Source organism: Dysgonomonas hofstadii, from assembly GCF_014196915.1.
GTDB lineage: Bacteria > Bacteroidota > Bacteroidia > Bacteroidales > Dysgonomonadaceae > Dysgonomonas > Dysgonomonas hofstadii.
In genome coordinates this window covers 115,344-222,956 of the sequence record NZ_JACIEP010000008.1, presented here as the reverse complement: position 1 = coordinate 222,956, position 107,613 = coordinate 115,344, and the positions used below count along the sequence as shown (strand labels likewise).

The 107,613-nt window shown below is 38.6% G+C and carries 110 protein-coding genes, 1 tRNA gene and 2 pseudogenes (1 of these 113 cut by a window edge); 73 read left to right on the top strand and 40 right to left on the bottom strand.

Annotated features, from left to right (window positions below):
* Positions 1-455 precede the first annotated feature (455 nt).
* A complete protein-coding gene (locus GGR21_RS12840) occupies positions 456-1,313 on the top strand; it encodes a helix-turn-helix domain-containing protein (protein WP_183307621.1) in 858 nt (285 codons plus the stop codon).
* 236 nt (positions 1,314-1,549) lie between these two features.
* Here the strand turns inward: GGR21_RS12840 and GGR21_RS12835 are convergent.
* Positions 1,550-1,623 (bottom strand) — tRNA-Asn (locus GGR21_RS12835).
* An 81-nt stretch (positions 1,624-1,704) separates the two neighbouring features.
* Here GGR21_RS12835 and GGR21_RS12830 point away from each other — a divergent pair.
* The 3 genes from GGR21_RS12830 to GGR21_RS12820 are packed head-to-tail and all read left to right on the top strand — an operon-like array spanning position 1,705 to position 4,141.
* Positions 1,705-2,682 carry an adenosine kinase gene (locus GGR21_RS12830; protein WP_183307620.1) on the top strand — a complete coding sequence of 326 codons (978 nt, stop codon included), beginning with the start codon at positions 1,705-1,707 and terminating at the stop codon, positions 2,680-2,682.
* The gene (locus GGR21_RS12825) at positions 2,683-3,444 is read left to right on the top strand and encodes an SDR family NAD(P)-dependent oxidoreductase (RefSeq protein ID WP_183307619.1); all 762 of its coding nucleotides are present in this window, start codon (positions 2,683-2,685) and stop codon (positions 3,442-3,444) included.
* Positions 3,434-4,141 carry a Dph6-related ATP pyrophosphatase gene (locus GGR21_RS12820; protein WP_183307618.1) on the top strand — a complete coding sequence of 236 codons (708 nt, stop codon included), beginning with the start codon at positions 3,434-3,436 and terminating at the stop codon, positions 4,139-4,141. Before GGR21_RS12825 ends, GGR21_RS12820 begins: the two co-directional genes overlap by 11 nt.
* Here the strand turns inward: GGR21_RS12820 and GGR21_RS12815 are convergent.
* Positions 4,125-4,856, bottom strand: coding sequence for an energy transducer TonB (locus GGR21_RS12815; protein ID WP_183307617.1), 732 nt, complete (start codon positions 4,854-4,856; stop codon positions 4,125-4,127). The two genes, GGR21_RS12820 and GGR21_RS12815, sit on opposite strands and share 17 nt — an antisense overlap.
* 387 nt (positions 4,857-5,243) lie before the next feature.
* On the opposite strand from GGR21_RS12815, the gene GGR21_RS12810 reads away from it, so the two are divergent.
* The 6 genes from GGR21_RS12810 (at position 5,244) to GGR21_RS12785 (ending at position 10,821) form a co-directional block, all read left to right on the top strand.
* Positions 5,244-5,552, top strand: coding sequence for a DUF4286 family protein (locus GGR21_RS12810; protein WP_183307616.1), 309 nt, complete (start codon positions 5,244-5,246; stop codon positions 5,550-5,552).
* 1 nt (position 5,553) lies between these two features.
* Positions 5,554-6,117 (top strand): crossover junction endodeoxyribonuclease RuvC, encoded by a 564-nt coding sequence (gene ruvC, locus GGR21_RS12805; protein WP_221232995.1) that lies wholly within the window; start codon positions 5,554-5,556, stop codon positions 6,115-6,117.
* An 11-nt stretch (positions 6,118-6,128) separates the two neighbouring features.
* Entirely contained in the window at positions 6,129-6,791 is a 663-nt protein-coding gene (gene lipB / locus GGR21_RS12800) for a lipoyl(octanoyl) transferase LipB (protein ID WP_221232994.1), read from the top strand.
* Positions 6,792-6,878: 87 nt separating this feature from the next.
* Positions 6,879-7,784: a Ppx/GppA phosphatase family protein gene (locus GGR21_RS12795; RefSeq protein WP_183307615.1), complete on the top strand. Its 906-nt coding sequence runs from the start codon at positions 6,879-6,881 to the stop codon at positions 7,782-7,784.
* 94 nt (positions 7,785-7,878) lie between these two features.
* The gene (gene ppk1 / locus GGR21_RS12790) at positions 7,879-9,930 is read left to right on the top strand and encodes a polyphosphate kinase 1 (RefSeq protein ID WP_246348069.1); all 2,052 of its coding nucleotides are present in this window, start codon (positions 7,879-7,881) and stop codon (positions 9,928-9,930) included.
* On the top strand, positions 9,931-10,821 hold the full coding sequence (locus GGR21_RS12785) for a Ppx/GppA phosphatase family protein (protein WP_183307614.1): 891 nt from the start codon (positions 9,931-9,933) through the stop codon (positions 10,819-10,821).
* A 240-nt stretch (positions 10,822-11,061) separates the two neighbouring features.
* On the opposite strand, the gene GGR21_RS12780 is transcribed toward GGR21_RS12785, so the two are convergent.
* Both GGR21_RS12780 and GGR21_RS12775 read right to left on the bottom strand, forming a co-directional pair.
* A complete protein-coding gene (locus GGR21_RS12780; RefSeq protein WP_183307613.1) occupies positions 11,062-11,535 on the bottom strand; it encodes a DUF4328 domain-containing protein in 474 nt (157 codons plus the stop codon).
* A gap of 154 nt (positions 11,536-11,689) precedes the next feature.
* The gene (locus GGR21_RS12775; RefSeq protein WP_183307612.1) at positions 11,690-11,839 is read right to left on the bottom strand and encodes a hypothetical protein; all 150 of its coding nucleotides are present in this window, start codon (positions 11,837-11,839) and stop codon (positions 11,690-11,692) included.
* Positions 11,840-12,084: 245 nt separating this feature from the next.
* Between GGR21_RS12775 and GGR21_RS12770 the strand changes: the two genes are divergently transcribed.
* The 16 genes from GGR21_RS12770 (at position 12,085) to GGR21_RS12695 (ending at position 28,463) form a co-directional block, all read left to right on the top strand.
* Positions 12,085-13,077 carry an AAA family ATPase gene (locus GGR21_RS12770; RefSeq protein ID WP_183307611.1) on the top strand — a complete coding sequence of 331 codons (993 nt, stop codon included), beginning with the start codon at positions 12,085-12,087 and terminating at the stop codon, positions 13,075-13,077.
* An 87-nt stretch (positions 13,078-13,164) separates the two neighbouring features.
* Positions 13,165-14,034: a DUF58 domain-containing protein gene (locus GGR21_RS12765; RefSeq protein ID WP_183307610.1), complete on the top strand. Its 870-nt coding sequence runs from the start codon at positions 13,165-13,167 to the stop codon at positions 14,032-14,034.
* A gap of 68 nt (positions 14,035-14,102) precedes the next feature.
* Complete coding sequence (locus GGR21_RS12760; RefSeq protein ID WP_183307609.1) at positions 14,103-15,146, top strand: hypothetical protein; 1,044 nt, start codon at positions 14,103-14,105, stop codon at positions 15,144-15,146.
* A gap of 24 nt (positions 15,147-15,170) precedes the next feature.
* The gene (locus GGR21_RS12755) at positions 15,171-16,154 is read left to right on the top strand and encodes a vWA domain-containing protein (RefSeq protein ID WP_183307633.1); all 984 of its coding nucleotides are present in this window, start codon (positions 15,171-15,173) and stop codon (positions 16,152-16,154) included.
* A gap of 106 nt (positions 16,155-16,260) precedes the next feature.
* Positions 16,261-17,289 carry a vWA domain-containing protein gene (locus GGR21_RS12750; protein ID WP_183307608.1) on the top strand — a complete coding sequence of 343 codons (1,029 nt, stop codon included), beginning with the start codon at positions 16,261-16,263 and terminating at the stop codon, positions 17,287-17,289.
* A 22-nt stretch (positions 17,290-17,311) separates the two neighbouring features.
* On the top strand, positions 17,312-18,127 hold the full coding sequence (locus GGR21_RS12745) for a tetratricopeptide repeat protein (RefSeq protein ID WP_246348067.1): 816 nt from the start codon (positions 17,312-17,314) through the stop codon (positions 18,125-18,127).
* 8 nt (positions 18,128-18,135) lie between these two features.
* Complete coding sequence (locus GGR21_RS12740) at positions 18,136-19,053, top strand: BatD family protein (protein ID WP_183307607.1); 918 nt, start codon at positions 18,136-18,138, stop codon at positions 19,051-19,053.
* Positions 19,054-19,122: 69 nt separating this feature from the next.
* The gene (locus tag GGR21_RS12735; protein WP_183307606.1) at positions 19,123-20,961 is read left to right on the top strand and encodes a BatD family protein; all 1,839 of its coding nucleotides are present in this window, start codon (positions 19,123-19,125) and stop codon (positions 20,959-20,961) included.
* Positions 20,962-20,973: 12 nt separating this feature from the next.
* Positions 20,974-21,804 carry a tetratricopeptide repeat protein gene (locus GGR21_RS12730; protein ID WP_183307605.1) on the top strand — a complete coding sequence of 277 codons (831 nt, stop codon included), beginning with the start codon at positions 20,974-20,976 and terminating at the stop codon, positions 21,802-21,804.
* Positions 21,805-21,843: 39 nt separating this feature from the next.
* Positions 21,844-22,539 carry a phosphatase PAP2 family protein gene (locus GGR21_RS12725; RefSeq protein WP_183307604.1) on the top strand — a complete coding sequence of 232 codons (696 nt, stop codon included), beginning with the start codon at positions 21,844-21,846 and terminating at the stop codon, positions 22,537-22,539.
* Positions 22,540-22,617: 78 nt separating this feature from the next.
* Complete coding sequence (locus GGR21_RS12720; RefSeq protein WP_183307603.1) at positions 22,618-22,872, top strand: DNA-binding protein; 255 nt, start codon at positions 22,618-22,620, stop codon at positions 22,870-22,872.
* Between the two features lie 158 nt (positions 22,873-23,030).
* A complete protein-coding gene (locus GGR21_RS12715) occupies positions 23,031-24,152 on the top strand; it encodes a universal stress protein (protein ID WP_183307602.1) in 1,122 nt (373 codons plus the stop codon).
* Positions 24,153-24,238: 86 nt separating this feature from the next.
* Positions 24,239-24,961, top strand: a complete 723-nt coding sequence (locus tag GGR21_RS12710) for a hypothetical protein (protein ID WP_183307601.1) — start codon at positions 24,239-24,241, stop codon at positions 24,959-24,961.
* Between the two features lies 1 nt (position 24,962).
* Positions 24,963-25,823 (top strand): hypothetical protein, encoded by an 861-nt coding sequence (locus GGR21_RS12705; RefSeq protein ID WP_183307600.1) that lies wholly within the window; start codon positions 24,963-24,965, stop codon positions 25,821-25,823.
* A gap of 62 nt (positions 25,824-25,885) precedes the next feature.
* Complete coding sequence (locus tag GGR21_RS12700; RefSeq protein ID WP_183307631.1) at positions 25,886-26,359, top strand: DinB family protein; 474 nt, start codon at positions 25,886-25,888, stop codon at positions 26,357-26,359.
* A gap of 13 nt (positions 26,360-26,372) precedes the next feature.
* Positions 26,373-28,463 (top strand): dipeptidyl-peptidase 3 family protein, encoded by a 2,091-nt coding sequence (locus GGR21_RS12695; protein WP_183307599.1) that lies wholly within the window; start codon positions 26,373-26,375, stop codon positions 28,461-28,463.
* A 52-nt stretch (positions 28,464-28,515) separates the two neighbouring features.
* Here the strand turns inward: GGR21_RS12695 and GGR21_RS12690 are convergent, their stop codons facing one another.
* Both GGR21_RS12690 and GGR21_RS12685 read right to left on the bottom strand, forming a co-directional pair.
* Positions 28,516-29,169 carry a hypothetical protein gene (locus tag GGR21_RS12690; RefSeq protein WP_183307598.1) on the bottom strand — a complete coding sequence of 218 codons (654 nt, stop codon included), beginning with the start codon at positions 29,167-29,169 and terminating at the stop codon, positions 28,516-28,518.
* A complete protein-coding gene (locus GGR21_RS12685; protein ID WP_183307597.1) occupies positions 29,135-29,941 on the bottom strand; it encodes a metallophosphoesterase family protein in 807 nt (268 codons plus the stop codon). Before GGR21_RS12685 ends, GGR21_RS12690 begins: the two co-directional genes overlap by 35 nt.
* Positions 29,942-30,279: 338 nt before the next feature.
* Between GGR21_RS12685 and GGR21_RS12680 the strand changes: the two genes are divergently transcribed.
* Positions 30,280-30,561, top strand: a complete 282-nt coding sequence (locus tag GGR21_RS12680; protein ID WP_183307596.1) for a hypothetical protein — start codon at positions 30,280-30,282, stop codon at positions 30,559-30,561.
* A 51-nt stretch (positions 30,562-30,612) separates the two neighbouring features.
* Positions 30,613-31,506, top strand: a complete 894-nt coding sequence (locus GGR21_RS12675) for an NAD(P)-dependent oxidoreductase (RefSeq protein ID WP_183307595.1) — start codon at positions 30,613-30,615, stop codon at positions 31,504-31,506.
* On the opposite strand, the gene GGR21_RS12670 is transcribed toward GGR21_RS12675, so the two are convergent.
* Positions 31,489-32,277 carry an aspartate dehydrogenase domain-containing protein gene (locus GGR21_RS12670; protein WP_183307594.1) on the bottom strand — a complete coding sequence of 263 codons (789 nt, stop codon included), beginning with the start codon at positions 32,275-32,277 and terminating at the stop codon, positions 31,489-31,491. The two genes, GGR21_RS12675 and GGR21_RS12670, sit on opposite strands and share 18 nt — an antisense overlap.
* Positions 32,278-32,862: 585 nt before the next feature.
* Here GGR21_RS12670 and miaB point away from each other — a divergent pair.
* The 6 genes from miaB to GGR21_RS12640 all read left to right on the top strand — a co-directional run bounded on the left by miaB (position 32,863) and on the right by GGR21_RS12640 (position 36,957).
* Positions 32,863-34,233: a tRNA (N6-isopentenyl adenosine(37)-C2)-methylthiotransferase MiaB gene (gene miaB, locus GGR21_RS12665; RefSeq protein WP_183307593.1), complete on the top strand. Its 1,371-nt coding sequence runs from the start codon at positions 32,863-32,865 to the stop codon at positions 34,231-34,233.
* A 139-nt stretch (positions 34,234-34,372) separates the two neighbouring features.
* On the top strand, positions 34,373-34,576 hold the full coding sequence (locus GGR21_RS12660; protein ID WP_183307592.1) for a YtxH domain-containing protein: 204 nt from the start codon (positions 34,373-34,375) through the stop codon (positions 34,574-34,576).
* The gene (locus tag GGR21_RS12655; RefSeq protein ID WP_183307591.1) at positions 34,566-34,940 is read left to right on the top strand and encodes a phage holin family protein; all 375 of its coding nucleotides are present in this window, start codon (positions 34,566-34,568) and stop codon (positions 34,938-34,940) included. The genes GGR21_RS12660 and GGR21_RS12655 overlap by 11 nt, the downstream gene beginning before the upstream one ends.
* The gene (locus GGR21_RS12650; protein WP_183307590.1) at positions 34,930-35,319 is read left to right on the top strand and encodes a hypothetical protein; all 390 of its coding nucleotides are present in this window, start codon (positions 34,930-34,932) and stop codon (positions 35,317-35,319) included. The genes GGR21_RS12655 and GGR21_RS12650 overlap by 11 nt, the downstream gene beginning before the upstream one ends.
* Positions 35,320-35,374: 55 nt before the next feature.
* Positions 35,375-36,361 carry an aminodeoxychorismate synthase component I gene (locus GGR21_RS12645; protein ID WP_183307589.1) on the top strand — a complete coding sequence of 329 codons (987 nt, stop codon included), beginning with the start codon at positions 35,375-35,377 and terminating at the stop codon, positions 36,359-36,361.
* Positions 36,358-36,957 carry an aminotransferase class IV gene (locus GGR21_RS12640; protein WP_183307588.1) on the top strand — a complete coding sequence of 200 codons (600 nt, stop codon included), beginning with the start codon at positions 36,358-36,360 and terminating at the stop codon, positions 36,955-36,957. The genes GGR21_RS12645 and GGR21_RS12640 overlap by 4 nt, the downstream gene beginning before the upstream one ends.
* Here the strand turns inward: GGR21_RS12640 and GGR21_RS12635 are convergent.
* The 3 genes and pseudogenes from GGR21_RS12635 to GGR21_RS12625 all read right to left on the bottom strand — a co-directional run bounded on the left by GGR21_RS12635 (position 36,949) and on the right by GGR21_RS12625 (position 40,246).
* Positions 36,949-37,212 carry a DUF4884 domain-containing protein gene (locus GGR21_RS12635; protein ID WP_183307587.1) on the bottom strand — a complete coding sequence of 88 codons (264 nt, stop codon included), beginning with the start codon at positions 37,210-37,212 and terminating at the stop codon, positions 36,949-36,951. The genes GGR21_RS12640 and GGR21_RS12635 overlap by 9 nt on opposite strands.
* 44 nt (positions 37,213-37,256) lie before the next feature.
* Positions 37,257-38,378, bottom strand: a pseudogene (locus tag GGR21_RS12630) (THUMP domain-containing class I SAM-dependent RNA methyltransferase); the annotation flags it as partial.
* 320 nt (positions 38,379-38,698) lie between these two features.
* Positions 38,699-40,246: a glycoside hydrolase family 10 protein gene (locus GGR21_RS12625; protein ID WP_183307586.1), complete on the bottom strand. Its 1,548-nt coding sequence runs from the start codon at positions 40,244-40,246 to the stop codon at positions 38,699-38,701.
* 100 nt (positions 40,247-40,346) lie between these two features.
* On the opposite strand from GGR21_RS12625, the gene GGR21_RS12620 reads away from it, so the two are divergent.
* Together GGR21_RS12620 and GGR21_RS12615 are read left to right on the top strand one after the other, a co-directional pair.
* Positions 40,347-41,597, top strand: coding sequence for a metallophosphoesterase family protein (locus GGR21_RS12620; RefSeq protein ID WP_317169885.1), 1,251 nt, complete (start codon positions 40,347-40,349; stop codon positions 41,595-41,597).
* A gap of 1 nt (position 41,598) precedes the next feature.
* Complete coding sequence (locus tag GGR21_RS12615) at positions 41,599-42,198, top strand: ribonuclease HII (RefSeq protein ID WP_183307585.1); 600 nt, start codon at positions 41,599-41,601, stop codon at positions 42,196-42,198.
* Positions 42,199-42,206: 8 nt separating this feature from the next.
* Here the strand turns inward: GGR21_RS12615 and GGR21_RS12610 are convergent, their stop codons facing one another.
* The 8 genes from GGR21_RS12610 to GGR21_RS12575 all read right to left on the bottom strand — a co-directional run bounded on the left by GGR21_RS12610 (position 42,207) and on the right by GGR21_RS12575 (position 49,111).
* Positions 42,207-42,779 (bottom strand): hypothetical protein, encoded by a 573-nt coding sequence (locus GGR21_RS12610; protein WP_246348065.1) that lies wholly within the window; start codon positions 42,777-42,779, stop codon positions 42,207-42,209.
* An 89-nt stretch (positions 42,780-42,868) separates the two neighbouring features.
* Positions 42,869-44,020, bottom strand: a complete 1,152-nt coding sequence (locus GGR21_RS12605; protein ID WP_183307583.1) for a hypothetical protein — start codon at positions 44,018-44,020, stop codon at positions 42,869-42,871.
* A 12-nt stretch (positions 44,021-44,032) separates the two neighbouring features.
* Positions 44,033-45,016: a D-alanine--D-alanine ligase gene (locus GGR21_RS12600; RefSeq protein WP_183307582.1), complete on the bottom strand. Its 984-nt coding sequence runs from the start codon at positions 45,014-45,016 to the stop codon at positions 44,033-44,035.
* Positions 45,017-45,057: 41 nt separating this feature from the next.
* On the bottom strand, positions 45,058-46,125 hold the full coding sequence (locus GGR21_RS12595; protein ID WP_183307581.1) for an RluA family pseudouridine synthase: 1,068 nt from the start codon (positions 46,123-46,125) through the stop codon (positions 45,058-45,060).
* The gene (locus tag GGR21_RS12590; protein WP_183307580.1) at positions 46,125-46,748 is read right to left on the bottom strand and encodes a PASTA domain-containing protein; all 624 of its coding nucleotides are present in this window, start codon (positions 46,746-46,748) and stop codon (positions 46,125-46,127) included. The genes GGR21_RS12595 and GGR21_RS12590 overlap by 1 nt, the downstream gene beginning before the upstream one ends.
* A gap of 146 nt (positions 46,749-46,894) precedes the next feature.
* A complete protein-coding gene (locus GGR21_RS12585; protein WP_006799740.1) occupies positions 46,895-47,359 on the bottom strand; it encodes an Lrp/AsnC family transcriptional regulator in 465 nt (154 codons plus the stop codon).
* Between the two features lie 125 nt (positions 47,360-47,484).
* A complete protein-coding gene (locus tag GGR21_RS12580) occupies positions 47,485-48,504 on the bottom strand; it encodes an FKBP-type peptidyl-prolyl cis-trans isomerase (RefSeq protein WP_183307579.1) in 1,020 nt (339 codons plus the stop codon).
* A gap of 22 nt (positions 48,505-48,526) precedes the next feature.
* Positions 48,527-49,111 (bottom strand): FKBP-type peptidyl-prolyl cis-trans isomerase, encoded by a 585-nt coding sequence (locus GGR21_RS12575; RefSeq protein ID WP_183307578.1) that lies wholly within the window; start codon positions 49,109-49,111, stop codon positions 48,527-48,529.
* A gap of 176 nt (positions 49,112-49,287) precedes the next feature.
* Here GGR21_RS12575 and GGR21_RS12570 point away from each other — a divergent pair, with 176 nt between their 5' ends.
* A complete protein-coding gene (locus tag GGR21_RS12570) occupies positions 49,288-49,974 on the top strand; it encodes an SIR2 family NAD-dependent protein deacylase (protein ID WP_183307577.1) in 687 nt (228 codons plus the stop codon).
* A gap of 43 nt (positions 49,975-50,017) precedes the next feature.
* Here the strand turns inward: GGR21_RS12570 and GGR21_RS12565 are convergent, their stop codons facing one another.
* The 4 genes from GGR21_RS12565 to GGR21_RS12550 form a co-directional block, all read right to left on the bottom strand.
* On the bottom strand, positions 50,018-51,478 hold the full coding sequence (locus GGR21_RS12565; protein ID WP_183307576.1) for an aminoacyl-histidine dipeptidase: 1,461 nt from the start codon (positions 51,476-51,478) through the stop codon (positions 50,018-50,020).
* Between the two features lie 114 nt (positions 51,479-51,592).
* The gene (locus tag GGR21_RS12560; protein ID WP_183307575.1) at positions 51,593-52,504 is read right to left on the bottom strand and encodes a metallophosphoesterase; all 912 of its coding nucleotides are present in this window, start codon (positions 52,502-52,504) and stop codon (positions 51,593-51,595) included.
* Positions 52,505-52,526: 22 nt separating this feature from the next.
* Entirely contained in the window at positions 52,527-53,039 is a 513-nt protein-coding gene (locus GGR21_RS12555) for a DUF6125 family protein (protein WP_183307574.1), read from the bottom strand.
* Entirely contained in the window at positions 53,039-54,052 is a 1,014-nt protein-coding gene (locus GGR21_RS12550) for a lysylphosphatidylglycerol synthase transmembrane domain-containing protein (RefSeq protein ID WP_183307573.1), read from the bottom strand. Before GGR21_RS12550 ends, GGR21_RS12555 begins: the two co-directional genes overlap by 1 nt.
* Before the next feature lie 110 nt (positions 54,053-54,162).
* Between GGR21_RS12550 and rsmA the strand changes: the two genes are divergently transcribed.
* Both rsmA and corA read left to right on the top strand, forming a co-directional pair.
* The gene (rsmA, locus tag GGR21_RS12545; RefSeq protein WP_183307572.1) at positions 54,163-54,963 is read left to right on the top strand and encodes a 16S rRNA (adenine(1518)-N(6)/adenine(1519)-N(6))-dimethyltransferase RsmA; all 801 of its coding nucleotides are present in this window, start codon (positions 54,163-54,165) and stop codon (positions 54,961-54,963) included.
* Between the two features lie 28 nt (positions 54,964-54,991).
* Positions 54,992-55,936, top strand: a complete 945-nt coding sequence (gene corA / locus GGR21_RS12540) for a magnesium/cobalt transporter CorA (protein ID WP_183307571.1) — start codon at positions 54,992-54,994, stop codon at positions 55,934-55,936.
* 64 nt (positions 55,937-56,000) lie between these two features.
* Here corA and GGR21_RS12535 read toward each other — a convergent pair whose 3' ends face one another.
* Genes GGR21_RS12535 through GGR21_RS12505 form a run of 7 tightly spaced genes read right to left on the bottom strand, consistent with a single transcriptional unit; the run spans position 56,001 to position 62,048 of the window.
* Positions 56,001-56,915, bottom strand: a complete 915-nt coding sequence (locus GGR21_RS12535; protein WP_183307570.1) for a polyphosphate kinase 2 family protein — start codon at positions 56,913-56,915, stop codon at positions 56,001-56,003.
* A 44-nt stretch (positions 56,916-56,959) separates the two neighbouring features.
* Complete coding sequence (locus tag GGR21_RS12530) at positions 56,960-57,433, bottom strand: hypothetical protein (protein WP_183307569.1); 474 nt, start codon at positions 57,431-57,433, stop codon at positions 56,960-56,962.
* A 7-nt stretch (positions 57,434-57,440) separates the two neighbouring features.
* Positions 57,441-57,932 carry a GNAT family N-acetyltransferase gene (locus GGR21_RS12525; RefSeq protein WP_183307568.1) on the bottom strand — a complete coding sequence of 164 codons (492 nt, stop codon included), beginning with the start codon at positions 57,930-57,932 and terminating at the stop codon, positions 57,441-57,443.
* Between the two features lie 12 nt (positions 57,933-57,944).
* Positions 57,945-58,469: a gamma carbonic anhydrase family protein gene (locus GGR21_RS12520; RefSeq protein WP_183307567.1), complete on the bottom strand. Its 525-nt coding sequence runs from the start codon at positions 58,467-58,469 to the stop codon at positions 57,945-57,947.
* Complete coding sequence (locus tag GGR21_RS12515; RefSeq protein WP_183307566.1) at positions 58,456-59,883, bottom strand: peroxiredoxin family protein; 1,428 nt, start codon at positions 59,881-59,883, stop codon at positions 58,456-58,458. Before GGR21_RS12515 ends, GGR21_RS12520 begins: the two co-directional genes overlap by 14 nt.
* Positions 59,873-61,654, bottom strand: coding sequence for an aminopeptidase P family protein (locus GGR21_RS12510; RefSeq protein WP_183307565.1), 1,782 nt, complete (start codon positions 61,652-61,654; stop codon positions 59,873-59,875). The genes GGR21_RS12515 and GGR21_RS12510 overlap by 11 nt, the downstream gene beginning before the upstream one ends.
* A 40-nt stretch (positions 61,655-61,694) precedes the next feature.
* The gene (locus tag GGR21_RS12505; protein ID WP_183307564.1) at positions 61,695-62,048 is read right to left on the bottom strand and encodes a bactofilin family protein; all 354 of its coding nucleotides are present in this window, start codon (positions 62,046-62,048) and stop codon (positions 61,695-61,697) included.
* 186 nt (positions 62,049-62,234) lie between these two features.
* On the opposite strand from GGR21_RS12505, the gene folB reads away from it, so the two are divergent.
* The 5 genes from folB to GGR21_RS12480 all read left to right on the top strand — a co-directional run bounded on the left by folB (position 62,235) and on the right by GGR21_RS12480 (position 68,108).
* On the top strand, positions 62,235-62,594 hold the full coding sequence (gene folB, locus GGR21_RS12500) for a dihydroneopterin aldolase (RefSeq protein WP_183307563.1): 360 nt from the start codon (positions 62,235-62,237) through the stop codon (positions 62,592-62,594).
* Positions 62,595-62,599: 5 nt separating this feature from the next.
* Entirely contained in the window at positions 62,600-63,127 is a 528-nt protein-coding gene (locus GGR21_RS12495) for an RNA methyltransferase (RefSeq protein ID WP_183307628.1), read from the top strand.
* 59 nt (positions 63,128-63,186) lie between these two features.
* Complete coding sequence (locus GGR21_RS12490; RefSeq protein ID WP_183307562.1) at positions 63,187-64,707, top strand: DUF4301 family protein; 1,521 nt, start codon at positions 63,187-63,189, stop codon at positions 64,705-64,707.
* Positions 64,708-64,916: 209 nt separating this feature from the next.
* The gene (locus GGR21_RS12485; RefSeq protein WP_183307561.1) at positions 64,917-67,688 is read left to right on the top strand and encodes a T9SS type A sorting domain-containing protein; all 2,772 of its coding nucleotides are present in this window, start codon (positions 64,917-64,919) and stop codon (positions 67,686-67,688) included.
* A gap of 30 nt (positions 67,689-67,718) precedes the next feature.
* Positions 67,719-68,108: a hypothetical protein gene (locus GGR21_RS12480; protein ID WP_183307560.1), complete on the top strand. Its 390-nt coding sequence runs from the start codon at positions 67,719-67,721 to the stop codon at positions 68,106-68,108.
* A gap of 81 nt (positions 68,109-68,189) precedes the next feature.
* Here GGR21_RS12480 and GGR21_RS12475 read toward each other — a convergent pair whose 3' ends face one another.
* Positions 68,190-68,735 carry a glutathione peroxidase gene (locus tag GGR21_RS12475; protein ID WP_183307559.1) on the bottom strand — a complete coding sequence of 182 codons (546 nt, stop codon included), beginning with the start codon at positions 68,733-68,735 and terminating at the stop codon, positions 68,190-68,192.
* Between the two features lie 199 nt (positions 68,736-68,934).
* On the opposite strand from GGR21_RS12475, the gene GGR21_RS12470 reads away from it, so the two are divergent.
* From GGR21_RS12470 to GGR21_RS12455, 4 genes are read left to right on the top strand one after another with little or no spacing between them, the layout of a single operon-like run.
* A complete protein-coding gene (locus GGR21_RS12470; RefSeq protein ID WP_183307558.1) occupies positions 68,935-69,783 on the top strand; it encodes a sulfite exporter TauE/SafE family protein in 849 nt (282 codons plus the stop codon).
* A gap of 1 nt (position 69,784) precedes the next feature.
* A complete protein-coding gene (locus GGR21_RS12465) occupies positions 69,785-70,204 on the top strand; it encodes a DUF1634 domain-containing protein (RefSeq protein ID WP_246348064.1) in 420 nt (139 codons plus the stop codon).
* Between the two features lies 1 nt (position 70,205).
* Positions 70,206-71,204 carry a M28 family metallopeptidase gene (locus tag GGR21_RS12460; RefSeq protein ID WP_183307557.1) on the top strand — a complete coding sequence of 333 codons (999 nt, stop codon included), beginning with the start codon at positions 70,206-70,208 and terminating at the stop codon, positions 71,202-71,204.
* A 3-nt stretch (positions 71,205-71,207) separates the two neighbouring features.
* The gene (locus GGR21_RS12455; RefSeq protein ID WP_183307556.1) at positions 71,208-72,167 is read left to right on the top strand and encodes a M28 family metallopeptidase; all 960 of its coding nucleotides are present in this window, start codon (positions 71,208-71,210) and stop codon (positions 72,165-72,167) included.
* A gap of 9 nt (positions 72,168-72,176) precedes the next feature.
* Here GGR21_RS12455 and dprA read toward each other — a convergent pair whose 3' ends face one another.
* From dprA to GGR21_RS12440, 3 genes are all read right to left on the bottom strand, one after another.
* Complete coding sequence (gene dprA, locus GGR21_RS12450) at positions 72,177-73,295, bottom strand: DNA-processing protein DprA (RefSeq protein WP_183307555.1); 1,119 nt, start codon at positions 73,293-73,295, stop codon at positions 72,177-72,179.
* Entirely contained in the window at positions 73,292-73,963 is a 672-nt protein-coding gene (locus tag GGR21_RS12445) for an ABC transporter ATP-binding protein (protein WP_183307554.1), read from the bottom strand. The genes dprA and GGR21_RS12445 overlap by 4 nt, the downstream gene beginning before the upstream one ends.
* Before the next feature lie 81 nt (positions 73,964-74,044).
* A complete protein-coding gene (locus GGR21_RS12440; RefSeq protein WP_183307553.1) occupies positions 74,045-75,367 on the bottom strand; it encodes a UDP-glucose dehydrogenase family protein in 1,323 nt (440 codons plus the stop codon).
* Positions 75,368-75,639: 272 nt separating this feature from the next.
* On the opposite strand from GGR21_RS12440, the gene purL reads away from it, so the two are divergent.
* From purL to GGR21_RS12405, 7 genes are all read left to right on the top strand, one after another.
* Positions 75,640-79,326, top strand: a complete 3,687-nt coding sequence (gene purL / locus GGR21_RS12435) for a phosphoribosylformylglycinamidine synthase (RefSeq protein WP_183307552.1) — start codon at positions 75,640-75,642, stop codon at positions 79,324-79,326.
* Between the two features lie 66 nt (positions 79,327-79,392).
* Complete coding sequence (locus tag GGR21_RS12430) at positions 79,393-79,803, top strand: acyl-CoA thioesterase (protein ID WP_183307551.1); 411 nt, start codon at positions 79,393-79,395, stop codon at positions 79,801-79,803.
* A 42-nt stretch (positions 79,804-79,845) separates the two neighbouring features.
* Positions 79,846-80,634, top strand: a complete 789-nt coding sequence (locus GGR21_RS12425) for a lipase family alpha/beta hydrolase (RefSeq protein ID WP_183307550.1) — start codon at positions 79,846-79,848, stop codon at positions 80,632-80,634.
* A gap of 25 nt (positions 80,635-80,659) precedes the next feature.
* On the top strand, positions 80,660-81,067 hold the full coding sequence (locus GGR21_RS12420; protein WP_183307549.1) for an acyl-CoA thioesterase: 408 nt from the start codon (positions 80,660-80,662) through the stop codon (positions 81,065-81,067).
* 20 nt (positions 81,068-81,087) lie between these two features.
* Positions 81,088-81,690 (top strand): outer membrane beta-barrel protein, encoded by a 603-nt coding sequence (locus GGR21_RS12415; protein WP_183307548.1) that lies wholly within the window; start codon positions 81,088-81,090, stop codon positions 81,688-81,690.
* Between the two features lie 27 nt (positions 81,691-81,717).
* The gene (locus tag GGR21_RS12410; protein ID WP_183307547.1) at positions 81,718-82,428 is read left to right on the top strand and encodes a histidine phosphatase family protein; all 711 of its coding nucleotides are present in this window, start codon (positions 81,718-81,720) and stop codon (positions 82,426-82,428) included.
* Positions 82,429-82,435: 7 nt separating this feature from the next.
* Entirely contained in the window at positions 82,436-82,909 is a 474-nt protein-coding gene (locus tag GGR21_RS12405) for a thermonuclease family protein (protein ID WP_183307546.1), read from the top strand.
* Between the two features lies 1 nt (position 82,910).
* Here the strand turns inward: GGR21_RS12405 and GGR21_RS12400 are convergent, their stop codons facing one another.
* Positions 82,911-83,360, bottom strand: coding sequence for a hypothetical protein (locus tag GGR21_RS12400; protein WP_183307545.1), 450 nt, complete (start codon positions 83,358-83,360; stop codon positions 82,911-82,913).
* 58 nt (positions 83,361-83,418) lie between these two features.
* Positions 83,419-84,237 (bottom strand): serine O-acetyltransferase EpsC, encoded by an 819-nt coding sequence (epsC, locus tag GGR21_RS12395; protein WP_183307544.1) that lies wholly within the window; start codon positions 84,235-84,237, stop codon positions 83,419-83,421.
* Between the two features lie 186 nt (positions 84,238-84,423).
* Here epsC and gdhA point away from each other — a divergent pair, with 186 nt between their 5' ends.
* Positions 84,424-85,761, top strand: a complete 1,338-nt coding sequence (gdhA, locus tag GGR21_RS12390) for an NADP-specific glutamate dehydrogenase (protein WP_183307543.1) — start codon at positions 84,424-84,426, stop codon at positions 85,759-85,761.
* 480 nt (positions 85,762-86,241) lie between these two features.
* Here the strand turns inward: gdhA and GGR21_RS12385 are convergent, their stop codons facing one another.
* The gene (locus GGR21_RS12385; protein WP_246348063.1) at positions 86,242-86,727 is read right to left on the bottom strand and encodes a HipA domain-containing protein; all 486 of its coding nucleotides are present in this window, start codon (positions 86,725-86,727) and stop codon (positions 86,242-86,244) included.
* A gap of 432 nt (positions 86,728-87,159) precedes the next feature.
* Between GGR21_RS12385 and GGR21_RS12380 the strand changes: the two genes are divergently transcribed.
* The 3 genes from GGR21_RS12380 (at position 87,160) to GGR21_RS12370 (ending at position 88,914) form a co-directional block, all read left to right on the top strand.
* Positions 87,160-87,861, top strand: coding sequence for an NUDIX hydrolase (locus GGR21_RS12380; RefSeq protein WP_183307542.1), 702 nt, complete (start codon positions 87,160-87,162; stop codon positions 87,859-87,861).
* A gap of 118 nt (positions 87,862-87,979) precedes the next feature.
* Positions 87,980-88,393, top strand: coding sequence for an ADP-ribosylation/crystallin J1 (locus GGR21_RS12375; protein WP_183307541.1), 414 nt, complete (start codon positions 87,980-87,982; stop codon positions 88,391-88,393).
* Positions 88,390-88,914, top strand: coding sequence for an O-acetyl-ADP-ribose deacetylase (locus tag GGR21_RS12370; protein ID WP_183307540.1), 525 nt, complete (start codon positions 88,390-88,392; stop codon positions 88,912-88,914). The genes GGR21_RS12375 and GGR21_RS12370 overlap by 4 nt, the downstream gene beginning before the upstream one ends.
* 7 nt (positions 88,915-88,921) lie before the next feature.
* Here GGR21_RS12370 and GGR21_RS12360 read toward each other — a convergent pair whose 3' ends face one another.
* The 4 genes and pseudogenes from GGR21_RS12360 to GGR21_RS12345 form a co-directional block, all read right to left on the bottom strand.
* Positions 88,922-91,411 carry a class I SAM-dependent methyltransferase gene (locus tag GGR21_RS12360; protein WP_221232991.1) on the bottom strand — a complete coding sequence of 830 codons (2,490 nt, stop codon included), beginning with the start codon at positions 91,409-91,411 and terminating at the stop codon, positions 88,922-88,924.
* Between the two features lie 36 nt (positions 91,412-91,447).
* Entirely contained in the window at positions 91,448-92,368 is a 921-nt protein-coding gene (locus tag GGR21_RS12355; RefSeq protein WP_183307539.1) for an NAD(+)/NADH kinase, read from the bottom strand.
* On the bottom strand, positions 92,365-93,387 hold the full coding sequence (locus tag GGR21_RS12350; protein WP_183307538.1) for an SPFH domain-containing protein: 1,023 nt from the start codon (positions 93,385-93,387) through the stop codon (positions 92,365-92,367). The genes GGR21_RS12355 and GGR21_RS12350 overlap by 4 nt, the downstream gene beginning before the upstream one ends.
* Positions 93,388-93,728: 341 nt before the next feature.
* Positions 93,729-93,974 (bottom strand): annotated as a pseudogene (locus GGR21_RS12345) (tyrosine-type recombinase/integrase); the annotation flags it as partial.
* 231 nt (positions 93,975-94,205) lie between these two features.
* Between GGR21_RS12345 and GGR21_RS12340 the strand changes: the two are divergent.
* The 14 genes from GGR21_RS12340 to GGR21_RS12275 all read left to right on the top strand — a co-directional run.
* Positions 94,206-95,294 (top strand): helix-turn-helix domain-containing protein, encoded by a 1,089-nt coding sequence (locus GGR21_RS12340; protein WP_183307536.1) that lies wholly within the window; start codon positions 94,206-94,208, stop codon positions 95,292-95,294.
* 157 nt (positions 95,295-95,451) lie between these two features.
* On the top strand, positions 95,452-95,604 hold the full coding sequence (locus tag GGR21_RS12335; protein WP_183307535.1) for a hypothetical protein: 153 nt from the start codon (positions 95,452-95,454) through the stop codon (positions 95,602-95,604).
* A 29-nt stretch (positions 95,605-95,633) separates the two neighbouring features.
* On the top strand, positions 95,634-97,268 hold the full coding sequence (locus tag GGR21_RS12330; RefSeq protein ID WP_183307534.1) for a hypothetical protein: 1,635 nt from the start codon (positions 95,634-95,636) through the stop codon (positions 97,266-97,268).
* A gap of 99 nt (positions 97,269-97,367) precedes the next feature.
* On the top strand, positions 97,368-97,916 hold the full coding sequence (locus GGR21_RS12325) for a DUF4255 domain-containing protein (protein ID WP_183307533.1): 549 nt from the start codon (positions 97,368-97,370) through the stop codon (positions 97,914-97,916).
* Between the two features lie 14 nt (positions 97,917-97,930).
* Positions 97,931-98,659: a hypothetical protein gene (locus GGR21_RS12320; protein ID WP_183307532.1), complete on the top strand. Its 729-nt coding sequence runs from the start codon at positions 97,931-97,933 to the stop codon at positions 98,657-98,659.
* Positions 98,660-98,676: 17 nt separating this feature from the next.
* Positions 98,677-100,311 (top strand): phage tail sheath family protein, encoded by a 1,635-nt coding sequence (locus tag GGR21_RS12315; protein WP_183307625.1) that lies wholly within the window; start codon positions 98,677-98,679, stop codon positions 100,309-100,311.
* A 36-nt stretch (positions 100,312-100,347) separates the two neighbouring features.
* Entirely contained in the window at positions 100,348-100,791 is a 444-nt protein-coding gene (locus GGR21_RS12310; protein ID WP_183307531.1) for a phage tail protein, read from the top strand.
* Between the two features lie 9 nt (positions 100,792-100,800).
* Positions 100,801-101,256, top strand: coding sequence for a phage tail protein (locus GGR21_RS12305; RefSeq protein ID WP_183307530.1), 456 nt, complete (start codon positions 100,801-100,803; stop codon positions 101,254-101,256).
* Between the two features lie 2 nt (positions 101,257-101,258).
* Entirely contained in the window at positions 101,259-101,420 is a 162-nt protein-coding gene (locus GGR21_RS12300) for a hypothetical protein (RefSeq protein ID WP_183307529.1), read from the top strand.
* Between the two features lie 2 nt (positions 101,421-101,422).
* Entirely contained in the window at positions 101,423-102,100 is a 678-nt protein-coding gene (locus GGR21_RS12295) for a CIS tube protein (RefSeq protein ID WP_183307528.1), read from the top strand.
* Positions 102,084-103,874: a type VI secretion system tip protein VgrG gene (gene vgrG / locus GGR21_RS12290; protein ID WP_183307527.1), complete on the top strand. Its 1,791-nt coding sequence runs from the start codon at positions 102,084-102,086 to the stop codon at positions 103,872-103,874. The genes GGR21_RS12295 and vgrG overlap by 17 nt, the downstream gene beginning before the upstream one ends.
* A 43-nt stretch (positions 103,875-103,917) precedes the next feature.
* Positions 103,918-104,217 carry a PAAR domain-containing protein gene (locus tag GGR21_RS12285; RefSeq protein WP_183307526.1) on the top strand — a complete coding sequence of 100 codons (300 nt, stop codon included), beginning with the start codon at positions 103,918-103,920 and terminating at the stop codon, positions 104,215-104,217.
* Positions 104,218-104,220: 3 nt separating this feature from the next.
* Positions 104,221-104,628, top strand: coding sequence for a GPW/gp25 family protein (locus tag GGR21_RS12280; protein ID WP_183307525.1), 408 nt, complete (start codon positions 104,221-104,223; stop codon positions 104,626-104,628).
* Positions 104,629-104,633: 5 nt separating this feature from the next.
* Positions 104,634-107,613, top strand: partial view of a hypothetical protein gene (locus GGR21_RS12275; RefSeq protein WP_183307524.1) — the 5' portion only. It continues 200 nt past the right edge of the window; 2,980 of the gene's 3,180 nt are visible here — the first part of the coding sequence; the start codon lies at positions 104,634-104,636; the stop codon falls past the right edge of the window.

The window sequence follows — 107,613 nt, the reverse complement described above, 5'->3', positions numbered from 1 at the left end:
TATTCGAAACAAAAGTAGAGGTTTGAGCCGGATTATCCTTTACATAATTCCTCCTTTTTTTATTATTTTTTGTCCCTCAAACAGCGACCCAATACAGATTTTGTACATTTTTTTAGATGTTTTATTATTATTTTAAAGATTATTCGAACAAAAACAATTTGATAGATGTTTACTGTAAATATAAAATTAAACCCAGAATTTGCGCCTCATATTAAACTTTTTGTCACTAATGATTGAATTGAAAGACAAATATTGTAATTGTTTCCTGTAGTTTGTGTATTTCTTATATCTACTATTAATGAAAAATACTGGGATATCGCATTCTAAATTATATCCATATAGAACATTTTTTCAATACTGACCACTAGGACTCTAACAGAATATTTAACTGATACAAAAGAAGTTTATAATTGTTTTGAAACTCTTATATCAGTTTGAAAATTAAAAATATATATATGAATACATTCTGTAATACTAATTGTCCTTTGGCTGAAAAAGAAGAGCCCACTATTGAACTCTTGAACCTGGATCAGGGGAATATAATTCAGGATATGTCTGTAGATGACATAATGGTTTTTATTATTGAAGGTAAAATCGATTTGTCATTAGATATTCATATTAATTCTGTAATTAAGACGGATAGTATCGTTTTTCTGCCTGTGGATTGTCATTATATGGCCAATATACTGGAAGATTCGGTTTTGCTTATTATCCGCATACACGATCCTATCTTGTTTTGTAATTGCTTGCGCATAATGGATCTGATAAATAATAACATTGAGGACTGTTGTAAAGAGAAAGATCATCTGTATTTACTGGAAATAAATTCCGAGATTAAGCTGTTTGTCGAATTTGTACAGGTTTGTATTAGTAAAGGAATTTGTTGCAAGATGTTTTTTCAAAATAAAGTAGCTGAATTATTTTTTCTGCTACGTACATTTTATTCCCAGACAGATCTTGCCCATTTCTTCAGTGGCGCATTGAATTCAGATTCAGTTTTCTCTTCTTATATTATTCAGCACGGCCATGACTATAAGTCTATAAAAGAGTTGGCGGAGGCTCTCCGATATTCGGTTTCCGGTTTCGAAAAACATTTTAAGCGTATATTCGGTGTATCCCCCTATAAATGGATGCTCCGGAATAAAGCAGAGAAGATCTATTATGAAATACGACTCGAAAAACACAGTTTTAAAGAAATCTGCGACGAGTTTGGCTTTTCCAGTATCTCTCATTTCACCAATTTCTGCAAGACCTATTTAGGTGATACACCTTCAAATATCAGGAAATATGGAAAACCTTCTGAAAGAATATAACAGTGGAATAATTTATAAAAATCTCATCCGTAACAATTCAAATTGTCATAGTAGGGAGAACTGTTTGTCTTGAGGAATTTGCAGAGAGGTTTTCGTCCTTTTGGGTTGTTTCCAAAAGCCAATAACAATAACTTCAGATCAATATTAGGAGTTCAGCATAGATTTCAAAGGCAAATTTATATAATAACAAATTATAAAAGCAGCTATCATAAATGACAACTGCTTAATTTATTTTGCTCTTCCTCTTGGACTTGAACCAAGGACCCTCTGATTAACAGTCAGATGCTCTAACCGACTGAGCTAAGGAAGAATTTTTTCCTTCAAAAGTGAGGCAAAAGTAGGGCATATTTCTGAATTATGCAATATCTTTACGCAAAATTTTAAATAAAGAATGACAAAAGTACTTGGAATGGGTAATGCGTTAGTTGACGTTTTAGCCATTATAGAAAATGACGGCTTGCTCGAAACCCTTGATCTTCCGAAAGGTAGCATGCAGCTTATAGATGATGCAAAGTTTAAAATGATCAGCGAAGAAATAGGGAAGTTAAAAACTGATATTGTTTCCGGCGGATCTGCATCGAATACAATAGTTGGCCTTGCTAAACTTGGAGTAGAAACCGGGTTTCTGGGGAGAATAGGCAAAGACTTCTTCGGAAAATATTATAAAGACGATCTCATTAAGAATAATATAAACACCCATCTGATAGAAGCCGATGAGGCTTCGGGAGTAGCTTCGACATTTATATCGAAAGATGGAGAACGTACGTTCGGTACTTATCTGGGTGCGGCGGCCTTATTGAAGGCTGACGATTTGAAAAAAGAAGATTTTGAAGGATATGACTATTTCTATATAGAAGGTTATCTCGTTCAGAATTATGATCTTATCCGCACTGCTATTCAGCTTGCCAAAGCTGCAGGAGCAAAAGTGATCCTCGATATGGCCAGTTATAATATCGTGGAAGAAAGCCGGGACTTTTTACTCGAAATTATTCCCCGTTATGTTGATATAGTATTTGCCAATCAGCAGGAAGCTGAAACCCTGTTGGATCTGGATGTGGAGGAAACTATTGGTATTCTTGCCCAACGGACAGATATCGCTATCGTAAAAGTAGGGGCAAAAGGTTCGTGGATACAAAGAGGTGAAGAAAAAGTACTTGTACCTGCATTAAAAGTATCTTGTGTCGATTCTACCGGTGCTGGTGACTCATATGCATCGGGATTTATCTACGGGTTGATAAATAATTATCCGTTATCCGTATGCGGCGAGATAGGGACATTATTAGCCGGTGAAGTAATTCAGGAAGTGGGAGCAAAAATAAACGACAATAAGTGGGAAAGCCTTATCAAGCAAATAAAACAGATGGCATAAATGGATAATCCGTGTATTAAAGATAAAATCGCATTTATAACCGGTGGAGCCAGCGGCATTGGTAAAGCGATAGTTACACTATTCTGTGAGGCCGGGGCGGACGTTATTTTCTGCGATATAGACGAATCGGCTGGAAAGAAACTCTGTGACGAACTCAACGAATATAAATGCTCTTTTATAAAACTGGATGTTTCCGATGCCGGGTTGCTGGGTAATACGGTCAATAGTATTCTCGATAAGAAGGGGGATATAGATATTGTGATCAACAATGTTGGTGTCGGTGGCTTTGGCTCTATCCTGGAGACCTCGGTAAACAAGTTCGATAAGATACTCAATATCAATCTCCGGCCTGTTTTTATTACTTCCAAATTACTGGCTGCCCATCGTTCCAAGAATTCGAAATTAAATACATACGGACGCATTATAAATATGTCGTCTACCCGTTATCTGATGAGCGAACCAAATTCGGAGGCTTATGCTGCATCTAAAGGTGGTATTGTTTCACTTACCCATTCCCTGGCTATATCTCTTAGCGAATATAATATAACAGTGAACTGCATTAGTCCGGGCTGGATAGAAACCGGAGATTATGATAAACTAAAACCGACAGATCATAAGCAACATCCATCGGGTAGGGTAGGCATTCCCGAGGATATTGCACGTACATGTCTGTTCCTTTGCCAGCCTCAGAATAACTTCATCAATGGTCAGAATATCGTAGTGGACGGTGGAATGACCAAGAAAATGATCTATGAAGAATAAGGCGGTATTCAACTGGAGCGGAGGAAAAGATTCGGCTTTGGCCTTGCATAAGGTATTGAATGAACAGGAATATGAAGTTATCGCACTACTTACTACCATCAACAGAGACAGCCGTCGTTCCACCATGCATGCCATTCCCGAATCATTGCTGCAAAAGCAAGCCGACAGTATTGGCATCCCTCTATATATAGTCGATCTTACCCCTCAGGGAAATATGAGCGATTACGAAAGCGAGATGCAAAAAGCTGTTTCATATTTCAAAGAACTCGGTGTCAACCATTTTATTTTTGGCGATATATTTCTCCACGATGTGAAATCGTACAGGGAGAAGCAACTCAAACCCTATGGGATAACTGTTGTAGAGCCGCTTTGGGATAAAGGTCCTGCCGGGATAATGGATGAATTCCTGGCATCTGGACTAAAGACGGTCATCGTAACCACTATGGCTGATATTCTTGATAGTTTCTTCATTGGCCGCCATGTCGATAAAGATTTGATATCCGAACTGCCAACAGATATGGATATTTGTGGTGAGAATGGCGAATATCACACCTTTTGCTACGATGGCGATATATTTAGTTATTCTGTCCCTTACTCATTAGGGAGACCAGAGAAAAAAACTTATCTTTTCACACTCGATGACGGTACAATCAAAGAGTATTCTTATTGGTTTGCCAATCTCAATGACTTAACCTGAATGATACAGGCATTGTAAAATAAGTGTTTACGTTTTCTCCGTTATGCTTTGCCGGAATCCAGTCGGGCATAATACCGATTACCCGTAAAGCTTCTTTATCAAAATAATTAGGTTCGAGGCTCCTTAGTACAACAGGATTAATAACTTTACCCTCTTTTGTAACAACAAAACGGATAGTAACTCTCCCTTGCACACACATACCTTGATGCGGATATTTCAAATTGGCAGCAATAAAATTGAATAAGTCGCTCATCCCTCCGGTGAATTGAGGCATAGTATCTGCTACCGTGTATATCTTCTCTCCATCTACAATCTCATAAGGTAACTTGAAAATAATAGGTAGAGTAAAGTAAGTGTCCATCAAATGCAGTACGCTATCTTTATAGATTCCTCCCGGTTCCCATTTCGGCATTTTTTTAATAATGCTAATAGCCACACTGTCACATTCAGGATGAATACCCCTGATAATCGTAATATTGTCAACATAGCCTGTTTTCCTCACAACGAAACGTATTGTTACCCGTCCTTCTATTTCCTGGTCTGTCGCCGATTGGGGATAAGTAAAATGTTTTTTAATAAACGAAAGCATCTCCGCCTCCCCTCCCGGAAACTGAGGCATCTTTTCGTATTCTACAAAAGGTTTTTCGTTATCTTCTTGTCCGATACATACGGAAACCGGAATTAGTAATAATAGAAATAGCAGAAAGTTTTTCATAATGTTAAAAGTTGACAAAGTTGACGCATATTTTAATTTTTCCACCCCTCCCGGCCTCCCCCAAAAGGGAGGAGAACTGATGAGAGTTTTCTTTTCGTGGCTTTGCAGCCCCCTCTCCAAAGGGAGAGGGCTGGGGTGAGGTGTAAAACCTGACAATTAGCTACTCTACGTTCAGCGGAACGTTGTTTCTTACATATTTTACTCTTTTTATTTTTCATTGGCACATTGGCATATCGACACATTAATTTCATCATTTTTTTTTATAGATAATTCAAAATCAAAAAATCCATAAAACCCGCTTGTTTTTTAACTACTACAACTCTTTAGGTTACGACATGGACATCGATAAATTTTTCGTACTTTTGTTATTCATATTGTTTGTAAAAGATGATAATATACAATACAACCTTTCATGTGGAAGACGATGTATGCGATGAATATATTCGTTTTATGAAAGAGGTTTATGTACAGAAGGCTTCCATGAGTGGTTTCCTTCACGAACCACGCTTTGCACGTATCCATTCTCAACACGAAGAAAGCGGTACAAGTTATTCATTGCAGTTTAAGGTGAAAAATATGGATACGCTCAATCATTGGTATTCAACAGACGGGTTGCATCTGCAAAAACAACTGACAGAACGCTTCGGGAATAAGGCTCTCGGTTTTGTTACCATACTCGAAGAAATAGAATTATAGGATGATAGAACGCGAACGCATTATATTAGGTATCGATCCCGGAACGCAGGTCATGGGGTATGGAGTATTACGGGTTGTAAACAACAAGCCCGAACTGATGGCAATGGGCGTATTGCAATTGAGCAAATATGATGACCACTACCTGAAGCTTCGCCGAATCTTTGAACGTATAATCGGATTGATAGATGAATTTCTTCCCGATGAACTGGCTATCGAAGCACCTTTTTTCGGAAAAAATGTGCAAAGTATGCTCAAGCTTGGTCGTGCGCAGGGGGTAGCTATGGCAGCGGCACTATCGAGGGATATTCCCATTTTTGAATATGCACCGCTGAAAATTAAAATGTCGATTACCGGAAACGGTCGCGCAGCGAAAGAGCAGGTTGCCTATATGTTGCAACATTACCTGCGTATTCCCGATGAAAATATGCTGCCACAGATGGACGCCACTGACGGATTGGCTGCTGCGGTTTGCCATTTTTTCCAAACAAATAACCCGTCCATGGATAAAAAGTTTACAAGTTGGAAAGACTTTATAAACAAAAATCCGGGGAAAGTGAAAAAATAAAGATAATCAGAATGATATACGAAGATTTAGGAATAATAGAATACGGCAAGGCATGGGATTATCAGGAAAGGCTGTTCGCTGAAGCCCTGTCTTGCAAGGAGAAAGAGCTAAAGCCTCAAAGTCATCTGCTGTTTTGCGAGCATCCGCATGTTATCACAATTGGAAAACATGGTAAACAAGAGAATCTGCTTTTTCAGGAAAAATTTCTAAAGGAGAAGGGCATATCGGTTTTCCAAATTGACAGGGGAGGTGACGTCACTTATCACGGACCGGGACAACTGGTCGGTTATCCGATTTTCGATCTCGAATCATTTAATATAGGATTACGACAGTATATATTTAATGTAGAGGAAATTATTATTCGTTTTTTGGCCGGATATAATATCCAAAGTGAACGGCTTGCAGGAGCTGCCGGTGTTTGGATTGATACAGCCGAACCTTCAAAAACGAGAAAAATTGCAGCTATCGGAGTCCGTAGCAGTCGTTTTGTGACCATGCATGGATTTGCATTAAATGTAAATACCGACCTGTCTTATTTTTCGTTAATTAATCCTTGCGGATTTATTGACAAGGGAGTTACCTCCCTGAAAAAAGAACTGGGAAGTAGTATTGATATGCAGGAAGTGAAGATCAAAATGAAGATGCTGTTTGAAGAAATATTTAAAAATAAGTAAGGAGACCGACACTTAACCTTATCTACATCTTATCGTTACCATATCGTAACCGTTATCTCTTATCTTCGTTCCCAAAATGATAGGTATATGGATGTTAAACGGTTGGGGGCTGTAGATATCGGCTCAAATTCGGTACGGTTACTGATTACAGATGTTTTTGATTATCATGGGAAACCGGTCTTTAAGAAAGATTCTCTTATACGTATCCCTCTAAAATTAGGGGAAGATACATTCTCGAATGGCTATATAAGTGATCTCAAAAAAGAGAAGCTGGCTATTCTTATGAAATCCTTCGATGGTCTTGTTCAGGTGAACAATGTTCTCAAATGGCGCGTATGTGCAACTTCGGCAATCAGGGAGGCTGTCAACAGGGAAGAGGTCCTTGATTATGTGTTGTCGCAAACGGGAATAAATATAGAAATAGTAGACTGCAAGGAAGAAGCACGTTTTATACTAGCTAACAGTATCAATGAACTGCTGGAAGAAGACCGTGCCTATATTTATACTGATGTAGGGGGTGGCAATACCGAAATGGTAATTTTTTACCGAAATGAGGAGGTTGCGACCGAATCGTTTCGTTTAGGGACAATAAGGACATTATCGGAAGAGGAGGAAAAACAGGAATGGGTGAGAATGAAAGACTGGCTTGTGCAATACAGTTATTCTTATCCAAAAGTATCACTTATAGGTTCGGGTGGTAACATCAATAAACTCGATTCACTACTTCGCCGCTGCGGACGGATAAGACGGGAGGAACTGGTGGGATTTTCCTATAAATTCAGGAAAATGCCATACGAAGACAGACTTATAAAATACAATATAAACATGAACCGGGCGGATGTGATTATTCCGGCAATCGATATTTATCTAAAGATAATGAAGCTGGCACGTGCTTTGGTTATTGAAACCCCGATTATCGGCGTATCGGATGGAATTATCAAAGATTTGTATTTTCAGCATTTTGTTAATACACCAGATCAGGCGGTCTCGTAGATTGTAATATACATGATTGTAAATAAAATTTTAACTTTATATCCTAATCAGGCAACTACTTTGCTTGTAAGTTGTTTAAAACAAGAGATAGTATTTGGATGTTATTAAATTCGAGATGATAAATAACAGGGATTTAAGCTGGCTTACATTTAACGAACGGGTATTGCAGGAGGCACAGGATAAGACAGTGCCTTTGATACAACGGTTGCGCTTTTTGGGTATATTCTCCAATAATCAGGATGAATTTATAAAAGTGCGTGTTGCCAATATTGTACGCCTCAGTCAGATAAAAGGGAAAAAAGCTCCCGCCTTTACAGGAGGGTATACTGCAAAAGAATTGTTGCCGCTGATTAATACGCAGGTAAGCGAGGGACAGACAAAGTTTGTGAAAACATATAACGAAGTTTTGTCCGAAATGGAGCAACAGGGTATATATGTGGTAAATGAAAAACAACTGACCCGTAAGCAAAAGCAATTTTGTCACGAATATTTCTCCTCGGTGGTCAGCCAGCGTCTTGTGCCGCTGATAATACGGAAAACAACAGAAATGCCTTTCCTGCAGGATAATAATATTTATCATGCGGTGAAAATGAGTTCGGGTAGTGGGAGTAATCCCCGTTATGCCGTTATCCAGATTCCGGTGAGTAGTACTTGTCCCCGTTTTGTGGTACTACCTTCGGCAGGTGATCGTAACGATATTATTTTCCTTGACGATATTATCCGTTTGTGTCTCGACGAGATATTCTTCATGTTTAATTACAAGACTATCTCGGCTTATACATTCAAACTGATGCGTGATGCACAATTAACACTCGACGATGATATATCGAAAAGTCTTGTGGAAAAAATGGAAACCGGACTTCAGAACCGCCTGCATGGTCAACCTGTGAGGCTTATTTATGACAGGGAAATGCCTGATGATCTGCTCGATATCATTACCAAAAAATTGAAATTGAGAGGTAAAGACGGATTGGATGCCGGCGGACGCTATCATTTGATGCGTGACCTGATGAAGTTTCCAAAAGTGCGTCCCGATCTGGAAAGCAAGAACATGGAACCCTTGCAGCATCCCTATATTATCCCTTTTTCCAGTATTCTGAAAGTAATCAACAAGAAAGATATCTTATTGAATTATCCCTATCATACTTTCAATCATTTTATAGATTTCCTGCGTGAAGCGGCTATCGATCCAAAGGTAGAAAGTATCTACATAACGCTTTACCGTACGGCCGAGCATTCAAAGGTTATTAATGCCCTGATAAATGCTGCTAAGAATGGAAAAAAGGTAGTGGTTTTACTCGAATTGTTTGCCCGCTTCGATGAAGAACAGAATGTGGAATATTCTGAACTGCTGCAAAAGGAAGGTGTAAAGGTTATACATGGCGTAAACGGACTGAAAGTGCATAGCAAACTGGTGCTTGTGGAGAGACAAAACAAAGGCTATGTATATGTAGGTACAGGTAACTTCAATGAAGACACAGCCCGCATATATGGCGATTATGGATTGTTTACATCGAACCTGCAGGTTGTATTGGATGCCAGAACTATTTTTGATTTTCTGATAAATACCCATAAGCATTTTACTTGTAAAAAGCTGATGGTATCGCCCTATTATATGAGGACTCAGTTTGAAGACCTGATAAAAAGAGAAATAAAGAATGCTCAGAATGGAAAGCAAGCTTATATTTACGCCAAATTTAATAGTCTCACAGATGAGAATGTGATCAACCTTCTTTATAAGGCCAGCAGCGTGGGAGTTGATATCAGGCTGATTGTGAGGGGTGCTTGCTGTTTGCAGCCACAACTGAAAGGGCAAAGTGAAAATATTCGTGTGATAAGCATTGTGGATCGCTATTTGGAGCATGCCCGTATGGCTATATTCTGTAATGATTGTGATGAGAAAGTTTACATAATGAGTGCCGATTGGATGAACCGCAATCTTGACCGCCGTGTGGAAGTCGGGATTCCTATTGCCGACAAAAAGATAAAGACAACACTGATGGAGGTGTTTGATATACAATGGTCTGACAACGAAAAAGCCCGCGATCTGGCCGTCTTCGGAAGCAATACATATGTAGAGAAAGGCGATGATGCTTCGTGCCGTTCGCAGATAGCATTGTACGATTATTATAAAAACATGAAGTAAATGAAAACAGATATTTTCGGAGCAATAGATATCGGGTCCAATGCTATACGTCTGCTTATCAATAATATAGAATCTAATGGCGCATCGGTCGATTTTAAGAAGACCGCTTTTTTGCGTGTGCCGATCCGTCTGGGCGAAGATGTGTTTACTAGAGGTGAGATCAGCGAAGAAAAAAAGGAACGCCTTATTGAAGCTATGCAGGGTTTTTCTCATATAATGAAAGCTTATGGCGTGACTGATTACCGGGCTTGTGCTACCAGTGCTATGCGTGATGCCGAAAATGGAAGATTGATAACAGCCTCAATTCTGAAAGAGAGTGGCATAAATATAGAAATAATCGTGGGGCAGGAAGAAGCCGACATTATCTATGAGGCCGGAGGTTTGGATAGTGTGATGGACAGAGACCGCAACTATCTGTATGTGGATGTGGGAGGTGGTAGTACCGAGATTATCGTATATAGCAGCCAGCATAAGATTACATCTAATTCATTCCAGATGGGTACAGTGCGTATGCTTGTGGATGCTGTGAACGATAGTGAAGTGAAACGTTTTAAATCATGGCTGAAAGATATCTATAAACAATATGCGCCTTTAAGTATTATTGCTTCGGGAGGAAATATAAATAAAGTACATAAGATGCTTGGTAAGAGGGAAAAAGAGCCACTTAATTATACTGAAGTTAAAGTGTTGTATGATGCCCTTAAAGACCTTAGTTATGAAGAACGCATACAGAATTTCAAACTGAATACATATCGTGCCGATGTGATCATACCTGCGCTGAATATTTTCCTTATGATAGGCAAAGTCTGTAAGATAAACGAGATATATGTGCCTAAGGTCGGGTTAGTAGATGGTATTATCCATCATTTATATACAGAGAAATACAGGTAATTATTGAAGGTCTTCCTTTTCTCCTTCGCCATCTTTTTCTAATCCATAGAGGAGAGTTTCGGCTCTGGAATAGTTTTGAATGACCCGAATAGAAAATAGGCCGGCTATAAGCAGAATCAAGATTTTTATAGAGGAATATAATAGATTTTGCGTTTTGAAGAATATTTTTATCGGTGCAAGTAGTACAATGATAACAAGAAGAGTGTACATAATAAAAACTACTATAACTGATATCCACCATCATTTTACAAGTTTTATATTCAGTTTTTTTATATAAGAATTAGAGTTGTTGGAAAACAGTATTTTCTCCAGTAAGTAGCTATTGGTTTTATCATAAAGTTCTTTCATTATTTGATATGGTATATATAAATTGAGAACGGGGACAAACCATCCTTTTACGGCCCAACTGTCATCATGAAAACACTCATTAGTAATAATTCCCAGATTTAAATATGCTCTTCTAAACCACCTGATAAACATGATGATCATAAAAAATGGCATAAGGTAATTTGCTAATGCTATGAATTCTGAGAAAAAATGTTGTGTATCATAAACCGTCTGTAGGTTTTCACGGATATGTCTGTCTGCCAGATGATTGCTTGTCGGTGAAATGAATAATTTAAAAACAATATGAAAAATATTTATGGATAGAAATGCCCATATCATTGCTATTGCAGCTTTTGCCCTCTGGTCATTGGGTCTTAATTCGTTCATAGTATTTTCGTGTTTTTCAGATAGATTATCCCAAAGATATAATTTTATTTCATGTATGGTTTCAGTACGAGCTTATATTTTTCTGTCGATACATCCCAAATCTCTCAAATCAGAGACTTGCACATTCAACGGTTTTATTAGCTCCTTTCCGTTTTCAGTATGCGTCTGGGAAAAGTATATTAAGTTCTTTTTTCTTTTTTAATGTCCGGAGTGTGTCCAGCCTGATACCATCAATATTCGCACCAAATTCTATTAATTTTATTTTATCTTCCGGATTGGAAACAGAAAGGAAACCAAATTTCATATATCTTGTTTATTTACAATGGGTTTTGCCGGGTACCGTTAATAAATAAACAGGTTAAATGTGAACAAAAGTAAAAGAAATAAAATGAATTGACAATATTTCGCTTATCTCGCTTAAATACTTCGTTCTACTTAATTTTTTTTAACTCCGAATAGTCGCATATCAGATTTAACATTTCTATTTTTGTGTGCTTAGTAAAATAGTAAAATCAAAACAATAATATAAACGCTTAATAGTATAAGAACATGGCGCAAGTGGATATTAGAGAACTTACCGAAAGGATACAAAGTAAAAGTGCTTTTGTAGAGTCGCTTACGATGGGGATGGATAAGGTTATTGTCGGACAAAAACATCTGGTGGAATCTCTCCTGATCGGCTTACTGGCAGACGGGCATATATTGCTCGAAGGGGTACCCGGGCTGGCGAAAACCTTAGCGATAAAATCATTGGCATCCCTGATAGATGCAAAATACAACCGTATTCAGTTTACTCCCGATTTGTTGCCTGCCGACGTTGTCGGTACAATGATTTACAGTCAGAAAACAGAAGAGTTTTTGGTAAAACACGGTCCTGTTTTCTCTAATTTTGTGTTGGCGGACGAGATCAACCGTGCTCCGGCTAAAGTACAGAGTGCTTTGCTTGAGGCTATGCAGGAACGTCAGGTCACTATCGGTGAAAAAACATATAAGTTGCCTTCTCCGTTTCTGGTAATGGCTACACAGAACCCTATCGAACAGGAAGGTACATATCCGTTGCCTGAAGCACAGGTAGACCGTTTTATGTTGAAAGTGGTTATAAACTATCCGAAAAAGGAAGAAGAAAAACTGATCCTTCGTAACAATCTGACAGGTGACTACGGTAAGTTGGAACCCGTGATGAAAGCCGAAGAGATCATCAGCGCACGCGAAGTGGTTCGTGATGTTTATCTGGACGAAAAGATCGAAAAATATATTGTGGATATTGTGTTTGCCACCCGCTTCCCTGAAGAAAACGGATTGACATCGTTGAAAGGAATGATCGGGTTCGGAGCCTCGCCACGTGCTTCAATAAGTCTTGCATTGGCCTCTCGAGCTTATGCCTTTATCAAGCGTAGAGGATATGTTATACCAGAAGATATTCGTGCCGTATGTCACGATGTATTGCGTCACCGTATCGGTTTGACTTACGAAGCTGAAGCAAACAATACCAATTCTGACGAGATCATCAGTGAAATACTAAATAAAATAGAAGTACCTTGATACTAATGTGTCAATGTAATAATATGCCAATGTGCCAATAAAAAGAATTGACATATTGGCACATTGAATAATTAGCACATTAAGCACATGGAAACAAGTGAATTATTAAAAAAAGTACGCCAGATTGAGATAAAGACCCGCGGATTGTCCCGCAACATCTTTGCAGGACAATACCATTCTGCATTCAAGGGCAGGGGGATGGCATTCTCTGAGGTACGGGAATATCAATATGGGGACGATATCCGCGATATCGACTGGAATGTGACAGCCCGCTACAACAAGCCTTTTGTAAAAGTGTTTGAAGAAGAGCGGGAGCTTACTGTTATGTTGCTTGTCGATGTATCGGCCAGTCAGGATTTTGGTACACACGTTTCTGTCAAAAGGGATGTCGTGACCGAAATAGCTGCAACTCTGGCATTTTCGGCCATCCAGAACAATGATAAGATAGGAGTGATCTTTTTCTCCGATAAGATTGAAAAATTTATTCCTCCTAAAAAAGGAAGGAAGCATATATTGTACATCATCCGCGAACTGATCAATTTTCAGGCAGAGAGCCCGAAGACCGATATGGGAATGGCTCTAAAATACCTGACCAATGTGATTAAAAAGCGTTGTACAACATTTATGATTTCGGATTTTATAGATGTGAAGGATTATAACAATGCTCTGACTATTGCCAACCGTAAGCATGATATCGTGGCCTTGCAAGTGTATGATAATCTGGAAACCCAATTACCGAATGTAGGGCTGATGAAGATGCTGGATTCGGAAACCGGAGCCGAGCGCTGGGTGGATACCTCTTCACGAAAGGTAAGGGATGTATATAAAGACTGGTGGCAAAAGCAGCAGCAAAATATGCAGACATCCTTCAACAGGAGTAGGGTAGACAATGTATCGGTGCGTACTGATGAAGATTATGTGAAAGCTTTGCTGGCATTATTCAAGAAAAGAAACTGAAAGATTAAATTATGAGTTATAGGTTATAAATTGCTTGTAACTCGTAACTTGTAACTCGTAACTAAAATATGTGGAGATTTAGAAATATATTACTGCTCTGTTTGCTTTGTTGCATGAGTTTTCCGCTCTTTGCGCAAAAGACGACAGTCAGGGCGACAATACAGCCTTCGGATATACTGATAGGCGAGCAGGCGGTGGTTAATGTCGAAGCCATAGCACCCAAGGGAAGGGATATTATATTCCCTGTTTTTGGAGATACTTTGATAACTGGTATCGAAGTGTTGAAGATGTTAGAGCCTGATACTGTGATGACCGAAGTGATGACTATCAGTCAGAAGTACATTGTGACTTCTTTCGATTCCACACTGTATCATGTGCCTTATATGCAGGTTGTCGATGGAACTGATACCCTTCGTACAAATGACTTTGGACTGAAAGTATCTGCGCCGCAATTATCTGATTCAACATTAGCCTATCTCGAAAAACTGAAGAATCACGAAACCGATTCCATTGATTTCGAAAAGCTACAGATCTTTGATATAAAGGATGTTCAGTCTCCTCCCATAGTTTGGCAGGATTACCTGGAATATTTATATATCCCGTTGATCATTATTCTTATTCTTGCCTTGATCGGCTTGGCCGTATATTTCGTCATGAGGAAAAAGAAAAAAGGATATTTCTTTACACCTAAGGTCGTGCTTCCACCTCATGTGGTCGCTTTACAGGGGCTGGATAAGCTGAAAGCATCCAAACTTTGGCAGAAAGGTCAGGAAAAAGAATATTACACAGAACTTACCGATATTCTGCGCGAATATATAGATCACAGGTTTAATATAGATGCTCCCGAGATGATTTCCGATGATATTATTGATGCCGTACATCTGGCTACAGATACTAAATCGGCTACGGATGGATTATCGCAAATATTGAAGCTTGCCGATTTGGTGAAGTTTGCAAAATATACTCCTTTTACTGATGAAAATGATCTGAGTCTTGTGAATGCCTATTTGTTTGTTAATCAAACGAAAATAGAGGAGAGGACGTCGCTCGAAGATCAAAAAAAAGAAGAAAAGGGAGATGAATCGAATAAGGAAAAAGAACAACAAAGCTAAAGATATTGAACGTATATGATGGATATAGTATATGCCAATCCGAAATATTTATTCCTGCTCTTATTGCTGATACCGCTTATAGGGTGGTACATCTATAAGCTGAGGAAGATGCAGGCAACATTTAAGATGTCTTCGGGCTTTGCATTCGAAAAAGCACCGTCAACCCTGAGGGTTTATCTGCGCCATTTTCCTTTTCTGTTGAGGATTATAGCCCTTGCCCTGATAATTATTGTATTGGCAAGGCCACAGAGTGTTAGCTCTTCCGATACATCGAACTCCGAAGGTATAGATATTGTAATGGCTCTCGATATTTCGGGGACAATGATGGCTCAGGACTTTTCTCCTACGCGCCTCGAAGCGGCTAAAAAAGTTGCTGCAGAATTTATAAACGATCGCCCTAACGACCGGATCGGGCTGGTGATATTTGCCGGCGAAAGTTTTACCCAATGTCCTTTGACTACAGATCACCGGGTATTATTGAACCTGTTGAATGAAGTGAAGTTCGGCATGATACAGGATGGTACGGCTATCGGACTTGGTCTTGCTAATTCCGTGAACAGGTTGAAAGACAGCCAATCCAAATCGAAGATTGCGATCTTATTAACTGACGGATCGAACAATGCGGGGCAAATCCCGCCTTTGACTGCGGCCGAACTGGCTGCATCGTACGGTATCAGGGTATATACTATCGGTATAGGTTCGCGGGGTACATCTCTGGCAAGAATAATGACGCCATACGGCCCGCAGACTATGCAGGTTTCAGGTGACTTTGACGAACGTACGTTGACCGAGATCGCCTCCATAACTAAAGGTACATATTTCAGGGCGACGGATAACACCAGCCTGAAGCAGATATATGATGAAATTGATCAGATGGAGAAAACTCACATCAGTGTGAATACTGTGACGAAACGTAAAGAGCTTTACCTACCGTTTGCCATTCTTGCATTGGCTTTGGCCGGACTGGAATTATTCTTGCGTCGTACATGGTTGAGAAACATTCCTTGATGAAATGAAAAATTAAGAATTAAGAATGAAAAATAATACTTGTATCTTGTTTACTTGTCAACTTGTATCTGGCTTGTCAACTTGTAACTTGTAACTTGTAACTAAAATGAGTGTATTTAGATTTGCGAATCCTGAATTTCTATATTTATTCTTTCTCGTTCCTGTGTTTATAATAGGATTTATCTATTTGAACATAAGGAAGCGGAAAAGCGTTGAAAAATTAGGAACCTTAGCTCTTGTAAAACGGATGATGCCCGAACTTTCACTGAAACGTTCGTATCTGAAATTCTGGCTTGTACTTGTAGCTATTGGTTTTGGTATAATTGTCCTGGCTCGTCCCCAGTTTGGCACTAAGGTTGAAAAAGTCGACAAAAAAGGGATAGAGCTGGTGATTGCGATCGATGTATCGAATTCGATGTTGGCAGAAGATATACAACCCAGCAGGTTGGCAAAGGCCAAACAAATCCTTACCCGTATAATTGACGAACGGAAGAATGATAAAGTTGCCATTGTCGTATTTGCTGGAGAAGCGTTTATCCAGTTACCACTTACACCTGATACACAATCGGCCAAATTGTTTTTGGAAACTATAGATCCCAGCCTGGTACCTGTTCAGGGAACAGCTATAGGAAGCGCTATCGACATCGGGATGACCTGTTTTTCCAGTGATACAGATATAGATAAAGCAATTGTTCTGATCACGGACGGGGAAGGCCATGAAGGAAATGCCGAACAGGCCGCGGCAAGTGCCGCCGACAAAGGTGTCCATGTAAATGTGGTCGGTATTGGTACAACAAAAGGTGCTATGATTCCTGTGGCTGAAGGTTCGGCAAACGTGAAGCGTGACACAGAAGGACAGCCTGTGGTGACAAAGCTAAATGAAGAAATGTGCCGTCAGATAGCCAAAGCCGGAAAAGGGCTTTATGCTCATGCCGACAATTCGAACAGTGCATTGAAAGCTTTACAGGACGAACTGGAGAAACTGCAGAAAAAAGAAATAGACGGGATAGCATACTCCGAGTATGACGAAAAATTCCAGATATTCGCATGGGCCATGCTCATTCTCCTGTTTATCGAAATATGTGTGTTTGACAAGAAAAACAGGATATTCAGAAATATAAGATTGTTTAAGTGATTAAAACTGGAGATTCTATAGAATGATGAAAAGATCGTTATTTATTATATTGTTTGTATTTATTGGCGTTGGTCTGTTCGCTCAGAATTCGAAAGGAGCACGTAAGGCTGTACGCTCGGGTAATAAGTCGTATAAAGACCAGTTGTATGGTACTGCCGAGGCTGATTATCGTAAAGCATTAGAAGAAGATGCATCGTCAAAAGAAGCATCTTTTAATCTGGCGAATACTTACTACAAGCAACAACGCTGGGACGATGCCCTCAAAGAATATCAGCATTACCTGACACTGGAAGCCGAAAACCCTGAAAAAATGGGCTCGGCGTGGAGTAATATTGGTAATACCTATCTGAAAAAGAAAGCCAATGAAAAGGCAGCGGCGGGTGGAGGTGCCGCCATGATGGGGGCAGCAGCCGGTCAGCAGCAGCCACAACAAGGTCAAGCCAAACAACAGGAAGATAATCTGAAACAGTCGATGGAAGCCTATAAGAATGCTTTGCGACTCAATCCGACTGATGACAACACCCGTTATAATCTGGCTGTGGTACAGAAAATGATCAAAGACAGGGAAGACCAGAATAAAGATCAGAATCAGCCACAACAGAATAAAGATCAAAAACAAGATCAAAAGCAGGATCCGAAACAAGATCCACAGCAAAATCAGGATCAAAAGCAAGATCAGCAACAGCAACAGAACCAGATGTCTGAGCAGAATATGCAACAGATATTACAGGCTCTGGAGCAGGATGAAAAAAATACACAGGAGCGTGTAAAACAGGCTAAAGCACAGGAACGTAAAAAGCAAAACGAGAATAACAGAAAACAGAATAAGGATTGGTAAGGAGGATTATGGAAAAGAAGCTACATAATCATGTACGCAGGCGATTATTTATATTGTCTCTTGTATTGTTGCCTTTTATGTCCGGTTCCGGTTTATTTTCTCAGGATATTAAGATCAGCATAGATGCGCAGGAGAGTGTTTCTGTAGGGGAGAGGTTTAGGGTAAATTATGTAATCGAAAGTGATAAAGAGGTAAATGAACCTATCGTTTTCAAGAAGATAGAAGGTTTCGATATCCTTTATGGACCTGCCGTATCTACTTCTTCTTCTGTATCTTTTAAGGAAGGAAAACGAATAGCCGTCTATTCTTCCACTTCGTCCTACCATTTAATGGCACCGAAAGCCGGAAAATATACTTTACCCCGTGCAGAGGTGGCAATAGACGGAAAGAAATATAAATCTGAAACATTTAAAATAGAAGTAAAAGACAAGGGGCAGGAACAGCCACGCGGGCAATCAAAATCCCGTGCGCAATCTCAGTCTCAATCCACAATACAGGAACCGGAAGACATAGATGCCTTTATCAGGACAATAGTCTCAAAGACAAGCGTCAACCTGTCGGATACGCTGATAATTACTTACCGTCTGTATACAACGCATAATATAAGCCGGATTTTAAGAAGTGATTTTCCTTCCGTTACAGGTTTTTATTCCAGTAACATCACCCGGTCGAGGCAGGGATTCAGGCAAGAGAAAATAAACGGGAAGACCTATAATATGGTGGATCTGCGAAAACTGATACTCCAGCCACGTGATGTAGGCCGAAAGATTATACCTGAGGGACAGATCATAGTAGAATATGCTACTCCCACGGGTCGTAAGGTTAGAGATTTTTGGGGAGATATATATGAAGAAACTATTAAAACTGAAAAGACTTTGACGATAGAGTCTGCAATAATCAGTGTGCAAGACCTGAAAGCGATATAAAGTTATTAACTTTGTATTTCTAATTTGCCTAATGTATAACTAAACTAAAATAATATAAAGCACAGGGTAATGAAAAAATATCTGTTTTTATTTATCTTATTACTCACAAGCATTTCGAAGATATCTGCCGATGACATTACGTTTGTCATCCAGGCTCCGGCCAGTACCGTAAAAGGAGCACAGCTCCAGCTTCAATATGTATTGAAAGGGGGAGAAGGCAGTAGTATAGAGATTCCTGATGAAATAAAAGGTTTCGACATCCTGTATGGACCATCCATCTCGCAGATGTATAGTTCGTCGAATGTCAACGGTAAGGTTACCTCTGAAAGTAACATAACATATACATATCTGCTACAGGCAAAAGAAGAAGGTACATTTACATTGCCCGTAGCCACAGTGAAGGTTGGCGGGAAAAACTATAAATCGAATTCGAAACAGATAAAAGTCCTGCCACCGGACAAGAACGCACAACCAACCCAACCCGGGCAGAGAGTGGAAGCTACAACTTCATCTTCTACTGTAGATAATGTCAGTTCTTCTGATATTTTTGTACGTATCATTCCGTCTAAAACCCGCTTTAAAGAACAGGAGGCGGTAACGGTGACTTTCCGTTTGTATTCCACATTGGACATTATGTATTTGTCGGATGCAAAATTTCCCGAGTTCGAAGGATTTATGACCGAAGAGTTTGATCTTTCCCGAAATCAGCAGATCGGTATGGAACATTATCAGGGGCGTAATTATTATGCCGTTGACTTTAAGAAAACTCTCTTATTCCCTCAGCGATCGGGTAAAATATCTATTCCCAGCGGTACGGTCGAGGCTGTTATACGGGTTCCTTCGGGGCGAAAGGTAAATACATTTTTCGGTCCGCAGGAAGTGATGACCGAGACCAAAAAAGTCATGAGGACCAATCCACTGGTCTTGGACGTATCGGCATTGCCTATAGAGAACAAGCCCCTTAATTTTTCGGGAGGGGTAGGTAATTTTACATTTACGCCAACTATTACCTCAGAAAAGGTGAAAGCCAATGATGCGGTGACTATCAAGCTTGAAATAAAAGGTACGGGAAACCTGAAACTGATAAAAAATCCGGAAGTAAAATTTCCTAAAGATATAGAAACATACGATCCTGTGGTGAAAAATGATTTTAAGATCACAGAGAGCGGGCTTTCGGGGACTAAGACTATCGAATACATGTTTATTCCCCGTTATCAGGGAAAATATGCAATACCTCCGATCGAATTTTCATATTTCGATACCAGAAGCAACAGCTATAAGACAGTATCTTCTCCTGCCTATAACCTGGATGTGGATAAAGATCCGAATGCGGGTCAGAATGTGTCGACCAGTTATTCTAACCAAAGGAATGTAGAGGTGGAACAGGATATCCGTTACCTGAAAACCGGCGGATTCTCGTTCAGTGATCAGCAAAGCTTTTTTGCAGGTTCGTTCACATATTGGGTATGGTACATTATACCGTTCATATTGTTTGTGGTATTCTTTATTGTTTACCGTAAGCAGATAAAGGCAAACTCGGATATTGCACTGATGCGTACCAAGAAAGCGAACAAGGTTGCCACTAAGCGATTGAAACTGGCCAAGCAGTATTTGCAATCGGGTAAAAATGATAACTTCTATGAAGAGATATTGCGTGCAGTATGGGGATATCTGAGCGATAAACTTACCATACCTGTCGCTGAGTTGAACAGAGAAAATATTGAAGCCGAACTGCTGAAATATGGTATTGATGAAGCTCTTATCCGTCAATTCATAGATATTCTCGATACAGGTGAGTTTGCCCGTTATGCTCCATCCGGAGGTGGAGAAGCTATGGATAAACTGTATAACGATACAGTAGATGCTATCGGTAAAATGGAAAGTACAATTAAAAAAATAAACAAATAATAATTAGGTCTGATGAAACGAATAATATTCTCCTGCCTATTTATATTATCTATATATTCGGTGTCTTATGCACAGGATTCTATCCCTTTGGTGGATACACTAAAAAGCCAGTCTGGCGCAGCAGATATATCAGGTGGCGATATGTCGGTAAATGCACAGGCTACAGCCGCATATAACGAAAGAGACTATCGGCACGCCATTGAACTACTGGAAACGGAGAAGAAAGAACAATTGGCAAAAGGCTTGGAGTCTCCGGCATTATATTACAATCTGGGTAATGCCTATTTCCGTGTGAATGACCTGGCGCATGCACGCCTTTATTATGAAAAGGCTTTGCTCCTCGATCCGGGCGACAGGGATACGCGCCATAATATAGATTATATAAGCACCAAGATAGAAGATAAAATACTGGTTGCCGATACATTCTTTTTGAATATATGGTTCCGTGCTGTGCAAAATATGTTTAGTTCTGATGCCTGGGCTGTGGTAGCAGTGGTTGTCTTTATACTTTTTATGGTTTGCCTCGTGGTATTTTTCTTCAGTAGGCTGATTACGATAAAAAAGGCTGCCTTTTATGCAGGAATAGTTACTCTTGTAATTGTTATTCTGGCGAATGTGTTTGCTTTCAGGCAAAAATGGAAGATCGAGACACGTGATACAGCTGTTGTTATGGTTGGCTCGGTAACTGTGCTGGGGTCGCCTGACATCAATAGTAAAGAATTGTTTATACTCCATTCGGGAACGAAAGTTTCCATTACAAAACAAGACCGTAACTGGTATGAAATAGAGATAGACAATGGTAGCATCGGCTGGGTACAGAAAGATAAGCTGGAGCTAATTTGAGAACAAGAATAATACTATGAATCAAAAACATACCAATAAATGAGCCTTGTAGAGAAGATTTTACCGTATGAAAGAGAACTTTTCTTATGGCTTAACGACCATCATACCCCTTATTGGGATACTTTTATGTGGTTGTATAGCGGCAAGGTAATCTGGTTGCCTCTGGCCGTTGTGGCTTTGGTTGTTTTTGTATATAAAGTAAAATGGAGGGAAGCATTGCTGATTATTATTTGTGCAGTATTAGTAGGTATGCTTTGTGATTATTTTTCAGCTAATATTATTAAACCTTTTTTCGAGCGGTTACGTCCTACACATCATCCCGATTTTCAGAGCTTTGTGGAGATTGTAAACGATTACAGGGGAGGACGTTATGGCTTTATCTCAAATCATGCTGCTAATGGCTTTGGTATTGTTGTTTTTACATCTCTGCTTTTCCGGTACCGTTATTTTACCCTTACGATGGTACTATGGGCAACAACGACTGCATATTCCCGCATCTATCTGGGCGTTCATTTCATTTCGGATGTTGTAGGAGGGGCAATGTGGGGCTCATTAATAGGCTTTTTTGTCTATTATGTTTATTTAACCTCTCGTCAATATATTCTGAAAGTTCCTAAAGAGGAATTGAAAACCCCTGTCTATTCGAAAGAAAGGGCGTATGTGCTGATGGGTACTATCGGTCTCACCGTGATATTTATTACTGTTTATAGTGGAATATTTGATATTCCCGTTTAAAATCCATTGTTTTTCAAAAAAGAATTTTATAACTTTAGAACATATTCCTAATCAAGTACCATTTAAAATTTAGAGAGTATGAGTAGAGTAATTAAATTTTCAGAGCTGAGAAGAATCAAAGACAGCTTACCAGATGGAAGCATACATAAGATAGCTGAGACATTACAGGTCCCGGTAGAAACAGTATGGAATTACTTCGGCGGGTATAGTTACCAGAAAGGCCAAAGTTGTGGGGTTCATATAGAACCCGGGCCCGATGGAGGTTATGTCTCACTCGATGATACCACGATTCTGGATATGGCTTTGGAAATGATGGAATCGAAAGAAGCCTAAAGAAAAATAGAGAGATGGATACCCAAAGTGTTCATCTCTTTTTAGAATGAAAAAGGATATTTAGCATAACTTTTCGTTATTGTTATGCGTTTATATAAGATAATAAAGACGGTCTGAGACCTGAAAAATGGAGGTTGGAAAAATAAATATTTACGGCAATGGAAGATAAACTGGTTACACTTGCGATTCATACAAATGAAAAAGCACAGATACTGAAAACTGTATTGGAAAACGAAAATATTGAAGTACACATCAATGATGTGGATATCGATAATCCTGGCGTTTCTACGGGAGTGCGTATCCGTATAAAAGAATTGGATCTTCCCAGAGCCCTGAGTGTGGTAGAAAGCCGGCATCTGTTTAGTTACGATGAAGAAGAAACATACAGGACTGATGATGGGCGTAAGCGTGTTCTGGTTCCTGTCGATTTCTCCGATTATTCACTGAAAGCGTGCCGGATAGCATTTAATCTGGCCCGGGATATGAACGCTAAGGTAAAAATACTGCATGTATACTTCAATCCTTACTATCCTACAGCCCTGCCTATGGCCGAAGCTTTTGCTTATCAGGGAAAAGAAGAAAAAGAGTTCCAGAATATAATAGAGAAAGTAAAAGAAAATATACAAAAGCTCTGTAATACGATAGATCAGAAGGTATCGGAAGGGGAGTTCCCTCCTATCAATTACTCTTATGTATTGAGGGAAGGCTTGCCCGAAGAAGAGATAGTAACGTTTACAAAGGAATATAAACCTTCGCTCATCGTAATGGGTACAAGAGGTAAAGACCAGAAAGATGCCGACCTGATAGGTAGTGTGACTGCTGAAGTGATAGAGATGACGCATGTGCCGTTAATTGCCATTCCTGAAAACACACCGTTTACAGACATGAAGCAGGTGAAGCATATTGCATTCCTTACAAACTTCAGTCAACGCGATCTTATATCTTTCGATTTACTAGCCAAACTTCTTATTCCATTTCATGATATACGGATTTCCCTGACTCATATTTCAGTGAAAAAAGGCGATCAGTGGGATGAGATAAAACTGGAAGGTATTAAGGCTTACTTCTCTAAGCAATATCCGAATCTAAATCTCGATTACAGATTGGTAGATACTACCGATATGTTGAAAAGTCTTGATGAATATATCAAAGATGACGGCATACAGATATTGGCTCTTACTACCAGCAAGCGGAATATATTTGCGCGTATGTTCAGCCCGAGCATTTCACGTAAAATGTTGTTCCACTCCGATACACCATTGTTAGTTTTGAGAGGATAAATCTTTATCAGGTATATAAAATCATAAGAATCTATTCGTTATCTTTGACAGAAACGAATAGATTTTTTATTTAAACACATTTATCTATGAATAAGCCTTTTGTTGTATTTATATCAGTATTATCGGTTGTTTTGTTTAATTCGTGTGTAGCTTATAAAGAAGCCCCTTCATCTCAGGAGCACATAAAGTACGCAGCCACCACTCCACCTGAGGATAACATAACACAATCGTTGTTCAACGATGAAGATGCGAAAATCACGGAAGAGAATATTCAGAAAATACTTGATGGAAAGTATTCGTTAGCTGAACATTTGCGGGTTGCAGTTGTAAATATAGACAACCAACGGTCAAACAGATATTACTGGAACGACGAAGACTATCTTTCTTCACGTCAACGATACTTAACTACATTGACTTCTAATCTCGAGAATCAGCAAAGGGTACAACGGGTTTCTTTAATTCCTGACATTATGATGTCTTCTTCATCTTCTTTTACTTCAATCAGGGAAGCCGCAGTGCGTATGCAGGCCGATGTAGTACTGATCTATTCTATAAGGGGAGGTACATATTCAAAATATAAAATGTTCTCGGCAAACGAGTATAAAGCATTTGCTACTACTCAAGTCTTAATTATGGATGTGCGCACAGGCTTGGTTCCTTTTTCCACTGTAGTGACCGAAGATTATCAATCATCTAAGCAAAAAGATGATTTCAATTCGAATGAAGCAGAAAAGAGAACACAGGAAGAGGCTGTAGCGAAAACATTAGCCAGAGTATGTAATGAAATAAATGTTTTTCTAAGCAAGTAGATTGAAACCTTTTTTTCTCATATTATTCCTTTTTTGTATCGTCTTTTGTAATGCACAACAAGATGCAGATGTTTCTTTGTTGCCGGATGGGGCTATTCCTTTCCGTGATTTCAAGAATAATGTTATTCTTGATGCATACATCGATGATAGTATACCCATAAAAGCCATGCTCGATATTGGCGCATGGGGACTGGCCGTACCCGAAAGATTCAGAAAGGATAAGGAAGATGTAAGGAAATATGAAAAATTCCGCTTTTCTACAGGCCCATGGGCGAAAACCATGTCGGCTACATTTATGGACACAAACAGCCAGTTCCTGCATTGGTATGGCGAAGATTGTGTACTCTTAGGCTGGGATTTTTTCTATCGGCGGGTTATTGAGATATCTTATAAAGATAAATATTTAAAAGAATGGCGTCCCCGGGATTTAATCGGATTGGAAGGATATGACTGTATTGAATTCAAGAATAGAAACAGGCGCCTGCTGGTTCCTGCTTCGGTCATTGTACAAGGGAAGAAAATAGAGGGGGATTACTGGATAGATACAGGACTGAACGGGGCACTCTTTTTTACACACAATATACTATCCGATTATGATCTGGATATCAGTAAAACGAAAGAAGGCAGGGCAAAGAATCTTGATACGAACCGCACAAAAGTAAGCCTGTTAAGAACAGATACCATACAGATAGGAAATACCATATTGTTAAATAAAGATGTGATATTCTCCGAATCGGAATGGTTTGTCTTTAAGAAGAATGATTTGTATGTTGGATTATTAGGAAATCAGTTCTTCAAGAACTTTTCCGTGATATTTGATTTTCGCGAAAACAAACTTTATCTCAAATCTGTTGAAGAATAGTCATTATTTCAACTTTCTTCTCAAAAAACTGTACCTTTGTTACCTTAAAAAAGAGAGAAATGATATTAGATCGTGATTTTAACAGTATTGTAGATGGAGTATTGGATATAGTCCGTAACTGGGAAAAAAGACTATTGGATTTACCTGTGGATGTGATCACTGAAAAAAGAAATTCTCAGGATAGGACTATAAAGCAACTGGTCGGACATCTTATCGATTCTGCGTCGAATAACCATCAGCGAATGGTAAGGTTACAATATAATGCGGAACTGATATTTCCCGATTATACACAACATAATGACCTGTGGATAGCTCTACAGCATTATCAGGATATGAACTGGAGCGATCTTGTTAATTTGTGGAAGTTCTATAATTTGCATATTGTACATATTATAAGGAATATCGACAAATCGAAACTGGACAATAAATGGACAGATTTTGAGGGTAATACAGTTACTCTGGGAAATATGATTGACGGTTATCTGTCGCATTTGCAGCTTCATACGAAAGAGATAGAAGAAATAATCAATTCGTAATAATTATAAACAAATGAAAAAAACAATATTGATTGCTATGACAGGATTTTCCATGTTATTTGCAGGTTGTGGGGGACAGCAAAAAACCACAGAAAAACAAACAGAAGCCGATACTGTTCCTGCCGATTTTAAATATGAAGTGGATGAATTTGCTGATCTGCAAATACTACGCTATTACGTACCTGGATTTAACAACCTTACTCTGCAAGAGAAAGAGCTGGTTTATTACCTTTCAATGGCAGCATTGGAAGGACGCGATATCTTATTCGATCAGAATAATAAATACAATCTGGCCATCCGTCGTGTATTGGAGGCCATTTATACAAACTACAAGGGAGATAAGAATTCTCAGGACTACAAGGAATTTGAGGTCTACCTGAAGCGTGTCTGGTTCTCAAATGGTATCCATCACCATTATGGGGAAGAGAAGTTCCTGCCGGGATTCTCTAAAGAGTTTTTCAGGGAACAGGTTCTGGCACTTCCTGACAGCCTGATACCGAGAGACTATTACCGGGGACAGGCAGAATATGTATCTGCTGAGAACTTCGTTTCTATGATAACCCCTGTTATGTTCGATCCTGCTGTTATGGCTAAAAAAGTGAATCAATCAGGTGGCGATCTGATAGTGACTTCAGCCAATAACTATTACGGGGACAGAATTACACAAAAAGAAGTAGTCGATTTTTATGCCGCGATGAAAGATACTACCGACCAGACACCTGTATCTTATGGGCTGAACAGCAGGCTTGTAAAACATTGGGATAAACTGGAAGAGGATGTATGGAAAGTAGGAGGATTATATTCTCCGGCCATAGAAAAGATTGTTTACTGGCTTGAGAAAGCGCAAGGTGTAGCCGAAAATGATAAACAAAAAGAGGTGATTGTAAAACTTATCTCTTACTACAAATCCGGAGACCTGAAAACGTTCGATGAATATGCCATCGCATGGGTGGAAGATCTGGCTTCTAAAGTGGATTTTGTAAATGGATTTACTGAGGTTTACGGTGATCCGCTGGGAATAAAGGCCAGTTGGGAATCTATTGTGAATTTCAAGAATGAAGAAGCTACGAAGCGTGCAGAGATTATCAGTACAAATGCCCAGTGGTTCGAAGATCATTCTCCTGTAGATAAGAATTTTAAGAAAGAAAGCGTGAAAGGTGTAACGGCAAAGGTTATCACTGTAGCCCAATTGGGTGGTGACTGCTATCCGGCTACACCTATAGGCATTAACCTGCCGAATGCCGACTGGATTCGCAAAGATCACGGATCGAAGTCAGTGACTATTGAGAATATAATGGAAGCTTATGATGCCGCCGGAGCACACACCGGATTCAATGATGAATTTATGTGGTCGGCAACAGAAATAGAATCCATTAAGAAATATGGCTTTATTACCGATGTACTGCATACCGATTTGCACGAGTGTTTGGGACATGGTTCGGGCAAACTATTGCCGGAAGTAGATCCGAATGCTTTGGGTGAATTCAGTTCCACAATAGAAGAAACCCGTGCTGACCTTTTCGGCCTATATTTCCTTGCTGACTCGAAGTTACTGGAACTTGGCATTATTCCTGATGTTGAAGCTTACAAGGCTGAGTATTATAAGTTTATGATGAACGGCTTGATGACACAACTTGTACGCATAGAACCGGGCAAGGATATCGAAGAGTCGCATATGCGTAACCGTCAGCTTATAGCACGCTGGGTATATGAAAAGGGAAAAGCTGATAATGTGGTGGAATTTAAAGAACGTGATGGTAAAATATTCGTTGTGATAAATGATTATAAGAAACTGCGTACTTTATTCGGAGACCTGCTTGCTGAAATTCAACGGATCAAATCGGAAGGAGATTTCGAAGCAGGCAAGAAGATTGTTGAGGATTATGCTGTGAAAGTGGATAAAAAATTACACATGGAAGTACTCGAACGTTATAAAAAGCTGAATATGAAGCCATATAAAGGCTTTGTAAATCCTGTGTTTGAACTCGTACAGGATAAGGATGGCAAAATAACTGACGTGAAAATCTCTTATAACGAAGGATATACAGAACAAATGATGCGTTATGCTAAAGAGTTTTCAAATCTGCCAACTTATAACGATTAAGACATTGTTTATATATGAAAAACGGGGTATCTGCTGATATCCTGTTTTTATTTTAAAACAATTGCATCTTTAAACCGAAAGATAACCTGAGGTAATCTTTTGGTTTCAGATAACTGTTTGTGAATGCGCTGACCATATAAAGATCGTTTGTACTAAGTTCATAGAATACTGTCACCGATTTCGAGAAGAATCGTTTATTCTCCGGAATTTTATATGTAAGCCTTTGTCCTACATATATGCTAAAGCGCATTTTAGTGGAAAACGAATAATAATTGCTCGGATATTTGTCTGGTTCACTTACCCAGAAGTCTCCATCGAAGATGGTATTCACATATAAACCACAAGCCAGAGGATCTAATGAGAAATGTTCGTTAAAATGTTTTTTCCAAGGGATGAAGTTTTGTTTCAGTGTAAATGTGACTTTTGTTTTATCCGTCGAGTATTTTGGTAAAATACCGAAGAATACATCTGTTTCCCATTGATTATTTTTTCCATAGTCCCATCCCGCACCTATAGACAATAATCCCATCCCTCCCGCATACTGTATTTTCGTATGTGAAGGGATAAGTTTACTCCATTGGTCCTGGTATTTTTCAACCCTTTTCTCGTATCCCGTTTGAGCAATAGCTATTACTGAAAAAACGGATAATAGGATACTTAGATATAATCTTTTAAAATTCCACAACTTCATAATCGTAAGTATCATCAGGTTTTAGTGTAAATACATAATATTTTCTTTTGGCTATATTGGATATGCCGTAATATATGATGCCGTCTTCGAAAAGATCATTTTCCTCGAGACTATGGTTGTGTCCATGAAGGCAGAACTGTAACTTTGGAAATTCTTTTATATAGCGCTGGAAAACATTGGCCACGTTATCGTTGAATTGATCTGAAAACGGACGGACATGCATGGCCATCACCGTTTTGTCAAAATCATCTTTCCTGCTTACCATCTCTTGCTCGATGAATTTAAAATCGGGTACAGGATAAGAGTAGTCAAATTCCAGTGCGTTTGTATTCAGGCATACAAATTTAGTCCTGCCTGCAATGAATGAGAAATTTACTTCTCCAAATACTTTCTCAAAGATCTCGATACCATTAGCCAGACAATCGTGATTTCCTAATAAGACAACATAAGGGACAGTCAGTTTATTCAATATGTCCCGTTGCCACATAAATTCTTTTGTCAGCCCGAAGTCTGAAATATCTCCTCCATGTATCACGAAATCTATATCATTTCTCTTATTGATAAGTTTAACGACATCTTCGGTTTCGTCATACCAGCGTTGGGTATCGCTTATCAGGATGAACCGGATGGTACTTTTTTCGGCACAGGCAGTTTCTATACGCTCGATGTTCTTTTGATTGATGCCTGTTTCGCCACTGATACGTCCATCGTAAGGATGGTATTCTATCATTTCACAAGATTGAAGCAGCAGGCATGAAATAAGTAGTAGTGTTGTAATCTTTTTCATATTCCTTGTTTTGCACCGACAAGTTTAAATACAAAAAACCGGACTATTGTTTGATTAAATATATTAAATTGTATAAAAATGTATTTTTAAGAAAAATTTCACAAAAATACAGATAATTTTGAAAAAAACGATAGAGAAAAGAATTTCAGAAGATTTTATCTATACTTGGTTAATATGCTAATTGATTAATATGCCGATGTGCCAATTAAGAAAAAAAATATGTAAGTTTTGTCAGGTTTTAGTTAAGATGGATTTTATGCTATTTTCAATAAGGAATAAAAAATACTACCTTTGTTCTATATAATTATTCTAAAAGAATATAATGCAAATCATTGATTATGAAATTGAAAGAGGAAAATAAAAATAAATCGGTGCTGACAACCAGTTATGTACTGACAAATGGTTCGCCTGTTACCTTTGTTCTGTACGACGAAGACGGAGACTGGCAACTTTTCGGAGAAGAGGAAATCCCGGAGGATGAGGACGCTTATCTGGTATCTGTAGAAGAAATCATAGAAATGGAGCCTGCCCTGCGTAAACTTCCCGATATGAAACCGGGACAAGCCGTTGTACGTGAAAAGGATGGTACTCGTTGGTTTTTTGTAGAGGACGAGAAGTAGCCGGTACCACATTTTTTTAATTAGCCCTATACTTTTTTATTCATAATAATTATGTTTAGTAAACTTGTAGCTATCGAACCGGTCAGCTTGGTTCCTTCGGCTGAAAAAGCCTTACATTCTTTTGCAAAAGAAATAGTACAGTATAATGATATACCCGCAGATGACAGTGATGTTGCCTCACGCATAGGAGATGCAGACGCAGTACTTTTGAGTTATACTTCCCGTATTAATAAAGAAGCGTTGGAAAAATGCCCGAATGTGAAATATATAGGTATGTGCTGCTCCTTATATTCTTCCGAAAGTGCCAATGTCGATATTCATTATGCTAACCAGAGAGGCATAACAGTAACCGGTATCCGCGACTATGGAGATGAAGGTGTAGTGGAATATGTGGTGAGTGAATTGGTTCGCTGTCTGCATGGATTCGGACAGGAACCGTGGGATGGAATGCCACGTGAAATTACCGGATTGAAGGCCGGAGTTGTAGGACTAGGTAAATCAGGAGGGATGATCGCCGATGCCATGAAATTTTTTGGCGCTGAGGTTGCTTATTTTTCACGAAGCGAGAAGCCGGAAGCCAAAGCAAAAGGATACCATTTTCTGCCGTTAGACGAATTGCTTAAGCAAAGCGAGGTTGTATTCTGTTGTCTTAATAAAAATACAGTTCTGATACATGAAGCTGAATTCAACATGATGGGCAACCGGAAAATATTGTTTAATACCGGGCTATCTCCTGCATGGGATGAACCTGCTTTTATCCGGTGGATAGAAAGGGATAATCTTTGTTTCTGCGATACTCTTGGAGCTTTGGGTGGGAAGCATTTGCTCAACCATCCGCATGTACGTTGTATGCAGGTATCTACCGGGCGTACCCGTCAGGCGTTTGACCGTCTGAGCGAAAAGGTATTGGCTAATTTGACAGAGTATTTAAAAGACAATAGGTGATACTATATTTTGCAGGGTACTTACTACCGACCACCCTGCTATTTCGGGTGTGGCACTATACACATCTATTACGGCATGTACCTGGTCGTTCTTTATTTCCACACGCTGGGTATCCCCGATAAATCCGGGTGTAGCCATCATTTCTACATGCATTTTTTCGGGACCTACGGATGCTAGCGATGCTGCCACGGAAACATTAAGACCGGTAGGAAATATGGCGATAGCTTCACGTGCTGTTCCCGAGAATACAATTTTCGACTCTGTTTCCAGAGATGGGTCATACACCGGAGACCGTCTTAGCCGCTGACTGCCTTTTTCATTAAAAAATCTTGTCCGGGCATTTCCCATAAGGGCAGCCGTGCGTAGCACATCAAATCCTCCGGTAGCACCCGAAGCGATGTAAACACGTGAACCATTTTCTTTTGCAACTTTCTTCACCTCTTCATAAAAAGCTGTATCGGCGAATGCACCAATAGAAAGGGTTACGATCGATGTCCCGTTTTTGAGAGCGGGGATAGCGAGTTCCTTCATGGCGGCAGGAGATGCTGTTTCTACCAGATAATCAGGTTTCAGTGCAAGGAGTTCATCCAGACTTGTGCAGGCTGTACATTTTCTTCCACTTTGTTTCATCATAGACACTATGTACTCCGCTTTGGCTGAAGTACGTGAATAAACGCCAACCAAATCGTATTCAGGTAATATGTTCTGAGCGACTGCATTCGCAACTATTTCGGCGAGATGCCCGCATCCGACAATCACTAATTTTTTCATATCAGGCAAAGATACCCTTTAAATCGGGACTTTGCAATGTATTATCTTTTTTCAGGGTATTTATCTATAGGATAAACAATGAGTAAATGTGATAATATGCCGATGTGCCATTAATGAATGATCTTTGAAAGAATAAAAAACTTGTCAGGTTTGTCAGGTTTTAACTAAAAAGCCAATAGCTATTAGCTAATAGCCAACAGCTAAAAATCTGTCAGATTTGTCAGGTTTTTTGTTAACTGATCACTGTTGACTGTTAACCGAATGAAGTGTCAGGTTTTGGTTGAAAAAGATGCAAAAGTGTAACTTTTGTAACTTTTTTAAAACACAGAGTAAAAAGAGTAACAGGAGTCCTTTGTTGACTGCTATCATTGGCACATTGGCATATTTACTAATTAGCACATTGAACAGAGCGTAGCAAAGTGTCAGGTTTGTCAACTTTTTAAATATTGGCTTATACCGGTTTTTTATGCTAAAGTCTTAAAATTATGAATGCAAACTTACATTTCCGTTTTTCTTTGTATTTTTGCCGTTTCAATGGCTTGAGATAAGCTATTGAAAATATTACTTATTAAAATAAATATTTCTATGAACAACGAAAAAGGACTGGACTTTAAATCCACGACTGCAACCGAAGAGAAAAAACTGTTCATTGAAACCTATGGTTGCCAGATGAATGTGGCAGACAGTGAGGTTGTTGCATCTGTGATGCAAATGGATGGTTATACAATGACAGACCGCATGGAAGATGCGGATGCTGTATTTGTGAATACATGCTCTATTCGCGATAATGCCGAGCAAAGAGTAATACAAAGGCTTGATTATATCAATGCTATAAAGCGGAAGAAGAAGCCCAATATGATAATCGGGGTATTAGGGTGTATGGCCGAGAGAGCCAAAGAAGAATTAATTGAAAAACATCATGCCGATGTAGTCGTTGGCCCCGATGCTTATCTGGATTTGCCCAATCTGGTAGGTGCCGCCGAAAATGGTGAAAAGGCAATCAATGTACATTTATCAAAAACAGAGACTTATAAGGATGTTATTCCGTTACGTATAGGAGGAAATCACATTTCGGGTTATATCTCCATTATGAGGGGGTGCGATAAAGTTTGTTCATATTGTATTGTTCCTTATACAAGAGGCCGCGAGCGTAGCCGTATACCTCAGAGTATTGTGAATGAACTGGAAAATCTCAGAGACAAGGGTTTTAAGGAGGTTACATTGTTAGGGCAAAATGTAAATTCTTATAAATATACAGAAGAAGACGGAACAATTGTTGACTTTCCTGCGTTATTAGAAATAGTCGCACAAGTTGCACCTAAAATGCGTATACGTTTTACAACATCATATCCTACCGATATGACGGATGAAACACTGGAGGTAATTGCGAAATACGATAACCTTTGCAAATTCATTCATCTGCCGGTGCAGTCGGGTAGTAGCCATATGCTGAATGTGATGAAACGTAAATATGACAGAGAATGGTATCTGGACCGTATAGACGCTATAAAGCGTATTATTCCGGGTTGTGGTATCTCGACCGATATAATGTGCGGATTTCATTCCGAAACCGAGGATGACCATCTGGAAACATTGTCATTAATGCGCGAAGTATGTTTCGATTCCGCTTTTATGTTCAAGTATTCGGAACGTCCTGGTACGTTTGCAGCAAAGAAACTAGAGGATGATATTCCTGAAGATCTTAAAATCCGGCGTTTACAGGAAATTATTGATTTGCAGAATGAATGTTCTCTTGAAAGTAATAAAAGAGATATTGGTAAAATATTTGAAGTATTGGTAGAAGGGTTCTCAAAACGGTCAAAAGAGCAGTTGTTCGGGCGTACTTCGCAGAATAAAGTTGTTATCTTTAATAAGGCTGATCATCGTATTGGAGATCTGGTAACAGTCCGTATTACAGGTAATACATCAGCGACCTTATTTGGAGAAGCTCTTTGATATACAGGGGTAAACATTATTTTTTACTATAAGAATTTCCCATATTCTCGAAAAGTAACTATATTAGATGTTCCTTTTGAGATAGAAGGAAAATTCGGGTGAGAGTATAATATAAGAATTAATTAAAATTGTAAAGATTATGAATAAAACTGGCTCTAATTTATTGTTTTTGGCCATAGGTGCTGCTTTAGGTGCAGCTGTGGGCTATATTGCTGCTTCAGATAAGAAAGAAGAATGGCTAAAAGACATAAACAGTCTTGTTGATAAAGTAAAAGGAAACGTAAAGACAGCAACACAAAAAGGAAAGAATAAGTTTGATGAATTAAAGAACGATGTCGAATAATCCGGAAGATAAGAATTTGAATACCTTGCTGGATGATATCAAGCAGGAGCTATTAAGCTATATCAACAGGCGTCTCAAGCTTTTAAAGCTCGAGTCTTATGAGAAGTTGAGCAAATCGGCTTCATACATGGGGTATGGCTTAATAGTTCTTGTTACTCTGTCTTTTATTATATTTTTTGTCCTGATGGGTATGGCATTCCTGGTTGGAGAACTTCTGGGTAGTCTGGCTAAAGGGTTTGGTGTGATGGCTTTATTCTCTCTTCTGATTCTTACAATTGTATTTCTTCTGAGAAAACCAATAATGAAAGCTATTCTGTATAAGTCTATTAACTTTTTTAGAAAGGTAGAATCGGATGAAGAATAAGTTAAGCCCACTAGACGAACTCCGTCAGGAAAAGGAAATAGTGAAGCAGGAATGTGCTGAAAGCGAAGCCAGATTGGTTGAACAATGGTCTTATCTGTCTGATAACGCAGTGTCTCTTTTATTTAATAGTGCTGTGAATGGTATTATCGGCAAACTAGGCTTCTCTAATCGTATAGGTCAGTCGAAAGGGAAGGATGAGGACGATGAGTCTCAGCAGCATTCATCACTAGGTATATTCCACAATGTGGTTAATGGTTTAACAGCTTATTACCCTCTTATTTGGGAAATAGTGCAGCCTTTGTTGTGGCGCTATGCCGTGAAGAAGATAAAGTCTCTCTTTTCTGGCAAAAAGAAGAAAAGGAAAGATGATGATGATTAAAGATATAATAGGAATAGGTCTAAAGCTTATTCCTTTTTTGTAAGGACTGGTGAGCATGTATTGGGATTCGAATATAGAGGATATCCGTTTTAAGATGAACGAGTATGGACAGACTGGCAGACCTTTCCTTTTCGGAGTCAATTTTGAACTGACTGAAGGCTTTTTCTTAGATAATCCATTAAGCCAGTCCGAGATTTTCTACAGTATGAATGGTCTGGGTAATGATCATCTCCTATCTTGTATGTCGGAATATAATGGTATCCTGTTTAATTGTGAACCGATCAACTATAACGACTACAAGGAAAAGTTTGATATAGTCCATAGTGGACTATGCCAGGGCTATTCATATCTCACCAATCTGACCATTAAAACTCCGGTGTCATTCAATCTAAGCCTGGAAGATATATTCATCAGGAGTAATGCTCCCTATAGATTGTTATGTCCTGATCAGTTCGTATGCTTCTCCCCAGAGCGTTTCGTTAAGATATCCGGGAGAAGAATATCTACTAATCCAATGAAAGGAACCATTGATGCTTCTATTCCCAATGCAGAGCAGGTTATCCTGAACGACTTTAAAGAAACAGCCGAACATAATACAATTGTAGATCTGTTGCGCAATGATCTGAGTATAGTTGCCGATCATGTGCAGGTGGAAAGCTTCAGATATATTGACCGGATCAAGACCAATAAATCGGAGATTCTTCAGGTGAGTTCCGAGATAGCAGGTCGGTTAAGAGAAGACAACTATCGGAATTATGGCGATATAATCCTCAGTATGTTACCCGCCGGTTCGGTTTCCGGCGCACCCAAAGAGGCTACCATATCTATAATAAAAGAAGCGGAGAAAGCGCCCCGGGGCTATTATACAGGAGTATTCGGCTACTTTGACGGACGAGAGTTTGACAGTGCTGTACTGATCCGGTATATCGAAAGAGTAGGGGATAAGTACTTCTTCCGAAGCGGGGGAGGTATAACGGCCTATAGCGATTCTCAGAGCGAATATGATGAAGTCATAAAGAAAATATACCTGCCAATACTATGAACAAACCTTATTTCATAGAGACTATAAAAGTTGTAGACGGAAGGTTTCTTAATCTGACGTATCATATGGACCGGATGAACCGCACTATGATCTCATTCTTCAATACCACTATGTTTGTTGAATTATGGATAGGTGATGTTCCCGAAGAATTACGTACCGGAGTAGTCAAATGCCGCATAACCTATTCTCATTGTTCAGTGAATGTAGAATATGAAAGGTATCATATGCGGAAGGTCAATAGCTTGAAGTTGACAGAAGATAACTCTATCGACTACTCCTTTAAATATGCCGATCGTAGTTCACTCATCCATTTGCTAGAGCAAAAAGGAGACTGTGATGATATACTGATCGTAAAGGATGGTTTTATTACAGATACTTCATATACTAATATTGTGTTAAAGAACTCTTCGGGTTTATACACGCCCTCTACCTGTCTGTTAGCCGGAACAAAACGGCAACTTTTGATTGACCGGGGATTTATAAAAGAGAAAGATATACACCTTGCTGATTTACAACGCTATGATCAAATATACCTTATCAATGCCATGATAGATATAGAGGACAATGTAAGTATTCCGGTAAATTGCTTATTTTGAAGCCCTGATAACTGTCTGTATCCGCTGTTCTGTAGAATCAGTACTAATAGCCGTAACCTCTCCGGTACAGTTCGTAAAATAAACATAATTACCCCTATCGTAGAAACGATAAACTTTACATCCGTCATGTTCGAATAAATAATCCACTTTATAAGTGTCATTATTCTGCGGAACCTGTTTTGCTACTGGCCTGCCTGTATAGCAGGCTGTCATCATGATCCCGATCAACACAAGTATAGATAAACGTGTCTTCATTATATACGGCTTTTTATGTTAAAAAATCAAGTATTCTCTTGAGTTTTCCTTTTCCCTGCAAAAATATCATATCGTCTGAATTCACAGGCTAAAGAACCATTGACCAATTGTATCTTTTTAGCAGGTTTCAATCCTATCTTGTCGAAGCACTCTTTCTTATAACTGAGTATCCAGGCTGAGTATCCCATAAACACATGCTTCAGACGTTCTCCTATATTTTCGTATAATCCTGTTAGATCTTCGGGCTTTATTCGTTCTCCGTAGGGTGGATTAGTTACCAATATCCCTTTTTCGGAGGGAGCTTCGGTATATTTTTCGAAAGGCATAACCTTCAGGTCTATATGTTTTTCAACTCCGGCACTTTTTATATTCTTTGCAGCTATGGATATAGCTTCGGTTGAAATATCCGAACCATATATTTTGTGTTCAAATACCCGTTCACCGCTATCGTCGTTATAAATGGTTTCAAACAATTCTGCATTGAAATTCTTCCACTTTTCGAAAGCGAAGTTTTGTCTGTATATTCCCGGAGGAACATTCATGGCTATCATGGCGGCTTCTATCAGAAGAGTTCCCGAACCACACATCGGATCAATGAAATCCGATTCGCCACGCCAGCCTGTTTTCAGTATCATACCGGCGGCAAGCACTTCATTCAGCGGAGCTTCGGTTTGTTCTACACGGTAACCCCGTTTGTGCAGAGATTCCCCCGAACTGTCGAATGAAAGGGTGCATTTATCATGAGCTATATGGAAATTGATCAGCAGATCGGGATTCTTTACATCTACAGAAGGGCGCTTGCCGCATTTTTGCATAAAATAGTCCGCTATAGCGTCTTTTACTCTGTAGGCTACAAATTTGGAATGAGTGAATATCTCAGAAAATGTAATGGCATCTATGGCAAAGGTACTGTCTTCAGTCAGGTGCTCATACCAGTTCATCGCCTTTATTTTCTTGTATATTTCGTCGGCATTCTTTGCTTTGAACTGATACACGGGGCGTAATATCCTCAGAGCTGTCCGGCAATGAATATTCGCTCTGTAGAGCAGTGCCAGGTCTCCGTCGAATGATACCATACGTGTACCTAACTCAAGATTATTGGCACCCAGGGCGATTAGTTCCTCGGCCAGAACATCTTCCAGTCCCGCCATGGTTTTGGCTATCATTGTAAACTCGTGTCTGCTCATATTTTTATTAAAGATAGTTGCTTATATTTCAATTGTTTTTTATTAAAAACCTGACAGGAATCAATTAGTAAATTCGCCAATATGCCGATGTGCCAATGATAGCAGTCAACAAAGGACTCCTGTTACTCTTTTTACTCTGTGTTTTAAAAAAGTTACAAAAGTTACACTTTTGCATCTTTTTCAACCAAAACCTGACACTCCTGACAGATTTTTCAGCAAAGACGCAATGCCGTGGAAATTTGGTTTTTACTTTTATTTCATTGGCACATTAAAATACTATAGATAAAGTTCCGGTATTCTTATAACGTCACTTTTTTCGAACGCCCTTTCGATTCGTTATGGAATGCGTCTACAGCTGTTACCACATACTTATATTCCCTGTTGCCTCCTTCATAAGGCAGAATGTATTGTTTCTCCCGGGTTATGCCGACGATGGCCTGCGCATTATCAAGGTTCTCTTTTTCTCCTTTTGCAAATCGATATATAACATAATATTTCGCTGTTTCGGGATCGTATTTTTCCGAATTACTATTCCAGCTTAATGTATGGGTCGTAGTGGTATAAGCTTCTTGCAGGTTATCAACTTTTTTAGGGCTTTTCTTGTGCATATGGGTGTAAGCAGGAATCAACGCCGGATACCGATGATAATTCGACCTCAAACTGTTTGCTATTCCTTTATAGTTATCCAGAAGTTCATAGGCCGGCCAGAAACAATTGCCGTGAACAGTTGTGAAACTACGAGACAAGATCATCTTTTCCGATAACTGGTTAGCACCCGATGGCTGGGTTATAGCGTCCATAGTCCTTTTCACATCCTGGCCTATGTAAAGATGCTCTTTGTAATTGTTCTCTGCCCACCATTCGATCAATGTCTTATAGTCGGCCGATTTATGTCCTAGCTCCCAGTATATCTGCGGCATATTGTAGTCTATCCAGCCATTTTTTACCCATAACTTAACATCAGCATACAAGTCGTCATAATTCTGAAGTCCCGAAGTCTCGCTTCCCGATCCGTCGGGTGTATTTCTTTTGTTCCGGTAGATACCAAACGGACTGATACCAAAGCGTACCCAAGGCTTATTGTTTAGTAGGGTATATTTTACTTCCTGAATTAGCAGGTTTACATTGTTTCTTCTCCAGTCTGCCAATTGGTTCTCTTTGAATCCCTGCGACCTCGCGTAAGTATTAAAGCTGTTTTGGTCAGGAAAACGTTCTCCTGCAACCGGATAAGGGTAGAAATAATCATCCATGTGAATAGCATCTACATCATATCTCATAACTATATCCTTCACTACATTGCAGATAAATGTTCTGTTCTCAGGAATACCCGGATCAAAATAAACTTTACCTCCGTATGTGACAAACCGTTCGGGATGACGGCGATAAATATGATTCTCGGCAAAAACATCATTATCGCTGGCCGATACGCGGTATGGATTCAGCCATGCATGAATTTCCATATTCCGTTTATGACACTCTTCCACAAGGAAAGCCAGCGGGTCGAATCCTCCTTCTGGTGCAACTCCCTGCCGTCCGGTCAGGAATGCGCTCCAAGGTTCATAATTGGATTTATAGAACGCATCGGCATAAGGGCGTGCCTGAAATATAACGGCGTTAATGCCATCGGCTTGCAGTTCGTCCAATGCATTTATAAAATATGATTGTAGTTGCTGTACTGTCATTGTTTTATACCGGGTTTGCCATGCGGTGCTAAGCCATGCTCCCCGGAATTCTCTTTTAGGATGGGCAATATCTGCAAATTTTACTCTTTGTTGTTGCGATCCGCAAGACGATAATAGCAGTAACAATGTTGTTATTGCCAGGAGAGATAGTTTGTTTTTATTCATCAGTGTAACAAAATTTAATAAGCATTTACAAAAATAGGAATAATAACGGGAATGTCTTTTATTTAAATGTTTACTTTTGTCAATATAAACAGGAAACAGTGTGAAAAAGTTATTGTTTTTATTTTTTGTTTTATTTTCAGCTTATGGCTGCGTTACAGCCCAAAGTCCTGTTAAATTGGGAGTGATTACCGATACCCATTATCTGTCTGAACAATTGATGGATGATAGTAAAGCTGTAGAGGACTATATACGGGCAAGCGGGAAAAATATAAAAGCGACTCCTGCTGTTTTGAATAAAGTCTTAAACGATTATTTAAACAGTGATATCGGCATATTGCTGGTCTGTGGCGACATAACTAAAGATGGGGAAAAACAGAGTCATCTCGATTTTGTGAAGAAGCTGAAACCATTACAGGATAACGGCATACGTGTATTTGTAATTCCCGGGAATCACGATGTGAATATGCCGAATAGCTTTAAATATATTGGAGATGAGAAACTACCTGTCGCTAATATTTCATCCGGTGAATTTGAGGAAATATATGCTGATTGTGGCTATAATAATGCCATAAAAAGAGATACGGTGTCATTAAGCTATGTGGGTGAATTAAATGAAAAAACATGGCTGTTAGCCATAGACGCCGCCCGATATAAGGAATATAAAACGGCAAGCATTTCGGCAGGAAAAATATCTCCGGCTACAGAAACCTGGATTCTGGATGTTTTTAAAGAGGCAAAATCAAAAGATATTCAGGTCATCGGAATGATGCACTGGGGACTGACAGAGCACATTATGTATCAGGATACATTCTTTAAGGACTATCTGGTAGATGATTGGAAGCGACTTGCTAATCTTTTTGCTGATAATGGCATGAAAGTGATCTTCACAGGGCATTTTCACTCTAATGATATCTCCTTGTTCACTTCAGATAAAGGGAATATAATATATGACGTGGAAACGGGAACTCTGTCATCCTATCCTTTTGCCTATCGTTTTGTAGATTTATATCCCGATAGAATAAATATCAGGACGAAAAATATAACCGAAGTATCGGGTTATCCCGGTCTGGCAGCAGAAGATAAAACACGGATGCAGGTGTTGGCAAAAGGCATGGCTGTGCAAAAGCTAAGAGGCCTCGGCTTCTCTTTGCCAGCGGATGTAACCAATCAGATGGCAGATATCCTTAGCCAGATATTTGTCCTGCATCTTTATGGTGATGAGAAACCGGATGAAGCGTTAATGACCTCTCTTAAGGCATTTTCGTCACTGTTGGATAGTTCGGAAGATATGGACGAAATGAATTTTGATTTTCCTCCTGCTGATAATAATGTTGAAATAGTATTTGAGTAGTATGTTACAATTATCATTATATCCCGAATTAATAGAGGCCGGTTGTGACGAAGCGGGAAGAGGATGTCTTGCGGGGCCTGTTTTTGCTGCTGCTGTGATTTTGCCAAAGGGTTTTGCATGTGAAGAACTGAACGATTCCAAACAGTTGAAAGATAAGGAACGCTATGCGTTGCGTCCCCTGATAGAAGAACAGGCTGTGGCGTGGGCTGTAGGTATAGTCGATCATAAAGAGATTGATAAGATCAATATTCTGAATGCGTCTTTTCTTGCTATGCAACGGGCTGTTGCTTCGCTGGAGGTCAAGCCTCAGCATCTGTTGATAGATGGAAACCGTTTCTGCGGCTATTCCGGCATTCCGCATACCTGTGTAGTGAAAGGGGATGGGAAGCTATTGCCTATTGCTGCGGCATCGGTACTGGCAAAAACATACAGGGACGATTATATGAAAAAACTGCATGAAGAATACCCTATTTACGGATGGAGTAAGAATATGGGCTATCCTACAAAGGTGCACAGACAGGCAATAGCGGAACATGGTGTTACTCCATATCACCGGTTAACATTCAATCTGACAGAAAAGCAACTTAAACTGGATTTTTAGGCAGTATCTTAATTTGCGAATTTATTCTCGAAGTCTTTTGCTAACTCATCAAGGAAGAAGAGAGTACTTTTTCTTGTATTAATTCTGAATTCCTGTACCTCGTCTGTTATTTCTAAAGCCTTATCTGTAATGAAATCTTCGCCACGGATAACTCTGGGCAATAATTTATTGTTTCTTGAATTCTCGTATAGATAAGATATTTCCGTTATTTCCAATACACACTTACTTTGGAATATAAACCCGTTGACGCGGTACCGCATGATCATTTTTTCCCTCACTCCTTTCGAGTTGGCAGGTAAAAGCAGTTCGATTCTCGATTTAGCGATAAATTCCTGATTGTTGGAGTCATGTCGTACACTTGATATAAAAGGATCTTTTCCGTAATTAACAATAGCCCATTCTTTCAGGAGCTTGTAATTCTCTTCCGGAGATAAGCCTTGTTTTACTGGTATTTCTTTCAAAAAGGTTACTTTACCTTCGATCAAAGGAACACTGGTAAACTTTTCTCCTTGTTTCACTACCTGGGCAAAAGATGCGGACGAAAGTAGACTGGCAACTAGGTAAATTAGGACTTTTTTCATAGTCTGGATCATTTGTGTTACACAAACGTAAATAAAAATTATGAATTATGAGTGTTTTAATTTATAATTCATAACTTGTAATTCATAATTTATTCCGGTTGTGTTGCTATCAGATAGTTCATCAGTGTATTCGAATACATTTCCAGCATTTTCTCCCATGCAAAATCATGATCGATATAATCAAGGTCTATCTTTGCTATTTGCGTGTTCAGATAGTTTTTGAAATCTTCGACTTGTACAGATGTGTATTTATCGCCGAATCTGTTCTCATTGTGCAGCAGATCGTGGGCAATATAATTGCAAGGGTAGATCTCGTAATTGGAATGTATTTCCTTGTCTATGATTTTAGCGGCCAGTTCGGGTTGCAGGCGCTTGTCAGGTGTTGTAATCTTATCGAGTTCAGGATTTATACATTTGCCGAAGCGGAAGACTACATTTCCTTTATTTCCCAATATGCCGATCTCCATATTCAGCAGATCGTCCCGTTGACTTTTCTTGAAATCCGGATCGTCCCGTTTTTGCTGAAACTCTTTAGCTTTCAGGTAATCGGTAGGATCATATTCGTATGATATGGAAAGAGGTATGAGGTTTAGTTCTTTCAGACTTTCCAGAAATGATTTATCGTCGGGATAGAGGGCAAGCATTTTCAGGAGGCTGTCCTGTGTCTTGTCATCAGAGTTTTTCGCACGGCCTTCCCGTTGGGCTACCCAAACGGATTCTTTTTTTGTAGTAATGGCGTAGTGGATATATTCGGACAGGTGTTTGGATGATGTTAATCTTTCTTTAATGGACAATCCCCTGCGTACAATGAAACTTTTGTTCAGGCGTACCAGCTTATCTATCCACGAATGGATCAGTAAGTTATCGCCTATTGCTATTTCGGTGGTTCTCAATCCTTCTTTATGTCTCAGGATATTGAATAATCCTGCATCGAGAACAATATCACGATGGTTCGATAGAAATAAATGCTCTACTGATGTATCTATATTCTCCCATTTATCCCCCCGGAAGCTGGTCGAAACACGAGCACCAAGCATGCTGACTACGGGGTAGATCATTTTGGCCTGAAATTCTTCTTTTGTTTTATATTTCAGCATTTCTGCCGAAAATTCGTCCCAGTCTACATTCGGGATAATGTAACCCACTGCATGTTGAAAGCCAGGGTCAGCAAGCATATCCTTTATAGATTGTTCTACTTCATGGTCGTATAAAGGAGCTATATCATCAAATTTACTATCCATAGTATAATATCTTCAAATCCTGTTAAACTCGTTTTCAATTATTTCCGTCAGTACCTCGGTGATGTTTAGTCCGGCAGCCGCTATTTGCTGAGGGATGAAGCTTGTTGCTGTCATGCCCGGTGTTGTATTTACTTCCAGCAGGTAAGGCTTGTCACCATTAATGATAAAATCAGCTCTGATGATTCCCTTGGCGTTTACCAGATCATAAACATTGCGGGTTAGCTGTTGTATCTTATCGGCCATTTCGTCCGGAATACGCGCCGGAGTGATCTCATCCACCTGACCTTCGTACTTAGCGTCGTAATCAAAGAACTCATTGTCTGTAACTACTTCTGTGATCGGAAAAACTACTTCTTTTCCTTTTATCTTGTAACAGCCGCATGTTACTTCTGTTCCACTGATAAAGCTTTCTATGATCACATCGGATGTTTCACCAAATGCTGCTTCTATCGCACTTTGTAACTGGTCCATCGACTTTACTTTTGTTGTCGCAAAGCTCGATCCTCCTGTATTTGGCTTTACAAACATCGGAAAACCTAATCTGGCAGCAATAGTTTTGGCATCATATTCAGTTTCCCTATTCAAATATAAGGAATCTGCCACTTGTATGCCAAAGTTTTTGAGGAAATTGTTGCAAACAAATTTATTCATGGTCAGAGCGGATGTCATCATGCTGCAAGTAGAGTGCGGAATATTCAGCATTTCGAGATATCCCTGCAAATGGCCGTCTTCGCCCGGAGTGCCGTGTATGATGATGAATGCGAAATCAAATTTTATTTTTGTCTTATCTTGCGGATTGATAAAACTGAAATCATTCTTATCGACAGGATATTCTGTTCCATCCATATTTATAGTCCAGCTATCCTTTGTTATTTTTACTTTGTATACATTATATTTTCCCTTATCAAGGAAAGAATATACCCCGACCAAGCTTTTTCCCGAAACAATAATTTCAGAGGTATATCCGCCCCATACTACGGCAATATTTTTTTTCATAATATCTTCAGTAAAAGAAAGCATTTAACAATACATTAACCTTAAATTTCCCTGTTCGAAATATATCCCCTCCATTTGTCCAACAGCATACTTATATCTTCGGGCAAAGGTGCTTCAAACATCAGTTCTTCGCCTGTACGAGGTTGCACAAAACCTAGTGTCTGTGCATGTAAGGCCTGCCGTGGACAAATGTTGAAGCAATTCTGTACAAATTGTTTATATTTTGCGAAATGAGTACCCTTCAGTACCTCATTTCCGCCATAACGTGCGTCGTTGAACAATGTGTGGCCTATATATTTCATATGAACCCTGATCTGGTGGGTTCGGCCTGTTTCCAATCTGCACTGCACCAACGTAACATAACCTAGCCTTTCCAATACCTTGTAGTGTGTGACAGCCGGTTTTCCGTAATCTCCTTCGGGGAAAACAGTCATCAGCATCCGGTCTTTCAGGCTTCGCCCGATATTGCCTTCTATGCGTCCTTCATCCTGCTCTACCGATCCCCACACTAAAGCTATATATTGGCGCTTCGTTGTTTTATTAAAAAATTGTTCCGACAGATGTGCTTTGGCATAAGCATTTTTTGCCGCAACTATTAGTCCCGATGTGTCTTTATCTATCCTGTGGACAACTCCCAGACGTGGATCTTTTGCGTCATATTCGGGAGTGTCTTTCAGCCTGTATGCTATAGCATTCACCATAGTCCCCTGATAATTACCGAATCCCGGATGGACTACCAGTCCCGGTGGCTTGTTTATCACCATCACATCTTCGTCTTCGTAGACAACATCCAAAGGTATATTTTCGGGTATTATTTCCAGTTCGCGTGGTGGGCGGTTCATTACCACCGATATGGTATCTAGTGGCTTTATCTTATAATTTGATTTGACGGGCTTGTCGTTTACTAAAATACAATCGGCCTCGGCAGCCTGTTGTATCCGGTTTCGTGATACGCCGACAATATGCATGGAAAGATATTTGTCGATACGCATCTGCCCCTGCCCCTTATCTACTAAAAAGCGGTAATGTTCGTATAGTCCGGAGCCTTGATCTTCTACAAGTTCTTCTTCGGATATATTATCAAATTCTTCAAACGGATTGTGCGCCATTAATCAAAGAATGAATCTTCTACTTTAACATCGAAATTTTCTATGCTGTCTTCAAGCGATTCCCCGCCTGCTCCGACAACCATTTTTAGGGTGGCTCCTTTGGGTACTTTCTGGTTAGGCCTCAATTCTTGTCCTTTATATGATACGGATATAACAATACCTGCATATGGAGAGGCTACTTCTTCCACCATAATTCTCTCAAATCCTAATGAATTGAGTTGGGCCTCGGCCTGACGTCTTGAAAAATCTTTTAGTTCGGGAACCGGAACCATTTGTACACCTTTGGCTTGGACGATCAGATAGACAGTGCGTCCTTCTTTTACTTTCGATTCTCCTTTCGGTATTTGTTCGAGAACCGCCCCAGGCGTGCCTCCTGTTTGAAATATGGAGTCACTGATCTCATAATCGAGGCCTGCAGAAGCGAGTATGCTGCCGGCTTCTTCCATCTGCAGTCCTTTTACAGAGGGTACAGTTGACGATTTGTCGTGTTTTGTATATATATTCAGGGCAAATAATACGACAGCCACCAATGCCACAAAGACAATGACCATTATCAATATATTCTTTACATAGATATTGCTAAGCAGTCTGATGACAATATTTTTTTTCTTTTCGTCCTTCATACGGATATTTTCCTATGTAATTAAGCTACAAAAGTATTAAAAAAAATATGCTTTTCTTTATTTGTGTTGCATATTTATATAATTATAAGAAAAACAAAAAGGATAGCCTGTATCAGGCTATCCTTTTATATAATGTTTCGTATCAGTTATTCAGATTTAGATATTGGTATCTGGCGTTTTACTCCCTGACTTAACGAAATCATGGTTTCTGTGGCTACCACACCCGGTATGTCCTGTATCTTATTATTAAGCAGATCCATCAGATGTTCGTTGTCTCTGGCGTATAACTTAATTAAGATAGTGTATGGACCTGTTGTAAAATGAGATTCTACAATTTCAGGGATTTTATCCAGTTCAGGTATTACCGTTTTATACATCGAACCTCTTTCGAGTTTTACTCCGATATATGTACATGTATTATATCCTAGTACTTTAGGATTGACAAAATAGCCGGAGCCTACAATCACGTCCATTTCTATCATGCGTTGTACACGCTGATGAATGGCTGCACGGGAAACTCCACATTCCAAGGCTACATCCTTGAATGGAATCCTTGCGTTCTGGGATATGATCTCCAGTATCTTTTTGTCAAGTTTGTCGATTTTTTGCATAATCTGAGCGTTTTATAGTTATTTTATATCCAAATATAAGTTATTTTTTATAAAACTAAAACTTTTTGCTCGTAAAAATACATTGTAAGCGCCAAAATATTATCTTCTTCTTGCTTTTTTACCTGTTACTTCGTCTCAATTCCTAACAATTCGACATCGAAAATCAGATTCGAGAAAGGTTTGATTGTTCCTCTGTCTGCTGCTCCGTATGCAAGATCGTAAGGGATATAAACTGTCCATTTAGATCCGACAGGCATTAACTGAAGAACTTCTGTCCAGCCTTTGATCACACCGCTTACATTAAATGTAGCAGGAGTACCACGGTCTACAGAACTATCGAATACAGTACCGTCGATAAGAGTTCCGTGATAGTGTACTTTTACAACATCATTAGCACTTGGTTTTGCTCCGTTTCCTTCTTTGATTACTTTGTATTGTACTCCGCTAGGCAACGTTGTAACACCTTCCTTAGCTTTGTTTTCTTCAAAAAACTTAGCTTCGGCAGCAATTTTGTCAGCATATTGAGCTTTCATTTCTTCATCACGCTTAGCCTGCTGTTTAGCCTGTACCTCCTGCATTTTTACATTGAATAATGTACCTGCTTCAGGAATAGCGAATTTTTCGCCTTTCATAGAAGCGGCCAAAGCTGCAAGGAATGCATCGGCATTGATTTTTTCTTTTGCGTCAGGGCCATATAGCTGCGCTTCAACGTTAGGGAACATTTGTTTACCTATCTGATTTCCTATTGCGATACCTGTGTTGTATGCATTCTGAGAATCAGGAGACCCGATACTTTGCTTCAACCCTTTAAGGAATTCGGCAATATTACGACTATTTGCTTTGCTGATAGAGTCAATCTTGAATTTCATAATCTTAGTCAGCGAGTCTTTTTTTGCACCGATAGTATCCATGCTGATCATTCTCATATAAGATGATCTGACAGACATAGTATCTCCGATTATACCACTTTGCTGCAGAAACATGCTAAGTCCCTGTTGGTCGTACATGCTAGCTCCGAATGCATAAGAAATAGTGTCGATCTCTGTTTTGAGTGAAGCATTTGTAGAAACGCTTCCTCCACAAGATGTAAGCAAAGCTCCGATGGCCACGAATGCGCCAAGAGCGACAACTTGAATTTTTTTCATGTTTTAATTAAATAATTTATTATTAAACAATATCTAGAATTTCTACTTCGAATATTAATGTTGAATTAGGTTCGATGGATTGTCCTGCTCCTGCTTTACCGTAGGCAAGGTTTGATGGGATAAATAATTTCCATTTAGAACCTGCCGGCATAAGTTGTAATGCTTCTACCCATCCCGGTATTACCTGGTTTACACCAAATGTTGCAGGTTGCCCACGTTCTACCGAACTGTCGAATACAGTGCCATCGATCAATGTTCCATGATAATGGCATTTTACCTGGTCGATAGCTTTTGGTTTAGGGCCGTTTCCTTCTTTCTGTATTTCGTATTGTAATCCGCTAGGCAGAGTTACAACTCCGGGTCTGTTTTTGTTGATCGCTAAAAATTCTTCTCCCGCTTTAAGATTAAGTTCGAGTCTTTCTTCCTGTAGTTTGCCGAAAAAGTCGTTCAGTACTTGCTGGGCTTCTTCATATGAAATGGCGGCTTGACTACCGTTTATCACATCCTGCATTCCTTTCAGGAAAGATTCGAAATCTACATTTTTGATCCCCGAAGACATAAAGTTGTTTCCGATACTTAATCCCAGAGCATAGCTGATTTTATCCATATATTCTTTTTGTTTTTATCTTAACCTTGTAAATCATAGAGATAGTGGTCTAAGAGGTAAGGTTAAATGTTTATTTTATTTAACCAACAAAAGTAATTCTTTTCATGATACATTAATAGACTTTAGGGGCGAAAAAACTATATTTGTGTATCGTACTTACATTTTTTTAATAAATTATGAAACATATTGTTGTTTTAACAGGAGCAGGAATGAGTGCCGAAAGTGGTATTGCTACTTTCAGAGATACCGGAGGTTTATGGGAGCAACACCGTGTAGAAGATGTGGCAACACCCGAAGGATTCAGGAAGAATCCACAACTGGTACTCGATTTTTATAATGCGCGGCGAAAGGCGGCTTTCGAAGCCCAACCTAATGATGGGCATATTGGCCTGGCAGAAATGGAATCAGATTATAAGGTTTCTATTATAACTCAGAATGTAGACGATCTGCACGAGCGGGCTGGTAGTACCAATGTATTGCATTTGCATGGCGAGTTGAGTAAAGTACGTTCTACAGCCGATCCGTCCCTGATATATACACTTACTCCCGATGATGCCGAGATACATTTAGGTGACAAGTGTGAGAAGGGATCGCAGCTTCGTCCGCATATTGTATGGTTTGGCGAGGCGGTGCCTATGATCGAACAGGCGATGAAGATTGTGCAGACAGCGGATGTATTAGTTGTAATAGGTACATCGCTGAATGTATATCCTGCTGCCGGACTGTTGAATTATGTACCTCCTGCTACCTCTATTTATCTGATCGATCCTAATGAGGTGAAAACTTCTATGTATGGAGTACACTTTATAAGAAAAGGCGCTTCAGAAGGGGTAGGGGAATTGAGAAGATTAATTGAAAGATAAATTTCTAAATAAAAAAGGCGATGAAATTTCATCGCCTTTTGTTTTATTTGATATTTTCCAGTGTTTTTACCAGATAGTCATAAAATTTAGGAACTGTATCAATTACGACGAATTCATCAGGAGAGTGAGCATTCAGTATTGTTGGCCCGAATGAAACTATATCGAGTCCCGGAGTGCTTCCTAAGATAATACCACATTCCAATCCGGCATGAACCACCACCACGTGAGCTTCTTCTTTATACATTTCTTTGTATAATTTAGCCATCATATCCAGTGTTGCTGATTGGGCATTTGGCTGCCATCCCGGATATCCGTTCTCTACTGTAACCTTGGCTCCGGCAAGAGCAAACACGCTTTCCAGACTGGATGCGATTTCGTCTTTACGATCTTCTGACGAACTGCGGGCTAATATTTTTATTGATATTTTGCCATTTTCTGATGCTACACGTGCAAGGTTTGTAGAGGTTTCTACTATTCCTTCAAAATCAGTAAGCATGCTTATTACTCCATTTTGGCAACCAACAACAGCATTTATCAGGCTGTCCTGTATTTCTTCAGGGATTAGAGTTTTAGGGACGTCTGTCTTAGCAGCCTTAAAAGAAAGTTTATCTACCAGTTCGGCCGATTTATATTCTTCTTTATATTTCTTTTCGTATTTTTTCACCAGTTTCAGGAAGTCTTTTTCATCTTCTTCCGGCAGGGTTACTACGGCAACTGCTTCACGTGGGATAGCATTGCGCAATGACCCTCCATCGATCGATGCCAATCGTACTTCGTAGTTGCTGACCGCTTCTTTCAAAAAATAGAACATCAGTTTGTTGGCATTGGCACGCCCAAGGTGTATCTCTGTACCCGAGTGCCCTCCACGGAGCCCTTTCAATGTGATTTTATACGCAATGTCTCCTTTTGGGGTTTTTACTTCTTTAAATTCCCAGTCGGCATTTACATCCACACCCCCGGCGCAGCCCACGCAGAGTTCACCAATCTCTTCGGTATCGAGATTTAATAAAATGCTACCTGATAAAAATCCTTTTTTTAGCCCGTTAGCACCTACCATACCCACTTCTTCGTCTGTGGTAAACAAGGCTTCGATTTTTCCGTGCTTTAGCGTTTTGTCTTCCAGTACAGCCATCATGGCGGCTACACCGATACCATTGTCAGCTCCTAGAGTTGTAGATTTCGCCTTTACATTTTTCCCATCAATAACGGTTTCAATCGGATCTTTAGTGAAGTCATGTTTTACATCGTTATTTTTCTGCGGAACCATATCCAGATGTGATTGCAGGATCACAGTCGGAACTTTTTCTTTTCCTTTTGTCGCAGGTTTTGTGATGAGAGTATTCCCTGCTTTATCTTGTTTAACTTCCAGTCCCAGTGATTTTCCGAAATCCATTACGAATTTAGTTACTTCTTTCATCTGTCCTGTAGGACGGGGAATCTGGCTGAGGTCATAGAAGTGTTTCCACAACTGTGATGGTTTCAGTTTAAGTATTTCTTTGCCCATAGTAATTATGTTTTTAATTTACGAATGGTAACAAAGATAGGAAAATATAGAAGAAAATATGTAGCTAAAATTATGTTTTTCGGATTATTCCCGATTATTCACTGGCATTTTGTCTTATTTCTTATTCGTATCTAATTCACGGGATGTCATACGTCCTTTTCCTTCAATGGTGATTCTGTTATTATAAACAGTGACGATTCCGAAAGAATTATCATATTCTGTTTCTACTATTCCTTCCAAGGTAATAAAGGGAATACTCTTATAATATCCGAAATCACCGGGATGATGGTGTCCGGCAAAGACGGCTTTAACACAATTGTACTTTTCTATGACAGAGAGTATCTCTTTATCGTTTAAGGCAGTCAACCCATTGTCTGGATATAAAGGATGATGGGCGAAAATAAGCACTCTTTGATCCGTTTTGTCAGCTTCTGACAACAAATTGTTTAACCAGCTTAATTGTTTTTTACTAATACCACCATTCCAGGGTGCACTGTTTTTTCGCCCTTCTTTTTTGAGCTTTTCTTTCAGGGTATTAAATTCAGTTTCTTTTTCAGTTCCTTTTATATTGGCATAAGATGACAATTCATTTGTATTTAGAAATATGAACAACCAGTTATGTTCAGGTATTTCATATATAAAATATTCATCGGGCATCGATAATTTGTCATACAATGTTTTATTATTTGATACTCCTCCATAGTCGTGATTTCCGCTAATGTTAATCACTTTCCTGTCTAATTTATTCAGGAAGATTAGTACAGAATCAAGGTCTGAAAAATTCTTGTCGACCAGATCGCCAAGGTTTATCGTGAAATCGACCTGATTACTATTAAAGAAGCTCACCGCCTTATCCAGCTTCGGTAAAGAATTTCTGTAAAACCGGTTGCCATTGTTCTCGCAATTGCAATATTGAATGTCTGCCATTATTCCGAAACGGATTAATGGCTTTTGTTGAGCGCTTATAATAATATTAGCAGATAGAAATATGTAAAGACTAAAGAATAAGGATCGTTTGTTCTTCATGGTCTTAAACTTTTATTAGGGTTTAATCATCTTCTAGTATAAATTTCCAGGAACAGGCACAATTTTCATCTTTTATGTCAGGATAGCAACTTAATGTTTCGCATTTAATTCTGCTGTCTATTACTTTTGCAAAATATGCATGTTCGATAATTCCTGCTGATTGGCAGGGATGGTATGGCATATCCTTGTCTTTTCTGGCTGTTTGCACCCGGCAGTCAATTATTTTATATATGAGAAATTTTTCTTCTCTTATTAATTCTATCTTTTCATTGGCTAATGCCGGAAAACGTAATTGTAAAGCCTTTTTCATTCCTTTCAGACCAGAGTTGTCAGGTAAATTTAGGAATTTTTTTATGCGTCGGGCTTCTGTTTCAGTAAATCGTCTCCATATTTCTCTGTCGTGGTTCATAGCTGCATCCACGCCTTGTTCTTTTTCAATCGACTGAAACCATACTCCATCCATAGCGAAGAGATTGCGGGCATATATCTTCACCAGTTCTTTTAGCTGGTCTTTTGATAGATTGTCGAGAAGCATTATTTTTTCTTGTTTAACGCCAACATAATAAATCCAAATAACCCCATAGCAATAACCCATAGCGACTGCAAACCAAATACGCCTGTGGCAAAGGCTGTAGCCTCCAGGCTGCTTACGCCATATAAGCTAAGGGCGGCGATGACGGCAACCTGCCATGGGCCGAGCCCACCGTTGGATGGTACTCCCATACTAAGGCTACTGAGGGCAAAGGCTATAAGTCCGGCAGTGAAGCCCAGATCTTTGGTGAAATCGAAGGCGAAAAATGTAATATAAAAATAAAGAAAATAGGAAGTCCAGATGCCAATGGTAAACAGAGCCAGCTTTCCTTTCGATTTCATATTCCAGATGGCTTTGGCATCTTTTATGATCTCTTTGACAAAGTTTTTTACTTTGCGAACTATAAAGTTCTCTTTAAAGAATCTGAATATAATATAAGTAGTTACAATAGCTGCTACAATTAGAATATATAAAAGCGGAGATTTCAAGATACCTAATACCATATCGAATGTCGCCTGATTTTGCTCCAGTTGCGAAATAAAGAATTGCATATTAAACAGGAACGCGATCAGGCAGATCGTTATCACAGTCAACGAATCGAATATCCGGTCGAGTATCATTGTGCCGAATAGTTTTGAGAAAGGGATTTTCTCTTCCTTTGCGACAATTCCGCATTTCCAGAGTTCGCCGGCACGAGGCAAGGCAAAGTTCACAGCATAGCCTCCATAAATGGCGTAACTGAGATTTGCTATTTTTGCTTTATACCCTAATGGGTCGATAAACAATTCCCAGCGATAACCTCTGAGTGTATGTCCTATCAGGCCGAAAAGCAGGGAGAACAGAAGGATGCCCCAGTTGGCATCTTTTATGATATGCCAGACATCGTTGAAGTTGATATCCCGAAAAAGGTAGACAATAATAAAAATGCCCAACGCCAATGGTAAAACAACCTTGATAAAGGTATTCAATAAAGATTTTTTTTTAGAAACGGGTACTTCTTCTATCGGTTCAGCCATGCTTATTTTGTAAAATTGCAGTATATTTAGCTATAATGCGAAAGGTTAGTGCTTATTTTTAGCAATAAAACACTACCTTTGCGCCTGCAAATATAGTGATAAATATAAGTATGTCAGTAGTCAAGCCAAAGAAATTCTTAGGGCAACATTTCCTGAAAGACATGGAGATAGCCCGGCGGATAGCCGATACCTTGGACGATTTTGCCAGTGTGCCGGTTATAGAAGTCGGCCCGGGAATGGGTGTGTTGACGCAATTTCTCCTAGAGAAAGGAAGAGACTTGACTGCAATAGAGATTGACAGGGATTCTGTACCGTATCTTCATGAACATTATCCTGCTTTGAGAGGACATATTATAGAAGGTGATTTTCTGACATTGAATCTATCGGAGATCTATAAAGATAAATTCTGTGTGATCGGTAATTATCCATACAATATTTCGTCACAGATATTTTTTAAAGTACTCGACTATAAAGACCAGATACCTTGTTGTTCGGGCATGCTTCAGAAGGAAGTCGCCGAACGGATTGCCGCTAAGCCCGGCGGTAAGGTGTATGGCATATTGAGTGTACTTCTTCAGGCATGGTACGATATAGAATACCTGTTCACAGTGAGTGAAGACGTATTTGATCCTCCACCAAGAGTAAAATCGGCAGTAATAAGACTGGTGCGGAACGAAAGAAAAAAGCTGAATTGTGATGAAAAGCTTTTTAAGACGGTTGTGAAAACCGGGTTCAATCAGCGGCGAAAAACACTGCGTAATTCGATGAAGCCGTTGCTCGGAAAAGATTGCGAAGCATATTCGAATCCAATCTTCGGAGAACGACCCGAGCGGCTCTCGGTTGCAGATTTTGAGGAGTTGACCAATATAGTCGCTACTTATCTGCCCGGGAGTGGAAATGAGAGGAAATAGAGTACACACCTTTTAATTAAAAGCGCTCATGTCAGAAGTAAAATTATTCTATCATAGAGACAATGCTATAAGAATGAGCCGTAGCATTGAATTTTTGAAAACTACCCCGATCAAGAACTTTCTGTGGATCGACCTCAATAATGTAGATGAGGAAATAGAGAACGAGCTCGAAGATTATCTGAAAATATATATTCAGGAAGAAGAGGAAATGGTGGAGATCGAGATGTCGTCCCGCTATATGGAAACGGCTGATTCTCTTGTCGTAAACTCTAACTTCCTTTTAGGTAGTTTCGAACGGGAGCCTGTCTCTTTCATCATGAAAAATAATATCCTCATCACTGTTCGTGGTGAGGATCTGACATCTTTTCACGAAACGACGAAGAAAATATTTGCCAATCCCAAAATGTATCCGACAGGTTATCATGTTTTTGTCGCTATTTTGGAAACCCGGGTAGAAATGGATGCGGATATGATAGAGGATATGACGCAGCAGATTACTATGCTGAGTAACAGCATCAGTATAAAAGAGGCGGATGAGGAACTTTTGATGGAGATTAAGAACCTTCAGGAAAAAACTATGCTATTGCGGGAGAATATAATAGATAAGCAGCGTGCGGTGACCAGTTTGTTGAAAAGTGAACTGATGCCAAGGGAGTTGCATGGCAGGATAACAATTCTTATCAAAGACATAAATTCACTGTTAGAGCATATTCGTTTCAGTTTCGACCGCCTCGACTATTTACAGGATACTTTCCTCGGATTCGTTAATATCGAGCAGAATAAGATAATCAAGATGTTTACAGTGATATCGGTAATATTCATGCCGCCTACGCTCATCGCCAGTGTGTATGGCATGAACTTTGATATAATGCCCGAGCTGAAATGGACGTATGGATACGAATTTTCGATAGGACTGATGGTGGCAGCTGTTGCAATAATCCTGTTTTATTTCAGAAAGAAAAAATGGCTGTGATATTTTTATCAGATAAGCGAATAAATAAAGAAAGGCTGACCAGATGGTCAGCCTTTCTTTATTATTACTTCTTTTCTTTCTTTTCTTTCTCCGGTTCCTTACTTTCCGATAAAATTTTCTTAGCATTCTCGATATCCAGTTTTGCCGCTTCATCCAAAATAGGGTAGTGGAGTCCAAGTTCTTCCATGCGGTCTCCAATGATCTGGCCTACAGCATAACGCATAAACCATTTGTTGTCAGCCGGAATAACATACCATGGCGCATTTTCGGTAGATGTCTCGCTAAGCATGTCGGAATAAGCTTTCATATAATCGTTCCAATAAGTGCGCTCTTTGAGGTCTGCGGAAGAAAATTTCCAGTTCTTCGACTCGTCTTCGAGCCGTGCCATAAAACGGATTTCCTGTTCCTCATGCGATACATTCAGGAAAAATTTGAGTACAATAGTCCCGTTTTCGGTCAGATGTCTTTCTAAATCGTTAATCTGACGATAGCGTTTTTCCCAGAATTTGTCGTCAATGTCTTCTGTTTTATTGATATCCGGCAGTTTTCCGTTCAATACTATAGATGGATGCACTTTTGCTACTAATACATCTTCATAGTGCGACCTGTTGAATATGCCTATACGACCACGTTCGGGCAGGCATTTGTATATCCTCCACAGATAGTCATGATCTAAATCTTCTGCTGATGGTACTTTAAAGGAGTATACCTGACAGCCTTGCGGATTGATGCCCGACATTACATGCTTGATAGTGCCATCTTTGCCGGCAGCGTCCATTGCCTGAAAGATGACTAATACAGCAAATCTGTCGTGAGCATATAGCTTGTCCTGTAATTCGGCCAATCTTTCTATATTTTCCTGCAGGAGGTCTTTTGCGTCTTTCTTTTTCAATCCTGCAGTATAATCGGTTTTGAAATCCGATACTTTATGCTTTTTGCCGGGCTCTGCGATTAACTTTTTTAAAACCTCTTTCTTCATAAGCGTATTTTTTTAGGGTGCAGGGAACTATGATTGTTTTTAGTCTATTTGTAACTACCCAGAATCTGATAAATTTCATTTTTCTTTTGTCCGTCAGCAAAATACCATTTATTATCATATTTGATTCTGCCGCTCTCTTTCCATATCATGAGCCATGTGTTATCATCCTGGGGTTTGTCTTTATAGTGCGAAATAATTGTATAATCAGGTGCCACCATTTTTACCATAATACCGCTGTTGTTCCATAGGGTATCGTTTACTGATAAAGCAAAATATTCTCCAAGTTTGTTTTTATCCGTATCACCGATTATATACTTTTCATCCTTATCGGGAAACATGATATACATGCTGTCTACATTAACTGTGTTGAATTGCATCTTCATCGTGTCGGTTACTTCTGCTTTTGTCTCTTCCTTTTTGTCTGTTGCTTCTTTTTTCGCAGGGTTACATGCGGAGAGAATTACCGAAGCAAAGATGGTACTTGCAGCTAATTTGAAAAAGATATTTATTGCTTTCATTTATTGTTTATTTTAACTTTAATAACATCAGATAATCGTGTTTGTTCTCCTGTATGATCTCAAATCCCAGTTTTTTATACATTTTAACTGCATAATTATTCTTGTTCACACTTAGAGAAGTTTGTTCATATCCTTCTTCTTTAAGGAGATCGATCATTTGCTTCATCATTATAGAACCATAACCTTTGTTACGGAATTCTTTAAATAGAGATATCGCGAATTCTGGTGTTTTGCTGTCTATATTTCCAAACCCTTTTACATCTCTGTTCAAAATTCTTGTCCAAACCGCACCAATGATTTTATTATCTGTTACTGCTACAAGGCAATGGTCGTCAGGAAAAGAGCCGAATCCATCTATGTAAACATAAATGTCCGGCTCTCTTATTATTTCGCGGGGAAAAGAATTCGTGTTTTCTTCCTGAAATATGGCTTCATACAGCATATCTTCCAGGATGCTATACTCTCCTTCCTTTATTTCCCTGATTATTATATCTTCCAAAAACTGGATGTTTTATTCCTCTTCCTCCTTGAACCAGCCCGAATACATCAGGTAATTCTTTGCTATCTTCTGGTTTATTTCTTTAGCCTGGTCAGGATCGACTTTCTTTACAAATTTAGCTGGGACTCCGGCATAAATACTACCCGGTTCTACTTTTGTGCCACTGAGTATTACCGATCCGGCAGCAACGATTGCTCCTTCACCGATGACAGCGTGATCGAGTACAATTGCTCCCATGCCTATCAGAGCTCCATTTTCTATCTTTGCTCCATGTATTACAACATTATGACCTACAGAGACATCGTCGCCGATTTCCACCACAGATTTCTGATATAGAGTATGTAGCACACTGCCATCTTGTATATTAACCCTGTCGCCTATACGGATCGAATTTACATCGCCCCGCAATACGGCATTGAACCAAATGCTGCAATCGTTACCTATTACCACATCGCCAATGACAGTAGCGTTATCGGCCAGATATGTATTATCTCCTATTTCGGGCGTAAAGCCTCTGACTTCTTTAATTAGTGCCATTCTTATCTTTTATGTAATATTCTAATAATGTATCTATTTGTTTTGTGTCTATCTTTTTAGCTATTATTTTTTTATCCTTATCCAGCAAATAAGTCATTGGTATGCCCGAAAGATCATAATTCAGCCAATACTGTGATTTGTAATCCATATCAGCGGCATTGATCCAGTCTGTAAGATTATGTTTTTGTATATACTCTACCCATTCCTTCTTATCCGAACCAATGTTGATCGCTATAATTTTTAATCCTTTGTCTTTATACTTTTCATACAGTTCGTTGTGTAACCTGGGTGTTTCTGTTGTGCAATGCCCGCAGTTGAGATCATAGAAATACAAAACAATGTAATCGGAAACTATTTCGGATGTATTAATGGAATCGCCCTCTGTTGTTTTCAACGGGATATTTATGGCGGTCATGCCGATCCTGTTGTTCTTTATATTTTCATACATGCTTTTTATTTCAACCATCTGCTTAGCATCTATCCAGGATATGTTTTTATCGACAACATAATCCTCAAACAAACGTGCCCATATGTTTTCATCACCCATCTTCTTGCTGGTCATTGACTGGTTGAAAAGTTTCGACAACATTTCTTTAAAACAAACATCATTCTCTTTTGTTTTTGCAACAAGGCTGCTTGCCGCCGAAGCTAACGAATCAGGGATAAATTCTACCCATTCTTTCATGTAAGTGTCTATGTAGCTGTCAAAGTAGTTTGTATTCCAGAAACGTGGATCGGTAAGGTCGACATTGTCAAAGAAGTGTATTTGTCCGTACTTCCTGTTTGCGTCTATTTCCTGTTTATTCTGAGGATTTGGATATGGCAAAGCTACAGGCTCAAGGCCTTTCACCAGTTTTCCGGCCCAGTTGTGTTTATTTTCTTTATTAAAATTGATACTGAAATCTTTTCGTTTTTCGATCAGATTTTTTATTTGTGTTGATAGTTCAGAGCGTTTGTCTTCTGTCAGTGTACTGTCCGTCATGCTTAATTGCAGGGAATTTATCTTTGTGTTATAATCTTCGATCTGCGATAAATAGTTCCACAGGCGCTCGGTGTCTTTACTTCCGGTAACTTTGTTTCCGGTAGATGCGTATTCGCTCAGCTGCATTTTTATGTTATGCTGTTCGTCTCCAATGAGAAAATCGGCTTGGAATGCCAGTTTGATATGCAGGAAGTATTGGCCTTGCTGTAATCCGTCAGCTATTGAAAATACACCTTTGCCTTCGTCCGATAATTTTACTGAATCTATTGCGTAAGTCTTATCTTTCCAGTATTGTCCCAAGTATAAAATATTATTTTTTTGTGTAGGAATAGTCACTTCCAGGCGAAAGCCTTTATTTTGTTTGTTTGTGTAATTATGAGCCTCCACGTTGCAGAAGAGGAGGCTCATAACTATCAGGATATTAAATTTCATTTGTCTTTTCTTTTAACCAATGTTTTTCTTCCTCATTCAACAATGGAGAAAGACGATCATATACAAATTTATGATATAAATTGAACCATTCTATTTCTTTGTCAGTCAGCATCTCCTTCACAATCGGAGTTTTATCTATCGGACAAAGGGTTAGTGTTTTAAAAGAATAAAACTCTCCGAATTCTGTTGTTACCTCATGCTGTGTAAGTATGAGGTTCTCTATACGGATACCGTATTGATTGGCTCTGTATATTCCCGGTTCATTCGATGTAACCATGCCAATTTGCAGGGTAGTAGGATTCTCGTTCATCCTTATATTCTGAGGCCCTTCATGTACATTCAGGAAATGACCGATACCATGTCCTGTACCGTGAAGATAATTGAGCCCGTTATCCCATAACGCTTTGCGGGCTAGTATGTCGATCTGGCTGCCTCTTGTCCCTTGCGGATAAATAGCAGTAGCAATATTGATATGTCCTTTCAGAACCATTGTATAATCTTTCTTCATCTGTTCTGTCAATGGCCCTACGGCAATGGTACGTGTAATATCCGTTGTGCCGTCGAAATACTGTGCACCGGAGTCTACAAGCAGAAAACCTTCGGGTTTTACGTCCAGCGAACTTTCTTTTGAAACATGATAGTGGACTATTGCCCCATTCGGATTATATCCCGAAATAGTGTCAAAGCTTTCCCCTACAAATCCATCCTGTTGGCTACGATATTCTACTAATTTCCCTGGGATCATTATTTCGGAAACTCCGCCTGCAGGCACTGCCTTTTCGAGCCACATGAGGAAGCGTATCAACGCTACGCCGTCTTTTTCCATAGCTTTGTTAAAGCCTTGTATCTCGGTTTCGTTCTTGATACTTTTCATCAGGTCGGCCGGAGACGGTGCGTTTTCTATTATTTTGCAATCACTTGGAATAGTGTTGTATAGTTTGAATGTGATCTTGTTGGCATCCAGGCAAACAGTTTCCTTGATATTGGAAACATAATCGAAGACTTTATCATATTCTGCTAATATAACACCTTGCTCTTTCAGGTAATCTGCAACTTCGCTTGTTAGTTTCTTCGGATTTATAAATAATACAGACTCTTTTCTCGAAACATAGGCATAACTTACAGCCACGGGATTACATTTTACATCATTACCTCTGATGTTGAATATCCACGCAATAGTATCTAATGAGGCTACGAGCAGGGAGTCGGCTCCTGCTTTCTCTACAGCATCACATATGCGGGTTATTTTATGTTTGGTAGATTCCCCCGAGTATTTTTCAGGAAATGCAAAAATTGTATTTGTAGGAATTTCAGGTCTGTCGTGCCATATCGCATCAAACGGATCATAATCGCTGATCAGGTGCAGCTCTTTCATGTTCAGCTTATGAGTAAGGTTGAATGCATCTTTTGAAGCATATACATTTCCGTCGATGCCTACGTATTCACCTTTACCAAGTTCGGTTGTCAGCCATTCCTCCATTGTGGGTGTCTCAGGCAATCCGTCTTTAAATAAGATGATTTCAGTTTCTTCCAGTTCTTTGCCTGCTTGCAAAAAATAGCGTGAGTCTGTCCAAAGACCGGCTTTTTCTCTGGTGACAACAATTGTCCCTGCCGATCCCGTAAAACCACTGATCCATTCGCGGGACGCCCAGTGCGAGGCGGGATATTCACTCAGGTGAGAATCGGTGCTGGGTACTATAAAGGCATGTAAGCCTTTTTCTTCCATGAATTTACGTAAGGAATTCAGCCTTTTATTGATCGTGTTACTCATGATTAATATTTTTATATATTAGTTAAGCTAAATATCTTATTTACTCGTCGTTCATCGAACATTGTCCTGTGAATCTGGCTCCCGGCTCTATTTCTACCATTCGGGTTTTCATGTTGCCATCAAGGATTGCAGAAGCTCTTAGTATCACTTTTTCCGAACAGAAAATATCTCCTTTTACACAACCAAGGATTTCAATGTTTATACATTTAATTTCGCCCGTAGTTTTACTGTGAGACCCTATGATTATCTTACCATTGCACGAAATATTTCCATTTATAGATCCGTCGATCCGGAAATCCTCTTCAGCGCTGATGTCCCCTGTTATATTTGTGCCCGAAGCTAGTATATTGTGTGTACTGGCCGTTGTAGCTATGACTTCTTTTATTTTCGCCATGTTTTAATTATCAATAAGTTTGTTTAGAAAGACAAACTTAGTTAAAATAACCTAGAACTGAATATTCTTGTCTGAAAAATTAAGATGTCTTTAATACATTATAACATGTATTGTCAGAGGTTTGATGTCAGAGGATGGTAGCATGGCATTGTGTTTTTACTTATCTTTGCCTCTGTAAAATATTGAATGGGAATGAAAAGCTATATTTTGTTGGAAAATATTGTGTTTTATGCCAATCATGGCGTCTTTCCTCAGGAAACGGCAGTTGGTAATGTTTTTGTTGTTAATCTTAGAATAGAAACGGATCTGAGTAAAGCCGCAACTTCTGATGAATTGACCGATACTGTCAGTTATGCTGAGATATATGATATTGTAAAGCAGGAAATGGATGTTCCTTCAAAATTGCTCGAACATGTAGCAAAAAGAATAACTTCCCGTTTGAAAGAGGTATTCCCTCAGATTAAACAGATAGAAATAAAGTTGTCTAAACGCAATCCTCCGGTAGGAGGACAGCTAGACTCTGCAAGTATTGTGTTGGTTGAATGAGCAGAATGAGAGTGAAGAAAATAACAGAACTGAACAGGGTTTCAGTTGATGAATTTAAAAAGGCGATAAAAACGCCCTTAGTGGTCGTGTTGGATAATGTAAGGAGTTTAAATAATATAGGTTCGGTCTTCCGGTCATCAGACGCGTTTCTTGTCGAGGCGGTTTATCTGTGTGGTATAACGGCAACGCCACCGGATGCCGAAATACATAAAACCGCATTAGGCTCTGAAGATTCGGTAGCTTGGAGATATTTTGAGAAAACAAAAGATGCGGTGACAGATCTCAAGACACGGGGTTTTTTCGTTTGTGCCATAGAACAGGCTGAAGGCAGTATTATGTTGAATGATCTGCATTTGGATAAAGAACACAACTATGCCATAGTTTTAGGAAACGAAGTGAAAGGCGTCGGACAAGATGTGGTTGATGCATGTGATTGTTGTATAGAGATTCCGCAATTTGGCACTAAACATTCGTTGAATGTGTCAGTTGCAGCCGGAATAGTTGTATGGGAATTTTTTAAACAGATGGGGTAACTTTGCGATATTTTTGTTAGTTTTGTTCACTGAAACATTAATTGTAATTAAGCATAACTATGATAACAGATTCAGATAAAATTCGTCTTGAGCAAAAGGGTATCTCATTAGAAGAACTGCAAAAGCAATTGGATTGTTTCAGGAATGGTTTTCCCTATCTCGAATTATCTACGGCCGCTTCGGTAGCTAAAGGTATTATGGTAATACCTCAGGATGAGGAAAAGCGCTATCTCGAAAGCTGGGAGGCGTACAAAAACTTACCAAATAAAAAAATCTTGAAGTTTGTTCCTGCATCGGGAGCGGCAAGCCGCATGTTTAAAGACCTGTTTGAGTTTTTAGATGCACCCTATAATAAACCGGAGACTTCATTTGAAAAAACATTCTTTGAGAACCTATCAGGTTTTGCCTTTTACAACGATCTGGAAGATGTGATCAGGCAAAAAGAAGGAAAGGATATTTTGACATTGGTATCTGAAAATAAATATAAAACAATTGTTCGATACCTGCTGTTGCCTGAAGGCCTTAATTATGGCAGTCTACCAAAGGGATTACTTAAATTTCATAAATATGACGGCTTCTCCCGTACACCGGTCGAGGAGCATCTGAAAGAAGGTTATTTATATGCCAAAAATGACGAAGGTCTTATCAGTATTCACTTTACAGTGTCGCCTGAACACAAGGCTCTGTTTGAAGGACTTGTAGCTGATAAAAAAGAAGAGGCAGAAAATGAACTTTTTGTTACTTATAACGTTAACTTCAGTATACAGAAGCCTAGTACGGATACGATAGCAGTTGATGCTAATAATGAGCCTTTTCGCGAAGGTGGCGAGTTAATTTTCCGTCCTGGGGGACATGGTGCTTTAATCGAAAACCTAAATGATTTGGACGCCGATATTGTATTTATTAAAAATATAGACAATACTGTACCTGATAAATATAAAGACGTAGAGACCAAATACAAGAAAATACTGGCAGGAGTGCTGGTTGAGGCTCAGAAAAAAGTATTTGTGTATTTAAAACTTATAGACAGTGGAAAGTATACCCATGACGAATTGTTAGAGATTCTTTATTTTTTACAGAATACGTTAAACATAAAGAATCCTGAAACAAAGCTGTTGGAAGACGCAGAGTTGGTGCTTTATCTGAAAAAGAAACTGGATAGGCCGATACGTGTCTGCGGAATGGTCAGGAACGTAGGGGAACCCGGAGGGGGGCCTTTTCTGGCTGTGAATCAGGATGAGACTATTTCCCCACAAATACTGGAGAGTTCTCAGGTAAACATGGCTGATCCTCTGAAAAAAGAAATGTTCCAGAAGGGAACCCATTTTAATCCTGTCGATCTGGTCTGTGGAATAAAAGATTACAGAGGATATCATTTTAATCTGAAAGATTATGTAGATTATAATACCGGATTTATTTCCAGAAAATCCAAGAATGGAAAAGAGCTGAAAGCTCTGGAATTGCCTGGACTTTGGAATGGGGCTATGTCTGATTGGAGTACTATTTTTGTGGAAGTTCCTATAGAGACATTTAATCCGGTAAAAACAGTTAATGATTTGTTGAGAGGGCGGCACATTTGATCAATTTTATCATTTATGTCATACTTCAATAAAGAATTAGGACAATGAATCTTTTAGAGAAAAAAAAGTGCTATATTGTTTCGTGTAATAAAAAAAGAATTATCTTTGTGAGTGAATTCATAGATACATGAAACTTTATTGACGATATTTATTAGGTTATTACATACTTAATGTGCTGAAATTGACTGACTTTATATAAAACTACAATAATGAAACTCCGATTAGTATTAGTCGTATTATTATTTATGCCATTGCTGATGACTGCCCAGCAAGAAGATCCTGGTACGGATCCCGGCCGAAAGAAAGATGGGGTTATATTTTACTCGAAAGGAAAGATGTATGTAAAATATAAAACAGATATTCCCTCTAGCGCGGTAGGAGAACCGGAATCTACTACTTTATATATAGATGGCTCCGCCAAGTTTGCGACTCACTCAGCGATTGTCCAAAAAGGACGTACCGAATTGACCGGCGATTTTATAAATGCAAAAGATCCTTCCGTAGATGAAAAATATGTTACTGGGGGAAATACTGTTGATGCAGCGCATCTTTTTGTAGGTTTTGATGATACTGATGAAGAAGATGGTGTATTTGCTTTTATCGGTGGATACTATAATGACGGAACTAATGACAGGTCAACCCGTCAGTGGATTCTTGGTAGCGATTCTACTGAACAATGGCTTATAGCAGATCAGAAAAGACACAAGTTCATAAATTTTCCGACTCTCCATGTTAATAAGCCTGCACCAACAGCTTATGATGATTGGCGTATGGTAAGTGTGGTTACGGTGGATACCACTGCCGCAGTGGGGGTTAATTTTATAAAAGTAGATACAGATAATAAAAATAGGTTTGCTGTCAGGGCGGCATATACTGATGATGATAGAATAAGTAGTGGTTATGCCCTTATTAAGAAAGAGCATTCGTTACTGGATCCTTCTGTAAATAATGGTATACCTTCTGCCACTTATAGTCAGGTCGACTTTAATCTGTATAATTTCAAACGGGATGCTAGTGGTAATGTTACAGTAGATGACGGAGCATTCGATAATGATTATACTGCAACTGCTACACCAAAATCAGAGAATAATACGTTGAGGTTTAATAAAGATAATAATGGTGTGTATTGGAATCGTCTGATTGGATTCTCACCTCCTTTCAAAGAATTGGCTGCCGATTATATGTTCTACCATGTGCTGACAAAGCCTAATGGTTCCAGTGTAACATCGGGGACGGGGCCTATTGTAGACCCATACTACAAAATGCAGGCAGGTTACGGATATTTTACAACAATGGAGATGTCGCATGGCGACCATATCGATAATATTAATGAAAGATGGGACTTTGAAGAAGATCTTGTGCCTTCTATTTTTGTAGATAACACTTTTCAGCAACAGGAAGGTATTCATCATACAAAAAGAGCCAGAGGAGGATATGTCTTTAACCGTATGGCATTCGAAGATTATGCTTCAGCTATACGTGGCGATCTCACCTATAACCCATTAGCGGATAAGACAAAAGGTGGCCCTCAGGAAAACTTCAGAAGATATACTTACGATCCTACTAGAGAGAAGATCACTGGATTGGATTCTAAATGGGAAGATGCAGATGGATCAAATAGGAGCCGTATAGAGTTATTGCAGAATGAAAAGTTCAATACAGGCGAGGTGGAAGTAAAATTAAAACCCGGCCTTAATTTTTTAGGCAATCCGTTTATGGCGCCTATCAGTTTGAACTGCTTATTAGGTATAGCATCACCTTATGAATCGAATGCAGCAGCAAATTATCCAAGCTTGACCGATACCCAAGCTGATCAATTTAATGTGGCTATGTTAGGTGGTGTATCAGTATCTATGATACAACCAACTAAAGGTGAATTGAGAACAAAATATTGGTTGATAGACCGGGCATATGGAAGATATGACGCTGATAAAAATATGTTCTTATACAGTATCTCATACAATTATATCAGTCGTTATGGCGCAACAGAAGGTACTGCAACAGAAGGTTCAGCACTCACTAATATACCTGAGATAAACCCTCAAGAATATCTGGTTGCACCAATGCAGATGTTTGCTTTACAGGCAAGCGACCAGTTTGGTTCTGAAATCACAATAAAGCTTAATCCGGGTATGCGTGCTTTTGGTCAGACCCGTTTCCAGAAAAGTGCTTCATCTGATGCTGGCTTTAAAGAATTTAAGCAGGATTGGTTTGTCGTAGAAGTGCAGGATGAAATAAATAAAATAGCGGACCGTACATCTGTTATTTTTAGGGATGGTGCTCTTCTTCAGACTACACAAGATGCATATGATACAAAGAAAGGTTTGAACGACAGTTTTGATTCATATGAACAGGAAGTGAAAGATATCAATGGTTTTGTCTCGAAACAAAAACAGGATGTAGCTACTGCTATAGTATATACCAAATCGAGTGATAATGTAGCTTTATTAGGGAATGCGATTCCGAAGAAAACAAAAGAATTACCTTTATTCTTTGATAAACCTGAAGGCTCTAGGCCGATGAAACTGAAGTTTTACGGGATAGAGAATATAGAGGCTGTTGAGGGTGTATGGCTGGTCGACAGATATCTTGATAATAAAGTAGTAGAAGTGACTCCGGGTTTTCAATATACATTCGAATCTACAGCGGCTGATACCGATAATCTGGCGGGAGGAAACAGGTTTGTCCTTCGTTTCTATCCTGACGATCAGGATGTCATAAACAAAGAAGACACCCCGATTGTTTGTTACTATAATACATCTATGTTGTACTTGAAAGGTCTGATAGAAGACGATGCAAACAGTGATGTTACTCTCTATGATATGCAGGGGCGCCTTATGGCAAAAACCAAGATAAGTAGTAGTGCTGCTGTGAACGGGACGATGGAATACTTGAAGCCATTAAGTTTTGGTACATATATTGTAAAGATTACCGGTAAGAGGAATCATACAGCCAAATTTGTAAATTTGCAGACTAAATAAGATTACACACAGACAAGAAAATAATAATAGATGAAAACGAAACTACAAATATTGCTTTTCTTTATACTTTGCTTTTTTATGATGGGTTCTATAGTCCATTTAAAAGCAGAGTCAATAGAGACCATCACAACATCCAGCGTTCCATCTGAAGAATATTTGAAGTCTGCAGAGGACTATTTAAAATCAGAAAAGGCTTCTATTGCTGTATCATCACGGTATGATGTTTTAAGGGCTCCTCAAGGATTATTAAGGGCAGCAGATCTTTGGGAAGATCCTACAATGCCATTTACTGATTCATCTGGTGAAGGTAACGTAGGAGCTCCGATCGCAAGTGCAACATTGCCGATTGTGTTTTCTATATTTGTGATATATCTTATATATAGGACAACAACAACATCCCGTAGGAAGAATAACTTTTAAAGGATTCAAACATTAAATAATAAAAAAGGAACAGATCGTAAATCTGTTCCTTTTTTATTATTTAAAACTCAGTTTTTATTCTTATTTCTTATTCTCTATCCAATTGATAATCTTGTCGCAGAACGGATCTTCTTTCGGCGCAACAACATCAACCAGCTCACCGTTTTCATTAATCATAAATTTTTGAAAATTCCATTGTACTTCAGCATCCATTATTTTGTTCTGGGACTTTTCAGTCAGCCATTTATAAATAGGTGCTTTATCTTTACCTACAACATCAATTTTACTCATCATAGGGAACGATACATTGTAGTTTAATACACAAAATGTTTTTATTTCCTCATTCGTTCCCGGCTCCTGTCCATTAAAATTATTTGAAGGAAATCCTACTATGATAAAGTTCTTATCTTTATATTTATCGTATAACTCTTGTAGTTTTTCATACTGTGGTGTTAATCCGCATTTTGAAGCTACGTTTACAACTAGTATCTTCTTCCCCCTGAGTGATTTAAAATCGAACTCTTTTCCATCAATATCTTTTACCTTGAAAGAATGGATGGTTTTATCTTCTTGAATCATACTGATTGAGATTAAGCTGAATAGTAGACAAAGAATAATCTGCTTCATATTTATTATATTGAGGTTTATAATCATTTCAACAACCAAATACCGGTCAAAGTTCCCCAAATCGTGCGTATTTTGTGTTAAAACTCTATGAAGAGACTGTAAAGTTAAAATTTTTATGTTAATAAAAAAGTTAAATTGTTATTTTATTTAACTATCAATTCATTTTTAAACCCTTACCTTTGCATTTTAAAAAAATGAAATGGATTTAAGTATAGAGATATTTTCGATAATTCTGTTTTTTGGAGCTTGCTTTGCCGGTCTAATAGGCTCTTTAACCGGTTTAGGCGGAGGAGTGATTGTCATTCCTTTACTGACTTTGGGATTTGGAATTGATATGCGGTATGCTATTGGAGCGGCTTTGGTAACATCCATTGCGACATCCTCGGGTGCCGCCGCCGCTTATATAAAAGAAGGAATAACGAATGTGCGTATTGGTATGTTCCTCGAAATTGCAACGACTACGGGTGCTGTTGTTGGTGCTATTGTGGCAATGTACCTCGATAAGGTTTATATCGCTATTATTTTCGGATGCGTATTAATCTTTTCAGCGATTAGATCGGTGAGTAAAAAAGAAGACGGGGTGGATTATTCGGCTCCTGGCGATAAGTTGGGTGTAAAGTTGAAATTAAACGGTTCATATCCGACTAAAGATAGTAAAGCTGAGCAATATAATGTACACAATGTTATTGGAGGGTATTCTTTGATGACCTTGGCCGGAATCTTATCAGGATTGTTAGGTATAGGTTCGGGTGCTTTAAAGGTTTTAGCTATGGATACAGCCATGAAAATCCCTTTTAAAGTATCGACTACAACCAGTAATTTTATGGTAGGTGTTACTGCTGCTGCTAGTGCGGTTGTATATTTGCAGCGGGGATACATTGATCCGGGATTGGCCATGCCTATTGTTGTGGGAGTCCTTTTAGGTGCATTTTTCGGATCAAAGATACTGCCTAAGGCTAATGTGAAGAAGCTGCGATTGTTGTTTAGTATAGTGATATTCTTCCTCGCTATATCGATGATATATAATGGTCTGACAGGTAAATTATAAGATGATGAAGAATATATTTTCCGGAGAGTTTTGGGCAGAAAGGGATATGGAGCTTCTCATAGGCAAGTTGCTGCGTTATGGGGTTATGCTGGCATGTGGAATAACGTTGTTCGGTGGTGTCATCTATTTGTTTCAGAATTATGGAACCACGATGGAGCACTACAAACCGACTCCTGATGAAATGCCTTTTCCTGGGGTAGAACATTATTTGAGAGAATTATCTACCATTATACCCCGTGTTCTTTCTTTTGATGGTGCAGCTATTATCCAGTTAGGTGTATGTGTGCTGATTGCAACTCCTATTCTTCGTGTGGGCATTTCTGTTGTAGGCTTCCTTATCGAAAAAGATTATATGTATGTAGTTATAACATTGATCGTATTGTTGATTATCATAGCAAATATGCTTTTAGGACTCCATTGAAATGAGAATATTAGTGTTTATATATTGTCTGTTTTTATCCCTATTTGTATTTTCCCAATCCTCAAAAGAAAAGGGATTAAATATAATAACCCGGGATAGGGCAGAAGCCTGTATCGGTTTTCTGGCTGACGATGCATTGGAAGGACGAGAAGCCGGGAAGAGGGGGAGTATTATCGCTGCAAGATATATAGAATCACAGTTGAAAGAATCGGGTATAAAACCTTTTCGCGAATCTTACTGCCAGCCATTCGATACATACGGGATAGAACGGCAGGGGAGAATAAGATATACAGTGAATACTGATTCTATTGTGAAATATAAACAGATGCCGGCTTTTCAGAAACGAAATCTGACTAATATATTAGGGTGCATCGAGGGTAGAAGGAAAGATGAGTATGTAATTATTGGTGCGCATTATGATCATCTGGGAAAAGATGATACTCTAACCGGAGATAAAATATATAACGGTGCGGATGATAATGCTTCCGGCGTGTCAGCTGTATTGCAGATAGCTAAAGCTTTCATCGCTTCGGGAGAAAAGCCCTTGCGAACAGTTATATTTGCTTTCTGGGATGGCGAAGAACTTGGGTTGCTGGGTTCAGAATATTTTGCCGGTAATTTTACCAATATATCCGAAATAAAAGGATATATTAATTTTGATATGATTGGACGCAACAATGATGAATCAAATCCGACACAGGTTGTTTATTTTTATTCTGAGCAAAAACCGGAATTCAAAGATTGGATAGAATCGGATATTGCAAACTATAATTTAAAATTGAAATCCGATTATAAATCGTCTTTAAATTCATTAAGGGGAAGTGATAATGCGTCCTTCAACAAAAGGAATATTCCGGTAATCTGGTATCATACCGATGGGCATCCTGACTACCATCAGCCAAGTGATCACGCAGATAAAATAAATTGGGAAAAACTTGTAGATATAACTAAAGCTGCATATCTTAATCTTTGGAATATGGCAAATCTCGAAAATTATTAAACCATGATAAAACAAACTTTGTTCTTTTTCTTCTTATTTCCTTTATATCTCTTTTCTCAGACTCCTATAGAGAAGGGATTGTCCTCAATCAGTAAAGATGCTGCCCAACTTTATATCGGAGTTCTGGCCAGTGATAGCCTCGAGGGACGTCAGGCCGGTAGCGATGGGGGAATAAAAGCCGCTGAATATTTGAGAGGAATATTTAAAGAAATAGGACTGAAACCATGGAAGAAAGATTATTTTCAGATTTTTGACGCTTCTTCCCGGGCTCCTTACAAGGGACTTAGTATGCGAAATGTATTGGGCTATATTGAAGGCAGGAATTCCGATGAAATAGTAATTATAGGAGCCCATTATGATCATTTGGGCATAAAAAGGAATAATACTAATGACAGTATATATAACGGAGCCGATGATAATGCATCGGGAACGTCTGCTGTGTTGCAAGTCGCGAAAGCTTTTATGGCTTCAGGACAGCAGCCGGAACGAACAGTTATATTCGCGTTATGGGATGCTGAGGAGATAGGTTTGATAGGTTCTATGTACTTTGTTGATGACCATTATAAAAATGTGGTTATACCTAGAATGTTTCCGCAGGTTATTAAAGGATATATTAATTGTGATATGATCGGGCGTGATAGAGATGAGACCAGCTTCAATCATGTGATTACATATGTCACAGACGGGAACGACACATTAAAAGATTGGGTGACATCAGGTGTTAAGCAATACAATCTGGGACTTGCTCCTGAATTTCGTTCGGATAAGGACATGCCCGGAGGAAGCGATCATATGCCGTTTGCGATGAAGGGAGTACCTTATATTTTTTATTTTACAGATTTACATCCTGATTATCACCAATCATCAGATCATGCTGATAAAATCAATTATGATAAAGCGACAGAGATAACAAAATCAGCTTTTATCTCTTTGTGGAATATGGCTAATACAAAAGAATTTTAGCCAATGCGGTTAACATTTAATATATAAATTCCCCGGGGTGTTCTTTATTATACCCTTCATCTCCATTTCCAGTAATGTGGTGAAAAGCTGGTAAGCCGGGATATTTAATTCTCTGGATAATTGATCGATGTGCAGACCGTCTCTGGATAGTTTATTTACAATGGATTGTTCTTCATCTGTCAATATGATAAATAATTCCTGTTGTTTTGCGGTGATCTGTTTCTGTTTTGAAGGTTCGTCCCATCCCATTTGTTGAAGGAAGTATTCAGTCGATTTAAACAGGTCGGCTTTGTGTGATGCTATCAGTTTATTACACCCTTTCGAATATCTGTCAGTAATCTTTCCGGGGACAGCAAATACATCCTTACAATAAGAATTGGCAATTTCTGCGGTGATCAGCGATCCGCCCTTTTCGTCAGATTCCACAACGATAATAGCATCAGCCATACCTGCAACAATCCGGTTTCTTCTTACAAAATTATGTCGCTCTGGTTCTGTCCCACTTGGGAATTCAGTAAGTAATCCTCCGTTATTAATCATCTCCATTGCTATCTGCCGGTGAACAGAAGGATAGATAATGTCTAGTCCATGGGCGAGGACTCCAATTGTAGGTAAATTATGTTTTAGGGCAGCCCTATGCGCATGAATATCTATTCCATATGCCAGTCCGCTGATTATTAATGTTCCCGGTAATATTCTAGAAATATCGTCAAGAAATGAATCACAAAAATGGTTTCCGTAACTGGTCGATTGCCGTGTTCCTACGATGCTGATGATCTTGCTTACATTAAAGTCAAAGTTTCCTTTGTTATAGATCAATACCGGAGCATCTGCACATTCCCGCAGACGGTTAGGATAGCTGTCTTCGTTAATAAAATGGGTGGAGATGTTATTTTTTTCTATAAAAGAAAGCTCTTTTTCAGCCTTTACCAGTACTCCAGGATTCAGTATTTCGCCGGCAAGTTTTAGTGAAAGGCCTATCTTGTTTATTAAATAATTCTTATCAGATTTAAATATTTTCTCTTCATCACCAACGACTTGTAATATATTACGTGCTGTAATATCTCCGATACCCGGAATCATGGTAAGAGCTATCTGGTAAATGCGTTTGTCTGCAAGCATTGTCATGTAGCCAGAGGTTGATTATCTACTATCAGGCCGTCGCGCATATGAATGGTACGATCTGTGATCGCAGCCAGATTTTCGTCATGTGTGACAATTACAAATGTCTGTCCCAGTGTATTGCGCAATTTGAAAAACAGTTGATGTAGTTCTTCCTTATTATCTGTATCTAAGCTGCCGGAAGGTTCGTCGGCCAGTATTACAGCCGGATTGTTGACTAGTGCGCGGGCTACAGCCACACGTTGTTTTTCTCCGCCGGAAAGTTCGTTTGGTTTATGTTCGAGCCGGGAAGACAATCCAAGCAGATCCAGTAATTCTTTGGCTTTGCTTTTTGCCTGTGATTCTTTTACTTTTCCTATAAGAGCGGGGATCATAACGTTTTCCAATGCTGTGAATTCCGGTAACAGTTGATGGAACTGAAATACGAATCCAATATTTTTATTACGAAAATCCGATAGCCGGGAATCTTTTAATTTGCTGACATTATCATTGTTTATATAGACTGTTCCACTATCGGCTTTGTCGAGGGTACCGATTATTTGCAAAAGAGTTGTTTTTCCGGCACCACTTGCTCCTACGATAGATATAATCTCGCCTTTATCCACTTCAAGATTTATGCCTTTCAGGACTTTCAGCGACCCGAAACTTTTGGTTATTCCCTCAACTTTGATCATTTGGTTTTGTATTTATAATAAAAAAGGCTACACAAAGATAAAAACTTTTATGTAGCCTTATATTATTTTTAGCTTTTTCGATTATATAATACCAATGCCGAAATAGTCGAATCCGATATCATTCATTTCCTGTTTATTGTAGATGTTACGTCCATCGAATACAACAGGTTTTTTCATCGTTTTCTTAATTACTTCCCATGTCGGTAGACGGAATTCGTTCCACTCGGTTATCATCAGGATAGCATCTGCGTCTAAAGTTGCATCATATATGTCTTTAGCATATACAATACTGTCTCCCAAATGGCGATGCTCTGCTTCTTTCATCGCTACAGGATCGTATGCTCTTACTTTTCCTCCTGCTTTCAATATTTTATCGATCAATACAAGGGCGGGAGCTTCACGCATATCATCTGTTTTGGGTTTGAAAGCTAATCCCCATACAGCGATGGTTTTACCTTTTATATCACCGTCGTAATATTTCATTAGTTTGTCGAAGAGAACATTCTTCTGGTATTCGTTCACATCTTCAACGGCTTCTAGTATTTTCATGTTGTGGCCTAAGTCCTTTGCTGTTTTAATCAGAGCTTTTACATCCTTAGGGAAACAGCTTCCTCCGTAACCACATCCTGCATAAAGGAATTTAGAACCGATACGGGCATCAGAACCAATACCCTTACGAACCATATTTACGTCAGCCCCGACAATCTCACAAAGGTTTGCAATGTCATTCATAAAACTGATGCGGGTTGCGAGCATGGCGTTTGCAGCATATTTGATCATCTCGGCAGAAGGAATATCTGTATAGATTATTCTATAGTTATTTAGCGTAAACGGTTTATATAATTTTTCCATTAACCGTTGGGCTTCTTCCGATTCTACACCTACTACAACACGGTCGGGTTGCATAAAGTCGGTTATTGCCGCACCTTCTTTCAGAAATTCAGGATTAGAAGCTACATCAAATTTTAAATCAGATTTGCCACGCTTATCAAGTTCTTCCCTGATAGTTTTTTTAATAAGTTGGGCAGTCCCTACCGGAACAGTGCTTTTGGTGACAATTACCATATATTTATCCAGGTTTTTACCTACCGTCCTGGCAACTTCCAGTACATATTTCAGATCGGCACTGCCATCTTCGTCAGGAGGTGTTCCTACGGCTGAGAATACTATATCAACATTATTCAATATAGAACTTAAGTCTGTTGTGAAATGTAAGCGGCCAGCCTTATGGTTACGTTCTACCATCTCATCCAGTCCCGGTTCGAAAATTGGTATGATGCCGTTTTTTAGATTATCTATTTTCTTCTGGTCTATGTCTACACAATAAACCTCTGTACCCATCTCTGCAAAACAAGTACCAGAAACAAGTCCGACATAACCGGTTCCGACGATAGCAATTCTCATTCTATTTTAGTTTAATATTTTGTTTTGTAAATACTTAAGATTTTTGTAATGCTTTTGTTAGCGAGCACAAAGATAATATATTTTTAGGAATTTGCAGTAATATTATAGTGGCTGTATAAGCCAGTCTTCATTTTTATAATTTTGATAGAAAAAGAAAGATAGAAATTAAAATATATCTTGTTCGTATTTTCTTTTTTCCTTTTAGTATATGACCACTTTTCACTATCTTTGTGTGCCTGTTTAAAGCAAATTTATTAACTCGAAATACAGATATGATTTCTTTCTTTCAGACCTCGTCTAAGAACATTATTGCTGTTCAAACAAATACAAGTCTTAATAACGATTTCATCCAGCGCCTGTCATGGGCCTTCAGTGATGCAACCCTGCTTGAAGCCGATAAAGTTTCAGGCTTTTTTGTCGGTCCACGCCGCGAGATGATCACACCATGGAGTACCAATGCTGTGGAAATTACCCAGAATATGGGTGTTGATGGAATTATGCGGATTGAAGAATTCTTTCCGGTGAGTAGTAGTGATGCAGATCACGACCCGATGCTTCAACGTATTTATGACGGATTGAATCAGGACGTATTTACGATTTATAAAACGCCAGACCCGATAATTGAGATTGACGATATTGCTGTATACAATCAGCAGGAAGGATTGGCTCTTAGCGAAGAAGAAATTGAATATCTGAATAATGTAAGCCAAAGATTAGGCCGAAAATTGACAGATAGCGAGGTGTTTGGTTTCTCGCAAGTTAACTCGGAGCATTGCCGCCATAAAATATTTAATGGTACGTTTATTATTGACGGGGAAGAAAAAGAAAGTTCGTTATTTAAACTGATAAAGAAAACATCACAGACCAATCCGAATAAACTGGTTTCTGCTTATAAAGATAATGTAGCATTTAATCAGGGACCTGAAATAGAACAATTTGCCCCAACAGATGGCGATAAACCAAGTTATTTTGAAGTAAAGCCGATAAAGTCAGTTTTATCGTTGAAGGCAGAAACTCATAACTTCCCGACTACAGTAGAACCTTTCAATGGTGCGGCAACAGGTTCAGGAGGTGAAATCCGGGATCGTCTTGGCGGAGGTAAAGCATCTTTGCCGATAGCCGGAACGGCTGTTTACATGACATCATATCCACGAACAAAGACAGGACGCAAATGGGAGGACGCAATGCCCGAACGTCCATGGCTATACCAGACACCGGAAGAAATTCTGATAAAGGCTTCGAATGGCGCTTCCGATTTTGGTAATAAATACGGCCAGCCGCTTATCTGTGGCTCTCTGTTAACTTTCGAGCATATTGAGAACCAGAAGAAGTTTGCTTACGATAAAGTGATTATGCTTGCCGGAGGGGTAGGTTACGCTAATAAACGTGATGCTATAAAAGGGCAGCCTGAGCCGGGAGAAAAAGTTGTGATTCTCGGTGGTGACAATTATCGAATCGGTATGGGTGGTGGTGCCGTCTCGTCAGTAGATACAGGACAATATTCAAGTGGTATTGAGCTAAATGCAGTGCAACGTGCGAATCCAGAAATGCAGAAACGTACTGCTAATGTGATCCGTACCCTTGCAGAATCAAATGATAATCCGATCGTTTCCATTCATGACCATGGAGCCGGGGGACACTTGAACTGTTTATCGGAGTTGGTAGAAGCTACAGGTGGTAAAATAGATATCTCAAAACTTCCTATTGGAGATCCAACCCTTTCATCTAAAGAAATAGTAGGAAATGAAAGCCAGGAGCGCATGGGATTATTAATTCCCGATAGCGCAACAGAGAGGATAAAACGAATTGCAGAGCGTGAACGTTCACCAATGTATATTGTGGGTGAAACGACAAATGACATGAAATTCGTTTTTGAGCAGGCTGATGGAAAACGGCCTATCGATCTGAAACTGGAAGACTTTTTCGGTTCAGCTCCTAAAACAATAATGAAAGACGAGACCTTGGAAGAAATATATGCAAATCCTGAATATGACCTTTCAAAGCTTGACGAATATATTAAGAACGTGCTTCAACTGGAGGCTGTCGCCTGTAAAGACTGGCTAACAAATAAAGTCGACCGTTCAGTAACAGGTAAGGTTGCACGTCAGCAGACCCAGGGAGAAATTCAGTTGCCATTGAGTGATCTCGGTGCTGTAGCTCTCGATTATAAAGGGCGTGTGGGTATCGCCACCTCGATAGGGCATGCACCACAGGCGGCGATGGTCGATCCTGTAGCAGGTTCGGTTCTGGCTATTGCCGAATCGTTGACAAATATAGTTTTTGCTCCTATTGAGGATGGCTTGAAAGGAATCTCTTTGAGTGCCAACTGGATGTGGCCTTGTAAGAATCCGGGAGAAGATGCGCGTTTGTATAAAGCAGTGGAAGCCTGTTCTGAGTTTGCCTGCGAACTTGGTGTAAATATTCCTACGGGAAAAGACTCTCTTTCTATGACTCAGAAATACGGAGAAGAGAAGGTTTATTCTCCGGGAACGGTGATAATTTCTGCGGCAGGTGAGGTGAAGAATATACGTAAAATCGTTTCTCCTGTTCTGGCTTACATAAAAGGTACTTATCTTTATTATATCGATTTTTCCTTCGATTCATTTAAACTCGGAGGCTCAGCTTTTGCGCAGACAATGAGTAAGCTGGGTGAAGAAACGCCAACAGTAAAAGATACGGAATATTTCAAGAATGCTTTTGGCGCAGTACAGGAACTGATCGACAGAGGTTTAGTCCTTGCAGGTCACGATATCTCGGCCGGAGGACTTGTTACAACAATGCTGGAAATGTGTTTTGCTAACCCTCAGGGTGGTCTTGAAGCCCGTTTGGATAAATTGCATCACACAGACCTGATAAAAGTACTGTTCTCTGAAAATCCGGGAGTGCTTATTCAGGTGAAGCACCACCATTTGGTAGAAAAGATACTGGACGACTATGGAATTGGCTTTGCAATCGTAGCGCGTCCGATAGAAGAGCGTAAACTGGTTATTCAGAAAGATACTTTTGTGCAGGAGTTCAATATAGACGAATTACGTGATGTATGGTACGAACCCTCTTATCTACTGGATAGAAAACAAAGTACGGAAATTCTAGCAAAAGCCCGTTTCGAAAATTATAAAAATCAGCCGCTTCAATTTAAATTCAATCCATCATTTACCGGGCGGTTCGCTCAATACGGTATCGATCCGAACAGGACACAGCCGACAGGTATAAAAGCTGCCGTTATCCGTGAACAAGGGACAAACAGCGAGCGTGAAATGGCCTATTCTATGTATCTCGCAGGCTTTGATGTAAAAGATGTTCACATGACAGATCTTGTATCGGGGCGTGAAACGTTGGAAGATATCAACCTGATAGTGTTTTGCGGTGGTTTTGCAAACTCTGATGTACTCGGCTCTGCTAAAGGATGGGCGGGTAGTTTTATGTATAACGAAAAAGCAAAGGAAACTTTACGTAAATTCTATGAGCGTAAAGATACGCTGAGCCTTGGTGTCTGCAATGGTTGTCAATTAATGACCGAATTAAACCTTGTATATCCGGAGCATGACAAACACCCGAAGATGGAACATAACATTTCGCATAAGTATGAATCTACTTTTTTGAGTGTCGAGATTCCTAAGAATGAATCGGTTATGTTTGGATCCCTGTCGGGCAGTAAACTCGGTATTTGGGTGTCGCACGGTGAAGGTCGTTTCTCCATGCCAAAAGCCGAATCGGAATATAATGTTGTAGCCAAATATATTTACAGTGAATATCCGGGCAATCCTAACGGGTCGGATTACGATATCGCAGCTGTTGTATCGAAAGATGGCCGTCATTTGGCAATAATGCCTCATCTGGAACGTTCACTATTTCCTTGGCAGTGCGCTTTTCATCCTTTCGACCATCGTAAAGATGACTTTACACCGTGGATGGAAGCTTTTGTAAATGCACGGGAGTGGATAAAGAATATAAAGTAATATAATAATCGTGTGGTTTTAATTAGGTGCAGGGCTTTTGTTTTGCACCTATTAAATTAATATAAAATGAGTAGTTCTCTTTTTGAATATAAACTGAAAGTGCGTGACTATGAATGCGATGCGCAGGGAATAGTTAACAATGCCAATTACCAGCATTATTATGAAGTAGTGCGTCATGAGTTTTTAGAACAGAACGGACTTAACTTTTATGAGTTGCACGAAGATGGGATCGATGCCGTAGTTGTAAGCGTATATATCCGTTACAAGCATTCGCTTCGGGGAAGCAATGATTTTATCTGTACTATCGATTCTATAGAAAAGGAAGGTATCCGCTATATATTCAATCAGAAAATCATCCGGCTACGAGATGGTAAAGTGTGTTCCACCGCCCGGGTAGAAACCGCCTGTATGGTTGAAGGAAAGGTTCGTAAACCTGATTTATTTGATGAAAAATTAGGGAAATTTCTGAATAATTGATATATTATTGATCAATATTAGATTAAATCTAAAAACAAAGGATTGCAGAATACAGAATTAAAATATCCTATTGTTTTAGTACATGGGATTGCCGCGAAAGACAACAGTTTGTTCTGGGGAAGGATTCCGGAAAAACTTAGTTCTGCCGGGATTAATGTATTTTTGGGAAATACCGATTCCTGGGGTGGGATAGAGAGTAATGCCTTGTTGTTGAAGGAGACTGTAGATTCTGTACTGGAAAAAATGAAGGCGGAGAAAGTTAATCTGATAGCCCATTCGAAGGGCGGTATTGATTCCCGTTTTTTAATAAGTACATTGGGTTATGCATCGAAAGTCGCCAGCCTGACAACTATATCGACTCCTCATTTGGGATCTGAAATAGTTGATTATATCTTTAATAAGAAATATCTCCATACCAGATTGGCTAAAAGAATAACTTACTCGCTGGCAAAATTGTATGGAGATAAATCACCAAGCCCACATCAGATGCTTGGAGACCTGACTTCGGAGAGTATGATGAAATTTAACCGGAATAATCCAAATAATGAGCTGGTATATTATTGTAGCTACTACTCTTTGTTGAAAAACAAATATGATGATCTTTCTCATTTTTTTACATATAATTTTATAGAGAAAGAGTCGGGGCCTAACGATGGTATCGTAAGCCGGAAATCATCCGGATGGGGCGAATCCCATATTCTGATTGAAGGAAAGAATGGAGGAATATCCCATTCTGAAATCATAGATATAAAGAGGAAAAAGATATCAGGAGTGGAAATCCCGGATGAATATTTGAAAATAGTACAAAGTTTAGCACTAAAAGGATTTTAGCTTTAAAATAAAGATTTATAAGATTATGGCACTAACATTTGAAAATAAAATGAAAGTCCGTGACTACGAGTGCGATTCGCAGGGAGTGGTCAATAATGCGATCTATTTGCATTATTTTGAGGCGACACGTCACGAATTGATGGAAAAATGTGGTTTGCGCCTGCGTGATCTTACCAAGGGGAATATTATTCCCGTAGTGCGCAATGTGAATATCAGTTACAGGAATTCATTGCGAGGATCGGAAGAGTTTATCTGTACAGCTACGGCGGTTCGGGATGGAGTACGCTATTATTTTCATCAGGAGATTACACGTATATCCGATAACACTTTATGTGCTAAGGCTGTTATAGAGGTAGTCTGTCTGATTAATGGAAAAGTAACAGCCCCTGATATGTTTGATAAGGCTTTTATCGATTATCTGGAGTGGAAATAAAACACATTAAACTATAAACTATGAAAAAAAATATCCGGTTATTTTTGACCTTTATATTATTGATAATAAGTATTGAAGAGTATGCCCAGCATAAAATCGGAGTGAATATATCTCCATTAGTTACAAGTGAAGTGTTTACTTTTGGAAGCCGGGACGGTGCTGCTGTTTATGATAATGACAATGCCTTTTCTTTCGGAGCCAGTTATACATATTGCTTTAATAAAAAGATTGAATTTCAGACAGGTATTGAATATTCGAAAAATAATATAATTATAAAGCCCGCATTTACAGGGATTGAATATGATAATCCATCAAGGAAAGAGAACTTCAAATTAATATCTTTTCCGATGATGGTGAACCTAAACTTTGGTAAATATATTTTCCTCAACGGAGGTTTATTATTCGATTTTGAAATTTCAAAATCGAATTCGATAGACAGACAAACCGGCTTGGGTACGATGTTTGGTTTAGGTGTGAAATATGATTTCGATTCAGGTATTTCGCTTTATATGAATCCCAATCTGAAACTTCATACGTTAATTCCCTTCTCATCGGGTAGCTATTATGATCGGGTTTTTGAAGCCGGCATAAAGGTCGGGATAACATATAGCCTTTCTGAATAAAAAATTATATATTAACAATAAATAAAAATGTCAAATAAAATTACGATATATGTTGTTCGTCACGGTAAGACGATAATGAATACCCTCGACAAGGTACAGGGTTGGTGCGATTCACCGTTGACAAAGGAGGGCATTGATGCAGCCCGTTTTCTTGGTTATGGATTTGAAGATATCAACTTCCGTACGGCTTATTGCAGTGATTTGCGACGGACTAGGCAAACCACACAGATTATATTGGGAGCAAAAGGGCAGGAAGATATTCCCGTGATAGAATTGGCCGGATTGCGTGAAGCATGTTTTGGGAGTTTCGAGGCAGATTTTAATCATAAGATGTGGCGTGATGCTGCGCTTTATCTGCATTATACTTCGATGGATGATATGGTAAAGGCTATTTTGTCCAAAGAAGTTAGTTACAGAGATGTATTAGATGCTATTCAGACTCTGGATACATTGGGTATAGCTGAGAATTTTTCCCAGGTGGAAGCCCGTACGCAGGAAAGCCTGAAAGAAATAGCAGAGAATGAAATACAATACGGGGAAGGCAATATTCTGGTAGTGTCGCATGGTATGAGCATACTGGCTATGTTATTGGGAATCGGTGGTGATAAGATATTTAAAAAACCATTGAATAATGCCGAAGTTTGTAAAGTGACTTATCAGGATGGAGAATTTATAGTGGAAACAATGGCAGACTCCAGCTATTTGGATAAGGGTAAGGATATAGCTTCCAGATTGTAATTAGGTAGTGGATCGACTATTACAAATATTATTTGTTTTCCTGCTGGCTTGCCAACCAGCAGAAGAAGGAATACTTAAAGGAAAGGTTGTGAGCGTGGCCGATGGAGATACAGTTACTTTGCTAACAGATAACAATGAGCGGGTTAAAGTCCGTCTGTTAGGAATAGATGCTCCTGAAAGAGGACAGGATTTTGGTACAAAAGCTCGTCAACATTTGAATGACCTTTGTTATCAAAAGCACGTAACGGTACGTTATAGTGAAAAAGACCAATACGGAAGGATTCTGGGTGTGTTGTATGTTGGCGATATGAATATAAACGAGGAAATGGTACGCCAGGGACTGGCATGGTATTATAGTCATTTTGTGAACGATCATCGTCTGGACTCACTGGAACAGTTAGCTCGTAAAGAGAAATTAAATATATGGAGCATGAAAGACCCGCTGTCTCCTTATGAGTTCAGGAAGAGAAACCGGAAATAACTTATTCTTTCAGTAATCTATCAAGAAACTCGTCGAACTCCTTATCGAATTTTTCGAGCAAACTATTATCCATTTTTACAATAGAATCTTCATTGATCAGCAGGAGTTCTTCAATAACAATGAGGTTATCATCGGCATAGTTTACCGAAAATGGCTTAAAGATATCTAAGGCAGTAAATTGATCATCGTTGTCAAGATGTTCGGTAACTTCCCTGAGTACGGATATGATTTTCTCATCACTGAGTTCATCATACTTGTTTACCCAGTCGAAAACCACAATCTCAGTCACCTTATTTTCTTCGTCATCATAGAATGCAACTTCACCGCTTTCCTTATCCACAGTGATAAAAATATCAGTCAGGGAACTACCTTGGTAATCATTAGCCAGGACATCTATTGCCTTAATGAATGTGTCTTTTATCAGTGTATAAGAATCTCTGTTTGCTCCCATAATTATATCCGGTTAATTAATACGAAGTTACGAAAAATTTTGAAGTGTTTGATTTACTTTATATATTAAAGTCCAGAATATGTTCATCGCCTTTCAGCGTATTATGTATCCTGACCTCAGAGTTTTGCTGTACGAGAGAGTAAGGGACTACACTCTTTGTGAGCCAGGCATTTCCTCCGATAATGGAATCGTGCCCTACAGTGGTGCTACCTCCCAGTATGGTTGCTCCTGCATATATTACCACATTGTCTTCAATCGTGGGGTGGCGCTTTTCATTCGCCAGTCCTTTTGTGACAAACAGTGCCCCTAATGTAACTCCCTGATATATTTTCACATTGTCGCCAATCTCTGTTGTTTCGCCTATAACAATACCTGTTCCGTGATCTATGTAGAATGACCGTCCTATTTTTGCGCCGGGATTGATATCCACACCAACTTTGGAGTGGGCATATTCAGAGAACAGACGCGGGATTATTGGCGTCTTCATTTTATAGAATTCATGTGAAATGCGATGGACAGCTTGGGCGAAAAATCCCGGATAAGTGAGTATTACCTCCTCTATGGATTTCGCTGCCGGATCATTTTGGTAATATACACCGGCTTCGTCATATAAATTGTCCTGTAGTTCGGGCAAGTTATTAATGAAGTAGTCTACCATGTTTTCAGCCTGTTTCCTGTCGAGTAGGGCGGTTATGTTTTCTACTAATACCGAGTAGAAATAATAGAGCTTTTTCTCACGGGACTTCTCCTGATCGCATATAGGGAAGAGAACACGATGTATGAGGGTGTTCAGTGCGTCTTCCAGTTCGATCCTGTTAATTGGAAGGTGTTTTGACTCAGCTCTTAATTTATTGGCTATTTCGTAAATATTAGTCATAACTCGGGCTTTTTCGACAACAAATGTAATAATTAAAAACAGAAAAGACAGAAAACTGATTCTTCTAAATTTTTATATGTTTTAAATCATATATTTTGAGTGTGAAAATAATTGACAAAATGTATTTCAAATCTGCTCATTATTTATACATTTGTGAAATTGAATAACCAATTTAACCTATTAGATATGAAAATTGATAGCATTTTATCAGCTCTAGAGGCAAAACACCCCGGAGAATCAGAATTTTTGCAGGCCGTAAAAGAAGTGCTTGTATCCATAGAGGATGTGTATAATCAACATCCTGAATTTGAGAAGAACCGTATCATTGAAAGGTTGGTTGAGCCTGATCGTATCTTTACATTCAAGGTGCCTTGGGTAGATGATAAAGGTGACATTCAGGTAAATCTTGGTTACCGCGTGCAGTTCAATAATGCAATTGGCCCATATAAAGGTGGTTTGAGGTTTCATGCCTCGGTGAATCTGTCGTCTCTTAAATTTTTAGGATTTGAACAAACATTTAAAAATGCCTTGACCACTCTTCCGATGGGAGGTGGTAAAGGAGGTTCCGATTTTAGTCCTAAAGGAAAATCCAATGCGGAGATCATGCGTTTTTGCCAGGCATTTATGCTTGAATTGTGGCGTAACATAGGTCCCGATACAGATGTGCCTGCCGGAGATATAGGTGTAGGTGGGCGTGAGATTGGTTATATGTACGGTATGTATAAAAAACTGGCCCGTGAGAATACAGGAACATTTACAGGTAAAGGATTGGAATATGGCGGTTCTCTTGTACGTCCCGAAGCTACCGGATTTGGAGCTTTATATTTTGTGCATGAGATGCTGAAGGCAAAAAATATAGAACTGAAAGGTAAAACCGTTGCTGTTTCTGGATTTGGAAATGTAGCCTGGGGTGCAACTCTGAAAGCTACCGAACTGGGGGCAAAAGTGGTTACTATTTCTGGACCTGACGGGTATATTTTCGACCCTGATGGAGTGAGTGGAGAGAAAATAGAATATATGCTTGAATTACGTGATTCGGGTAATGATGTGGTTGCGCCATATGCTGAGAAATATCCGAATGCAGTATTCCATGCCGGTAAGAAACCTTGGGTAGAAAAGGTGGATATTGCTCTTCCTTGTGCTATTCAGAATGAGTTGAACGAAAAAGATGCAGAGGCCTTGATTGCTAATAATGTGACTTGTGTGGCGGAAGTATCAAATATGGGTTGTACAGCAGAAGCTGTTGACTTGTTCCTTGAAAAGAAAATACTCTTTGCACCGGGTAAAGCGGTAAATGCAGGAGGAGTTGCTACTTCAGGTCTGGAGATGAGCCAGAATGCAATGCATATACAATGGGGTGCAGAAGAAGTTGATCAGCGTCTTCATGGTATCATGAAAAATATTCATGGTCAATGCCTGAAATTCGGTAAAGATAATAGCGGATATACCAACTACGTGAAAGGGGCTAATGTAGCTGGGTTTATGAAGGTAGCCCGTGCAATGATAGCTCAGGGAGTTGTATAATTAATTGAAATCTGAAAAGAAAGCCTACCGGAGATTACCAGTAGGCTTTTATTTCCATGCGGAGAGGAAGAGAACGTATCGCCCACTCTATCGCATTATAAATGAATATTTTAAAATTCTGAAATCTTGACTGTCCCCGAATTTAGGAGTGCCTGATTCCGAAAGAGTAACCGAATGTCATGCAGTTACAAACTGTAGATAAAATTCACATAAAACAAAACTTTTATACTATTGTTTTTCAATGAATTATGAACAATAATTTGAGAAGCACTCCTTTTTTTTCGGGCGGAACAGAACTTTGAGGTTTACATATAGAACTTTTTTACAGCAAAAAATTATCCATTTTCTTGCTATTTTCTGCTTAAGAGTCGCTGAATCTTTGGGATAAAATAGATTTACATTTATCTGCTATAAAATCAATAATTTCTATTCCTTTCTTCTGTGAAATGCGAATAGTCTCTCGAACAACCAACATATCTTTCACAGTAGGAAAACATTGTTGTTTGCAGAGGTAGCATGTTCTCCATTATACTCTTCCCGGTCATATGCAGATAATAGTGACCACTTCCCTGCACGACAAATAAAACTGAAGTTTTTAGCATGGTCGTCTTTATTATCCGTAAGAACATTAAAAACCGTCTGACGAAACATTTCATCTACTTGTTCCATATTTTTTCGCCAAGTAGCTTTGATTACCTCTTTGAGCGTAGGAATATTCTTTTTCAGTTTTTCGTTATCCGTTTGGTATTTCTCCAAAAATTTCGGTATGGTATCGAGGGCGTCTAGGAAGTTAAGTGCTGCCGCCTTCGGATCGGAAGTAATATAACCATGATTGTAATTATACAATATACCTCCCACTTCTTTGGCAAAAAAGCGGTTTTGAATAACATTAAAGTCGTCTTTATTGCTCGTTTCAGACTTAACCATCAAATTAAAGCGGTAGAGCATACCATTCGTGCGCTCCATGCGTTCGGGTATTGTCGGCAATTTGATTCAGCTTCAGGCCGGCTTCTTTCGGATTAATTACTATCCTGTAAGCCCTCCAAATACACGGGATTAAAGCGGGCAACTCTCTCCAACTGATATTGAACACGAGAATTAAAATGCTTAATATCTTTTTTAAGGGGCAACTTCAATAGGAAGAAGGGGGCAGTTTCCTTAGGAATTACTGCTTAATTCGGAGTGAAATAAAGGGGGCATTTTAATAGGATTTTCCACAGTTAACAGAAGCACACGAGGTAGAATACATCGTATAATACCGGATAAGGCAGAATGTGATGCATTTTCTGCCTTGTTTTTTACCACAACATTATACGTAAAAAGTACGCAAACTATTTCCTCTTTTCAAAAATTATCCTTTTCTTTGTTTCCGTAAATAATACATAAATAAAAATGCAGATGGAACAACAAGGAAAATATATATACGAATATCCTCGTCCGGCAGTCACTACCGACTGTGTTATATTCGGATTTGATGAAGGTGAATTAAAAGTATTACTAATAGAAAGATCTATTGAACCGTTTATCGGACGATGGGCTTTACCCGGAGGCTTTGTCGGAGAAGAAGAAACGGCGGAAGAATGCGCCAAACGTATCTTAAAGAAAGAGACTTGTCTGGATAATATCTATATGGAACAGTTGTATTCCTTTTCTGATGTAAAGCGTGATCCCCGCTTCCGGGTTATCAGCATAGGATATTATGCACTGGTAAAACTTTCGGATTATAATGCGCAGGCCGGGATTGATACAACAAATATTAAATGGTTCTCAATCTCCGACATCCCTGAACTGGCTTTTGACCATGCAAAAATATTAGAGACAGCAAAAGAAAGACTCAAAGGAAAAATAAAATATCAGCCCATAGGATTTGAATTGCTTCCCGAAAAATTTACTTTGCCTGATCTGTTTCATTTATATAAAACAGTGTTACAAACGGATCTGGATGACCGCAATTTCCGGAAAAAGATATTGAGCTATGGTCTGTTGATTGATACGGGAGAGATGCAAAGAGGTGCCCGTAACAGAGCTCCTAAGCTGTATAGCTTCGATAAAGACAGGTATGAAGAGCTCACGAAAACAGGGTTTTATTTTGAACTATAATACATACAATATCAAATGGCTACTCAATAAAGGCTAAATCATCATTAGAGGCAAAACAATTGGGACGTGAAGATGATATTTTCAATTTATGTGACAGACTGAATAAAAAATTATAACAATGAAAACAACACTATACAGGCCAATAGGCCTCAAGGAACTACAATTAATAATTGATTTAGCTTTTAAAGCTTTTCCTCCACGATTGGAATGGCAACCAATTTTTTATCCCGTACTCAATCAGGAATATGCTGAGCAGATAGCCGATAAATGGAATACTAAAGACGAATTTTCAGGCTATTGTGGTATTGTGACAAAATTTGATTTGCCCTCGGACTATTTACAAAAGTATAAAGTTCATAATGTAGGAGGTTTTATACATAATGAGTTGTGGATTCCATCGGAAAATTTAAATGAATTTAATAGTAATATTATCGGACAGATAGAAATCGTAAAAGTATTTAAAGGTGATAATTTTGATATATCATCCAACGATGCAGCAATCCAATGTGTATTAAAATATTTAGACAAATGAAAACAGAAATAAAACTTATAAAAAGCGACATAACGACAATAGCTGTCGATGCTATCGTAAATGCGGCAAATTCCTCTCTGCTTGGAGGTGGAGGTGTTGATGGAGCTATACATTGTAAAGGAGGTTCTCAGATATTGGAAGAATGCAAAGCTATCCGCAACCGTCAGGGAAAATGTAAAGCCGGAGATGCTGTTTACACTTCCGCCGGATTATTATCTGCTAAATATGTTATACACACTGTTGGTCCTATATGGAGCGGAGGAAAGAATAAAGAACCTGAGCTATTAGCTTCATGTTATAGAAAGTCATTGGAGATAGCGGAATCTCTACTTGTAAAATCGATCGCATTCCCGAACATCAGTACAGGTGTTTATCATTTTCCTAAAGCAGAAGCGGCACAAATCGCTATTGCTACCGTAAAACAGTTTATTGACAGTGAAGACAAAAATATAGAGGAAGTTATATTTGTTTGTTTCGATGATGAAAATTATCAGCTATACGAATCTATATTAGGTGAGTAAAAACTTATTACTTCTCTTTTGCGAGTTTTACTACTACATCATAAAGCTGACCTACTGTTAATGGTTTGATATTCTCTTTATTAAAAGGAAACAAATTAATGCCTTCGCTATGAAATAGATATTCATTCTCTTTCAGGTCGAAGGCTTTTCTTATTGAGCCTTTTTCATCAAGGAAGTCTATTCCAAACTCATCTTGTATTGCTAAAAGAAATTCGTCACCATCATCCCCTGTTATACCTAGGTCTTTTTCAACGAGTGTATCTCTTGTTATAGATTCATCACTTGGTAAGCAAAAACTATCAATAGTAAAATCGACAAAGTTCTTGAAACTAAAATCTCTTACATGTTGTTGAGGGAGAAAATCTGTCGCATGAATCAGCCTGCATAAACTTATTAATAAATGAGCATCTTCAATCTTATTGAGGTGGTGATACAATTCGGAAAGGTTGACCCATTTGAGACTTTTATCAGCCCGACTAAGGCAAACGAGATAAGGATAAACTTGTTCAGTCGTTACACCGATACTGGGGAAATATTTTTCACCTAATTTGGAATAACGTTCAATTTTGCCTTTTCCAATCCTCATGTTGGTTATATATTTCTCCAATTCATGTATATTGTGAATTTCTTTCGGTAAGCGTTTGGCCGGTGCGGTTATTATTGTACTGTTTCCCGAATGAAGCTGTGGGACAGGTAGGCTCTGTACTTCCAGTCCTACATATATTTGTCCGTTCTTTCTGAATACAGGTAATGTGACCAGGGTGTTTGAACTTACGGTGGATGGATATACATATTCAAATATTGCATTACTGTTTTCAACTCCCATTTCGGAGAAATATGCTCTGCGGGTATTCAGGAAACCCGCAGATTTTTCACTCTTCTCATAATCCTGTGTCTGCAAAGATAATAGTTCCGAAAAAGTAACAGGCTTGATAAATCTGTCATATTTTATTTTCATTCTTTCTCCCAGCCATTTAGGAAGAGGTGTATTTTGCTTGAAAAAAAGATTGTAAATATTCAGTTCCAGCCGGGCTTCTACTAAAGCCCCGGTTTGTGCTGTATTCAGCAATTGAGCTGCATCATATTCGTGAATATATCCCGACTCTTTAAAACCGGAGAAACCATCTGCTAAAGTTTTATTTACAGTTACTGGTTTTGTTAATTCTATCAGTGTGGAAGATACTTTCTCATTGATACCTCCGGGAGATGTATAGTAATTGAGCGATTGAATAACATCTGCATAATGATCTTTACTTATTCCAAATCGTGTATGCAGAATATCCTCTATATTTTCAGCTTCTCCAACAGTCATTCCTTCAGGGATGTAACCACTATAATGTTTAGCATCCAAGATGGCACTATCTGTTTTCACATTCGCTAAAGGGCGTGGATATCCGTGTTTCGCCAATATCGTAAAGCCATTTTCATGTTTATAATAAGGAATAATATCAAGTACATTGTTCGGACGCGCTACCACATCATATATTTTTTTTGTTTTGAGATTTAAATACGAAGAAAAATGCAGAAAAGAATCTTCCCGAACTGGAAGATGCCTTATAAGTTGCAACTGTTTTCCTCCTGATATTTTCTCTCCGGCAATCAGGTAATTGGTAGGAGGAAAACCGATCTCCTTTCCAGATAAATTATATATAGCAAATTGATTTTTATACCTGTTATTAATAATCCATTGATTATAAATAGGAGAAGAGAGGATAATACGTAGGCCTGACTCACGAAATATTTCTTCAAACTCTTCTTGCGTAAAGTATCCGTATTCTTCCTGCAATTCAATATCCCAATTGGCATAATAGTCTTTGCGACGAATGAATTCAACAACATCGGTATAAAATGCCTGAAATCGTCGGGTATCTTTTTTTATCGCATTTATTTCCTGTATAGGAAAGCCTCTTTCATTTGTTAATGCCAATGATCGTGCTGTCTGTGAGAACTGTATAAATAACTCTGCGTCATTAGGCCGGTTGGGCTTATCAATTGATGATAATTCGAGAATCACCTCTTTCTCTTCGGGCTTCACAAAGTCACGAATAATCAGTACTCCTTTATCCTTTAATAACTCAACTTGTCTGCGTAGGGTATTTAGAGCTCTGTTCGTGTCATAACCATTATACGAAGTAATATGGTGGATAGCAGAGCAATTAAAGAATCCATTCACAGAATTATTTGCAAATGTGTTCAGTTTTTCGCCATCATCTTCCTTGAAAGATAAATTGGGATAATTATATGTTTCCTGTGCGATTTGTACCATCTTGGGATTTATATCCATCCCGATTATTTTCATCTCAGGAAAAAGTCTTGCAAGTATGGCCGTGCTTGTACCCGATGCCATACCTACATCGACAATTGTATTACCTTTCTTAGGCTCAAAAAATACACTGGCTGAAGCTACTTTCTCTACTGATATGGCATCCATCGCTTCCAGATATTGCTGATAATTTTTCTTATCTCCCCGGTCTTGGCCTGTATAGTTGGTATCCATTCGCAAATTATTTTATGCGAATGTACTGATTTTGTGTTATATTTTTACCAGATTAGCTGTTTCCTTGGCAATTCCTATAGTTGCAATAGTCCCGCTGTTAAATTGTAGAAAATCCGATTCTATCCCATCGCTGAATATAATTCCTCCTGTGGGCATCAGGGATTCTATGCGAAGATGTTTTTGGTTATTTATTAGTCCTACCGAAATATCAGCATGTGTACGGATGCTCTTAAAAGGCTCACGAACAGCAAATAGGAGTTGATTTTCTTTTAATTTAGGTTGTCTCGGCTTGATATTCTTTTCAAATAAACCTGTAACTCCATAAGCCATGTTGAATACGGAGCTTAGCCATCCGGTAGAGCCGGCCTGAGTGGATACAATTATCCCGCTGGAGGACTGTTCTTCTGTACTTTCATTAAAAGACAATTTGTATCTGGCAGAAATATGGGATGATGCTCCTATAAAAAGGTCGTTAAAAGCTAATAGACGTTGACCGTCATTTAGATGAGCTTCGGCAAAATTGACTTTTAAGGATTGATAATTATCAGATAAGACGTTTTCAACTCCATCGATAAAATTCGTAGTGTCGAAAGGAAGAAGAATGCCATCATAACGTTGTTTGTCAGGATTTACAGCTACGATTGGTCTCGCGTGCGAATATTTTGCAGTATTGGCTACCAGACCATCTTGTCCGATTACAACAATCATATTTTTATCAGAGAACAGATAAGATGGAAGATAGGTTCGGTCTACAATCTTGTGTTTTATCACCTTCGATAACTGAGACTGCAGCGAATTCAGAGAGTCATGGAAAATATCATCTTCCATTTCATAGTCGTGAAAGTCACCGCCAAGCCGTTCGATATAGAACTTGGCCTGAGACTTTGTATTGAAGCGCTCAACCAGAGTCTCAAGCCTTGTCTTATTCTTTACTATGATTGCATATTCTATATTCATTTTTTCTCAGGTCTTTCATTATTAAGAATAGAATCCAGCAAATCGGGACTGATATTCAGGTTACCAATCTTCTCTGCATTTTGTGCTAATTCGCGAAATGCAAGGGCAATATTGTTACGAGCGTCAGAATGTCCGGCCAGAGCAGTTAACGATCTCCAGTCCATTTCCTTGTATGGTTTCAGCATTGCTTCAATCTGAAATCCCTGCACCTCGGCTTCTTTTTTGTCGTTCTCTGTTTTTTGCTCAATAAATATCTTGCGCTGATTTTCGACTACAATATCAGCCTCGATGTTCATTTCTCGTAGTTTACGATTGTTTTCCATCCGCTGCACTTCCGACTCCATCCGCTTTTCATCAATCTGCTTTTGTTTTTCTTCCACGGCAATTTCGGTATTCAATTCTGATTCTTTAATCTTACGCTCCTGCTCCACCGCAAAGTTCCGTCTTTCATATATCGCTTGATCCGCCTCCTGCTGCAAGCGTTCACGGGTCTCTGTCTCTAAAGCCTTTGACATTTCAGGGGTTGCCTGAACAGCTAAGACATTCGCACCTAATATTTCTATTCCCAGCATATTAATGGCATCGGAAGATTTTAGTCCTTCCAGAATACGATGCTCCATTTCTTTGGCTGAACGGATTGCTTCTTTCAACCCGATATTGTGTATAAAAGAAGATGTTGAAGTCTGAGCTTCATTGATGATCCGCTGATTGAGCTTTTCAATATCATTCTTTTTATATGTTTCTGTATCAGTTACAGTAAAATCCAATACGTCCGCCAACATTTTAGGATTGCTTATTTTGTAGCTTATCTGACCTTGTATCGTAACTTTTTGATAGTCGTTAGTCGATTCCTGAAAAATGAATGGTAAATCATTACTACCCATAGGGATAGCTACAATTGCACTGTTTGGTGCAAAATAGAAGAATGATAATCCGCGTCCTTCTTTCTTTAAAATCCCATTTTTGTAATAAAATACATGGGTCATCGAGTCGAATTTGCTGTGATTGATTCCAAGCATAACTGTAAAATTTAGTTGTTGTTACTATATAACTTAAATAACGTATTATTTACGTAAACAAAGTTATATCAAATAAATTCATGTGCAAGCAAATTAACGTAAGAAATACGTTATTACAATTAATTTATAATAACTCTAAATAATATATACTAATACAATATTTGTTATCATTTATTTATAGGCCTTCTAACAAAAAAGAGACTATCCTGTAAAGGGGATAGTCTCATGTTTTAAAATTTAATCGATTAGTAGCCTAATTACAGCCACTGCAATCATAGCCCAAATTTGATTTCATCATCTAAATTTAATAAGTTTATTTAATTTAGATTCATTATGGTCTATTATTCAAACTGGTCATTCTTATACCGTTCATTCACTTTACGCATATCTTTCAAAATACTCTTATCAAGTACACGAGCATAGTGGCGAGTCATTTTGGTATCTGAATGTCCCAGCATTTTGGCCACATTTTCGATACTGACCCCATTGTCCAAATAGACAGAAGTCGCATAAGTGTGGCGTCCGCAATGTATCGTGAGCTGCTTCTTTATACGGCACAAATCGGCAATTTCTTTCAGAGAGCAGTTTTCTTGAAAACATGAACTCTTTATCAATCAGTTACAAAGAGTGGTTTTTAGTGAGGTAACGAGTTGGAAACGGTTTTTTGGACTGGTGTTTGCACAGTTTTACATAAGCCGAATAGCCATTCACAAATATAAGGAATAATTCCTAATCTCGAACCTATCTGATTAAAATTCCCCATCATGTTAAAATTGCAAATTTTTAATATTAGATTTGCACCCTAATAAACATTGAGCATGTTGGATTTTGGAACCATATTTTACATTGTAAATGCAGCAATACCACTGATTCTTATCTTTTCGACATTACTGATGCTGCTCATAGCAATTCCTTCAACTCCGGAGTTGGATAATTATCGGGCATCACGCAAAACCATGGCTTATGCGTACCTTATTTTCGGAGTACTTAGTGGAATAAATGCCATAATGAACGGACCGAATGCATCAGAGTCCGATATGTTTATAGTTGCAGCTATAACATTGACAATAGGTTCTTTTCAGTCATTCCTATTTACATATACACTTATTATATTAATCAATCCGTCATTTTTTACCAAACGATGGTTAACCTGCCAATTAATACCTATTTCGACCTTTAGCATATTATCTTTCTTCTTCTTATTTCTGCCAGCCTCTTATTTTCAGAAAGTCGTATTCTATTCATTTCTTACATTTTATTTGTATCAATTAATTTTTTATACACACACTTTCGTAAAGGAATATAAACAATACCATTCTGCTGCCGACAACTACTTCTCGGGCGATGAGGCAAAGCATCTCAATTGGGTAGCTATTGTCTTTTTTTCTGCATTAGGCATCGGCATTTTAGCCTTGGCTCTTATTATTTTTCCTAATCCGGTTTTCGATTTGGTAGTGGCGATATTATGTGGCACTTTTTATACCTGTTTTCTGGTTAAATATATTAATTATCCTTATATATTTAACAAAGTAACAATACTGAGAGAAGAGACTGTTACTGACTCTAACGGGGACAAAACACAAAATAACCTGTCTCAATTAATCAGACAATGGGTCGAATCCAAAGCTTACACTGAGTCTAATATTACTATAGTTAGTTTAGCTAACACGCTAAATACGAATCGGACTTACCTGTCGGCTTATATCAACAATAATATGCAGATGAATTTTAATGCATGGGTTAACACATTACGTATTGAAGATGCAAAAAAACTATTAAAAGACACAACTAATTTTCCCATAGCCGATATTGCTACCCAATTAGGTTATGCCGACCACAGTTCTTTTAGCCGTCAATTTAAGAAAATTACAGGTTTCTCTCCCATTGAGTGGAAAAAAGAAAACTAAAAACTCTTCTTTTATATTCCGTAAACAACATCAGATGAGTCTATTTGCGTGTTTAACAAATCGTAAAATACATAATTGTATGATTTGTCAAATACTGAAAACGGTTTTGGTATATATTTGTTAAAATCAATTTTCAACAAATAAAATCAATTACTAAATGAAAACAATCGAAGAGCAAATTGAAAAGCAAAAAGAAGTAAAAGAAGTTTACGAAAAACCTGCTATTGAGATTATCGAAATGGAAACAGAAGGTATTCTTTGCGGAAGTGGAGGAGATTATAATCCTGGTGGAGGAAGACCTTGGAGTTAAATAAAAATAAATACAAAACAATAATTGATATGAAAAAACTGTATTTATTTTTATCAATAGGTATTATTTTCTTTGGCGCGTGCAGTAACAATGAAATAATAACAGAGCAACCTGATGATAAAAACTTTGCACCACAATTGATTGCCACAGTAGAACAAAATGATGTGACTACAAAATCAGGTGTGATAGAGGATAATGACTATACATTCGGTGAAAAGTTTTACTGGACAAACGGAGATGCCACTACTGTCTTTTTCGTAAATGGTTCTATGACCCATCAAACTCAGTATAAAAAAGTTGAATATAGCGCTGATGTAGCGGCAGGCGTACAAAGCAGCAGCGCCGCATTCAATGTTGTCCAAGCTGATATTATCGACAACGGCGAATACACTGCCTATGGCCTCTTCCCTACTGCGGCATGGGAAACAAGAACTAACTATATAGATTTTATGACGGTAAACATGCCTGCTTATCAAATGCAAACGCAGGCCAACTCCGAGCATCTGGGGGCGTATATGCTGATGAAAGCTGCAAGCAGCGTAACGGTGGGCGGCAACAGCCCTATAGCTCTCACTTACAAGCATCTGGCTTCGGTGATCCGCTTTGCCGTTTGGAATAACTCGGGCGACAATAATTTGAAACTGGCAAATATTAATGTAAAGTTAAACTCGGGCAAAGCAGTGTTCGCAACTCAAGCCAAATTGGCTGATATTGATGCTGCTTTGCTCACGGTTGATAATCTTTCGAATGTTCCGGGCTTGACTTTACAATTAACAGGTGATGCCCAAAATTTTTCAACTAAAGACGGAAAAAACCAGTGTGAAGGTTATATGGCTGTATTACCCACAGCTACAGATGCGTTTGAAAGTTCAGATGACTTAATTATTGAACTATCCTTTATGGACGGGACAAATAACTATCTTGTTACTAAAACATATAATATCGGTACTTCGCTCAATTTTCTTTCCAATGGTATGGAGCAGGGCAAAAGTTATTATTTCCAGCTAGAAGTAGGCAGTGGCGATCTTAACGCAATAACAGGGACATCCTACGCCGTGGGCGATTACTGGCCTGACAATGCCAACCCCGAAGGTATTGTATTCTGGTTAAAGCCGGGCCGCTTTGGCACTCGAGGCAAAGTAGTGGGATTAGGAGAAACCTATATTTCAAAATGGGGCCTTGAAAATGATGAGCAAGCTGCCGGTGTAACAGGCATCCGCAGCCTGACAGACGGAGCAGCTGCTACCAGGAACCTTATCCTTAAATATAGGGAAAGCCCTACTTTTAATATTGATTATCCGGCATTCTTCCATATATATACTTTAGTAAACGGTGGTAATGAAAACGGAGTTTGGTATCTGCCCGCCCGGAATGAATTAAACGCACTTTATGCAGGGTACAACGGCAGAGTTTATGAGAGTATTATGAACTGGGTAGGTTATATGCCTGGTTATGATTCGGCAGAGTGCATAAATGCTCGCCAAGCATTCAATACAAAACTGACAACAAAAAACGGAGATGCCTTCAGTAGCAATGGAGACTGGTATTTATCTTCATCGGAAATATCAGATAAAAGAAATTATAGTTTTACTTTTGCGAATGGTAGTGGTTCTGCGGACGATAAAACATACGATGGTAATATCCGTTGGATACGTAATTTTTAGATGTATAGCTTTGGTAGCAGGGTACATGACCCTGCTATTTTAATTCTGGTCAATATTTACCATATACAATAGAGAAGGAAACAGAAACAAGTTAGAAATATGTTACACAAATCACTGATATATATCACTCGGTTACTCAACGATTATCTGAGGCTCCGTTTCAAACTGACAAACGACATCGCATTTCTGACTTCACCTAAAGAATCGGATAATACATTTCCGGCTAATAGGATTGGAATTTCGATGATTAATCTTGAGCGGGAAACAGTAACAGGGATTAGTTTTAACCGGAAACAGGTTGACAGTAGGCAATTCAGGCAAAGCGCTCCAAGTTGGCAACTCAACATTTATATACTCTTTGCCGCTATTTTTCAGGGTAAACAATATGAAGATGGGATTCAGATACTATCCGGTGTTTTATCTTTCGTTCAGAAAAACCATATGTTGACCTTGCAAGAATCGGGAACAACATTGTCTATTGAACCGGTTAATCTTTCATTTCACGAATTATCTAATATCTGGAGTATTTGTGGGGGGACATATCACCCCTCAATAGTATGTAAATTGAGAGCCTTGACTGTAAACGAACAGGAAATATCAGATATGTCTGTAGCTATAGGCAATGAAGAGTTAAAAATCGATGGTTAAAACTTAGTGAAGCTATGCAATATAAAAATTGGATAACGGTACAGGTCGACCATGTTTTTTTTGAGCATCAACGAAAATGTGGTATAGAACTAATGCCGTCTTTCGAAACGTATTTGTTGTTGAAAAAAGCAGGTGTAATATGGCGTAAACAAGATGCTATAACATGGATACTGATTAAGGCAGACTTTGATGAAAATGAAACAGACCGGACATCCCTTATATTAGGAGAAGACAGATGTCAATTGGTGTTCAATTTGAAACCTTTAGATAGCGCCTTCAATTATTTCAGTTGTACGGAAGAATTGTATGGTGATTACTGGAGGCTGATTCGGAACGAAAAATCACAAATAGTCCGATATAACCTTCATATACTTATAACCAACCAGCTGATAAGAGAAACAAAAAAAATACAGATAAAAATCCAAAGCAAAGAAGCTTATTGGGCATTTATACTCATACCTAAGTATACCAAAAGAGATGCCATAATTGAACTCCGTGAAAACAATAGAAAACTCATATTCACTACTACCGAAAAATTCGAACAGCCCGGAGAAGACTCTGCTTTCATCTGTATGACTACCGAAAAGATTGCAATGAAGGAAATATATGAATATCAAATTAGTTTATGGGAGAAAAAAAATAGTGGAGAAAGAATATTGAGCAATCATATTTTTTTTCCAAAACCAGAAACATGTGCTCTTCTAAAACAGAAAAAGGCAATAACAAGTTATGTATATTACTAATTTAATACCTATAGTTTATTATGGCAATGAAAACACCGGGAGTATATGTGATTGAAAAAAACGCATTTCCCAGTTCAGTCGTAGAAGTTGCTACTGCAATCCCGGCTTTTATCGGTTATACGGAAAAAGCTGGAAACGGTAGCTTAGATTTAACAAATAAGCCTCGGCGTATTACATCTATGGCCGAATACCATTCGTATTTTGGAGGTGCTCCTCAGCCTGAATTTTCTTTTAATGTAAAAAAAGAAAATGTGGTTACGGCTCTCTTAACTGAGAATATAAATGAGGCTGAAATACAGGCAAAAGAAAAAGTTATAATGGCATCAACGAAAGAAGAAAAGGCTGCCTTAGAATACTCGGTGACTTACGACCGGACATATACTTTCTATTACAACCTATTATTCTTTTTTGCAAACGGAGGTGGTTCTTGCTATATCGTGTCTGTTGGGAATTATAACGTAAAGCCTGACAAAAAACAGATATTAAACGGGATAGATACTTTGCTCAAAGAGCAAGAGCCAACCATGCTTGTTATTCCTGAAGCTGTTAATTTTTCGGAAAAGAGCGATTGCAAAGAAATACAGGAAGCAATGCTTAAACACTGTGGTTATCAAATGAAAAACCGGATTGCCATATTAGATATTTATTCGGGTGATAAAGAAAAATCTTACAGAGAAGGTGTTTTTAAAGATAAAGATGTCATTACTTCTTTCAGGGATGATATAGGTGCTAATTTTCTGAATTATGGAACTGCATACTATCCCTGGCTAAACACGTCGATCATTTCTGAAAATGATATCACATTTGAATATTTTAGTAAAGAAGATTCACGTGCAACATTGGTATCTTTTCTTACAGAAAAATTAATAGAACCATTAGATCAGTTACTTGGCAATGAAAAAGACGGAAAAGAACAGTTGAGGATTGGAAACAGGAAAAAAGAATTAGAAATCCTGATTAAAAATCTTGGTTCCTCAGAAACCGATATACAAGACCGTAAATCTATTCATGAGACATTAAGAAATATTTGTCCGGAATACAGAGAGCTTATTAAGGATATGGCACAACAAATCAATGTTCTCCCTCCTTCTGCAGCAATGGCAGGCATCTATACAATGATCGATAATACCCGTGGAGTCTGGAAAGCCCCTGCTAATGTCAGTGTGGCTAATGCTATCGGCCCAACCGTAAACATTACCCATGAGGAGCAGGAAGACCTGAATGTACCTCTTAGCGGAAAAGCAATTAATGCCATCAGAACATTTACCGGAGAAGGAATAAAAGTGTGGGGAGCCCGCACGTTGGATGGAAATTCGTTAGATTGGCGTTACATTAATGTCCGACGAACTATGATTATGCTTGAAGAGTCGATCAAAAATGCAGCTCGTATTTATGTATTCGATCCGAATGTAGCCAATACATGGATTAGTGTGAAAAGTATGATCGGTAATTTCCTGAATGGAATATGGAAACGTGGAGGTTTGGCCGGAGCTGCACCTGACGACGCTTATAGTGTGCATTTAGGCTTAGGAGAAACGATGACACCCGAAGATGTACTTGAGGGAATTATGCGCATTACTGTGCTGGTTGCTATTAGCCGTCCGGCTGAGTTTATAGAAATTACATTCCAGCAACAAATGCAAAAAAGCTAATCAACATCTGATTTAATAACTCTTAAATATATAATCATGGCAGAAGAAGCAAAAGAACAGTTATGGCCATTACCTAAATTTTATTTCCAAGTAAAAATAGGTGAAAAAGAAAGCTCCTTTCAGGAAGTTTCCGGATTAGATCTCGAAGCTCAGGTTATCGAATACCGACACGGAAACAGTAAAGAGTTTTCTACAATAAAAATGCCGGGAATTAAGAAATCGAGTAATGTCACCTTGAAAAAAGGCGTATTCAAAGGCGATCATTCTTTTTGGGATTGGTTCAATAAAATAAAAATGAATACAATAGAACGCCAAACAGTAACTATCAGTTTGCTTGACGAATCTGGAAATCCCGCACAAACATGGACGCTGAACAACGCTTGGCCAACAAAAATTACCGGTACTGATTTGAAATCCGATGGAAATGAAGTGGCCGTGGAAACTATGGAAATTGCTCACGAAGGAATAATTATCAGCTAATTTAATTGTATGTCAAATCAGAATTGGATGCTACCTGTTTCATTTCATTTTCAAGTAGAGTTTTCGGGAGAACCCAAAATAGGAATTATTTCTTTTAAAGAAGCTTCTGGATTCAACTTTGAGATGGAATTGGAAAATATAGCTGAAGGTGGTGTTAACGATTTTGAACACAAGTTGCCCAAGCAGATCAAACACAGTAATCTGATACTTAAAGGTGCAGTTATACTAATTGAAAATGAGTTGATCCGATGGGTTAATCAAACCTTTGAAGGTAACTTTAATCAACTAATCACTCGTAGAGATGTAAAAATATCACTTTTAAACGAAGAACATGAACCTGTATACAACTGGATCTGCAACAAAGCCTATCCCGTGAAATGGGAAGTAGATTCGTTGGATTCTGAAAAAAACAGTGTTTTGATAGAATCGTTCGAATTGGTTTATGAGATCCTTAAAAGAGTATAGGCATGACAATAATAATCAAAGAAATATACGTAAGAACAACAGTAGAAAAGCATCCAACAGATCCAAAAATTACAGAAAAAGTGATTATTCAACTCAAAAAACAAATACTGAAAGAACTGCAGGAGAAGAATGATCATAAAACAACTTGGGAAAAAGAACGGTAAGCATGAATGAATTAGCTAAAATGACTATATATGCCTTTGAGAAACAAGATTTTTCAGGAGCGAGTAAATCAGAATACATTTTACAGGTAAATCCCGCTGTAATTAAATATAAAAAAGAGATTGCACTCACATCTAAAGGTTCACTGGGCGGACAGTTTAGAGCTCCTAAATATGCTGGGCATAAACCTGTGGAATTCAGTTTCGATACAATACTGGATGCTACCGGAGCATTGGAGCCAAACAAGGATATTGTTAAAGAGATGGAAAAACTGGAAGCAGTCATGTATAATATGGATGGGGAAATCCACCGCCCGTACTATCTGAAAGTAAGCTGGGGCAGCTTTATATTCAAAGGAACGTTGAATTCTCTTGACTCCGAATATACTTTATTTACGCCTACAGGAAGTCCATTAAGGGTAAAACTCACATTTTCTTTTACAGGCTATATGGATAAATTGCAGGCTGCTAAGATAGAGAATAGACGATCGCCGGACCTTTCCCGATTAATCACCCTTAAGGCCGATGAAAACATACCTCAGTTGTGCGATAGGATATATGGAGATGCTTCTTATTGTACAGATATAGCAAGATGTAATCATTTGGTTAGTTTTAGAAATGTAAAACAAGGGACATCACTGATGTTTCCCGCATTAGTAAAAAAAGATGAATTCACCCAATAAAGCTTTAGACGGACAGTTGACTTATAAAATATTCAGTGAAGGAGAAGAAGTCAAAAGTGAATTTAGTTTAATGTCGTTTACTGTAAAAAAAGAAATCAATCGGATAGGAAAGGCATTATTTATTTTCGAAGCCGGAGATATGCCGAAAGGAGAAATACCTGAAAGCGATAAAGAAACATTTGCTCCAGGGAAAAAGATTGCTATTCATGCCGGATACAGAGCAGAAGATGTTGAATCGGTTTTTGAAGGTGTTATCATCTCGCATCAATTAAAAATACAGGGAGAGAATGAATGTAGTTTGTATGTGGATTGCCGGGATTATGCATATTTAACTACCCGTGTCAAGAAAGATAAGTTATTCAAAGATAAAAAAGATAGTGAAGTAATAACCGAAATTTTAAATAAATACAGTGCACTATCAGTAACAATTGAAACAACACAGACTAAATACAAAGAATTGTTCCAAAGAGCTTGTTCTGACTGGGATTTCATTCTATCCCGAGCGCAGTCAAACGGATTAATCATTATCACAGATGGAGAAAAAATTGATATAGGAAAACCTGAGCTAAACGGAGAAGTGGTATTGAAAGTAACCTATGGTTGGGATTTGATTGAGTTTGACGGAAAACTCAGTGCTACCCAACAAGTCAGTAAAGTAAAAGTACAGGCATGGGATATTAAAACCCAAAATCTGAAAGTGGTTGAAGGAAAATTACCTAAACTCAATAAACAGGGAAATTCAAGTATTGGTAAGTTAGCAGACGTATTAAACGGTGAAACAGAAATAATTTCCACAATTGGTTATATGGATGAAGCTGAACTACAGGCAATGGCTGATAGCCAGCTATTAAAAAACGGGCTTTCTATAATAACCGGAACTTGTAAATTCTGTGGAAATGCAAAAGCTCTTCCAGGAAAACTATTAGAACTGGATGGCTTAGGGGATCGTTTTAACGGGAAAGCCTTTATCGGATTGGTTGAACATGAATTCAATGAAGAGGGTTGGATAACAACTGTAGGAATGGGAATTGGCTCACAGAATATTACCCAAAAACAGGATTTGACTCTTCCTCCGGCAGCCGGGTTGCTACCGGGGATACAAGGGCTGTATATCGGGAAAGTAGTTCAATTGGATAAAGATCCGGACGGAGAATACAAAATTCTGGTAAAAATCCCGTTTCTGAATTCAACCTGCGATACAATTTGGGCACGTTTAGGAAATTTCAGCGCAAGTAATTCTTATGGTTCATTTTTCATTCCCGATATTGACGATGAAGTTATTTTAGGATTTTTCAATAACGATCCTCGTTTTCCAGTTATTCTGGGAAGCCTTTACAGTAGCAAACTAAAGCCCCCTTATGAGATAGATGCTGCAAACAAAATCAGAGCTTTTGTATCCAAATCTGAAATGAGAATCGAATTCGAAGAAGAAAATAAAACAATTACCCTATTAACTCCAGGAGGCAACAAAATCATGCTCAGCGATGATGCCAAAGGCATCATATTAGAAGACCAGAATAGCAATAAAATAGTAATGGACAATAATGGAATTTTGATAGATTCAGCCGAATCCGTTACTATAAAATCTAAAACGGATATCGAAGCAGATACAGCAGCTAATATGACCATGAAGGCCAAATCCAAAATATCTGTTCAAGGCCAAAATATTGACTTGAAAGCCAATGCAGCACTGACTGCCAAAGGTGTAGCTAAAGCAGAAATATCTGCGTCGGGACAAACGGTTGTAAAGGGGGCAATGGTAATAATTAACTGACCGTAAAAGGTTATTATATAATTCAGATTTAATTAAATAAAATATGCCACTAGCCGCAAGAATTACAGATATGCATGTATGTCCGATGCAAACACCGGGTATTCCTCCAATTCCGCATGCGGGAGGCCCAATTGTTGGACCTGGTGTACCGACAGTATTAATTGGAGGTCTTCCGGCAGCTACCATGGGAGATACCTGTACATGTGTCGGTCCTCCCGATACGATTATTAAAGGATCAGCAACCGTAATGATAGGAGGAAAACCTGCCGCGCGACAAACAGACCTTTGTGCGCATGGAGGTAGTATTGTTATAGGATGTCCAACAGTAATAATAGGAGGATGATATATGAATGACAATGAATCTTATATAGGGAAGGGCTGGACATTCCCTCCACGATTTATCAAGGGTTATGGAGCATCTATGGTCAGTTTGGAGGAAGATATAAAGGAAAGCTTACAAATACTACTTGGAACAACACCGGGTGAAAGAATTTTCAGGTACGATTATGGATGCAGTATCCGACAGTGGGCATTCGAAGAAATAAATCTTTCGACAAAAACCTTGATTATTGATTCGATACGACAGGCAATCATATCTTTCGAGACGAGGATAGATGTAGAGAATATTCATTTAGGAACTACCGACATATCCGAAGGTATTCTCTGGATCAATATTGATTACAAAGTAAGGCAGACCAACAATAGAAGTAATAAAGTATATCCGTTCTACTTCAAAGAGGGAACTAATTTATAACAGTTATGAGTAATGGTTTAAGCCAAATCGAACGTAGGCAGCGGATTGAATCGCTCAAACCATTTGCCGTGACAGAAAGTAACATACAGTCGCTTTTACGCCAGTCTGGCACTATTGCCGATATGATACGCTATGTTGATTCGAAAGGTGAATATGCCGGTTATTTCGACGATTTGCTGAATGAACTTAAGACCATTCGCGAATATGACATCATTCCTGATTTCTCGGGAAACATGGAGCCATCCCAAGCATTACTATACTCTTTTTTAGATCATTTACATAAGATTTTGCAGGCGTTTAACGATAGATGGAAAACCTTCCACCACCATTATTTTAATAATATTTTGCAGGTTGCATCGCAAGAACCCAAGGCGGACAAAACATGGATTTCGTTTGTCAAAGATATTCCGGGTGATATTGAACTCCTTCCAGGAACTCGCTTTACACATGATAATGCCAATCCTCAAAATAAAATATATTATTGCCTTACCGAAAAAATGGTTGTTACAGATGCTATAATCGATCAGGCTTATTCTTTACATTTTGTAAAGAATGCAGAAATATACCCGGCCAATTCGTTAGATGTTCCTGTCGTATTAAAAACAATTAACCTATTAACTGATAAACTTACAAACCGGATGCTTTTTGACGAAACAGGGAATCCGGAAATATCACACCCTTTAGGTATTCAAATTTCATCTCCATCCTTATTGCTAAGAGAAGGGGTCAGGTCTGTCTCTTTATCTTTTAAGACAGAAAATGTATCATCTTTTGATAATATACAGAATAAATTATTGAAGCATGTTCAAGAAAATGATGCTAGTTTGACAGATGAAGAAGCTTACAGATTACTTACGAATAAATTATTAAAAAACATTTTTTATTTGGAAATCAGCACATCTACTGGTTGGGAAAAGATTATCAGTACAAATGTAAATACTATATCATTAAAATATAAAGAAAATAAAAACGCACAGGATTTTCTGGTTATTTCATTCGAACTGCCAGACGATTTTCCTGCTACAACAGCCTGTAATCTATCCGGTCATCAAATAGAAACAAGATTTCCAACCTTACGAATCCTGCTTAATCATGATTCTTGGCTGTATCCATATTGCTGGATTAAAGACCTAAATATAGTCAAATTAGAAATTAAGATAAACGTTTCGGGGATTAGTAATATATCATTTTACAACGAACTGGGTAAAGTTGATAATTCAACCCCTTTTTCACCTTTTGGAATCAATACCGAACAGGGTTCTTATTTCACTATAGGTAATTATGAAATGGCACTAAAAAATGTGGAGAGAGCAGATGTGCTAATACAGTGGCAACAACTACCTGAAAACAAAGGAGGACTATCAGATTATTACAATGAATATAACCAAGCGATAGATAATTGTTCATTCAAACTTCAACCGCAATATTTGGCTAATTATAAATGGAAGATCGCTTCTGCTCAAAAGTCTGTTTTTCTATTTTCTACTAAAACAAAGAGTCAAAATGGTAATACCATGCCGGATAGGCAACTATCAGATGAAAGTCTGCTGAGCCAAATCGATTTAACAGAGATGAAACCACTAATGGTTTCAATGGTTTCAGAAGAAGAATATGATTATAACATTTTGTCTGAATCGGGATTTTTCAGATTTATACTCGAAGAACCGAAAATGGGTTTTGGCGAAAAACAATACAGAGCTCTTTTTCCCGAACAAATCATAAAGAGAGCATTGAAAAAGAGTAAAACGAAACTGCTCAACCCACCAATTACCCCTTTAATCGAAAGAGTAACACTATCATATAGTTCTGTAGATGTAATTGATATGCGCAAAAAAAACAATTGTTATTCAACCTTGTCGCATATTTATCCGTTAGGACAAATACCGGTTCATCCAAATAAAAATAATGGACCAATTCCTTTTCTGTATTCACTTGATACAGATGCTAATATCCTACTTGGATTGAAGAATATAAAAGGAAACGAAACTATCCGGTTTTATTTTGATTTTCTCGCACAGGATGGAGCAAAAGATTCCGTAGAAATGCCTACTGTTCAATGGTATTGGGGGAATGGGCACCATTGGGTAAAATTACCGGATGATTCGGTATATAAAGATACAACCAAAAATTTCTTTAACAGCGGACAGATAAATATATATCTTCCTGAAATTTCGAATGAAAATTTGCGCGATAAAAATGGGTTAGTCTGGTTGAGAGCAGGGATTGTTGATAAAAAAGAAAATATTTCCGGAATCAATCAAATAAAGACAAATGTAGCGGAGGTATATCGGGATAAAAAATTCGTAACCAACATATTGGATAAAAAATTTGTACTGAATACCTCCGAAATAAATATTCCGAAAATCAGCAAGATCGAACAGATGGCTCCTTTCAGCGAAGGAATTACTGAAGAAAATAAAGTCTGCAAAATGATTCGTATATCTGAACATGTCTCTCACAGGGGAAAAGCTGTTACTGCGAGGGACTATGAACGAATAGTTTTGAATGCATTTCCTGATGTAAGTAAAGTAAAATGTTTGTGTAATTATGATGCGAAAGTTTTTGAAGAAAAGCCGGGAAAAATAATATTAGTAGTTGCTCCCGTAATATCTGATATTGCATTATCAAGCCAGCCTCGTATACCATCAGCCCGATTACTACAAATAAAGGATTATCTGAAACACAGAACTTCTATAAATGTAAAAGAAATAGATGTTATCAATCCTGTATATGAACAAATATTAGTTCGTTGTGAATTACATTTTGATAAAGTCAACTATCCCGAGATATCAGATGCTGTAATAAGGACCGATATCAGAGAGAGTGTGAATAAGCTGATAGCTCCTTGGCAATATACCGGTGGAACACCAATGTTTGGCCATTCTTTCAGAATAGACCAATTATACCTCCAAATCGAACAAATTCATCAAGTAAAAGATATTAAATCTTTATCTGTAGTTCAGGTTTATATAGATAAGGATGGGA

Excerpts from the sequence above, each read along its gene's own strand:
- GGR21_RS12510 (WP_183307565.1), bottom strand. The coding sequence starts at position 61,654 with ATGAGTAACACGATCAATAAAAGGCTGAATTCCTTACGTAAATTCATG.
- GGR21_RS12830 (WP_183307620.1), top strand. The coding sequence starts at position 1,705 with ATGACAAAAGTACTTGGAATGGGTAATGCGTTAGTTGACGTTTTAGCC.
- GGR21_RS12795 (WP_183307615.1), top strand. The coding sequence starts at position 6,879 with ATGGATGTTAAACGGTTGGGGGCTGTAGATATCGGCTCAAATTCGGTA.
- folB (WP_183307563.1), top strand. The coding sequence starts at position 62,235 with ATGGGAATGAAAAGCTATATTTTGTTGGAAAATATTGTGTTTTATGCC.
- GGR21_RS12485 (WP_183307561.1), top strand. The coding sequence starts at position 64,917 with ATGAAACTCCGATTAGTATTAGTCGTATTATTATTTATGCCATTGCTG.
- GGR21_RS12715 (WP_183307602.1), top strand. The coding sequence starts at position 23,031 with ATGGAAGATAAACTGGTTACACTTGCGATTCATACAAATGAAAAAGCA.
- GGR21_RS12335 (WP_183307535.1), top strand. The coding sequence starts at position 95,452 with ATGAAAACAATCGAAGAGCAAATTGAAAAGCAAAAAGAAGTAAAAGAA.
- GGR21_RS12745 (WP_246348067.1), top strand. The coding sequence starts at position 17,312 with ATGATGAAAAGATCGTTATTTATTATATTGTTTGTATTTATTGGCGTT.
- GGR21_RS12565 (WP_183307576.1), bottom strand. The coding sequence starts at position 51,478 with ATGGGCAAAGAAATACTTAAACTGAAACCATCACAGTTGTGGAAACAC.
- GGR21_RS12460 (WP_183307557.1), top strand. The coding sequence starts at position 70,206 with ATGAGAATATTAGTGTTTATATATTGTCTGTTTTTATCCCTATTTGTA.
- GGR21_RS12300 (WP_183307529.1), top strand. The coding sequence starts at position 101,259 with ATGACAATAATAATCAAAGAAATATACGTAAGAACAACAGTAGAAAAG.
- GGR21_RS12685 (WP_183307597.1), bottom strand. The coding sequence starts at position 29,941 with ATGAAAAAGATTACAACACTACTACTTATTTCATGCCTGCTGCTTCAA.
- GGR21_RS12575 (WP_183307578.1), bottom strand. The coding sequence starts at position 49,111 with ATGGATAAAATCAGCTATGCTCTGGGATTAAGTATCGGAAACAACTTT.
- GGR21_RS12695 (WP_183307599.1), top strand. The coding sequence starts at position 26,373 with ATGAAAAAAACAATATTGATTGCTATGACAGGATTTTCCATGTTATTT.
- GGR21_RS12330 (WP_183307534.1), top strand. The coding sequence starts at position 95,634 with ATGAAAAAACTGTATTTATTTTTATCAATAGGTATTATTTTCTTTGGC.
- GGR21_RS12285 (WP_183307526.1), top strand. The coding sequence starts at position 103,918 with ATGCCACTAGCCGCAAGAATTACAGATATGCATGTATGTCCGATGCAA.
- GGR21_RS12380 (WP_183307542.1), top strand. The coding sequence starts at position 87,160 with ATGGAACAACAAGGAAAATATATATACGAATATCCTCGTCCGGCAGTC.
- GGR21_RS12645 (WP_183307589.1), top strand. The coding sequence starts at position 35,375 with ATGTATTGGGATTCGAATATAGAGGATATCCGTTTTAAGATGAACGAG.
- GGR21_RS12585 (WP_006799740.1), bottom strand. The coding sequence starts at position 47,359 with ATGCAAAAAATCGACAAACTTGACAAAAAGATACTGGAGATCATATCC.
- GGR21_RS12355 (WP_183307539.1), bottom strand. The coding sequence starts at position 92,368 with ATGAATATAGAATATGCAATCATAGTAAAGAATAAGACAAGGCTTGAG.
- GGR21_RS12640 (WP_183307588.1), top strand. The coding sequence starts at position 36,358 with ATGAACAAACCTTATTTCATAGAGACTATAAAAGTTGTAGACGGAAGG.
- GGR21_RS12600 (WP_183307582.1), bottom strand. The coding sequence starts at position 45,016 with ATGAAAAAAAATATTGCCGTAGTATGGGGCGGATATACCTCTGAAATT.
- lipB (WP_221232994.1), top strand. The coding sequence starts at position 6,129 with ATGATATACGAAGATTTAGGAATAATAGAATACGGCAAGGCATGGGAT.
- GGR21_RS12515 (WP_183307566.1), bottom strand. The coding sequence starts at position 59,883 with ATGAAATTTAATATCCTGATAGTTATGAGCCTCCTCTTCTGCAACGTG.
- GGR21_RS12655 (WP_183307591.1), top strand. The coding sequence starts at position 34,566 with ATGTCGAATAATCCGGAAGATAAGAATTTGAATACCTTGCTGGATGAT.
- miaB (WP_183307593.1), top strand. The coding sequence starts at position 32,863 with ATGAACAACGAAAAAGGACTGGACTTTAAATCCACGACTGCAACCGAA.
- GGR21_RS12610 (WP_246348065.1), bottom strand. The coding sequence starts at position 42,779 with ATGAAAAAAGTCCTAATTTACCTAGTTGCCAGTCTACTTTCGTCCGCA.
- GGR21_RS12535 (WP_183307570.1), bottom strand. The coding sequence starts at position 56,915 with ATGAAGAAAGAGGTTTTAAAAAAGTTAATCGCAGAGCCCGGCAAAAAG.
- GGR21_RS12440 (WP_183307553.1), bottom strand. The coding sequence starts at position 75,367 with ATGAGAATTGCTATCGTCGGAACCGGTTATGTCGGACTTGTTTCTGGT.
- GGR21_RS12750 (WP_183307608.1), top strand. The coding sequence starts at position 16,261 with ATGAGTGTATTTAGATTTGCGAATCCTGAATTTCTATATTTATTCTTT.
- GGR21_RS12280 (WP_183307525.1), top strand. The coding sequence starts at position 104,221 with ATGAATGACAATGAATCTTATATAGGGAAGGGCTGGACATTCCCTCCA.
- GGR21_RS12615 (WP_183307585.1), top strand. The coding sequence starts at position 41,599 with ATGTTACAATTATCATTATATCCCGAATTAATAGAGGCCGGTTGTGAC.
- GGR21_RS12520 (WP_183307567.1), bottom strand. The coding sequence starts at position 58,469 with ATGGCACTAATTAAAGAAGTCAGAGGCTTTACGCCCGAAATAGGAGAT.
- GGR21_RS12605 (WP_183307583.1), bottom strand. The coding sequence starts at position 44,020 with ATGGATAGTAAATTTGATGATATAGCTCCTTTATACGACCATGAAGTA.
- GGR21_RS12675 (WP_183307595.1), top strand. The coding sequence starts at position 30,613 with ATGTTTAGTAAACTTGTAGCTATCGAACCGGTCAGCTTGGTTCCTTCG.
- GGR21_RS12775 (WP_183307612.1), bottom strand. The coding sequence starts at position 11,839 with ATGAAATTTGGTTTCCTTTCTGTTTCCAATCCGGAAGATAAAATAAAA.
- GGR21_RS12310 (WP_183307531.1), top strand. The coding sequence starts at position 100,348 with ATGGCAGAAGAAGCAAAAGAACAGTTATGGCCATTACCTAAATTTTAT.
- GGR21_RS12735 (WP_183307606.1), top strand. The coding sequence starts at position 19,123 with ATGAAAAAATATCTGTTTTTATTTATCTTATTACTCACAAGCATTTCG.
- vgrG (WP_183307527.1), top strand. The coding sequence starts at position 102,084 with ATGAATTCACCCAATAAAGCTTTAGACGGACAGTTGACTTATAAAATA.
- GGR21_RS12530 (WP_183307569.1), bottom strand. The coding sequence starts at position 57,433 with ATGAAAGCAATAAATATCTTTTTCAAATTAGCTGCAAGTACCATCTTT.
- epsC (WP_183307544.1), bottom strand. The coding sequence starts at position 84,237 with ATGACTAATATTTACGAAATAGCCAATAAATTAAGAGCTGAGTCAAAA.
- GGR21_RS12710 (WP_183307601.1), top strand. The coding sequence starts at position 24,239 with ATGAATAAGCCTTTTGTTGTATTTATATCAGTATTATCGGTTGTTTTG.
- GGR21_RS12690 (WP_183307598.1), bottom strand. The coding sequence starts at position 29,169 with ATGATACTTACGATTATGAAGTTGTGGAATTTTAAAAGATTATATCTA.
- GGR21_RS12415 (WP_183307548.1), top strand. The coding sequence starts at position 81,088 with ATGAAAAAAAATATCCGGTTATTTTTGACCTTTATATTATTGATAATA.
- GGR21_RS12490 (WP_183307562.1), top strand. The coding sequence starts at position 63,187 with ATGATAACAGATTCAGATAAAATTCGTCTTGAGCAAAAGGGTATCTCA.
- GGR21_RS12385 (WP_246348063.1), bottom strand. The coding sequence starts at position 86,727 with ATGGAGCGCACGAATGGTATGCTCTACCGCTTTAATTTGATGGTTAAG.
- GGR21_RS12740 (WP_183307607.1), top strand. The coding sequence starts at position 18,136 with ATGGAAAAGAAGCTACATAATCATGTACGCAGGCGATTATTTATATTG.
- GGR21_RS12470 (WP_183307558.1), top strand. The coding sequence starts at position 68,935 with ATGGATTTAAGTATAGAGATATTTTCGATAATTCTGTTTTTTGGAGCT.
- GGR21_RS12720 (WP_183307603.1), top strand. The coding sequence starts at position 22,618 with ATGAGTAGAGTAATTAAATTTTCAGAGCTGAGAAGAATCAAAGACAGC.
- GGR21_RS12420 (WP_183307549.1), top strand. The coding sequence starts at position 80,660 with ATGGCACTAACATTTGAAAATAAAATGAAAGTCCGTGACTACGAGTGC.
- GGR21_RS12350 (WP_183307538.1), bottom strand. The coding sequence starts at position 93,387 with ATGCTTGGAATCAATCACAGCAAATTCGACTCGATGACCCATGTATTT.
- GGR21_RS12550 (WP_183307573.1), bottom strand. The coding sequence starts at position 54,052 with ATGGCTGAACCGATAGAAGAAGTACCCGTTTCTAAAAAAAAATCTTTA.
- GGR21_RS12785 (WP_183307614.1), top strand. The coding sequence starts at position 9,931 with ATGAAAACAGATATTTTCGGAGCAATAGATATCGGGTCCAATGCTATA.
- GGR21_RS12400 (WP_183307545.1), bottom strand. The coding sequence starts at position 83,360 with ATGGGAGCAAACAGAGATTCTTATACACTGATAAAAGACACATTCATT.
- GGR21_RS12725 (WP_183307604.1), top strand. The coding sequence starts at position 21,844 with ATGAGCCTTGTAGAGAAGATTTTACCGTATGAAAGAGAACTTTTCTTA.
- GGR21_RS12305 (WP_183307530.1), top strand. The coding sequence starts at position 100,801 with ATGTCAAATCAGAATTGGATGCTACCTGTTTCATTTCATTTTCAAGTA.
- purL (WP_183307552.1), top strand. The coding sequence starts at position 75,640 with ATGATTTCTTTCTTTCAGACCTCGTCTAAGAACATTATTGCTGTTCAA.
- GGR21_RS12480 (WP_183307560.1), top strand. The coding sequence starts at position 67,719 with ATGAAAACGAAACTACAAATATTGCTTTTCTTTATACTTTGCTTTTTT.
- GGR21_RS12820 (WP_183307618.1), top strand. The coding sequence starts at position 3,434 with ATGAAGAATAAGGCGGTATTCAACTGGAGCGGAGGAAAAGATTCGGCT.
- GGR21_RS12635 (WP_183307587.1), bottom strand. The coding sequence starts at position 37,212 with ATGAAGACACGTTTATCTATACTTGTGTTGATCGGGATCATGATGACA.
- GGR21_RS12295 (WP_183307528.1), top strand. The coding sequence starts at position 101,423 with ATGAATGAATTAGCTAAAATGACTATATATGCCTTTGAGAAACAAGAT.
- GGR21_RS12560 (WP_183307575.1), bottom strand. The coding sequence starts at position 52,504 with ATGAAGAACAAACGATCCTTATTCTTTAGTCTTTACATATTTCTATCT.
- GGR21_RS12475 (WP_183307559.1), bottom strand. The coding sequence starts at position 68,735 with ATGAAGCAGATTATTCTTTGTCTACTATTCAGCTTAATCTCAATCAGT.
- GGR21_RS12680 (WP_183307596.1), top strand. The coding sequence starts at position 30,280 with ATGAAATTGAAAGAGGAAAATAAAAATAAATCGGTGCTGACAACCAGT.
- GGR21_RS12505 (WP_183307564.1), bottom strand. The coding sequence starts at position 62,048 with ATGGCGAAAATAAAAGAAGTCATAGCTACAACGGCCAGTACACACAAT.
- GGR21_RS12730 (WP_183307605.1), top strand. The coding sequence starts at position 20,974 with ATGAAACGAATAATATTCTCCTGCCTATTTATATTATCTATATATTCG.
- GGR21_RS12580 (WP_183307579.1), bottom strand. The coding sequence starts at position 48,504 with ATGAAAAAAATTCAAGTTGTCGCTCTTGGCGCATTCGTGGCCATCGGA.
- gdhA (WP_183307543.1), top strand. The coding sequence starts at position 84,424 with ATGAAAATTGATAGCATTTTATCAGCTCTAGAGGCAAAACACCCCGGA.
- GGR21_RS12810 (WP_183307616.1), top strand. The coding sequence starts at position 5,244 with ATGATAATATACAATACAACCTTTCATGTGGAAGACGATGTATGCGAT.
- GGR21_RS12770 (WP_183307611.1), top strand. The coding sequence starts at position 12,085 with ATGGCGCAAGTGGATATTAGAGAACTTACCGAAAGGATACAAAGTAAA.
- GGR21_RS12495 (WP_183307628.1), top strand. The coding sequence starts at position 62,600 with ATGAGAGTGAAGAAAATAACAGAACTGAACAGGGTTTCAGTTGATGAA.
- GGR21_RS12375 (WP_183307541.1), top strand. The coding sequence starts at position 87,980 with ATGAAAACAACACTATACAGGCCAATAGGCCTCAAGGAACTACAATTA.
- GGR21_RS12650 (WP_183307590.1), top strand. The coding sequence starts at position 34,930 with ATGAAGAATAAGTTAAGCCCACTAGACGAACTCCGTCAGGAAAAGGAA.
- GGR21_RS12815 (WP_183307617.1), bottom strand. The coding sequence starts at position 4,856 with ATGAAAAACTTTCTGCTATTTCTATTATTACTAATTCCGGTTTCCGTA.
- GGR21_RS12430 (WP_183307551.1), top strand. The coding sequence starts at position 79,393 with ATGAGTAGTTCTCTTTTTGAATATAAACTGAAAGTGCGTGACTATGAA.
- GGR21_RS12625 (WP_183307586.1), bottom strand. The coding sequence starts at position 40,246 with ATGAATAAAAACAAACTATCTCTCCTGGCAATAACAACATTGTTACTG.
- GGR21_RS12455 (WP_183307556.1), top strand. The coding sequence starts at position 71,208 with ATGATAAAACAAACTTTGTTCTTTTTCTTCTTATTTCCTTTATATCTC.
- GGR21_RS12825 (WP_183307619.1), top strand. The coding sequence starts at position 2,683 with ATGGATAATCCGTGTATTAAAGATAAAATCGCATTTATAACCGGTGGA.
- GGR21_RS12340 (WP_183307536.1), top strand. The coding sequence starts at position 94,206 with ATGTTGGATTTTGGAACCATATTTTACATTGTAAATGCAGCAATACCA.
- GGR21_RS12660 (WP_183307592.1), top strand. The coding sequence starts at position 34,373 with ATGAATAAAACTGGCTCTAATTTATTGTTTTTGGCCATAGGTGCTGCT.
- GGR21_RS12780 (WP_183307613.1), bottom strand. The coding sequence starts at position 11,535 with ATGAACGAATTAAGACCCAATGACCAGAGGGCAAAAGCTGCAATAGCA.
- GGR21_RS12670 (WP_183307594.1), bottom strand. The coding sequence starts at position 32,277 with ATGAAAAAATTAGTGATTGTCGGATGCGGGCATCTCGCCGAAATAGTT.
- GGR21_RS12760 (WP_183307609.1), top strand. The coding sequence starts at position 14,103 with ATGTGGAGATTTAGAAATATATTACTGCTCTGTTTGCTTTGTTGCATG.
- GGR21_RS12445 (WP_183307554.1), bottom strand. The coding sequence starts at position 73,963 with ATGATCAAAGTTGAGGGAATAACCAAAAGTTTCGGGTCGCTGAAAGTC.
- GGR21_RS12410 (WP_183307547.1), top strand. The coding sequence starts at position 81,718 with ATGTCAAATAAAATTACGATATATGTTGTTCGTCACGGTAAGACGATA.
- rsmA (WP_183307572.1), top strand. The coding sequence starts at position 54,163 with ATGTCAGTAGTCAAGCCAAAGAAATTCTTAGGGCAACATTTCCTGAAA.
- GGR21_RS12595 (WP_183307581.1), bottom strand. The coding sequence starts at position 46,125 with ATGGCGCACAATCCGTTTGAAGAATTTGATAATATATCCGAAGAAGAA.
- GGR21_RS12570 (WP_183307577.1), top strand. The coding sequence starts at position 49,288 with ATGAAACATATTGTTGTTTTAACAGGAGCAGGAATGAGTGCCGAAAGT.
- GGR21_RS12555 (WP_183307574.1), bottom strand. The coding sequence starts at position 53,039 with ATGCTTCTCGACAATCTATCAAAAGACCAGCTAAAAGAACTGGTGAAG.
- GGR21_RS12325 (WP_183307533.1), top strand. The coding sequence starts at position 97,368 with ATGTTACACAAATCACTGATATATATCACTCGGTTACTCAACGATTAT.
- GGR21_RS12590 (WP_183307580.1), bottom strand. The coding sequence starts at position 46,748 with ATGAAGGACGAAAAGAAAAAAAATATTGTCATCAGACTGCTTAGCAAT.
- GGR21_RS12320 (WP_183307532.1), top strand. The coding sequence starts at position 97,931 with ATGCAATATAAAAATTGGATAACGGTACAGGTCGACCATGTTTTTTTT.
- GGR21_RS12840 (WP_183307621.1), top strand. The coding sequence starts at position 456 with ATGAATACATTCTGTAATACTAATTGTCCTTTGGCTGAAAAAGAAGAG.
- GGR21_RS12360 (WP_221232991.1), bottom strand. The coding sequence starts at position 91,411 with ATGGATACCAACTATACAGGCCAAGACCGGGGAGATAAGAAAAATTAT.
- GGR21_RS12465 (WP_246348064.1), top strand. The coding sequence starts at position 69,785 with ATGATGAAGAATATATTTTCCGGAGAGTTTTGGGCAGAAAGGGATATG.
- GGR21_RS12765 (WP_183307610.1), top strand. The coding sequence starts at position 13,165 with ATGGAAACAAGTGAATTATTAAAAAAAGTACGCCAGATTGAGATAAAG.
- ruvC (WP_221232995.1), top strand. The coding sequence starts at position 5,554 with ATGATAGAACGCGAACGCATTATATTAGGTATCGATCCCGGAACGCAG.
- GGR21_RS12370 (WP_183307540.1), top strand. The coding sequence starts at position 88,390 with ATGAAAACAGAAATAAAACTTATAAAAAGCGACATAACGACAATAGCT.
- dprA (WP_183307555.1), bottom strand. The coding sequence starts at position 73,295 with ATGACAATGCTTGCAGACAAACGCATTTACCAGATAGCTCTTACCATG.
- corA (WP_183307571.1), top strand. The coding sequence starts at position 54,992 with ATGTCAGAAGTAAAATTATTCTATCATAGAGACAATGCTATAAGAATG.